General features: G+C 48.5%; 96 protein-coding genes and 1 tRNA gene (2 of these 97 running past the window's edge). 55 read left to right on the plus strand and 42 right to left on the minus strand.

What is annotated here, in order from left to right; translation table 11 throughout:
- A protein-coding gene (locus G441_RS0104705) for a DUF2306 domain-containing protein (protein ID WP_026375286.1) crosses the window boundary here: on the plus strand, positions 1-178 show its final stretch. The gene continues 665 nt to the left of window position 1, outside the view; only the last 178 of its 843 coding nucleotides appear in the window; its start codon lies beyond the left edge, outside the window; it ends in the stop codon at positions 176-178.
- A gap of 24 nt (positions 179-202) precedes the next feature.
- The gene (locus tag G441_RS0104710; protein WP_169726045.1) at positions 203-613 is read left to right on the plus strand and encodes a nuclear transport factor 2 family protein; all 411 of its coding nucleotides are present in this window, start codon (positions 203-205) and stop codon (positions 611-613) included.
- 26 nt (positions 614-639) lie between these two features.
- Here G441_RS0104710 and G441_RS0104715 read toward each other — a convergent pair whose 3' ends face one another.
- From G441_RS0104715 to G441_RS0104725, 3 genes are read right to left on the minus strand one after another with little or no spacing between them, the layout of a single operon-like run.
- Positions 640-1,263 carry a hypothetical protein gene (locus tag G441_RS0104715; RefSeq protein ID WP_026375288.1) on the minus strand — a complete coding sequence of 208 codons (624 nt, stop codon included), beginning with the start codon at positions 1,261-1,263 and terminating at the stop codon, positions 640-642.
- Between the two features lie 59 nt (positions 1,264-1,322).
- A complete protein-coding gene (locus G441_RS0104720) occupies positions 1,323-2,069 on the minus strand; it encodes a VIT1/CCC1 transporter family protein (RefSeq protein WP_026375289.1) in 747 nt (248 codons plus the stop codon).
- 4 nt (positions 2,070-2,073) lie between these two features.
- Positions 2,074-3,222 carry a serine hydrolase domain-containing protein gene (locus tag G441_RS0104725; protein ID WP_026375290.1) on the minus strand — a complete coding sequence of 383 codons (1,149 nt, stop codon included), beginning with the start codon at positions 3,220-3,222 and terminating at the stop codon, positions 2,074-2,076.
- A gap of 147 nt (positions 3,223-3,369) precedes the next feature.
- Between G441_RS0104725 and truA the strand changes: the two genes are divergently transcribed.
- The 6 genes from truA to purF all read left to right on the plus strand — a co-directional run bounded on the left by truA (position 3,370) and on the right by purF (position 9,306).
- Complete coding sequence (gene truA, locus G441_RS0104730; RefSeq protein ID WP_026375291.1) at positions 3,370-4,155, plus strand: tRNA pseudouridine(38-40) synthase TruA; 786 nt, start codon at positions 3,370-3,372, stop codon at positions 4,153-4,155.
- A gap of 135 nt (positions 4,156-4,290) precedes the next feature.
- Positions 4,291-5,136, plus strand: coding sequence for an acetyl-CoA carboxylase, carboxyltransferase subunit beta (accD, locus tag G441_RS0104735; RefSeq protein ID WP_026375292.1), 846 nt, complete (start codon positions 4,291-4,293; stop codon positions 5,134-5,136).
- On the plus strand, positions 5,137-6,402 hold the full coding sequence (gene folC / locus G441_RS0104740; RefSeq protein WP_026375293.1) for a bifunctional tetrahydrofolate synthase/dihydrofolate synthase: 1,266 nt from the start codon (positions 5,137-5,139) through the stop codon (positions 6,400-6,402).
- 25 nt (positions 6,403-6,427) lie between these two features.
- On the plus strand, positions 6,428-7,075 hold the full coding sequence (locus tag G441_RS0104745; protein ID WP_026375294.1) for an SPOR domain-containing protein: 648 nt from the start codon (positions 6,428-6,430) through the stop codon (positions 7,073-7,075).
- A gap of 209 nt (positions 7,076-7,284) precedes the next feature.
- Positions 7,285-7,776: a CvpA family protein gene (locus tag G441_RS0104755; protein WP_026375295.1), complete on the plus strand. Its 492-nt coding sequence runs from the start codon at positions 7,285-7,287 to the stop codon at positions 7,774-7,776.
- Between the two features lie 9 nt (positions 7,777-7,785).
- The gene (purF, locus tag G441_RS0104760) at positions 7,786-9,306 is read left to right on the plus strand and encodes an amidophosphoribosyltransferase (protein WP_026375296.1); all 1,521 of its coding nucleotides are present in this window, start codon (positions 7,786-7,788) and stop codon (positions 9,304-9,306) included.
- Positions 9,307-9,373: 67 nt separating this feature from the next.
- On the opposite strand, the gene G441_RS0104765 is transcribed toward purF, so the two are convergent.
- A complete protein-coding gene (locus G441_RS0104765; RefSeq protein WP_026375297.1) occupies positions 9,374-9,973 on the minus strand; it encodes a Yip1 family protein in 600 nt (199 codons plus the stop codon).
- Positions 9,974-10,257: 284 nt separating this feature from the next.
- Between G441_RS0104765 and G441_RS17890 the strand changes: the two genes are divergently transcribed.
- The gene (locus G441_RS17890) at positions 10,258-12,648 is read left to right on the plus strand and encodes a DUF305 domain-containing protein (protein ID WP_051275337.1); all 2,391 of its coding nucleotides are present in this window, start codon (positions 10,258-10,260) and stop codon (positions 12,646-12,648) included.
- A 62-nt stretch (positions 12,649-12,710) separates the two neighbouring features.
- Here the strand turns inward: G441_RS17890 and G441_RS19160 are convergent, their stop codons facing one another.
- Positions 12,711-14,237, minus strand: a complete 1,527-nt coding sequence (locus G441_RS19160) for a S41 family peptidase (protein ID WP_026375298.1) — start codon at positions 14,235-14,237, stop codon at positions 12,711-12,713.
- A 204-nt stretch (positions 14,238-14,441) separates the two neighbouring features.
- Here G441_RS19160 and G441_RS0104785 point away from each other — a divergent pair, with 204 nt between their 5' ends.
- Positions 14,442-15,341 (plus strand): GNAT family N-acetyltransferase, encoded by a 900-nt coding sequence (locus G441_RS0104785; RefSeq protein ID WP_026375299.1) that lies wholly within the window; start codon positions 14,442-14,444, stop codon positions 15,339-15,341.
- A gap of 77 nt (positions 15,342-15,418) precedes the next feature.
- Here the strand turns inward: G441_RS0104785 and G441_RS0104790 are convergent, their stop codons facing one another.
- Positions 15,419-16,546, minus strand: a complete 1,128-nt coding sequence (locus G441_RS0104790; RefSeq protein ID WP_026375300.1) for a helix-turn-helix transcriptional regulator — start codon at positions 16,544-16,546, stop codon at positions 15,419-15,421.
- Positions 16,547-16,761: 215 nt separating this feature from the next.
- Between G441_RS0104790 and G441_RS0104795 the strand changes: the two genes are divergently transcribed.
- The 9 genes from G441_RS0104795 (at position 16,762) to G441_RS0104835 (ending at position 28,630) form a co-directional block, all read left to right on the plus strand.
- Positions 16,762-17,445, plus strand: coding sequence for a DUF4386 family protein (locus tag G441_RS0104795; protein ID WP_051275339.1), 684 nt, complete (start codon positions 16,762-16,764; stop codon positions 17,443-17,445).
- Between the two features lie 128 nt (positions 17,446-17,573).
- On the plus strand, positions 17,574-18,464 hold the full coding sequence (locus G441_RS0104800) for a (Fe-S)-binding protein (RefSeq protein WP_156896277.1): 891 nt from the start codon (positions 17,574-17,576) through the stop codon (positions 18,462-18,464).
- A 49-nt stretch (positions 18,465-18,513) separates the two neighbouring features.
- The gene (locus tag G441_RS0104805; RefSeq protein ID WP_026375303.1) at positions 18,514-23,445 is read left to right on the plus strand and encodes a 2-oxoacid:acceptor oxidoreductase family protein; all 4,932 of its coding nucleotides are present in this window, start codon (positions 18,514-18,516) and stop codon (positions 23,443-23,445) included.
- A complete protein-coding gene (gene rsxC / locus G441_RS0104810) occupies positions 23,442-24,821 on the plus strand; it encodes an electron transport complex subunit RsxC (protein WP_026375304.1) in 1,380 nt (459 codons plus the stop codon). The genes G441_RS0104805 and rsxC overlap by 4 nt, the downstream gene beginning before the upstream one ends.
- On the plus strand, positions 24,818-25,864 hold the full coding sequence (locus tag G441_RS0104815; protein WP_026375305.1) for an RnfABCDGE type electron transport complex subunit D: 1,047 nt from the start codon (positions 24,818-24,820) through the stop codon (positions 25,862-25,864). The genes rsxC and G441_RS0104815 overlap by 4 nt, the downstream gene beginning before the upstream one ends.
- Positions 25,864-26,541: an RnfABCDGE type electron transport complex subunit G gene (locus G441_RS0104820; RefSeq protein ID WP_051275340.1), complete on the plus strand. Its 678-nt coding sequence runs from the start codon at positions 25,864-25,866 to the stop codon at positions 26,539-26,541. The genes G441_RS0104815 and G441_RS0104820 overlap by 1 nt, the downstream gene beginning before the upstream one ends.
- Positions 26,534-27,166, plus strand: a complete 633-nt coding sequence (gene rsxE / locus G441_RS0104825) for an electron transport complex subunit RsxE (RefSeq protein WP_026375307.1) — start codon at positions 26,534-26,536, stop codon at positions 27,164-27,166. The genes G441_RS0104820 and rsxE overlap by 8 nt, the downstream gene beginning before the upstream one ends.
- Entirely contained in the window at positions 27,163-27,741 is a 579-nt protein-coding gene (locus tag G441_RS0104830) for an electron transport complex protein RnfA (RefSeq protein ID WP_026375308.1), read from the plus strand. Before rsxE ends, G441_RS0104830 begins: the two co-directional genes overlap by 4 nt.
- Positions 27,742-27,760: 19 nt before the next feature.
- Positions 27,761-28,630, plus strand: a complete 870-nt coding sequence (locus G441_RS0104835) for a ferredoxin reductase domain-containing protein (protein WP_026375309.1) — start codon at positions 27,761-27,763, stop codon at positions 28,628-28,630.
- Between the two features lie 12 nt (positions 28,631-28,642).
- Here the strand turns inward: G441_RS0104835 and G441_RS0104840 are convergent, their stop codons facing one another.
- Complete coding sequence (locus G441_RS0104840; RefSeq protein ID WP_026375310.1) at positions 28,643-29,794, minus strand: patatin-like phospholipase family protein; 1,152 nt, start codon at positions 29,792-29,794, stop codon at positions 28,643-28,645.
- A gap of 164 nt (positions 29,795-29,958) precedes the next feature.
- A complete protein-coding gene (locus G441_RS19165; RefSeq protein WP_051275341.1) occupies positions 29,959-31,557 on the minus strand; it encodes a sensor domain-containing diguanylate cyclase in 1,599 nt (532 codons plus the stop codon).
- A 133-nt stretch (positions 31,558-31,690) separates the two neighbouring features.
- Between G441_RS19165 and G441_RS0104850 the strand changes: the two genes are divergently transcribed.
- Together G441_RS0104850 and miaE are read left to right on the plus strand one after the other, a co-directional pair.
- The gene (locus G441_RS0104850) at positions 31,691-32,113 is read left to right on the plus strand and encodes a hypothetical protein (RefSeq protein WP_026375311.1); all 423 of its coding nucleotides are present in this window, start codon (positions 31,691-31,693) and stop codon (positions 32,111-32,113) included.
- A gap of 61 nt (positions 32,114-32,174) precedes the next feature.
- On the plus strand, positions 32,175-32,972 hold the full coding sequence (miaE, locus tag G441_RS17905) for a tRNA isopentenyl-2-thiomethyl-A-37 hydroxylase MiaE (protein WP_051275342.1): 798 nt from the start codon (positions 32,175-32,177) through the stop codon (positions 32,970-32,972).
- Positions 32,973-32,978: 6 nt separating this feature from the next.
- Here the strand turns inward: miaE and G441_RS0104860 are convergent, their stop codons facing one another.
- The 4 genes from G441_RS0104860 to G441_RS0104875 are packed head-to-tail and all read right to left on the minus strand — an operon-like array spanning position 32,979 to position 36,141.
- Positions 32,979-33,965, minus strand: a complete 987-nt coding sequence (locus tag G441_RS0104860; protein ID WP_026375312.1) for a YncE family protein — start codon at positions 33,963-33,965, stop codon at positions 32,979-32,981.
- Positions 33,966-34,003: 38 nt separating this feature from the next.
- Positions 34,004-34,819, minus strand: coding sequence for a substrate-binding periplasmic protein (locus G441_RS0104865; protein ID WP_026375313.1), 816 nt, complete (start codon positions 34,817-34,819; stop codon positions 34,004-34,006).
- Between the two features lie 53 nt (positions 34,820-34,872).
- Positions 34,873-35,601, minus strand: a complete 729-nt coding sequence (gene lpxH / locus G441_RS0104870; protein ID WP_026375314.1) for a UDP-2,3-diacylglucosamine diphosphatase — start codon at positions 35,599-35,601, stop codon at positions 34,873-34,875.
- A gap of 45 nt (positions 35,602-35,646) precedes the next feature.
- Positions 35,647-36,141, minus strand: coding sequence for a peptidylprolyl isomerase (locus G441_RS0104875; protein WP_026375315.1), 495 nt, complete (start codon positions 36,139-36,141; stop codon positions 35,647-35,649).
- Positions 36,142-36,282: 141 nt separating this feature from the next.
- On the opposite strand from G441_RS0104875, the gene cysS reads away from it, so the two are divergent.
- The gene (cysS, locus tag G441_RS0104880; protein WP_026375316.1) at positions 36,283-37,665 is read left to right on the plus strand and encodes a cysteine--tRNA ligase; all 1,383 of its coding nucleotides are present in this window, start codon (positions 36,283-36,285) and stop codon (positions 37,663-37,665) included.
- Between the two features lie 21 nt (positions 37,666-37,686).
- Here cysS and G441_RS0104885 read toward each other — a convergent pair whose 3' ends face one another.
- The 4 genes from G441_RS0104885 to gloB form a co-directional block, all read right to left on the minus strand.
- Positions 37,687-38,145, minus strand: coding sequence for a methyltransferase family protein (locus G441_RS0104885; protein ID WP_034474459.1), 459 nt, complete (start codon positions 38,143-38,145; stop codon positions 37,687-37,689).
- The gene (locus G441_RS17910; protein ID WP_051275343.1) at positions 38,142-39,236 is read right to left on the minus strand and encodes a hypothetical protein; all 1,095 of its coding nucleotides are present in this window, start codon (positions 39,234-39,236) and stop codon (positions 38,142-38,144) included. Before G441_RS17910 ends, G441_RS0104885 begins: the two co-directional genes overlap by 4 nt.
- Before the next feature lie 5 nt (positions 39,237-39,241).
- Positions 39,242-40,885 (minus strand): lytic transglycosylase, encoded by a 1,644-nt coding sequence (locus G441_RS0104895; protein ID WP_420806144.1) that lies wholly within the window; start codon positions 40,883-40,885, stop codon positions 39,242-39,244.
- Between the two features lie 132 nt (positions 40,886-41,017).
- Positions 41,018-41,782, minus strand: a complete 765-nt coding sequence (gene gloB / locus G441_RS0104900; RefSeq protein WP_034474582.1) for a hydroxyacylglutathione hydrolase — start codon at positions 41,780-41,782, stop codon at positions 41,018-41,020.
- Between the two features lie 92 nt (positions 41,783-41,874).
- Between gloB and G441_RS0104905 the strand changes: the two genes are divergently transcribed.
- Positions 41,875-42,606 (plus strand): class I SAM-dependent methyltransferase, encoded by a 732-nt coding sequence (locus G441_RS0104905; protein ID WP_026375320.1) that lies wholly within the window; start codon positions 41,875-41,877, stop codon positions 42,604-42,606.
- Here the strand turns inward: G441_RS0104905 and metG are convergent, their stop codons facing one another.
- Positions 42,607-44,634 carry a methionine--tRNA ligase gene (metG, locus tag G441_RS0104910; protein WP_026375321.1) on the minus strand — a complete coding sequence of 676 codons (2,028 nt, stop codon included), beginning with the start codon at positions 44,632-44,634 and terminating at the stop codon, positions 42,607-42,609.
- A gap of 97 nt (positions 44,635-44,731) precedes the next feature.
- Between metG and apbC the strand changes: the two genes are divergently transcribed.
- The 4 genes from apbC (at position 44,732) to G441_RS0104930 (ending at position 47,755) form a co-directional block, all read left to right on the plus strand.
- Entirely contained in the window at positions 44,732-45,808 is a 1,077-nt protein-coding gene (apbC, locus tag G441_RS17915) for an iron-sulfur cluster carrier protein ApbC (protein ID WP_051275344.1), read from the plus strand.
- A gap of 62 nt (positions 45,809-45,870) precedes the next feature.
- Complete coding sequence (dcd, locus tag G441_RS0104920) at positions 45,871-46,461, plus strand: dCTP deaminase (RefSeq protein ID WP_026375322.1); 591 nt, start codon at positions 45,871-45,873, stop codon at positions 46,459-46,461.
- The gene (locus G441_RS0104925; RefSeq protein WP_205622157.1) at positions 46,397-47,572 is read left to right on the plus strand and encodes a DmpA family aminopeptidase; all 1,176 of its coding nucleotides are present in this window, start codon (positions 46,397-46,399) and stop codon (positions 47,570-47,572) included. Before dcd ends, G441_RS0104925 begins: the two co-directional genes overlap by 65 nt.
- Positions 47,573-47,678: 106 nt before the next feature.
- Positions 47,679-47,755: transfer RNA gene (locus G441_RS0104930), tRNA-Pro, on the plus strand.
- 118 nt (positions 47,756-47,873) lie between these two features.
- Here the strand turns inward: G441_RS0104930 and G441_RS0104935 are convergent.
- Complete coding sequence (locus G441_RS0104935) at positions 47,874-48,341, minus strand: hypothetical protein (protein WP_240485084.1); 468 nt, start codon at positions 48,339-48,341, stop codon at positions 47,874-47,876.
- 394 nt (positions 48,342-48,735) lie between these two features.
- On the opposite strand from G441_RS0104935, the gene G441_RS0104940 reads away from it, so the two are divergent.
- A complete protein-coding gene (locus G441_RS0104940) occupies positions 48,736-49,626 on the plus strand; it encodes a hypothetical protein (RefSeq protein ID WP_051275345.1) in 891 nt (296 codons plus the stop codon).
- 19 nt (positions 49,627-49,645) lie between these two features.
- Here G441_RS0104940 and G441_RS19650 read toward each other — a convergent pair whose 3' ends face one another.
- The 5 genes from G441_RS19650 to G441_RS20050 form a co-directional block, all read right to left on the minus strand.
- Positions 49,646-50,458, minus strand: a complete 813-nt coding sequence (locus tag G441_RS19650; RefSeq protein ID WP_156896278.1) for a hypothetical protein — start codon at positions 50,456-50,458, stop codon at positions 49,646-49,648.
- A gap of 490 nt (positions 50,459-50,948) precedes the next feature.
- Positions 50,949-51,851, minus strand: coding sequence for an ABC transporter ATP-binding protein (locus G441_RS17920; protein WP_051275346.1), 903 nt, complete (start codon positions 51,849-51,851; stop codon positions 50,949-50,951).
- Positions 51,848-52,186 (minus strand): hypothetical protein, encoded by a 339-nt coding sequence (locus G441_RS0104955; protein WP_026375327.1) that lies wholly within the window; start codon positions 52,184-52,186, stop codon positions 51,848-51,850. The genes G441_RS17920 and G441_RS0104955 overlap by 4 nt, the downstream gene beginning before the upstream one ends.
- Before the next feature lie 4 nt (positions 52,187-52,190).
- Positions 52,191-52,538, minus strand: a complete 348-nt coding sequence (locus G441_RS0104960) for a hypothetical protein (protein ID WP_026375328.1) — start codon at positions 52,536-52,538, stop codon at positions 52,191-52,193.
- 272 nt (positions 52,539-52,810) lie between these two features.
- Positions 52,811-53,089, minus strand: a complete 279-nt coding sequence (locus G441_RS20050; protein WP_026375329.1) for a protein NO VEIN domain-containing protein — start codon at positions 53,087-53,089, stop codon at positions 52,811-52,813.
- Positions 53,090-53,279: 190 nt separating this feature from the next.
- Between G441_RS20050 and G441_RS0104970 the strand changes: the two genes are divergently transcribed.
- Positions 53,280-53,960: a PEP-CTERM sorting domain-containing protein gene (locus tag G441_RS0104970; RefSeq protein WP_156896279.1), complete on the plus strand. Its 681-nt coding sequence runs from the start codon at positions 53,280-53,282 to the stop codon at positions 53,958-53,960.
- Positions 53,961-54,059: 99 nt separating this feature from the next.
- Here the strand turns inward: G441_RS0104970 and G441_RS0104975 are convergent, their stop codons facing one another.
- Positions 54,060-54,791 (minus strand): MauE/DoxX family redox-associated membrane protein, encoded by a 732-nt coding sequence (locus tag G441_RS0104975; protein ID WP_026375331.1) that lies wholly within the window; start codon positions 54,789-54,791, stop codon positions 54,060-54,062.
- 97 nt (positions 54,792-54,888) lie between these two features.
- Between G441_RS0104975 and G441_RS0104980 the strand changes: the two genes are divergently transcribed.
- The 4 genes from G441_RS0104980 (at position 54,889) to G441_RS0104995 (ending at position 57,456) form a co-directional block, all read left to right on the plus strand.
- Positions 54,889-55,266: a MerR family transcriptional regulator gene (locus G441_RS0104980; RefSeq protein ID WP_026375332.1), complete on the plus strand. Its 378-nt coding sequence runs from the start codon at positions 54,889-54,891 to the stop codon at positions 55,264-55,266.
- Between the two features lie 123 nt (positions 55,267-55,389).
- Positions 55,390-55,737, plus strand: coding sequence for a copper resistance CopC family protein (locus tag G441_RS0104985; protein ID WP_026375333.1), 348 nt, complete (start codon positions 55,390-55,392; stop codon positions 55,735-55,737).
- A 16-nt stretch (positions 55,738-55,753) separates the two neighbouring features.
- Positions 55,754-56,647: a copper resistance D family protein gene (locus G441_RS0104990; RefSeq protein ID WP_026375334.1), complete on the plus strand. Its 894-nt coding sequence runs from the start codon at positions 55,754-55,756 to the stop codon at positions 56,645-56,647.
- Positions 56,644-57,456 carry a DUF4198 domain-containing protein gene (locus tag G441_RS0104995; RefSeq protein WP_156896280.1) on the plus strand — a complete coding sequence of 271 codons (813 nt, stop codon included), beginning with the start codon at positions 56,644-56,646 and terminating at the stop codon, positions 57,454-57,456. The genes G441_RS0104990 and G441_RS0104995 overlap by 4 nt, the downstream gene beginning before the upstream one ends.
- Before the next feature lie 77 nt (positions 57,457-57,533).
- Here the strand turns inward: G441_RS0104995 and G441_RS0105000 are convergent, their stop codons facing one another.
- Together G441_RS0105000 and G441_RS0105005 are read right to left on the minus strand one after the other, a co-directional pair.
- On the minus strand, positions 57,534-60,098 hold the full coding sequence (locus G441_RS0105000; RefSeq protein WP_026375336.1) for a zinc-dependent metalloprotease: 2,565 nt from the start codon (positions 60,096-60,098) through the stop codon (positions 57,534-57,536).
- A gap of 148 nt (positions 60,099-60,246) precedes the next feature.
- Positions 60,247-61,623, minus strand: coding sequence for a hypothetical protein (locus G441_RS0105005; RefSeq protein WP_026375337.1), 1,377 nt, complete (start codon positions 61,621-61,623; stop codon positions 60,247-60,249).
- A gap of 154 nt (positions 61,624-61,777) precedes the next feature.
- Here G441_RS0105005 and G441_RS0105010 point away from each other — a divergent pair, with 154 nt between their 5' ends.
- From G441_RS0105010 to G441_RS19170, 3 genes are read left to right on the plus strand one after another with little or no spacing between them, the layout of a single operon-like run.
- Positions 61,778-62,188, plus strand: coding sequence for a hypothetical protein (locus G441_RS0105010; RefSeq protein WP_026375338.1), 411 nt, complete (start codon positions 61,778-61,780; stop codon positions 62,186-62,188).
- Positions 62,189-62,214: 26 nt separating this feature from the next.
- On the plus strand, positions 62,215-62,394 hold the full coding sequence (locus tag G441_RS0105015; protein WP_026375339.1) for a hypothetical protein: 180 nt from the start codon (positions 62,215-62,217) through the stop codon (positions 62,392-62,394).
- Positions 62,395-62,419: 25 nt separating this feature from the next.
- Positions 62,420-62,917: a hypothetical protein gene (locus G441_RS19170; protein WP_051275347.1), complete on the plus strand. Its 498-nt coding sequence runs from the start codon at positions 62,420-62,422 to the stop codon at positions 62,915-62,917.
- Between the two features lie 108 nt (positions 62,918-63,025).
- Here the strand turns inward: G441_RS19170 and G441_RS0105025 are convergent, their stop codons facing one another.
- Positions 63,026-63,493 (minus strand): helix-turn-helix domain-containing protein, encoded by a 468-nt coding sequence (locus G441_RS0105025; protein WP_034474469.1) that lies wholly within the window; start codon positions 63,491-63,493, stop codon positions 63,026-63,028.
- Positions 63,494-63,602: 109 nt separating this feature from the next.
- Positions 63,603-64,856 carry an aspartyl protease family protein gene (locus G441_RS0105030; protein ID WP_169726046.1) on the minus strand — a complete coding sequence of 418 codons (1,254 nt, stop codon included), beginning with the start codon at positions 64,854-64,856 and terminating at the stop codon, positions 63,603-63,605.
- A 129-nt stretch (positions 64,857-64,985) separates the two neighbouring features.
- On the opposite strand from G441_RS0105030, the gene G441_RS0105035 reads away from it, so the two are divergent.
- From G441_RS0105035 to G441_RS0105045, 3 genes are read left to right on the plus strand one after another with little or no spacing between them, the layout of a single operon-like run.
- Entirely contained in the window at positions 64,986-65,660 is a 675-nt protein-coding gene (locus tag G441_RS0105035) for a response regulator transcription factor (RefSeq protein WP_240485085.1), read from the plus strand.
- Positions 65,657-66,865: a histidine kinase gene (locus G441_RS0105040; RefSeq protein ID WP_026375343.1), complete on the plus strand. Its 1,209-nt coding sequence runs from the start codon at positions 65,657-65,659 to the stop codon at positions 66,863-66,865. The genes G441_RS0105035 and G441_RS0105040 overlap by 4 nt, the downstream gene beginning before the upstream one ends.
- A 50-nt stretch (positions 66,866-66,915) precedes the next feature.
- The gene (locus tag G441_RS0105045; RefSeq protein ID WP_026375344.1) at positions 66,916-67,995 is read left to right on the plus strand and encodes a type 1 glutamine amidotransferase domain-containing protein; all 1,080 of its coding nucleotides are present in this window, start codon (positions 66,916-66,918) and stop codon (positions 67,993-67,995) included.
- Between the two features lie 10 nt (positions 67,996-68,005).
- Here G441_RS0105045 and G441_RS0105050 read toward each other — a convergent pair whose 3' ends face one another.
- Entirely contained in the window at positions 68,006-70,258 is a 2,253-nt protein-coding gene (locus G441_RS0105050) for a TonB-dependent receptor plug domain-containing protein (protein ID WP_169726047.1), read from the minus strand.
- 181 nt (positions 70,259-70,439) lie between these two features.
- Positions 70,440-72,335, minus strand: a complete 1,896-nt coding sequence (locus G441_RS0105055; protein ID WP_026375346.1) for a YfiR/HmsC family protein — start codon at positions 72,333-72,335, stop codon at positions 70,440-70,442.
- 219 nt (positions 72,336-72,554) lie between these two features.
- Between G441_RS0105055 and G441_RS0105060 the strand changes: the two genes are divergently transcribed.
- From G441_RS0105060 to G441_RS0105070, 3 genes are all read left to right on the plus strand, one after another.
- On the plus strand, positions 72,555-74,546 hold the full coding sequence (locus G441_RS0105060) for a methyl-accepting chemotaxis protein (protein WP_026375347.1): 1,992 nt from the start codon (positions 72,555-72,557) through the stop codon (positions 74,544-74,546).
- A 97-nt stretch (positions 74,547-74,643) separates the two neighbouring features.
- On the plus strand, positions 74,644-75,069 hold the full coding sequence (locus tag G441_RS0105065; protein ID WP_156896283.1) for an STAS/SEC14 domain-containing protein: 426 nt from the start codon (positions 74,644-74,646) through the stop codon (positions 75,067-75,069).
- Positions 75,066-75,803: a substrate-binding periplasmic protein gene (locus G441_RS0105070; protein WP_026375349.1), complete on the plus strand. Its 738-nt coding sequence runs from the start codon at positions 75,066-75,068 to the stop codon at positions 75,801-75,803. The genes G441_RS0105065 and G441_RS0105070 overlap by 4 nt, the downstream gene beginning before the upstream one ends.
- 16 nt (positions 75,804-75,819) lie before the next feature.
- On the opposite strand, the gene G441_RS0105075 is transcribed toward G441_RS0105070, so the two are convergent.
- Positions 75,820-78,474 (minus strand): hybrid sensor histidine kinase/response regulator, encoded by a 2,655-nt coding sequence (locus tag G441_RS0105075; protein ID WP_156896284.1) that lies wholly within the window; start codon positions 78,472-78,474, stop codon positions 75,820-75,822.
- A 43-nt stretch (positions 78,475-78,517) separates the two neighbouring features.
- Entirely contained in the window at positions 78,518-79,777 is a 1,260-nt protein-coding gene (locus G441_RS0105080; RefSeq protein ID WP_420806145.1) for an ABC transporter substrate-binding protein, read from the minus strand.
- A gap of 88 nt (positions 79,778-79,865) precedes the next feature.
- On the opposite strand from G441_RS0105080, the gene G441_RS0105085 reads away from it, so the two are divergent.
- The 3 genes from G441_RS0105085 (at position 79,866) to G441_RS0105095 (ending at position 84,511) form a co-directional block, all read left to right on the plus strand.
- On the plus strand, positions 79,866-80,477 hold the full coding sequence (locus tag G441_RS0105085; protein WP_026375352.1) for a flavin reductase family protein: 612 nt from the start codon (positions 79,866-79,868) through the stop codon (positions 80,475-80,477).
- A 95-nt stretch (positions 80,478-80,572) separates the two neighbouring features.
- Positions 80,573-83,116, plus strand: coding sequence for a DUF1800 family protein (locus tag G441_RS19175; RefSeq protein ID WP_051275349.1), 2,544 nt, complete (start codon positions 80,573-80,575; stop codon positions 83,114-83,116).
- Positions 83,117-83,125: 9 nt separating this feature from the next.
- Complete coding sequence (locus tag G441_RS0105095; RefSeq protein ID WP_026375354.1) at positions 83,126-84,511, plus strand: DUF1501 domain-containing protein; 1,386 nt, start codon at positions 83,126-83,128, stop codon at positions 84,509-84,511.
- Between the two features lie 18 nt (positions 84,512-84,529).
- Here the strand turns inward: G441_RS0105095 and G441_RS0105100 are convergent, their stop codons facing one another.
- Together G441_RS0105100 and cspE are read right to left on the minus strand one after the other, a co-directional pair.
- Positions 84,530-86,707, minus strand: a complete 2,178-nt coding sequence (locus G441_RS0105100; RefSeq protein ID WP_026375355.1) for an acylase — start codon at positions 86,705-86,707, stop codon at positions 84,530-84,532.
- A gap of 162 nt (positions 86,708-86,869) precedes the next feature.
- Positions 86,870-87,076 carry a transcription antiterminator/RNA stability regulator CspE gene (gene cspE, locus G441_RS0105105; protein ID WP_026375356.1) on the minus strand — a complete coding sequence of 69 codons (207 nt, stop codon included), beginning with the start codon at positions 87,074-87,076 and terminating at the stop codon, positions 86,870-86,872.
- Between the two features lie 379 nt (positions 87,077-87,455).
- Here cspE and G441_RS0105110 point away from each other — a divergent pair, with 379 nt between their 5' ends.
- A complete protein-coding gene (locus G441_RS0105110; RefSeq protein WP_026375357.1) occupies positions 87,456-87,848 on the plus strand; it encodes a nuclear transport factor 2 family protein in 393 nt (130 codons plus the stop codon).
- A gap of 289 nt (positions 87,849-88,137) precedes the next feature.
- On the plus strand, positions 88,138-89,445 hold the full coding sequence (locus tag G441_RS17930) for a DEAD/DEAH box helicase (RefSeq protein ID WP_034474476.1): 1,308 nt from the start codon (positions 88,138-88,140) through the stop codon (positions 89,443-89,445).
- Positions 89,446-89,458: 13 nt separating this feature from the next.
- Here the strand turns inward: G441_RS17930 and G441_RS0105130 are convergent, their stop codons facing one another.
- A complete protein-coding gene (locus G441_RS0105130) occupies positions 89,459-90,202 on the minus strand; it encodes an SDR family NAD(P)-dependent oxidoreductase (RefSeq protein WP_034474479.1) in 744 nt (247 codons plus the stop codon).
- A gap of 176 nt (positions 90,203-90,378) precedes the next feature.
- On the opposite strand from G441_RS0105130, the gene G441_RS0105135 reads away from it, so the two are divergent.
- Positions 90,379-93,405: a ligand-binding sensor domain-containing protein gene (locus G441_RS0105135; protein WP_156896285.1), complete on the plus strand. Its 3,027-nt coding sequence runs from the start codon at positions 90,379-90,381 to the stop codon at positions 93,403-93,405.
- 113 nt (positions 93,406-93,518) lie between these two features.
- On the opposite strand, the gene G441_RS17935 is transcribed toward G441_RS0105135, so the two are convergent.
- From G441_RS17935 to G441_RS0105150, 3 genes are all read right to left on the minus strand, one after another.
- Positions 93,519-95,048, minus strand: a complete 1,530-nt coding sequence (locus G441_RS17935; protein ID WP_084407278.1) for a S10 family peptidase — start codon at positions 95,046-95,048, stop codon at positions 93,519-93,521.
- 29 nt (positions 95,049-95,077) lie between these two features.
- Positions 95,078-96,229, minus strand: a complete 1,152-nt coding sequence (locus tag G441_RS0105145) for a substrate-binding domain-containing protein (protein ID WP_156896286.1) — start codon at positions 96,227-96,229, stop codon at positions 95,078-95,080.
- Positions 96,230-96,300: 71 nt separating this feature from the next.
- Positions 96,301-96,996: a hypothetical protein gene (locus tag G441_RS0105150; protein WP_026375361.1), complete on the minus strand. Its 696-nt coding sequence runs from the start codon at positions 96,994-96,996 to the stop codon at positions 96,301-96,303.
- 150 nt (positions 96,997-97,146) lie between these two features.
- Between G441_RS0105150 and G441_RS0105155 the strand changes: the two genes are divergently transcribed.
- The 3 genes from G441_RS0105155 to G441_RS0105165 all read left to right on the plus strand — a co-directional run bounded on the left by G441_RS0105155 (position 97,147) and on the right by G441_RS0105165 (position 101,666).
- On the plus strand, positions 97,147-97,860 hold the full coding sequence (locus tag G441_RS0105155) for a lipoyl protein ligase domain-containing protein (RefSeq protein WP_026375362.1): 714 nt from the start codon (positions 97,147-97,149) through the stop codon (positions 97,858-97,860).
- Positions 97,861-97,911: 51 nt separating this feature from the next.
- Complete coding sequence (locus G441_RS0105160) at positions 97,912-99,654, plus strand: DUF885 domain-containing protein (protein ID WP_026375363.1); 1,743 nt, start codon at positions 97,912-97,914, stop codon at positions 99,652-99,654.
- A gap of 77 nt (positions 99,655-99,731) precedes the next feature.
- The gene (locus G441_RS0105165) at positions 99,732-101,666 is read left to right on the plus strand and encodes a hybrid sensor histidine kinase/response regulator (RefSeq protein ID WP_156896287.1); all 1,935 of its coding nucleotides are present in this window, start codon (positions 99,732-99,734) and stop codon (positions 101,664-101,666) included.
- Positions 101,667-101,687: 21 nt separating this feature from the next.
- On the opposite strand, the gene G441_RS0105170 is transcribed toward G441_RS0105165, so the two are convergent.
- Positions 101,688-102,158 (minus strand): hypothetical protein, encoded by a 471-nt coding sequence (locus tag G441_RS0105170; protein WP_156896288.1) that lies wholly within the window; start codon positions 102,156-102,158, stop codon positions 101,688-101,690.
- Between the two features lie 141 nt (positions 102,159-102,299).
- Between G441_RS0105170 and G441_RS0105175 the strand changes: the two genes are divergently transcribed.
- Positions 102,300-103,700, plus strand: coding sequence for a WS/DGAT/MGAT family O-acyltransferase (locus tag G441_RS0105175; RefSeq protein ID WP_026375366.1), 1,401 nt, complete (start codon positions 102,300-102,302; stop codon positions 103,698-103,700).
- 17 nt (positions 103,701-103,717) lie between these two features.
- On the opposite strand, the gene G441_RS17940 is transcribed toward G441_RS0105175, so the two are convergent.
- The gene (locus G441_RS17940) at positions 103,718-104,992 is read right to left on the minus strand and encodes a threonine synthase (protein ID WP_084407279.1); all 1,275 of its coding nucleotides are present in this window, start codon (positions 104,990-104,992) and stop codon (positions 103,718-103,720) included.
- Positions 104,993-105,063: 71 nt separating this feature from the next.
- Positions 105,064-106,011, minus strand: a complete 948-nt coding sequence (locus G441_RS19180; protein ID WP_051275351.1) for a hypothetical protein — start codon at positions 106,009-106,011, stop codon at positions 105,064-105,066.
- Between the two features lie 189 nt (positions 106,012-106,200).
- Between G441_RS19180 and G441_RS17955 the strand changes: the two genes are divergently transcribed.
- Positions 106,201-108,222 (plus strand): vanadium-dependent haloperoxidase, encoded by a 2,022-nt coding sequence (locus G441_RS17955; protein WP_240485086.1) that lies wholly within the window; start codon positions 106,201-106,203, stop codon positions 108,220-108,222.
- Positions 108,223-108,234: 12 nt separating this feature from the next.
- Here the strand turns inward: G441_RS17955 and G441_RS0105195 are convergent, their stop codons facing one another.
- A complete protein-coding gene (locus G441_RS0105195; protein WP_034474486.1) occupies positions 108,235-110,010 on the minus strand; it encodes a CRTAC1 family protein in 1,776 nt (591 codons plus the stop codon).
- A 273-nt stretch (positions 110,011-110,283) separates the two neighbouring features.
- On the opposite strand from G441_RS0105195, the gene G441_RS0105200 reads away from it, so the two are divergent.
- On the plus strand, positions 110,284-111,240 hold the full coding sequence (locus tag G441_RS0105200) for a DUF3466 family protein (RefSeq protein ID WP_026375368.1): 957 nt from the start codon (positions 110,284-110,286) through the stop codon (positions 111,238-111,240).
- Between the two features lie 247 nt (positions 111,241-111,487).
- Positions 111,488-115,343, plus strand: the 5' portion of a protein-coding gene (locus tag G441_RS0105210; RefSeq protein WP_034474488.1) for a beta strand repeat-containing protein. Its footprint extends 1,601 nt past the window's final position; only the first 3,856 of its 5,457 coding nucleotides appear in the window; its start codon is at positions 111,488-111,490; its stop codon lies off the right edge, out of view.

Below are 115,343 nucleotides of genomic sequence, written 5' to 3' on the forward strand. Positions count from 1 at the left end.
ATCTTATCTGTTGCCAATGGCTATAGCCGAGCTTGTATTCAGAGCCGAAAAGGCACGCTCATCGAAAATGATATTAGCTGCAGCAGTAGGAGTGACGTGTATGGCATTGCTGACCATGCTTGGAGTATTTGCTGCCAGTTCAATGATGTGGATACCCAGAATTAGTGCGGCGTTTTAATTGGAAACGATGAAGGCAAGTGGCATGACTGAACAAGACTGCATCAACATTGAAACTGAAATTTTGGCTGCGTTTGACAATCTTGTGCAGTCAGCAGTCTCGTTAAATGCTGCTAGCTATTTCTCGCATTTCGATAGAGGGAAATTTGTTGGGCTCAACAATGAAGGAAGCTCATGGAAGTCATTTGCTGAGCTCTCTAGGCAAATTTCTCAGGGGTTCTCTGCCATCAAGGAAGTGACGTCGCTTAATTTTACTTACGTCGATGTTTCCATCATTGATACATACACTGCAATCCTGGTAAATGAATATACACAGTCAGTTCGACTTTCATGTAATGCTGAGTTGTGTCAATCAGGCGGTGGAGTGCAGGTATGGTCGAAGCGAACAGGGAGTTGGAAGCTGGTGAGTGTCGCAGCGAGTAATAAGCCGCGATGACTTAATATCCGTGATGTTGGGCGATATTACTCTCGACACCCCAGCTCAATAAAGTCCGAGCGTTCAAATAACGCCACATACTTCCGCTCAAGAAAGTCAGTTTGTGTGACCCATTCATTGATAAGGCTGCTGAGAGACACATACCAGTCAAGCGGTGCTTCGCGATACTGCGTACCGCGATCAAATACGGCCTCGTTGATGCGATTGACAACGGACAGGTAGCTATCCTGCTGAAAATCAATCAGAGCGCCAATTTCTGTGGCCAGCTCAAAGTTCGCATGCAGCAAATATCCGGATTCTCCGGCCAGTGTCCACGCCGAGTAGCGCAAAGATTCCTGGATCAGCATACTTTCAAGGTCAGTTTTGGGTGGCCTGCCGTCAGGTTGTGCCTGCAGTAATGAAATAGTGCCTTTAACGGAAGCGAGCATGCCTTGCTGTCTGGGAATGTAGTCATTCTTGAGCAGGATCTGATTAAACGATAGCTCAGATTTGACATTGCATAGCGCAATCAGGGTGCGCTCTTCGATGTCGCGCTCTTCATCCCAGTCCTGCAGCGCAAACGCAAGCAATATACTGGCACCAATAAGCGCAGATTCAGCAAAAACGGCGCGCCATTTTAGAGGCTTGTCTCGTTGTTTATTTAGCAGCATGATGTCTCACAACCTAAACATGATGTCTAAAAACGAGTGATTACGCCTGGTCATTGTCACTACATCATCCAGTCAGATAACAGGCCTACGCAATATGCCAGAAGCGCAGCCGAGCCACCGGTGAATAGGGTTGTTAGACCGGTCAGCCAGCGGTTCTGCCGAAGCGTTTGTCCTTTCACAAAGCCAATTAAATAAAACATGATAGAAGCCAGAATAGCACTGATGGTGAATTGCTGTGATATTTGTAGGCTAAAAAAGAATGGGATCAGCGGGATCACGCCAACACAGACAAATGCGCCAAGCGTAGTGAGGGCTGCGGTGACTGGGGCGCCAGACTGATGGCTTAAGCCGTGCTCTTCAACCAGCATGGTATCCACCCACAGCGATGGATTTTGCGTGATGGTGTCTGTGATCTGTTCAAGCACGTCGCCTTCAAACCCTTTGCGTCGGAATATTTCTCTGATCTCTTCACGTTCGCCTTCAGGCACCAAGGCGATATGCTCGCGCTCCTGATCAATAACGCTTGCGACCGTATCGGCCTGGGTTTTCGCGGCTTCATAGTTACTGACCGCCATGCTGTAGCCGTCAGCAATCAGATTGGCCATGCCAAGCACCACCGCAACGGTGCTGGTGAAACCGGCGCCATACGCGCCTGCTACCAATGCGAACGTCGTCACACAGCCGTCAATGGCACCGAGCACCGCGTCACTCAAATATGATGGCTTTGGCGTTTTGGACAGCCTCTCACTGATGATATGCGGCTGATGCTGTTCGACAAGTCCTGCCAGATCGCGGTGCTTGGGCATAATGCTATTCCATTGCGTCTAGCACTAGACTGACAAACTTGCCGATTTCTCTGGGTTCAAGCCAACGTGTCACGATCACCAAATCGTTACTGCGGTCGATGACAATAAAGTTGCCGCCAAACCCGGCTGCATAAAATATGTCTTCATTGTCAACGTCCTGCCATTTACGCTGGCCCTGATTGAGCCACCACATATAGCCATAGCTGTCATGGGCGGGTGACGGCTGGATAGCCATATCCAGCCATTGTTTTGAAATCAGCTGTTGCTCCTGCCATTTTCCGTGATTGGCAATCAGTAAGCCGAAGCGCGCATGATCTTCGGTGGAGATAAAAATACCGCCGCCGGAGTGACCGCCGCCAGTGACTGACTGCATCATCTGTCCATCGACATTGACCCAGGCATCATCATATCCAAACCAGCGCCAGGTGCTCGACGCGCCAATAGGATCCATTAGCTTGTTTTTTAATACCTGGGGCAGCGGCGTACGCCACACGTGCAGCAGAGAATAGGCCAGCAGGTTAACCCGGACATCGTTATATTCCATCACTGTACCGGGCTCTCTCAATTCACGGTAACGCCAGTCATCCAGCCCGCCGGTGCTAGGTGGACGGTCTGCCCAGTCTTTAATACCAAACAATTGACCAGACCAGTCAGAGGATTGATTTAATAAGTGCTCCCAGCGCACCTTGCTGTTGTGCGCACCGTCAAACGTGCCGTCCCACACATACTCTGCAACCGGATCGTTAACGTCGCGGATCAATTTCGCATCCCACGCCAGCCCGGCCACCGTAGTGAGATAGCTCTTGGTCACACTGAAGGTCATATCAACCCGGCGGGTGTCGCCCCAGCTGGCAACTTGATAGCCGTTTTTCAGGATCATGCCGGCAGGTCCGCCGCGCTTTTTGGTCGGCCCTAACAGCTTGTGAAACGGTTCGGCCCGAAACCCTTTGAGAATGGCCACGCGCAGGTCTTTTTCACCAGAGTATTCATTGTTACCGGCAAACTCGACGGCTAGCTGTAACGCGGCAGGATTAAATCCAGCCTGCTCTGGGGATATCGTTTGCCATTCGGCCGGCGGGGGGAAGTAGGGCTCGTCATTAGCAAGTACGTTGTAGCTGACGAAGAAAAGTAGTGTGGTCAGAAGCACTTTCATAGCAGTGTCTTGTAAGTAAATGATTGCTCATCTCCATAGCCTAGCATGAGATAAACCGAGCAACATACTGACAAAGTGCACTAAATCACTGTAAACCGGTATCGTCGCTGAGTACAATAGCGGCTTTTTACGGAGCAGCAGGTCAGTATGCGAATTGCCTTGGGTGTAGAGTACGATGGAGCCGCGTTTTACGGATGGCAGCGCCAGCGTGAGGTCAGCAGCATCCAGCAACACATTGAAAGCGCTCTGAGTAAAGTGGCAAACACACCCATTGAGGTACAGTGTGCCGGGCGCACTGACGCAGGCGTGCATGCCACCTATCAGGTGGTGCATTTTGATTGTCCGGTTGAGCGTCCCGAACGCGCATGGACGCTGGGCATGAACGCGAATTTGCCCGACAGTATTGCGATTAAATGGGCCCGTCAGGTGGATGATGAGTTCCACGCCCGTTTTAGCGCTACGGCGCGACGCTACCGTTATCTGATTTACAATAACAAGATGCGCAGCGGCATACTTACCCGCGGTGTGACGCACGTGCATCGTCATCTGGATGCAGACAAAATGCATCGCGCCGCACAGTGCCTGCTTGGCGAGCAGGACTTTACTTCATTTCGCGCTGCGCTGTGCCAGTCTAAAACGCCGTTTCGTAATGTGATGGCGGTATCGGTGTTCAGGCAGGCGCAGTACGTCGTCATAGACATACAGGCAAACGCGTTTTTACACCACATGGTACGCAATATCACCGGGTCTCTGATTGAGATAGGTTGTGGTCATCGGCCTGAAAGCTGGCTGGCTGAGCTGTTAGCTAAAAAAGATCGCACGGCGGCTGCGGCAACGGCCAAACCGCATGGATTGTATCTGGTAGATGTCAGCTATCCCGATACATTTGGCGTGCCTGCGTCCACGCTGGGCCCGTTGTTCTTGAATCCGTAACACCTCAACAGACCAGTTTTGTTTTCGTGTGACGGGTGTTCTATGCTTTAATGTTGCGAAAAATTTTAATCAAAACAACAGACTCTATTTTCAGTTGCTACGGTCAACTTAGACGTCAACGACAGGAACGTTTTAATGAGTTGGATACAAAAGATACTGCCACGCACACAATCGGCGACCAAAAGTAATGTACCGGAGGGGATCTGGACAAAGTGCGGCTCGTGTCAGGCTGTACTGTATAAAACCGAGTTGGAGAAACTGCTCGAGGTGTGCCCCAAGTGCGATCACCACATGCGCATTACCGCACGTGCGCGCCTGAATCATTTCCTCGATCAGGGCGATAGAGAGGAAATCGGTGGCGAACTTGAGCCGCAGGATGTGCTGAAATTCAAGGATTCGAAGCGCTATAAAGACCGCATTGTGGCAGCGCAAAAAGCCACAAATGAGAAAGACGCACTGATTGTCATGCAGGGCAAGTTGAAAGGCATGCCGCTGGTGGCGGCCAGTTTTGAATTTAGCTTTCTTGGCGGTTCTATGGCGTCAGTTGTAGGCGCTCGCTTTGTCGAAGGCGTCAATATGTGTCTTGAAAAGAACATGCCGTTGGTGTGCTTTTCTGCCAGCGGCGGCGCACGTATGCAGGAAGCGCTGCTGTCCTTGATGCAAATGGCCAAGACCAGTGCGGCACTGGCAAAGATGAGCAAAAAGGGACTGCCTTTCATTTCAGTCCTCACCGACCCAACCATGGGCGGCGTATCGGCCAGTCTCGCCATGCTTGGTGATGTCAATATTGCCGAGCCGAAAGCCTTGATTGGTTTTGCTGGCCCCAGAGTCATTGAGCAGACTGTGCGAGAAACCCTGCCGGAAGGCTTTCAGCGCAGTGAGTTTTTGCTCGAAAAAGGCGCTATCGACATGATTGTCGACCGTCGTGACATGCGCGATAAAGTCCATTCAATTCTGTCTAAACTGCATCATCAACACTAAATGACCTCGAACATTTCTGGCCAGCGCAATGCAATGCGCGACTGGCCGCTTTGCCGTTGGCTTGCTCACCTTGAAGCACTTCATCCCGTAGGTATCGAAATGGGACTGGAACGGGTGACACGTGTGCTCAAGGCCTTGCAACTAGATTTATCTGATTCCAGAGTCATCACCGTCGCGGGTACCAATGGCAAGGGCACTACTTGTGCAGCCCTCGCTCAGGCAGCACGGTTTCTAGAACTGAACGTTGGCGTGTACAGCTCTCCCCATTTGATTGACTACAGGGAGCGGGTGACCATCAACAACGCCATGCTGTCAGAACAGGACCATTGCGAGGCGTTTTTATATGTAGAGCAGGCGCGTGGTGATATCAGTCTTACCTATTTTGAATTCAGCACGCTGGCAGCGCTTTATCTTTTTGCCAAGACTAAGCCTGACTGGATACTGCTTGAAGTGGGACTAGGGGGCAGACTGGATGCGGTAAACATTGTTGATCCTGAGCTGGCCATTATTACTACCATCGGTATAGACCATATCGACTGGCTGGGTGACAACCGCGAAGATATCGGCCGGGAGAAGGCCGGCATTATGCGCACCCATGTCGACACTGTACTGGGCGATGCCGAGGCGCCGCAAAGCGTGTTGGCCTATGCCGACGAGATAAAGTCTACCGTTTACCGACAGGGTATCGAGTTTGCCTTCAGGGTAGATGGGGACAGCTGGAGCTGGCGCCAGCAGGAGCTTGAACTAAGCGGTTTGCCGCTGCCGCTTATCCCGGTGCAAAACCTCTCGACTGCGCTGATGGCGCTCAAGCGGCTCGGTGTGGAGGTGAATAGTGAGATCGCCGTGAATATGTGCCAGCACACCAGTGTGCCTGGTCGCATGCAGAAAATCGCCTCGTCTCCTGACGTTATCTGTGATGTGGCTCATAATCCTCAGGCTAGTGCATTGCTGGCCAAACGGCTTGCCAATAGCTCGCCACGGCGTTATTTTTTTGTTGTTGGGATGCTTGCGGATAAGGACATACCTTCGACCCTTGCACCGCTTTTTGAATTCGATGCGTGCTGGTTGCCCGCATCACTGGATGTACCACGAGGGGCGGATTGTGCTACATTAGCGTCGCATCTGGTCGGACAACATGTGGAAGGCCAGTTCAGTAGCGTAACCGACGCATATCAGCGTGCTCGTGAACTTGCGTATCCTGACGAAGTCATTATTGTGTTTGGTTCTTTTTTCACGGTTGCTGCGCTTGTAGATTCTGTGAACTAACTAATTAATGGATTGAGGCACTCCGTTGGCAACGGCATTACAGAACAGACTTGTGGGGACCGTCATTCTGGTCGCTCTGGCAGTGATCTTTCTGCCGGATATTCTTGACGGCGAAAAACAGCAAAATCGCGAGCTCTTCGTTGATGTGCCGCCTCAGCCCGTCGTCAGGCCCGTTATTGCGCCAGAAGCTTTTCCTGCGGAAGAAGTCAAACAAGCCGCGTCACGCCCGGTAGAAGTGGTTGACGAACAGGCTGTTGATGATCCCGCGCCGAACAACGATGCCGATGAGCAGGCATCTGAAGAGTCCGCTTCACAGACCTCCGAAAATGACACGCAAGACGAGGAGCCCAGTGCGTTAGCAGTGCAAAGCGACACTTCCAGCCTGGCCGATCAGACAGTAGTGGAGCAGGACCCGGATATTCAGCTGGAAAACTCAGGCTGGGTTATCCAGCTTGGCAGTTTCCGTCACCAAAAGAATGTCAGAGACTTGCTGACTAAGCTTGAAAAGGCCGGTTACCGCGCCTTCAGCCGTCCGGTACAAACCAGCTCTGGTGTGTTGACCAAAGTGTTTGTCGGGCCAGACCTGCAGCGCGATAATCTCACCGCGGCGTTGCCGCATTTGAAGGAAGAAACCGGGCTGGTCGGTCGTATCACACCGTTTACCGTTGAGTAGTGTGGAGCTACGACACTTAACACGTAACAAACGGTAAAAGTGCAAGATTTTCAAAAAGCGTTTTGTTAGAATGCGCGCCATCCTGAATGAGCCGACATCGTGACCACGCTGTGCTGTCAATCCAGCCTGACGTGATGGCGAAAATTGGCAGCATGTCAATGTGTTAATCATCATTGTCATGTCAACTCAAAAGTGACTCCTACGGTGTTATGAACTGGATAGACTTTGCAATAATTGGGGTGATTGTCCTGTCGTCCCTGATCAGTCTGGTTCGTGGATTTGTCAAAGAAGCGGTGTCTCTGGCAATCTGGATTGGCGCATTTTTTGTCGCCAGTCAGTTTTACGCCGACCTTGCCGTGCATCTCACTAATTTTAATGACGAGCTTGTCCGTAATGGCGTGGCTATTACCATCCTGTTTGTTACCACGCTGATTCTGGGCGGTCTGCTCAACTATATTATCGGTCAACTGGTTCAATATACCGGTTTATCGGGCACTGACCGCGCACTCGGTGCGGTATTTGGTGCGCTTCGCGGCGTGCTGATTGTCAGTGCAATCTTGTTTTTTATGGACAGCTTCACACCATCCTCCAACAGCGAATGGTGGCAGGCGTCGATGTTGATCCCTGAGTTCTCAAAAATTATTGAATGGTTTTTTCAATACATGCAGCAGAACTCAAGCTTTCTACAACCCACAACATAGGTAAATCTCATGTGCGGTATTGTTGGTATTGTTGGTAAAAGTCCTGTTAATCAGTCGATCTATGACGCATTAACCGTGCTTCAGCACCGTGGACAGGACGCCGCAGGTATCATTACGATTGATGAAGGAATGTTCCACCTGCGTAAAGCCAATGGTTTGGTCAGGGATGTGTTCCACACCCGTCATATGAAAAGACTGACGGGCAACTTCGGGATTGGCCATGCCCGCTATCCCACGGCGGGAACCTCGAGCTCTGCCGAAGCGCAGCCGTTTTACGTGAATTCGCCCTTTGGTATTGCGTTCGCCCATAATGGCAACCTCACTAATGCCCATGAGTTACAAAAAGATGTGGTGAGAATTGCTCGCCGTCATATCAATACCACTTCAGACTCCGAACTGTTATTGAACATACTCGCCCATGAATTACAGGATGCCAAAGGCCTGACAATTACGCCGGAAGAAATCTTCGACGTGGTGACCAAAGTTCACCGTAAAATACGCGGTGCCTACGCCGTGGTCGCTGCCATCATCGGCAACGGCATGCTGGCATTCAGAGATCCTCACGGTATTCGACCTCTGGCGCTGGGTAAGCGAAGCACAGAATTTGGTGATGAGTATATGGTGGCGTCAGAGAGCGTGGCGCTGGATGCCGTCGGGTTTACTTTTATTCGTGACGTGGCGCCAGGAGAGGCGGTTTATGTTACAGAAGACGGCGAGCTGTTTACCAAACAGTGTGCAGAATCACCGAGCTGCAACCCATGTATTTTTGAATTTGTTTACTTTGCTCGCCCTGATAGCTTTATCGATGGGATTTCGGTCTATGCATCACGGGTCAATATGGGCCGTAAACTGGGTGAAAAGATCCGTCGCGAATGGGCCGATCTGGATATTGACGTTGTCATCCCTATCCCTGAAACCTCAATGGATGTGGCGCTGCAAATCGCCACCACGCTTGAGCTTCCCTATCGTCAAGGGTTTGTAAAAAACCGCTACATCGGTAGAACCTTTATCATGCCTGGTCAGAAGATGCGTAAAAAGTCAGTGCGTCGCAAGCTCAATGCGATTGGCTCTGAATTTAAAGGCAAAAACGTGCTGTTGGTCGATGATTCAATTGTACGCGGTACCACGTCTGGGCAAATCATTGAAATGGCCCGTGAGTCTGGCGCCAAGAAAGTGTATTTTGCCTCCGCTGCTCCGGAAATTCGCTTCCCTAACGTGTACGGCATTGATATGCCATCTGCCAATGAGCTTATCGCCTATGGTCGTGAGATCGAGCAGATTTCCGAACTGATCCAGGCGGATGGATTAATCTTCCAGGATATTAACGATCTGGTAGAAGCGGTACGCGAGGAAAACCCGGCGATAGAATGTTTTGAAACCTCAGTTTTCGACGGCAACTATATCACTGGAGACGTCGATCAGGCTTACCTTGAATTGATTGATATGGCGCGTAATGAAGGTGCTAAGCAGCTCAAGTTACAGACCGAATTAAGTAACCTGGAAATGTACAATATCGACCAAGAAGACTAAGCACGATAGTCGCGCATAAAAAAACGCCCGCTCGATATCAAGCGGGCGTTTTTGTTTGTATTTGAGTTTAGTGGGTGTAGACCGGACCCATGCCCATATTCCACAAAATCACCGAGCCTACCATCAGGATGACCAGCAATATCAGCGCGCAGGTCACAACTGAGCTTGAGTAAATGAATCCTTTTTCTTCCGGCATATGCATCAGAATTGGTACGCCTGAGTACAACAGGTAAATCGAGTATGAGACCCCAATAAGGCCAACCGTCATCAGTACCCATAATTCAGGATAAAGCGCTGCAAAGCCAACCATGAAAATAGGCGTTGCCGTGTAGGCCGCAAGCTCCAGAGATTGCGTGTACGTGGGGGTGGCGTCGAACGCTTTGGCCAGTTCGTGGATCATGATGGCCAACGCCACCACGCCTGCGATAAGCCCGAAGTACATACCAATGCTCATCGTCATTGCGCTGCTAGCCGTCAGTTTAATCAGGTCTCCGGCACCAATACTCCAGCCAATATGAGCTGCTGAGTAGTATCCACATACCGCAGGGATCAGCGCAATAATTGCGATATGGCTTAACGCATAAAAATAACTTTCGTGGCGGGTATCAATATTATGCCACTCTTCTCTAGGGTGGGTATAAATGCCCCAAAGGTGGTTCAGGATCATACAGGTACTTCCTCATGCTCTGCGTGGATGGCGAGTCGCCAAACTGTTTGCGCGTTACGTAATACGATTAAAATATCGCCTTACTTGTAATAAAGATGATAATTTTTAACAATTATTTCACACGAGTGTCTTGGAAATTGGCGATTTCGTCAACAGTTTTCTCGCAATCAAGCGTCTTTATTAGCGTGACGTTGCCTGACCTTCGTTTTTTGTGATCTGCATCATGTCGCAAGCGATATACATATTTTCAAAAACAATAATCATAATCTGGAGAGCAAAGCACCATGCCGTCTGTGCAAATTCACCACCTTTTTAAGCCCACAGCCCTGGCACTGTTAACTGGCCACATGTTAACTGCTACGGCGCAAGACGTACCTATTGTGCAGCCCGGCGCGCCCGGGCAGGAATCCCGGTCTATTAGTGCCGAGCAGGCAATTGAAATCAGTGATACCGGTTACACCCGTGATGATGTCAAATTCATGCAGAACATGATCCCTCACCACGGCCAGGCGGTGGAGATGGGTGAACTGGTTGCGCAGCGTACGAATAATCAGGCGCTGCTGGATATCGCTGGCCGTATCGAAAAGTCGCAGGCAGATGAAATTGCCTACATGCAAAGCTGGCTTGAAGAGCGTGGAGAAGCGACAGAAGTCCCTCACCATATGCATATGGACCATAGCATGATGGGCATGGCGACCAGCGAACAGATGGCTGAATTGGCAGCCGCAGAAGGAACCGAGTTTGATCGTCTGTTTCTGACTCTGATGATCCCGCACCACGAGGGTGCGGTGCGCATGGTCGAAGACCTGCTTGATCAGCCTGGCTCTGCCTACGACCCGGTGTTATATGACTTCGTTAATGACATCATTAACGACCAGAATGCCGAAATAACGCGCATGAAGGACCTGCTGGATGGCTTGTCAACCGACCCGAGAGTCGGTTTGGCTGCCGGACTGCATGATGCTGGCTCTGCTATCTCAAACTTACAACTGGTCGCCTCTTTACCCAAGCCTAAAGGTTTTTTCGACCCGAAGAATCCGGCGAATATTCCGCCCATCAAACCTGACGATGATGAACAGGAAGACGCCGGTAAGACGCGCGATGAGCAGGACGGTGATGCCAAAACCAATTGGAGTGAACGCAATCCGCTGCTGAGCTTCTGGAACACCGATATGGCGTTTTCAGAAGACATTTTGGTGGCTGGCAGCTACCACGGGTTTAACGTTTATAAGCTTTCTGAACAGGATGCGCCGCAACTGACCGCATCGGTGATTTGCCCGGGCGGGCAGGGTGATGTGTCTATTGTCGGCGATCTGTTGATCATGTCGGTTGAGCAAACACGGGGTCGCATCGATTGTGGTCTTGAAGGTATAAGTGAAGATATCAGCGATGAGCGATTCCGCGGCCTGCGCATCTTTGATATTTCCGATTTAACCCGCCCACGTCAGGTGGGGCTGGTGCAGACCTGCCGAGGTTCACACACGCACTCGGTGGTATCGGCTGACGATGAGAAAATTGTAGTGTACAACTCCGGCACATCCAGTGTGCGGGAAGAAGAAGAGTTGGCAGGCTGTATAGGCGAAGTGCCCGGGGATGAACGCACTGCGCTGTTCCGTATCGATGTGGTTGAGATCCCGGTTAACGACCCGTCCAAGGCACGCATCACCTCCAGTCCTGCGGTTTTTGCTGATGACGAAGGTAGGGTAGCTGGCTTATGGCTGGGTGGCGATCACGGTGACGATACGCAAACCACCAGCCGCACCGATGAATGTCACGATATTACGGTGTTCCCAACGGCCAACATTGCCGCGGGCGCCTGCTCTGGTAACGGTATCATTCTGGATATCTCGGATCCGTTGAATCCCAAACGTATCGATGATGTGACCGATGCAGGGTTTGCCTATTGGCACTCAGCAACATTCAATAACGACGGCACCAAAGTACTGTTTACCGACGAATGGGGTGGCGGTGTGCAGCCGCGCTGTCGCGCTTCCGACCCGATGGAGTGGGGGGCGAATGCGATTTATGAAATCGTAGATGGCAAACTCGAGTTCCAGAGCTATTACAAAATACCCGCGCCTCAGTCAGAGCAGGAAAACTGTGTGGCGCACAATGGCTCGATTGTACCTGTGCCGGGCCGGGACATCTTTGCCCAGGCTTGGTATCAGGGGGGACTGTCACTGATGGATTTCACCGACCCCGAGAACCCGGTTGAGATTGCCTACTTTGACCGCGGCCCCATACATGAGGAACGACGCGTCGTGGCGGGGTATTGGTCTACCTACTGGTACAACGGCAAAATTTACGGTACCGAGATCATTCGCGGTCTTGACGTACTGGAGCTGCTGCCGAGTGAATTCTTAACCGAGAACGAGATCGCTGCCGCTAAACTTGCCAATATGGGAGATGTATTTAATCCCCAGCAGCAATTCCCGGTTCGCTGGCCTGATGCGCCGGTTGTCGCGCTGGCCTATCTGGATCAGATGGAACGGAAAAGCAGCATTGAAGCATCGCTAGCATCAACGTTGAGACAGCTCATGGCGGACGCGCAACAATTAATTGATGCACAGAGCAAAAATTCTGCGACGGCTGAGCAAATTACTCGCATTGCACGCGGGCTTGAGGGCAATAGTGAACTGCGCTCAACACTCATGGGCATTGCTGAAGCGATTTAGTGCAAGCTCTGGACTGGCGGTGCAAGGGTAACCGCCAGTCTACAATTAACGTCAGCTAAAAATTACGTTCTTAATTTGTCCGTCTTGAAGTCCGACACTATCGCCCATCCTTCTTTCTTACGTTCTAAAACCATCTCGTGAATTGTTTTTCTGAGTATCAGAGTCACTGTGGCAATGTTGTCTGATACGCTAATGTCTTTGATGATTCGGTTATCATATATCTTGTTTGTGTTTACTCCTTCACCACTCAATGTCTTTGTCAGCAAGCTTTCTCGAGAGACTAAGTATTTTTTTCCTGAAACTGCATTCACATAAACTCCTTGGAAGTCATCTCCGATGATCTGGTCCATTGCTTCTTCGTTCGCGCTGTACCAAGCCTCTACATAAACTTGTATGAAGTTATAGATATCTAGCTCTTCATCATTAAATTTCGACTTTTTGCTGGACTCAGTCGTGTAGTTTTGTAGAGCATTATAAAGTGCATGATTTACCTCAACCGAAAAATCCGGATTGATTCCTTTGCCCTGCCAATCATCTCCATTAACCGGATTGAAGGTTCTTCCGACACTGATCGAGGCGCCAAATCCCCCGTTTAAGACAAAGAAGTCATTACTATAACCACCACCTCCCGTAACTCCACCAATGATGGTCGCTCTTTGTAAATTTTGCATGCTAAAAGCGAACGACTCTGCAGCAGAAAATGTCTGCCCAGAAACTAGAATTTTCAGAGGTTTTTCTGCAAAAATCTGACTAAGTTTATTGGGTATTGTCCAGCGATCTAACCTAATAAGTTCTTTCGTCACTCTGTCTCTCTGTTCGTTAACAGACAACAGTGTTGGTTCAGTGAAAAAGAAGCTACTTAAGAAAGTGACTGCTTCTGCGTCACCGCCCCCACATTCTCGCAGGTCGATAATGATTTGATCGCTTTCGCTGAATGTTGAAAAAGCCATATTGAGAAATCTTTTTACTCGTTTAGTCGATTCCAATCGACTAAACGAGATGTATCCGGTCTGATTAAGACCGTCTCTGCTTATCTCCCCAATATTTAATACTCCAATTTCAGCCAGACTATTTCCCTTTTTAATTGAGGGTGTAATCTTCTGCCCATGATGTGCAAGACCTGAGGAGGAGTCGTGTTCGGATAATGTTTCTTGATGATTGCTTGATGCCGGTTTTTCAGATGCCGGACTCTCACCGTCGTAAAATCTTTCAATAATATTGGAGAACTTTACAGGGGGAATTAATGCCAGATGTTTATCTTTGTGAATTAATTGAAGTTGATTGTTTAGGTATTCTGTAAACTTATTTTCTTCACGCGGAAGTTCTTCCAGCTTATTTCTCTCAATGTCTTTTGCCATATTTTTTAAAAATACAGCATATTTCTCTGCTTCTTTTGGCACGATGTAGTGTTCGACTATGGCATTTGCATACTCTTTTATTACTAATAACTGTTGCTCTTGAGATAAACCTGCTACTTGATTTGTATGATTAGCTGCCTGAACGTGAAGAGGTAACACATTGATTAATAACCCTGTAAATAGAAGACTCACAAGAAAAGATGGGCTGACAACAACGAGTTTTTGTGACATGGCTTATAACCGAACCGTTTAGTAGTAATACTGACGTTCAAAGTGCCGCTATGCGTTTTTTAAGTCAACATGACTTGCAACGCCAAATTGATACAAAATGTGAGTATAGGGAAAAGTGTCTACTGAACCGACAGTCTCGCTCAACATGAGTACTGGCGAAGTAAGTCCTTAGGTCTCACGTAAATCCGACAAATAGCAGAGTAAATGATGGAAGTAATTTCGCACAATGGTCATCAATATCACTTAGCGGTTGGCTTCAGAGATGATGAAACGCTTCGGAGCGCATTTAATTGTCTCACTAGAAGAGTCTATGGCTTCGATTTCGAGGACTGGTATCTGTTTGGTGGCTGGAGTGAGAAATATATCCCCTATGCGCTGCTGCAAGACAATGAAATGGTGTCCAATGTATCGGTCAGCATCATTGATTTTCTGGTGGATGGAGAGCAGCGCAGGTTCATTCAAATTGGCACGGTAATGACCACGCCTGAAAAAAGGCATCAAGGCCTGAACAAGCTGTTGCTTGAACGAGTCCTGCAAGACTGGCGTGGAAAGCACGACCTAATTTACCTGTTTGCCAATAACACTGTGCTTGATTTCTACCCGAAGTTTGGTTTTCAACGAATCGAACAATGGCAAAGCTCCAAACAGATTATAACTACAGATTCTGACTACAGAGTGACAAAGCTGGATATGTCACTGCATGAACATAAGCTACGTCTGCAAAACTGCATCAACCTCTCCCGTCCCATTGCACAGCTATCCATGCTTCAGAATTCGTCACTTGTGATGTTTTACTACACCGTTTTTATCGCTCAAAACGTATATCTTATTGATGAACTCAATGCGCTCGTCATAGCCGAATTTGAGGGTGAAATGATGTATTTACAGGATGTCTATTCACAGCATGATGTTGCGCTGGATGATGTGATAGCCGCGCTCGCAACAGATACAACGAACAGGGTGGTATTAGGGTTTACACCGCTTGATAACAGTGACTACGAAGTCGATATTACGATCCCTGATGATATCCTTTTTGTGTTGGATGATATTCATGGATTACTGACAGACAAAAAAGTCCTGTTCCCCGTCATGTCTCATGCTTAATCATTGTATTGATTCACGATAAAACAGTTCACAACGCTAACTATGGCTGTGGTCAAACACGCGCGAAAATGCGGGCATCAGCGCTTTGAAGATCTGTATTGACTGGGCGTTTGTTGCGTATAGTGTTTAAACGCTTTATAAAAAGATGAACGTGAATTAAAGCCCGTCAAATGTGCTATATCCAGCACGGAAGTGTTGCTGCTTACGAGCAAACGTTCGGCTTCTGTGATTCTAGCCCTATTAATAAAATCAAAAAAGGTGGTATTCAGGTGTTGCGTAAGCGTCTGCGAAACATATTGTGAAGGCTCGCCAATATGTTTCGCCAGCTTGAGCAAATTTACGTCGGGGCCTAGGTGGAGTTTTTCTCTGGATATGGCCTCTGACAGCTTTGCGGCGATACGCTGCATATCCTGGTCATTAAGCGCGGAACGCTCATAGGGTTTCTTGTCGGGCTTTGTCGCAGCTGTGTCTTTTTCTTTGAAAATATCTTCAAATCCAGGCCGTTGGCGCACGCCATTAATGGATATCGTCCAAATTATACTTGTCAGAAGTATCAAAACACCGGTGTCAGATAAATCGAAGGCTCGCAATTGATCGCCAACGGCTAATACAACCAGGCTATAAGCCCATGTCAGTACAATCAGTGCTGAAGTGATAACAATCCAGTGCAGCTTCTTTCCAAATTCATCTGCAAAGTGCAGTTTCAAACGTTTTCTGTATCGAATTGTCCGATAAATGATATTCAACATGTAACCAAGACTCAGTAGACACCAGCTTACGACGGATAGGAAAAATAAGACGGACAATACATTCAGAGATGGATTATTCGTCGCCTCTACCGCAAAGAACATTTGCTCAAATTCTTCCCTCGGCATAACAACCAAGGCCATGCTTAACAGCAGCGTGACTGGCAAGGGGATAAAGTGTTTCAGAAGTGCTCTATGCCAATGCCATGCTTTGCTTGCAATCGTGGCATCGTGATATAGCCAAAATACTGGGATGAACAGGAAAAACACCGTCGGGATAAAACTGACGTACAACTGAATCAACAAAGGGGTAAGCTCAAATAAAATGGTCCCTGCGGAGAAATAAAGTAAGCAAAGTAAAACCCCTATCAGAGGTCCTCTTGAGTGACTTTTGGGGATCAAGAACAGCGCAAAAGTCGCTATCGCTGTTGCGAACGAAGAAATAAATAAATCCAGCATCACTTAATAGACTGGTTGCCGATGCGCTGAGCATAGCACGAGTACTCTTGAAACTGTGTGCGCTACGTAACCAGGACAGATAAGCATCATTATCGATATGGATAAGCGACAATAGATTGTCCTGCCTATGTGGCGCGGACGATTTTACAACACGGTATTGCCTAGAATGCGGGCTTGTTGTCAGACATTTCACTAATAGCAGAGAGGAAAGAATCTTGTCTGAATGTAATATCAAGATAGATAACGACATCAAGTTCAGGCGTGCGGGTGCAGTTGCATTTTTTATGATGCCACTATGCTACGTGTGCATGTTTGTGGTCTTTGGTGCACTTCTGAGCATCCCGCAAACCGATGTCATTAATGACAAGATTGCGTACATCGCATCGAATCAGGACATGATAAGTGTTGCTTACCTGTCTGGGTATCTTGTGTTCGGTTGTTTATTATTAGTTGCAGTTCAAGCCACTCATAACATGTTATCCCATCGTCAATCTCACCTGCTCAACAGCGCAAGCATTTTTGGCTTGATATGGGTAGTGCTCATGATGTGTGCCGGTATGACCGCGCTTGTTGGCATGCAGACGATGAGTGATATGTATTCTGACGGCAAGGGATCCGCAGAAACCGTCTTTTATATCTACGCGACAGTCGTCAATGCATTAGGCGGCGGTATTGAATTTCTAGGAGGCATGTGGGTGCTTTTGGTAAGCATGGTTGCCCTTCGTCAGCAGCAATTTCCCAAGCCACTAGGTCTGTTTGGATGTTTGGTTGGTGTCCTGGGGATCCTCACGATATATCTTGCTATACCGGGCTTTAAAGATGCGTTTGGCCTGAGTCAAATGGTTTGGTTCATATGGTTTGGTGTGGCAATGCTATCTAAAAAGTCGCTGGCGTCTTAGAACGACGCTTAAGCGGCAAACCGCTTTACTGATTGATTTCCTCTCCCCGTTGACCTGGATCAAGCGCACTTTCTCAGCCTTGATGCAGGATAGCTCCCAAGATTGGCGAGATATGTGAAGGAGAGAGCTTGGTCATCAGCGCATTTACCGCGGTGAGCATTGTTGCCTTGCTAACACTGTTATTGGCCAGCCTGCTTGCCGTCGCCAGCATCAAACTGCGCGTAGACGAGGATCCGCGAGTTGCGCATGTCTATGAGTTATTGCCACATAACAACTGCGGTGCCTGCGGTTTCCCAAGTTGCCAAATGTTTGCAGAAGCGCTGGTGGCAGGCAAGACTGCGCCCGCCAACTGCACCGTCAGTAATGCATCTGACAAACAAGTTATCGTCGATTATTTGCATGTTGATGCGGGTCATCAAGTCAGGAAAGTGGCGAGGCTGGCGTGTGCCGGAGGCGATAACGTCGCAACCAGACAGGCGCATTATCAGGGTGAAAAAAGCTGCGCTGCTGCCACCCAGGTGGCCGGCGGCGGTAAAACCTGTACATGGGGCTGTCTGGGACTGGCTGATTGCGCCAACGCCTGTGATTTCAATGCTATCACCATGAATGAACATGGTCTGCCTGAGGTGAATGAAGCGCAATGTACAGCATGCGGAGACTGTGTGATTGCCTGTCCAAAAGATCTGTTTTCTTTGCAACCTGTGACGCAGCACTTGTGGGTCAGGTGCAAAAACCTTGAACAGGGTGATGAAGTACTACAGCACTGTCAGGTGGCCTGTACGGCCTGCGGACGCTGTGCGATGGATGCCCCTGACAATCTCATTAGCATGCAAAATAATCTGCCACACATTCGCTACCCGGCATCTATGTCATCCCAGCAGCCAGACAGCACGCGCCGCGCCATTGAGCGCTGTCCGACCGGCGCTATTGTGTGGTTTAGCGATACCGGCACCGCACAGCATGGTGCGGCTGCCAGACAGATTATCAGACATTCAGCGCTGAATTCGGAGCCTTCATGAAGCCACATCAAACTATTCCACACGCCAGCATGACATGGAGAAAAGCAGGATGAGCGCAGAACACGGTAATTTTCCCTATCCAGGTAAGCGTGCAGCAATGGATGGCAACAGTGCTGTGATCATGTGTGAAAGAGAGAGCAGTGACGCGGCAGGCGCCTATCCGATTACGCCCTCCACGCAAATGGGTGAACTGTGGGCTAAGAATGCCGCTCAGGGACATCTTAATATGTCCGGCAGACCGTTGATTTTTATTGAACCAGAAGGCGAGCATGCCGCCGCAGCCGTCACTGCCGGATTAGCCATGACGGGGCTGCGCTCAGCGAATTTCTCTTCCGGTCAGGGTATCGCCTACATGCACGAATCCTTGTATGCCGCAGTAGGTAAACGGCTCACCTATGTACTTAACATCGGCGCCCGAGCGATGACCAAGGCGACGCTGAATGTGCATGCCGGGCATGATGATTATCACTGCGTTGACGATACCGGCTTTTTCCAGCTATTCGCAGCCAATGCCCAGCAGGCTGCGGACTTGAACATTATTGCCCATCGCATCGCGGAGATGTCACTGACACCCGGCATTGTGGCGCAGGATGGCTTTTTGACCACCCATCTTATTGAGTCTCTGCTCTTACCCGAACCTGAATTGATCGCAGAGTTTTTGGGCCGCCCGGATGACATCATTGATACACCAACCGCCGCACAGCGGATGATATTCGGTGACAAAAGACGACGTATCCCGCTGCTTTGGGATGTAGATAATCCTGTGATGTCCGGGGTGGTACAAAACCAGGACGCCTACATGCAGAGTGTGGCCGCTCAGCGTCCCTACTTCTTTGCACATGTGAAATCCATTGCCGATGAGGCGATGGATCAGTTTTACCGTCTCACCGGACGGCAGTACGCGCGGATTGCGGGCTATAGGATGGACGATGCAGAGTATGTGATCCTCGGTCAGGGGAGTGTTATCCCCAGTGCACAACGCGTGGTTAACTATTTGCGCGAGACCCGCGGGATCAAAGTGGGTGTGGTAAATATGCTGATGTTCCGGCCTTTTCCTGCAGATCTGCTGACACACATGTTAAAAGGTAAAAAGGCAGTCACCGTAATGGAGCGGCTGGACCAGCCATTGGCAGTTGAGCTGCCCTTGCTCAGAGAGATACGCAGTGCCGCCGGTCAGGCTCTAGAGAACGGTCGTCATCCTAAACATCTTCCCTACCCGGATCTGGCCAGCTACTCAAGCCTGTCTGATTTACCCGAATTTTTCTCGGTGTCATTTGGTCTTGGCAGTCGCGATCTGCAACCAGAGGGCATTATTGCTGCGGTAGAAAATATGCTGCCTGACGGTGCGCACAGGAAACATGCCTATGTGTCGATTGATTTTTTGCACGACCAACCTCGTACGCCAAAACAGGAGATCTTTCAGCAGGAACTCGTCGACAGCTATCCCAATGTGGGAGAGCTGGCGCTAAAAGGCAGCGAGAATCCGAACCTGATGCCGGATGGTAGCATCACGGTGCGTTTTCACTCCATAGGCGGGTGGGGAGCCATTACTACGGGTAAAAACCTGGCCATGACGCTGTTTGAATTACTCGGCTATCACATCAAGGCCAACCCTAAGTATGGCTCTGAGAAAAAAGGCCAGCCAACGACCTATTTTCTATCCGCTGCGCCAGAGCCAATAAGAATCAACTGTGAATACTATTTTGTCGATGTGGTGCTGTCTCCTGATCCGAATGTGTTGCAGCATACCAACGCGCTGGCAGGGTTGAAGTCTGGCGGCATTTTCGTGATCCAGAGCGAGCTGGGTAAGCCGGATAAAGTCTGGCAATCCATTCCGGAGCACTATCAGCAGTACATCGTTGATAACGACATCAGAGTCTTCTTTATTGATGCGTTTAAAATTGCGCGTGAAGAGGCAACTGACTCTGATCTGCAACTGCGGATGCAGGGCAATGCTTTCCAGGGGGCATTCTTTGCTGCATCGTCAGTCATGCGTGATGCGGGGCTGGATGAGCATAGGTTACTGGATGCCATCCGCCGTCAGCTTCAGCACAAGTTTGGTGAGAAAGGTGCGCGTATTGTTGAGGAGAATATTCGCGTCGTGCAGCGTGGCTTTGATGAGATCTGCGAAATCACCCGTAAAGATGTAGGTGTGCAGACCGTTGAGATACAACCAGTTAAAGCCGCCAGTGCTCAGCCAATCATGCTGAAGCGTTTGCCACAAAGTCATGCAGCGGCGACAGATATTCACCGATTCTGGGAACAAACCGGCAGCTTTTATGCAAAAGGGCAGGGCAGCGACAACCTCGCCGATCCCTTTATGAGCTTAGGTACCATACCAGCTTCTTCTGCCACATTCCGTGATATGACCGGCATTCGCTTTGAACACCCTGAGTGGATAGCCGAGAACTGCACCGCCTGTGGTAAGTGCTATACAGTGTGCCCTGATACTGCTATTCCCGGGCTGGTCAACGATGTGTCGCAGGTATTAGACACGCTGGTGGCGAGGATTAAAAAGCAAGGGACGGATGTGCAGTATTTACCTCGCGCGGTACGCCAGTTGGAGCCTATTCTGCACTCGTTGTTTGATGAGGCGGGCGAGTCTGCTCGCGTGGCTCCGCTTGTCAGCGAAGGGATCAAGCAAACCATTGCCAATTACCGGGACAGCAACGGCAACCCATTGAATGAAGACGACAATGCCAGGCTTGAAACAGAAATGGCGGCGCTGAAGTCCGAGCTTAATGGCTTTAAATTTGCCATTACGACGCCGTTTTACCGTTTACCAGAAAAACAGCAAAAAGGCAGTGGTGGATTATTTAGCGTCACTGTGAATCCCTATACATGCAAAGGCTGCAAAGAATGTGTGCAAGTCTGTGAGGATGATGCCTTGCGCACGGTCAGGCAGACCCCGCAAAGCATTAGTGAGCTTAAAACTAACTGGGACCTGTGGCTCGATCTGCCCAGTACACCAGCAAAATACCAGCGCATTGATGATTTGCAGCAAGGCGTAGGCGCGCTGACGCAACTGCTGTTAGACAAGCAGGCATACTCGAGCACGACCAGTGGCGATGGCGCGTGTCTCGGCTGCTCTGAGAAAACCGCCATTCATTTATTCACAGCCACGGTAGAAGCGCTGATGCGCCCACGCGTCAGCAAGCATCTTGCCTATCTGGATGATTTGATTGGCAGATTGAAGCAGCACATCCGAGACAGGCTCATGCAAAGTGTTGATCTGGATGACACCGATGCCATCGACCGGGTCTTACACGCCCCCCATCAGCATGATCTCTCACTGGCAGAGCTGGCGCAGGGCGTGTCACGAGGAAGTAATGCAGAACCCATTGACCCTGACTGGCTTGAGCGAGTCAATCACCTGCTCGCCAAACTCAAGCATTTACGCTGGTGTTATACCGATGCTGATAGCGCAAGGGGGCGTTCTGCGATGGGGATGGTCAATGCCACGGGCTGTAGCTCAGTGTGGGGCAGTACCTTCCCGTTCAATCCCTATCCTTTTCCGTGGGCCAATCATTTATTCCAGGACGCCACGTCCATGGCGATGGGCGTATTCGAAGGCCATATGGTTAAGATGGCTGACGGATTTAAAGCCATTCGTAGCGCAGAGCTGGAAATCAAAGGGGCTTATCGGCGCGCTGAACATGATGATTATTTTGCACGGTTTAACTGGCGAGACTTTACCGATGAGGAGTTTTTACTCTGTCCACCGGTCGTCGCCGTCGGCGGTGACGGTGCCATGTATGACATTGGCTTTCAAAACCTGTCCAGAGCCATGATGTCGGGCAAACCCCTTAAGATCATCGTGCTGGATACCCAAGTCTATTCCAATACCGGCGGTCAGGCCTGTACCTCGGGCTTTATGGGGCAGGTGTCGGATATGGCCGAGTTTGGTCAGGCCATCAAAGGCAAGCAGGAAGCACGCAAGGAGATGGGCCTGATTGCCATGGCACACCGCACGACCTATGTACTGCAGAGTACCATTGCGCACGCCAATCATATGCTGGAAGGCTTCATTGAAGGTCTGCAGAGTCGCCGCGCAGCACTATTTAATATCTACACCGCCTGTCAGCCTGAGCATGGCATCGGCGATGATATGGGACACCATCAGGCGAAACTGGCGGTTGAGTCCCGCGCTTATCCGATTTTTAAATACAACCCGGATCGTGGTCACAATCCGGCTGACTGCTTCGAAATGGATGGCAACCCGGCCATGGATGAGGTGTGGCCCACCTATGCGCTTCACTATGTGGATGACGGCCTGGATAAATCAATGTCACTGCCAATGACATTTGCCGATTTTGCGATGACAGAAAATCGCTTCCGTAAGCACTTTAGAACGGCACCGGTGGATACCTGGCATGACAATATGATGTTGCTGGCAGACTATATCGAGCTGCCAAAAGATGAACGAGAGGGACGTTATCCGTTTATCTGGATGCTGGATAAGCAGCAACAACTCGGCAGGTTATTGGTGGACGACACAATGGTGGCATCCTGTGAAGAGCGTCGTGACTTCTGGTTAATGCTCAATGCCATAGCCGGTACCACAAAACAGGATTCACCAGCGTTGTCCTCTGAACAGCAAATTCGCCAGCAGGTCGTGGCACAAATTGCCAGCGGCCTGATGAAACTGGCGGCGCAAAGCGAACCGGTAGATACCTCCTCGTTGGACATCTCCGAAAAAGTTGATGCGCCAGCTCCTCAACCCGCGTCAACTAGTATGGCACCGTGGATTGACAGTGACAGCTGCACTGCCTGTGATGAATGTATCAAACTAAACGCGAAAATCTTCGCGTATAACGACGACAAGCAGGCGTATATAAAAGATCCGCAAGGCGGGCCGTACCGGGATCTGGTCAAAGCAGCCGAAAAATGCACTGCACAGGTGATCCATCCTGGCCTGCCGATAGATGCATCAGAGAAAGACATTGATAAATGGGTAGCGCGCGGGGAGAAGTATAATTGAGCCTGCTCGATATGCTTTTTCAACGTCACCCTACGTTTGACGGCGGTGTGCATCCACCGCAATCAAAGGCGTTGACTGCGGATTTGCCGATCCGTCAGTTCCCTTTTGCGCCGGTACTGAATATTCCACTGAATCAGCACATTGGACAGCCAGCCATACCGGTTGTCAGAGAAGGACAGGAGGTGGAGCGCGGCGCGCTGCTTGCGAAACCAGACGGTTACATGTCTGTGGCACTCCACGCACCGGCCAGCGGTGTGGTAAGGCGTATTGGTTTAATGCCCTCGATAACAGGAAAAATGGTGCCGGGCATTTATTTGCAGCCGTTTCCCGGCGCCACGCAGGAAGTTCAGTCTGGTCAGCCCTGTAACATAGAAACCGCCTCTGCTGAGGATATTATTCAGGCTATTCAGATGGCCGGCATTGTCGGTCTAGGCGGCGCTGCGTTTCCAACCCATGCCAAGCTGAAAGCGCCTGCAGGGAAACACATCGACACATTGATCATCAACGGTGCAGAGTGTGAGCCTTTTCTGACCAATGACTACCGGGTCATGCTGGAGCAGCCTGATGAGATTCTGACAGGCATTCATTATTTACTTAACGCTACAGGCTGCCGACGCGCCGTGATTGGCATTGAAGACAACAAGGCTGCGGCGGCACAGGCGCTACAAACCTGTCTAAGCGGAAAGCACACGTCGCTAACAGGAAAGATTGAAGTAGTCGTGGTGCTGACGAAATATCCACAGGGCGCTGAGAAAATGCTGATTGAAGCCCTTATCGGCAGACAGGTACCCAGGGGAGGGTTACCCCATGATGTTGGTGTGGTGGTAGTAAATGTCACCTCTGCTGCCGAAATTGGACGCTTATTACCTCGCGGGTTGGGTATTCAGGAACGGGTTATCACCATCAGTGGTCCGGCAGTGAATAAGCCTGGCAATTACCGCATTCCTATTGGCACACCGCTGCGCTTTGCACTCGATTATGTGGGCGTGAGCGACTCAATCACCGAGGTCTATCTGGGCGGACCGATGATGGGACAGGCGTTGCCTAATCTGGATATTTCCATCACTAAGGGGACATCGGGTTTTACCGCATTTACTGACAGCCAAACTACATCGCCGCATCATGTTTTCCCTTGTATTCACTGCGCATACTGCGTTGATGCCTGTCCAATGCACCTCAATCCATCTCAACTCGGTTTACTGGCAAAGCATGGAGAGGTAAGCAAAATGGCAGAGGATTTTCACCTTTTTGATTGCTTCGAGTGTGGCTCCTGCGCGTTTGTGTGTCCTTCACATATCCCACTGGTACAACAGTTTCGGGCGGCTAAAGCCGAAGTCAGAAAAATGGCCGCAGTGCATACCGGGGCCGATGCATGAGTGCACTGAATAAAACCCTGCAGATCAGAACTTCTCCTCACCTGACGGCGGGTTACAGCGTCGATCATATAATGCGTCATGTGGCATGGGCACTATTACCCACCTGTGGATTTGCGGTATTTATATTTGGTCTGGCCGCGTTAATTACGCTAATTGTCGCCAGTCTGACCTGTGTGCTGACCGAGCACGTTTTATGTAAACAAAGCGGCAAGATCAGCAGCGTCAACGATTACTCTGCGCTGGTGACCGGGCTGCTTTATGGTCTTACCTTGCCGCCCGGCCTGCCAGTTTGGATGGTGATGGTCGGTGCAATCATCGCCATCGCGCTGGGCAAGTTTATGTTTGGAGGCCTGGGCTGCAATATTTTTAATCCAGCACTAGTCGGTCGGGCGTTTTTGCAGGCGGCCTTTCCTTCGGCCATGACCAGTTGGGGACCGGCGATGGCCAGCGAGCGTTTTTCCAGCGTGCCGTCCAGTCTGCTGGCATGGCCATTTCAGGCGCCGGATTACAGCAGTTGGGCAGATGGTGTGAGTAGTGCAACGCCATTAGCACTGATGAAATTTGAACAGCAGCTTACCCAGCATGCTGATTTGCTCAGCGGTATGACCACTGGCTCCTATGGCGAAACCTGTGGGGTATTGATACTGGCAGGTGGTACTTATCTGGCAATCAGAAAAATGCTCAACTGGCGTATTCCCCTGGCTATTTTTGTCAGTGCCGGCACGCTGAGTGCAATATGCCATTATGTCAGCCCTGAGCTTTATCCGGGGGCGATATTCACCTTGTTCTCAGGCGGATTAATGCTTGGTGCCGTGTTCATGGCGACCGATATGGTGGCCTCGCCGATGACCTCAAAAGGCGTCATTGTTTACGGCGTATTGATTGGTGTGCTCATCGTCATTATCCGAAACTGGGGCGGACTGCCAGAGGGCGTGATGTATGCGATTTTGCTCGCCAACGCAGCATCACCTCATATTGACGCACTGACCCAACCTAAGGTGTTCGGCTCTCAATCTAAAGCCTCATCGGAAGGGCCCGAATAATGGCCGCGATGACATCATCGTTAACGGCGTTGTGGCCAATGTATCGAAGTCTGGTCGGACTCGGCGTGATATGTACCGTATGTATCGTTGCTGTGGTGATGGTGACGACTCCGGCTATCAAGCAAAACCAACAGGATGCCATGCACCGCGCCATTTTTGCGGTATTACCGGGTACCACAACCATAGGGGCGTTTACGTATGATAGTGGCGCTGATGCCTTTTCCACCGTGGTGCAGGGTGGGGCTGGCAGCACACTCTATGTGGGCTATGATCCACAAGGGCAATTAGTGGGTGTCGCGATTGCTGCTGAGGGGCAAGGCTACCAGGATAAAATTAAAATCATTTACGGCTATTCACCTGATAAGCAGACAGTTATCGGCATGCGGGTGATTGAAAGCCGGGAAACCCCAGGGCTGGGCGATAGAATAGAAACGGACTCCGCATTTCAGGCAAACTTTATCGCGTTGGATGTGCGTCTCAATGCACAGGGCAACGACCTCGTGCATCCGGTAGAGCTTGTAAAATCAGGTCAAAAAACGAAGGCTTGGCAGATTGACGGGATAACAGGGGCAACCATCTCCAGTCAGGCTATCACTGACATGATTGCGCACAGCGTGTCGACGTGGTTGCCTCGCGTGCGTGATCACATTGCGCAGCTGGAGCAGCCCCATGGATAATCAGCAAGCAACAAGTGCAGATACCTTTATCAAAGGGCTATGGCGTGATAATCCGGTGTTTGTGCAGGTGTTGGGTATGTGCCCGGTTCTGGCGGTGACCAATTCAGCAGTGAATGCACTGACCATGGGACTGGCAACGCTGTTTGTGCTGTTGATGTCCAATATCATGGTGTCGTTGCTGCGCAACTGGATCCCCAAAGAAGTCAGGATCGCGAGCTTTATTCTCATCATCGCCACCTTTGTGACGTTAGTCGACTATGTCATACAGGCAATCAGTCTCGATCTGCATAAAAACCTGGGGGCGTTTATCTCGTTGATTGTGGTCAATTGTCTGATCCTCGGACGGGCTGAAGCGTTTGCCTCAAAACATCCACCTCTCTCCTCTGTGCTTGATGCACTGGGCATGGGTACAGGTTTTACCTTTGCACTTTTGTGCATGGGCAGCATTCGAGAATTGCTGGGTAACGGCAGCGTGTTTGGCTGGGCATTGTTTGCTGATAGCTATCAACCCTGGGTAGTGATGATATTGCCAAGCGGTGGCTTTTTTACACTGGGTGTCCTGATGTTAGTGATCAACCGCATCAACAAGCGTGTGGCACTCAGTAACGCAAGGAGTGAAGCATGAACAGCGAGTCGGTGGCCACCATTTTCATTAATGCGGCGCTGGTGAATAACTTCGTGCTGGCGTACTTTCTCGGCATCTGCCCGTTCCTTGGGGTGTCTGCCAAATTAGCCACAGCCACGCGTATGGGCGCGGCAGTATGTTTTGTCATGCTGGTCAGCTCATTAAGTGCCTATGGCATCAATATGCTGCTTGAGGCGACCGGCGCGACCTTCCTGAGATTAATTTGCTTTATCGTGGTGATTGCCTCGATGGTGCAGTTAGTAGAAATGTTTGTGCGCAAAAGCAGCCCAACGTTATTCAAGGCATTAGGCATATTTTTACCCCTGATCACCACTAACTGCGCGATCCTCGGGCTTGCGCTTTTTCAGACCAATAAAGGATACGACATGATCCAAAGCGTATTTTACGCCTTGGGTGCTGGTGTCGGTTTTACCCTGGCATTGGTTCTGATGGCTGGAATAAGAGAGAAGCTTGCGCTGGCGACTTTGCCTGACAGCGTGGATGGCACAGCGATAAGCCTGATGATAGCAGGGATCCTGTCTCTGGCATTTATGGGCTTTGCCGGCTTAGGTTGATCATACGTAGGAGAACAGTATGAAACTGCAAGACTATGATATAGGAGAGCGCTATCAGGCGACCGTGATAAACAACCATGCGATCACGCCTGCAAACGCTGCCGACGAACTGCGTGAGCTGACACTTGAGGTAGATAAACGGGGCTTCACTATCGATATCGGTCAGAGTATTGGCGTGATTGTGCCGGGTGTCCCTGAGATCGGCCACGACCATCATTTCAGACTATACTCCATCGCCAGTCAACCGGTGTGTAATGACAGTGGTAACACGGTGGTGACGATTTGCGTCAAGCGTTGCAGCTATATCGATGAGTACAGTGGCGAGAGTTATAAAGGAATTGCTTCACATTATTTGTGTGATAGAGAGACAGGTGATCAGTTACAGATAAATGGTCCTTTTGGCACACCATTTCCCGTTCCACAAGATAAGCAGGCAGATTTATTACTGGTCGGCATGGGTACCGGCATTGCGCCATTCAGGGCATTTGTTCAGCATATTTATCGGGATGTCCGCGACTGGCAGGGGCGGGTACGGCTCTTCTATGGTGCCCATACAGGGTTGGAACTGGCCTACATGAACGATCACCAGAATGATTTCGCCCAGTATTATGACGAACAGACATTTGAGGCAATTCAGGCGTTAAGCGATCGCGGCTACTGGTCTGAGCGAGGTGCGGTGCATAGCATCCAGACCGCCATTCAGGACAGAGCTGAGGAAATACTCGACATGTTGTCCCAACCTCACGCTTACATTTACGTAGCCGGATTAAAGCAAATCGAGGAAGGGCTCAATCAGGCGTTTTCTGATGTGCTTGGCTCTGAACAACAATGGCAAAAACGTAAGGAGGAGCTTGAGATAACGCAGCGTTGGATAGAACTCTTGTATTAATTTAACATTAGATTAATTCGCTTCTTGGGCAAAGAAGCGTTCTATGTCGTCTTTTTTATTAAGTGCATCAGTGTAGCCTAAATCAATTAACTCATCGCAGAATGCATGGGTGAATAGCAAATAACTTGCTGCTGCCACGCCACCACCTTTGACCGAGGCACCACTGCAACCGAGAAAAAACTTCAAACTTTTTGGCAGGCTTTGAATACGACGACTTGCGATGGCATCAATTCGCGTACTTGGTGAAATAATGAGACTGTCGATTTTGCGTAGGTTGTCAGTTTCTCGCATTTTCTTGCCTGGTATCAAATTAACTAAATTATTGATGCGCTCCAATCGCTCTATGTCGCCCTCAATGGAGTCAATGAAAGCGCTATTGAACACTTGCCCCAAAATTTGCGCAACAGAGGGTTTATGCTCCACAGAAACACATTTTCCAGCCTGTCCCCAAGGACCCGCAGCTAAATTTTCTGACACGCCGATAATAAGTAAACGCTCTGCTCCAGTATGCAGTGCGCAGCTAATTGGTGCTGTCTGGCGCATTGCGCCATCACCAAAATATTCTTTACTAACATGAACCGAGGGGAAGATAAGAGGAATCGCCGAGGAGGCCATTATGTGGTCAACCGTAATTGGCATTGGCGCGCCTACACGACGGTATCTGCGCCAACCTCTCAGTGATGGATGCCCCTGAAAAAAGCTCACTGATTCTCCTGAATGATAGCCAAGTGCTGTCACGCACAGCGCGTGCAGTTGTCCTTCATCAATTCGCTGTTGGATGTTTTCAAAGTCTACTATTGATAACAGCAAATTGCGCAGCGGACTGTTATCAAGTAGAGCCAGAGGCACATTATCATGATACCCATCAGTGAAAAGGGAGCTGACGACTCGCAAGGTTCCTTTAAAGAGATCTAGCCATCCAGTATTGATAACATGTTCAAACTCAATTTGCTTCCATACGTGGGCTAGCTCGTGAGCTGCACGATGGAAAGTACCCAAGTGCGCTGCAAGCGCCACTGCGTTTATCGCACCAGCAGATGTGCCTGATATTATTTGAAAGGGGTTTTTTAGGTGGGGTAATAGTTCAGAAACAGCTAGCAGAACGCCAACTTGATAGGCTGCCCTGGCGCCACCGCCGGATAAAATCAGCGCATTTTTTGCCATAAAGACCTCGAGCAGATGCGTATTTCCGAGTCATGAATTACATCATCTTTGCCAGAAAAGCATACCTGCCAAGGCTTCTTCCTTATATTCCCAATATAGTTCAGTAAGTTAGTTTTACAACTTCGGTTGCATCGAGGGGAGACAGGAAAATTCAGCAAGTCTGATTACGCTGCAGTTAAACGATTCCGCCCCTCATGCTTTGATTGATACAACGCATTGTCCGCTCTGGCCAGCATACTCGTTGAGGTGTCACCGCTTTTATACATTGCAAGGCCGCCACTGAAGGTTACGCTGATTTGCTGCTGTGTGTCGGCATCGGTGATGCTTTGAGTAGCAATTTCTTGCAGAAATCTCTCACAAATCGCGTAGCCTTCATCAATGCCGGTATTAATCATTAAAATCGCGAATTCCTCGCCACCATAGCGACTCACGATGTCCTGCTCGCGACAGCACTGACGACAAGTTCTGGCAAATTGCTGCAACACGAGATCGCCAGTCAGGTGCCCGAAAGTATCATTAACTTTTTTGAATTCATCGATATCGGCCAGCAACAAGCACAAATCCTGGCCATACCGTTCTGCCCGACTAAGCTCTTCCTCGAGCCTTTCCACAAACGCCCTACGGTTATATAGCCCCGTCAGAGAGTCATGACGAGAGAGTTGCGCATAATGTTGCTCAGACGTTTTGACCAATGATAGGACTTTTTCCAGGTCGATTTTCGCCTGCAGAATTTGAATGTTTTTCTGATAAGCCCACCATGCAGATACGCTGATAAACAGCCAAAACAGCATAATTAGTATCGGATAGAGCCGGCTATCCGAGAGTACTTGCTGACCTAAAAATACGTCTGTTGCATTTAGGGTGACCGTCCATTCCCGTCCAAATAAGGTAATACGTCCGGCCACGGTGTTCTCAGCATGGTCGTGCGGGTCTTGTAAGTTTCGTGTGGCCGAAAAAACCGCAGCAGGTTGGTTATCGTCGGTAATAAAAACATTGATACCCTGACGATGCAGCTGTTCAAGTTCTTCAAGTAATGCATTTTCGATGCCGTATACGCCGGCAATATAGCCCATAATTTGCTGCTGTCTGGCCTGTAGCGTATCTGGAACCATTCCAGACTCATAGACAGGCACCGTAATTGCAAAACCAGGTGGTGGGTTTTGTACATTGGCAGACAGGACAACGTTAAACAGTGGACTTATTTGTGCTTTACCCGTGTCGCGGGCCTGCCATTTTGATTGCATACGTTGCTCGGACCACGCTAAATCCAGTCCGATAGTGTTGGCCGCTTCCGTATTGGCCAGCATAAACAAGACCGGCACATGCTCATCTCTTGACGCTGCCGGGTTAGGATTGCCGCTGCTATCGGTTTCCCACAAATCAAAATCGGCAAAAAAACGCTGTCTGATGTCATTTACAAAAGCGTCCCGCTGCTCGCCCAATATGATGGGTTGCCATTCTATAATCAGCCAGCCGTCGCCTTGCAGAGACACCTCCTGACTGTAGGCAGTAAATGTCTGTGGCGATAGATCATCTGTTAGCGCAACAAACGATGATATAGACCTAAGCTTTTCAACCTGGCTCTGCAGGCGTTCAGACATGACCAATAAAAAACTGTTGAGTTGATGATTGAGGGTACTGTTGGCGCGTAGGGTTTCTTCGCTCTTCAGCGTTAGGTGAGTAAAAAACGCCAGTGCAGAAAAAATAACAAGGGCGATTACGTTAAACGCAATGTACCGGCGGTTATAGCGAAGTTGGGTCATCGCAGGTCCTTGTTAATCCACTTAACGATGATATTTTATCTGCGCAACAGACGCAATTTTATACAAAGCGATTTGTCAGCAGATGTAAAAGTGACTAAATTATAAGAATGAAGACTTTATACGTGCAGAAGTAATGGCGTTTCATAGTCACGGCGAACTAAATATCTGGGTAGACCATAACATTGTTTATATGGAACTGTCCGGCAACTGGAATTTAGAGAAAGCCAAAGATTTTATTCACGAACTCAATTACACCATTACACCGCAGGTCTCCCCGCCATTTGTCGCGGTGGCAATGCTTGATAACGACTGGATGCCAACTGCCGACGCGATCCCCTATCTATTTGAAGCCACAAATCGAGCGATCAACATGGGGCTGGTGCGAGAAGCATACGTATCCAGTTCACCTATCTCATCCAGAGTCACTAAACGCTTTGTGGTGCCAGAGGACAGCGAGCGGTATCAAAGCCGTGAATTTGTTGACTTAGATGACGCCGTGCAGTGGTTGAAAGAAGGCCTTTCGGGGAGCGCTGCTGTAAAACAAAAATGCGATTGAGTTCTTAATCATCTGTTGTATCCTTTGCAGCCACCTTAAACCCGTATAGAGATCTGAGTTTTTGCAACAACTGTTAGCCCCTATTCATCAATTTTTGCAGTTCAAAACACCTGAACAGTGGATCGCGTTTGCCAAACAGCCCGACAATCTGTCAGTTCTGCTTATTGATCACTGTAATTGCGAGCTCAAAGCCGCGCAAACAGCTATGCTACTGATCAGAAAATATGCGGTGGATAAAGACAACGCGGATGAACTGCTGGCGTGGCTGAAACCCTATGAGGATTTTGTCTATCGCGGCATCGGCGAGGGACAATTCAACGGCCAGCACAACGGTTTGAAACGAGTTATCAAGGCTAATGGCGAACACCCGATTGGCGATGATTTGGTGAATAAAATGGTGTTGTTGATTAAAGAGGAACTGCATCACTTTCAGCAGGTTCTGGAAATCATGCAGGCCCGAGATATCGATTATCAGAATCTCACGGCCAGCCGCTATGCGCGTGGGCTGATGAAACATGTAAAAACCCACGAACCGCAAACCTTAATCGACAAATTAATTTGTGGCGCGTACATCGAAGCACGAAGCTGTGAACGTTTCGCAGCATTAGCGCCCCATCTGGATGAAGAATTGCAGCGTTTCTATATCTCGTTGCTTCGTAGTGAAGCCCGTCATTATCAGGACTATCTGACACTGGCGGAAAAGCTGGCAGGTAAAGACATCAGTGACAGGGTGAGGTACTTTGGACAAGTGGAAGCAGAGCTTGTTTCAACTGTGGACAATGAGTTCAGATTTCACAGTGGCGTGCCGCAGGGTGTTGCCCGACAAAGCGAAGTCGCGCAGGATAGGTCCTGCGCATAACGTCTATCAATTTGCAGGCACGTATCCTATGCCATCAGGACCGTCACCAGTGGGCAGTCTGAACAACTCCTCACCACTTGAAACGTCGATAACTGCAACCTGATCGACATTGTAGAGCGATAAAAACAGGACCTCTCCTGCTGGGTGAAAAGTTAGCCCTTTGGGCGTCACGTCTTCCGGCAGCTGCACGCGGCGAGTTCTTGTCAATGTGCCCGCGTTGTAAAAGTCCAGCGTGTTCTGACGAAGATCCGGCACAAGAACGGTTTTTTCATCCGGTGAATAGAGGATGCGATAAGGCCAGGTGTAGTCTTTCCAGCGCGCTTTCAGGGTGTCTCTTTTCGTATCAAACACGCTAAGCCAGCCGTCTTTGTTGCTGCCAACCCACAGCGTGCTGTTGTCTGCTTTTACGGTGATGGCTTCAGGTGTCTCAGGCATGTCTATGTGACGCAGGAGTTTTCCTTGTTCGACGCTTAACACTGACACGTTATCGGCAGTCATGTTGGGCGTATAAATGACCTTTCCAGATGCGGGTAACGCAACCATATGTGAGCCACCTGCTTCGGTGGCGATGACCTGGGTGATGACACCGCTTTCAACATTGACGATGACGGCATTGTCCGAGCCCTCTGACGATACGGCGACATGCTTTTGGTCGGGCATAAATAGTACCCCGTGAGGGCGAGGATAGTCTGCCAGAGAAATGGTACGCTCGAGTTTGCGCTCGGCAATATTAAACACCGACAGGCTGTTACCGCCTACATAGTCAGTGACCACCGCCCAGCGCAAGTTAGTATCAATGGCCAGTTCGTGTGGACCCTTGCCCGTGGGCAGGGTGGCAATGACAGTCCTGGACTGAATATCAATAACACTGACGTCATCGCCAAGTTTATTGACGACCCAAAGTTGGCCATTCAGCGTTGCGGCATTCGGTTGGGCGAATGACGCTGAGAGGAACAGCAGCACGCTGCTAAGTAGAGGCAAAACGAATCGCATAGTACACACCTTTTCAAAACGACTTTCACTATACGCGGTTATTGCACCTCACGTTCACATTCATCGTCGTCGCACGTCGGTTTTTTATTTTTCTTATCAGGCTGCTCCACGATAACGGTATCTTTTGTCTCTAATGAATAATGCTGCTCGCGGATCAGCGCGAATATCTGCTGATCTACCAGACGCGCAATCAGCGCTTCTAACTCCAGCCGCCGTTGATAAAAAGGCGAATGCTTGCTGACGGCAAAGTAGTAACGTGTATGGTCGGCTCGCTCAACATCGGTCAAAACGATTTTATCCTGCAAATCTCTTTCCTTTAGCGCCGGCAGGGTACTGTGAATAAAGTGATGAAAAAGCTCAGTGCGCCCCATCAAGACTAAATTGATTTTTTGTTCCAGCGTGCTGACTGGGACTAATTTCATGTCCTGTTGCACGGAGAAGCTGTTCTGTAAATCAGACTTTTTGGCGATGGTTGTGGCCAGTGTGACGCCTTTCAGATTGTCATTATGATACTTATGCTGATTTTCTTTTAACGCGAAAAAACCGGTCTTTATGGTTTCATAGCTGGGCTCAAGAAATACAAAGTCATCGCCGGCTTCAATGCCTTCCCGTAGACCCACCATAATATCAATATCGCCATCACGCAGGGATTTCAGCCTGCGTGCAAAGGGCATAGGCAGCACATCCAGTTCAACATCCAGCTGTTCGGCAATCTGAGTCAGGAACTGATAATGCAAGCCTTTAGGAAATTCGGGAGAAACAGAGGAATGCAACACCTCTTTGGCAAAAGCATACGAGCTGCATAGGCAGAACAGACAAAGTGCAGGCAGCGTGTTTCTAACAATCCGATTCATAATGCCTTCTCAATGCCAGTGATATTCAACATTAAAAGGTCAACATCGTAAAATCAATGGGGAAGCGGACGATTAATCAGTTCGGTGCGCTGTGGCGTGACCTTCAGCATGCTGCCTTGATCGTACCAGTCACCTAAGACAATACGCTTTGCTGGCTGGCCGCCAACGTTAAGGTCATGGATTGCTGGCCGATGGGTGTGGCCATGGATCATGTTGGTGACGCCGTGCCTCTGCATCACATTGACCACTTCTTGCGGCGTCACATCCATGATGTCCATCTGCATGGTCTTTTTGCGCACATCGCTGTTGCGGCGGGCGCGGGCGACCATTTTACGGCGCAGCTCCAGGGGGATCATCATCACCAGTCTGGGCCACCACCAGCCCCGGGCTTTCTTACGAAATTTCATGTACTCGATATCCCGGGTACACATTTCGTCGCCATGTAAAATGACGGTGGGGGTGCCATACAGGTCGATCACATACTGCTCGGGGAGTAGCGTCATGCCGCAGCGTTTAGCGTATCTTTCGCCAAGTGCAAAGTCGCGATTGCCGTGGATAAAATAAATCGGCGTATGCTGGCTAACAGCCTTTAAGGCGTCAGCCACTTGCGTGGTAAACGGGTTGATGTCGGCGTCGCCAATCCAGTATTCAAACAAGTCGCCGAGGATGTACAAGGCATCAGCTTCGGTTACATCACTTTGCAAAAAAGTCAGCAGGCAGTCGGTGATATCCGGCCGGTCTTCGCTCAGGTGTAAATCGGAAATGAAATAGGTAAATGACATGGGAATGGCAGGCAGCGATAACGCATCACTGCCTGCGGTCGTCCATTACTCGCTGATTTCAGCCTTTTCGATAACGACATCTTCCACAGGCACGTCCTGGTGAAAGCCTGCGTTGGCGGTTTTGACAGCTTTGATTTTTTCGACCACGTCCATACCGGCAGTCACCTCACCGAATACACAGTAGCCCCAACCATCCATGCTTTCAGAGCGGAAGTTCAAAAAGTCATTGTTATTAACGTTGATGAAAAACTGCGCGGTTGCCGAATGCGGATCGTTGGTGCGCGCCATAGCGATGGTACCGGCCTTGTTGGCAACGCCATTGTTGGCTTCGTTTTCAATTGGATCGTTAGTGCTCTTTTGCGTCATGCCCGGCTCAAAGCCACCGCCCTGGATCATGAAACCATCAATCACGCGATGGAAAATGGTATTGTCGTAAAAGCCTTCTTTTACATAATTCAGGAAGTTTTCAACGGTTTTAGGCGCCTTGTCAGCGAATAGTGTCAGGCTGATTGGGCCAAAGTTAGTGTGCAAAGTAACCACAACTTATCCTCATAAATGGAGTACTGAAAGGCGCGCAGTGTAGCGTAAAAACGGTTTTTGGTCAGCATGCTTTGCGGTTTTTAGCTGCAGTGCTAGAATCTGCGGCCTTCCACGCTAATTAACTAAAGAGAAATTGCTTCAATGCTACAGATATACAATACCCTTAGCCGCAAGAAAGAGCCGTTCAAGCCTTTAACGCCAGGTAAAGTGGGTATGTATGTGTGTGGTATCACCGTGTACGACGTGTGCCATATGGGCCACGCCCGCACCTATCTGAGTTTTGATGTGATGGTGCGCTATCTGCGCCATCGCGGATTCGACGTGAATTACGTACGTAACATCACAGATGTAGACGATAAAATCATAGCGCGCGCCAATGAGAATAACGAAACCACCGATGCGTTGACGGCCCGCACTATTGCCATGATGCATGAAGATTTTGCCGCAATTAATCTGCTGGAGCCGGACGTCGAGCCGCGGGTCACCACGCACATGGATGAAATCATTGATGTTATTCAGCGTCTGGTGGACCAAAAACATGCCTATGTAGCGGACAACGGTGACGTATTATTCGATGTCTCTACCTTCGACCAGTACGGTAAGTTAAGTCGCCAGGACCTCGATCAATTACAGGCCGGTGCGCGGGTAGAAGTGGCCGCGGGCAAAGACGACCCGCTGGACTTTGTACTGTGGAAAAGTGCCAAGCCCGGAGAGCCAAGCTGGTCTTCGCCATGGGGGGACGGTCGTCCTGGCTGGCATATCGAATGTTCGGCGATGAACAGCAAACACTTAGGGACTCACTTCGACATTCACGGTGGCGGCTCCGACCTTATCTTCCCACATCATGAAAATGAGGTGGCGCAGTCGTGCTGTGCGTTTGATACCCCCTACGTGAATTACTGGATCCACACCGGCATGGTGCAGGTCAATGAAGAGAAAATGTCTAAATCGCTAGGCAATTTTTTCACCCTGCGTGACGTGCTCAAGGAATATGACGCGGAGACGGTTCGCTATTTTCTGCAAAGCGCTCACTATCGTAGTCAGCTGAGCTACTCAGAAGATAACATCAATCAGGCCAAGGCTGCGCTGGAGCGACTGTATACTGCGCTGCGTGGGCTGACACCTGACGATGTGACGGCAGACACCGCTGATTCTGAATATGTAAAACGCTTCAATAAGGCGATGGACGATGACTTCAACGTGCCAGAAGCCATGGCCGTACTGTTTGATTTGGCCCGTGATATCAATAAGATGAAATCAGATATTCAGCAGGCCAACGCTCTGGCGGGGCAGCTTGTCTATCTTGGCGGCGTGTTGGGGATCTTGCAGGAAGACCCGGAAGCTTATTTGCAGGGCGGCGGCGCTGATGATGAGGTTGCTGAAATCGAAGCGCTTATTGCCAAACGTAATCAGGCTCGCGCAGACAAAGACTGGGCGGCCGCAGACGAAGCGCGCGACGCGCTTACGGCGATGAGGATTGTGCTGGAAGACGGCCCTCAGGGTACGACTTGGCGTCGCGGATAATCTCGTTACCTGTAGATTCTTTCAGAGCCAGCGCCGTACGCGCTGGCAATACTGAATAAAGCTTACGCCAAATATATCCGTAATAGCACGTTCCTCAGGAATGATCTGAAAGCGTGTAATGTACGCGATAAAGAGGGGTGCTAGCAGCAACGATGGCCAGGCGCCCCAGCCAAGTTGAATTCCCAGCAGACACAGCGTCATACCAACATACATTGGATTGCGAGTAAACCGAAAAGGACCACTGGTCACCAGTTTGGATACTTTTCCCACCTTGGTTGGGTCGACAGTAGTACTGGCGCGTCTGAACTCGACGACACCCCATACTGCAATAGCAAAGCCTGCGCTGATCAGCACCCAAGTGGCTAACATCATATTTAGAGGCGTCATTGTGGGTAGAAACGCTGTCATGACGCTGGCGACGGCAAAAATGGCAAGCAGCAGCAGGGGGTAGACTTTAAGTTCGAGTGCGCTTAGGTTCACTGCTCTGTGTTCTCTGCAGTTTCTGCCATGCGTGACCTCACCAATTCCTGCTGAATATCAGGATCGAGTTCAGGCGGCGGGCCAAATTGGTTATCTTTTTCTTCCAGGCGCTGTTTCCATTTCTGCTGGCCGACATGCTTCTTAAGCAGTTCAATGCATTCGTTCACCACCAACAGCGCTTCCTGATCGAGATTATGATCGTCAGAACTAAAGTCAGTAATACCTTGCGCAACGAACTCTTCGACTTTCTCAGGTGTGATATCGCGCAGCAGATTTATCACGGAGTGAGTGACAATATCGGTAACCGCGGTTTCAAGCTGCCGGCCAATGGTGCTGCCCAGGACAGGTACCAATCCCAACGTCGATACCTGTGCATTTTCTCTTACTGCTTTGCCAACGGCCTGTTTAACGTGACTGCGCACCACCTCGCCCTGCATGTCATCGGCAATGGTATTACCGATATGGGTGAGCATGGATGACGCCCACTTCGACAAGATAGGTTTACGTGTGGCGATAACCTGCTCACTGATTTCGTCAATCAGCGGCGAGCCATCGGCAATTTCTTTTTGTGCATCGCTGAGGACTTTAATGACAATTCGGTCGCTCAACTCTTCAACCAGGGCATCGTAATAGAACGCCAGAAAGCGGAACAGAGCGGTATCGTTCAGATTAATAATTTCATATTTGTGCAGGCGATAGAGAATAGAAAAAATCCGTAAAAATCGGAATATCCGCGTTGAACCTAGCGGTATACAACCAAGTAAGTCATACCATCTGGCGAAGGGGTAAAAGTACCAGCGCATATACTCACGACGATGAATCGCCACGCCCCACCGAACAATAAACTCGGTTAGGAAGATGCCCACAAAGCTCAGGTCAATCAGTAAAAAGTTGTCATGCACCGGCGCGTAAGCCGCGACCGAGCCAGGCAACAGCCACTCAAGCCCTGACTGGAATACCGCTGTGCCGTACAGACTGTCGAATATCAACCACAACAGATTGATAAACAGGATCCCCAGCATCACCAGATCCAGCACCAGCCAAGGTGTTTCGTGGCTGTCTTTAAGGTTCTGGCGATTAATCTTCAGCATGGTGATCAGGTCCGAGTGACATCAACGAAGACTTTGAGTTTCTGTCCCGGTTGCAGATATTTACTGCGATCGAGTTGATTCCACTTGGTTAAATCGGCAATTTTTACGTTAAATCTGTCAGCAATACGGGCCAGAGAATCGCCGCGTCTGACCGTATAGGTGAGGGTGCGCATCACGGCATCGTCGCGCTGTTCCTCGGTCACCTGATTAACCCATACAACCAGCTCCCGTCCGGGCATCAATGGATCGGTAGGGGCCATACCGTTCCATTTGGCAAGGCTGCGAATGTTGACCTTATATTCACGGCTGATATCCCACAGCGTATCGCCACGTCTGACCTTATGGGTAAGCTGATGGGCACCGCGAGGTGTCGACTGGGTATCGGCCAGACGCTGGTCGACGGTCAGGCTGTATTCATCCAGTGATTTCAACGCTACTGGCACCATAATATGGTCGCCGGCGCGGATCATATTACCGTTGATGTCGTTAATGCTGCGGATCACGTCAACCGAGGTATGGTATTGCTTGGCGAGTTTAAGCAGGCTATCACCGCGTTTAATTTCGTGTCTGACCCAGTTTAGGCGGTCCCGTTCGTCCAAATCTGCCAGCGCCAGTTCGAAGGTCTCGGCGAGGTCAGCAGGCAGCACTAATTGATGGGGACCATCAGGATCGGTTGCCCAGCGATTAAAGCCGGGGTTCAACGCATGCAGGGCATCAATATCCAGTCCAGCAAGTTCAGCAGCAAATGCCAAATCGATCTGTGAGCCCGTGTCTACGACCTTAATGACCGGTCGGTTGTCGATGCTTGGCCAGTCAAATTCATATTGTTCGTGATTGCGCAGGATATCGCTCAGCGCCAGTAATTTGGGCACATAAGCGCGGGTTTCCCGCGGCAGATCCAGTGACCAGAAGTCGGTTGGCTTGTTGCGACGGGCATTATTGCGTATTGCTCTTCTGACTCTGCCCTCACCACTGTTGTAAGCGGCTAGCGCATGCAGCCAGTCACCGTCAAAATATTCAACCAGATATTCAAGGTAGTTCAGTGCGCCTTCAGTTGATGCAATCACGTCGCGGCGACCGTCATACCACCAGTTTTGCTTCATGCCGAAGCGTTTTGCGGTGCCCGGGATGAACTGCCACATGCCAGCGGCGCGGCCATGGGAATACGCAAAGGGATCAAACGCGCTTTCTACGATAGGTAATAGCGCCAGCTCAATGGGCATATCACGCTGTTCGATACGCTCGACAATGTGATAAAGGAAGGGCGCCGCACGTTTGTTGACGCGCTGCATATAATCGGGGTGTTTCAGATACCAGTCTCGCTGCACGTCTACCCGGCGATCGTCTGGCACGTGCAGACTTAGCTGCTGTCTGACCCGTTCCCACACATCAATAATAGGTGAAGGCTCCTGTTCGGCCTGTGTTTCTTCGACTCGCTCTGGCTCTGCTTCGGGCAGTGCGATGTCAACCGCATCAACAGGGTGGCTGACAGGGTAGGTGCCTTGCTGTGCCTCGTCACAGTCTTGCTGCTCCTGTTGCAGCTCATGTTCACAGCTCATCTGTGCTATTGGCTGTGACGTCTGCTCTGCATTGGCTGCTGTCTCATCTGTTGTGTCAAACAGGCTGGTTGACTGACAGGCTGACAACATCAAAACCGCCGCGCCTACTCCTAAAATCTTATAAAACCGCACACACTGCTCCTTTACTTCAATACCCGCATTTTACGGCCTTTTCTCTGTGATAGCCAAATACAGACAATAGGAAGTGCAAAACTATCCCGCTCAGAAATTATCTTTCCAGCCACGTAGTGCGGCAAATACCTGTTCCCCGGCGATGTCTGACTGGCCACTGTGCGTTGCTGCCGACGCAATTACATCCGGCTGGCCTGTGCGCACAAAAGGATTGATATCACGTTCGTTGGCAATATTGGAGGGAAGTGTGGGTTTGCCGTGTTGACGCTGCTGCTCGGCCCAGCGTTGATACTTTTCGAGAGCCGCATTTTGGGGATCTACGGCACGGGCGAATTTGAGGTTGGCCAACGTGTATTCGTGGGTACAGAACACTGGCATGTCTCCGGGCAGGGACATCAGCTTGTTTAAGGATTGATGCATCTGAGCGGGCGTTCCTTCAAACAGACGGCCACAGCCACCGGAGAACAAGGTGTCGCCACAAAATAGGCCGATATCACTGACATAAGCGATATGATCCAGCGTATGTCCTGGCACAGCCAGCACTGACAAGGTCAACTGAAGCTCATCCAGGCTGACACTATCGCCTTCAGCCAGGCGATGAGAAATCGTGGCTATATCATTGTGCGGGCCATATACGGGAATGCCGGGAAACGCGACCAGTAAATCGGCAATGCCGTCGGTATGATCCCAGTGATGATGGGTAATCAAAATGGCCGTCAGCGACAGGTTGTTATCTTTGCAGTAGGCCAGAACCGGAGCGGCATCGCCGGGGTCGACGACCACAGCATGGTTATCTCGCTGAATGCACCAGATGTAATTATCGTTAAACGCAGGGATAGGATGAATTGATAGCATGGCGATTGACTTTGTATTGTTTCGAACCTGGATTGACGTAATATAAAAACTCACGTCATGTACTGCAAACCGCATCTGCGCTTGGGAGTCGAATGAAAGCGGCCTTATTGGCAGAAAAGCCCCGCTATCCAACCAACTGGAATGAACTGCCGTTGGGTGAAGACATACAGAGATTACAGGCTGAGGTCATCGCCGGGCACAGCAGAATGTTCTTTGGCTACCACATGGTCAGACTTGGGGCGCTATCTTCACAGTTAACCATGACACAGTGCCCGATTAAACACGTGGTGAATCATACAGAAACGCTGTGTGAATTTACTCAGGTCAGAGGTAAGTCTCGTGAATTGCCGTTCGCTGAAAACAGTGTGGATGCCTTTGTTCTGGCCCATGAATTAGATTTTGCGCGTGACCCTCACCAGATATTACGAGAGGTGGATCGCACCATTGTACCCAATGGACATGTGGTAATTTGCGGGTTCAATCCGTTGAGCATTGCAGGCCTGACCCGTTTGTTGCCAGTAAAGCGTGGCAATATTTTACATGAGGCGCGCTTTTTCACCTGCGGACGTATCAAAGACTGGCTTCATCTGCTGGGATTTGAAGTATTAAACGTAGAGCACGTGCTGTTTTCGAGTTTATTAATGGACCGGCGCTTTAGGCCCGACAGTCGCTGGCAAAAATGGTGCAGCCGTTTTGTGCCATTGACCTCAGCGGTGTATATCATTATCGCCAAGAAGTGTGAGATCCCGCTGTCGGTAGTCAAACCGACAGCGAAACTCAAACCGCGTTTTGCGCCAGTGAGCGCCAGTATGCGGCAGTCCTGATTATTTGACCTTCATGCCGGGCTGAGCACCCTCGTGCGGCTCCAGGATCCACAGGTCCTGCCCCCCCGGTCCAGCCGCCAGCACCATCCCTTCAGACAGTCCAAAACGCATTTTGCGCGGTGCCAGGTTGGCTACCATAACGGTAAGCTTGCCCTGCAGCTGTTCTGGTGAGTAGGCAGATTTGATCCCGGCGAAGACCTGACGGGTTTCACCGCCCAAATCCAGTTCAAGGCGCAGCAGCTTGTCGGCCCCCTCAACATGTTCGGCTTTTGCGATTTTGGCGATGCGCAGATCAACTTTGGCAAAGTCGGCAAACTCAATGGTCTCGGCGATGGGATCTTTGGCCAATGGGCTATTGGGGTCAATTTTCGGGGTGGCTTCAAGACTTTCTTTGGAATCTTCGATCATAGCGTTTACCTTATCCATGTCGACGCGCTGCATCATGGCTTTGAATTTATTGATATCGTGGTCTCTCAGTACCGTCTGGGCGCTGTCCCAGGTCAAGGTATCGTTGAGGAAACCTTCTGCCTGTTCGGCCAGCTTCGGCAGTACGGGCTTGAGATACACCATCAGAATGCGGAACAGGTTAATGCCCAGTGAACACACATCGTGGGTGAGCTGCTGTTTGCTCTCATCTTTCACCGTTACCCACGGAGCCTGCGCATCAATAAACTGATTAGCACGGTCGGCAAGGGCCATGATCTCGCGGATGGCTTTGTGATACTGACGCGACTCAAAGTGCGACGCGATAGAATCGGCAGCGTTATGGAACGCGCTGAGTAATTCCTGATCCAGGATGTTGGATGACAATTTGCCGTCAAACCGTTTGCCGATGAACCCGGCGCAGCGACTGGCAATATTGACCACTTTACCCACCAGGTCGGCGTTCACTTTTTGGCTGAAATCTTCGAAATTCAGGTCGATATCCGTGACGTTGTCACTCAACTTTGAGGCAAAGTAATAACGCAGATATTCAGGGTTGAGGTGCTCAAGATAAGTGCGGGCCTTAATAAAGGTGCCGCGGGATTTTGACATCTTGGCGCCATTCACCGTAACAAACCCGTGCACATTTACGCCAGTAGGCTTGCGGAAGCCAGCGCCTTCCAGCATGGCTGGCCAGAATAGACAGTGGAAGTAGGTAATGTCTTTACCAATAAAGTGATAAAGCTCAGCGTCTGAGTCGGCATTCCAGAAGCTGTCAAAATCAATATTGTTGGCGGCGCAGTAGTTCAGGAAGCTGGCCATGTAGCCAACAGGTGCATCGACCCATACGTAAAAGAACTTATTTGGCGCACCTGGAATTTCAAAGCCGAAGTAGGGCGCATCTCGGCTAATATCCCACTGCTGCAGACCCTGCTCAAACCATTCTTCCAATTTATTGGCCATTTCCTGTTGAATCGCGCCGCTGCGCAACCAGGCTTTCAACATGTCTTCAAATTGAGGCAGGTCAAAAAAGTAGTGCTCAGAATCTTTGAGAATAGGCGTCGCACCAGACACCACTGAGCGAGGATCTTTCATTTCGGTAGGGCTGTAGGTGGCGCTGCACACATCACAGCTATCGCCATTCTGATCTTCCGCGCCGCAGTTAGGGCAGGTGCCTTTGACGAAACGATCTGGCAGGAACATGTTCTTTTCCGGATCGTATAGCTGACTAATTGTGCGTTTAGTGATGTAGCCGGCGTCATCCAGACGCTGATACACGCGCTCACACAGCTCACGGTTCTCGTCAGAATGGGTGACGTAGTAATTGTCATATTCGACGAAGAAGTCGAGCAGGTCCTGGTGGTGCTCAGCGCGGGTTTGCTCTACCATTTGCTCAGGCGTAATGCCAAGCTCCTGGGCTTTGAGCATCACCGGTGTGCCGTGCGCGTCGTCAGCACAGACGCTAAAACACTGATGGCCGCGCATTCGCTGAAAACGTGTCCAGATATCGGTCTGAATATGTTCAAGCAGGTGGCCCAGATGGATTGACCCATTTGCATAGGGCAGGGCACTGGTAACAAGAATTTTACGCGGGGTTGTTGCCATTGGTGTTATTTAGCTTCGTCAGTTAAAAAATGGCTGCAAATGGTAGCGGAAATGCCCGTGTATTGCATTACGAAAATGACCCGAATAAAGGCGAACAATGATTTTTAGTCGATCCCCTGATAACAACGAAATTCCCGCGCTCGCTGATAGCGCACTGGCTGACTATTACTCGGTGCCAGAGACACAGACAAAAGGATGGAGTGCGTATGGCAAAGATGGGCTAACTGTGACCTTGCCTTTTGCAGTCGTCAGTACCCACAAAAAATTAGAGAGATGGTTAATTCAGGCACTTGCCGCCAAGCAGTTGGAATTGGATGAAGTGAGTTTTATCACGTCGGTGAAGCCTTCGAAAACGCAGCACAAACGGGTTCGCAATATTAAAAACATTATCGCGGTGGCGTCAGGCAAGGGCGGCGTCGGCAAATCTACCACCAGTGTGAACTTGGCGTTTGCACTGATGCAGGAAGGCGCCAGAGTTGGCATTCTGGATGCCGATATTTACGGGCCTTCTGTGCCGATTATGTTGGGTAACCCGACCGCGCATCCACAGAGCGAAGACAACCGGCACATGATCCCGCTGGAATCCCACGGCGTCGTGGCCAATTCTATCGGCTATCTGGTGCCTGCTGAAAACGCCACTATCTGGCGCGGGCCTATGGTATCCAGGGCGCTGCAGCAGCTGGTCAATGAAACCTTGTGGCCTGAGCTCGATTATTTGATTGTGGATATGCCGCCGGGCACCGGTGATATTCAGCTGACGCTGGCGCAGCAGGTTCCTGTTACAGCAGCAGTGGTGGTGACTACGCCTCAAGACTTGGCGTTGGCCGATGCCATAAAGGGCATTGCCATGTTTGAGAAAGTGGATATTCCAGTGCTGGGCCTGATTGAGAACATGAGCTATTACCAGTGTAAGAAGTGCGGTCACCGTGAGGAAATTTTCGCCTCAGAAGGTGGGGCAAAGCTGGCCAAGCAGTATAATGTGGCCTTGTTAGGGCAATTGCCGCTGGATATTGATATCCGCACCCATGCCGATGGCGGCGAGCCTATTTTACTGGCAGATCCAAAAAGCCCTATCAGTGATGCATACCGCTACGCCGCACGACGCCTGTCTCGTTCACTGGCACTGACACTGCCAATAGACAACGACACCATAGAGTTTGTGGAAAAGCATTGAACATGCAGGATCACGGACTCATAATTGCAAAAAACCTTTTATTACATATCGAGATACGCTGAATGCGCCTTTGTGACAGAGATATCTACCAGCATCTTCAAGATGGCATTATTAAAATTGATCCACAGCCTGACTATTCACAGATCAGCGGCGTGACTGTGGATATCCGCCTTGGGAATAAATTCAGAGTATTTGAAGATCACGCAGCGCCGTATATCGACCTGAGCGGCACTAAGGCCACGGTGCAGGCGGCGCTTGATGATGTGATGAGTGATGAGATTGAACTGCCCGAGGGCAAAGCGTTCTTTTTGCATCCCGGCGAGCTTGCATTGGCGATTACCCATGAGTCAGTGACCTTGCCGCCTAATATCGTCGGCTGGCTGGATGGTCGTTCCTCACTGGCAAGACTAGGTCTGATGGTGCACGTCACCGCACACCGTATCGATCCGGGCTGGTCAGGTAATATTGTGCTGGAGTTCTTCAACAGCGGCAAACTGCCGCTGGCGCTCAAACCTATGATGAAAATAGGTGCGCTGAGTTTTGAAGTGTTATCCAACCCCGCTGAGAAACCTTATAACGCCAGAGCAGATGCCAAGTACAAAGGCCAGGCAGGTGCTGACGCCAGCCGCATCAGTGCCGATGATAAGGAGTAGTCAGTTTGCGCTGCTCATTCTCTGCCTGACTACATTCAATGTTCAGGCAGAGCAACAGCGCGCAAGGGATCTCGGTATTGCGCCGGGTATTTTTCAGCCCGGTACTCATAACGCCATCACAGACGTTAAAGGCGTCAAAGTAGGGCACGTCACCCTGCATCAGGGTAAATCCATTCATACCGGGGTGACCGTTGTGATCCCCGCCGAGGGTAACCTGCGCAAGCGTAAGGTCCCCGCTGCCATTTACATCGCCAACGGCTATGGAAAACTGGCTGGCATCAGTCAGCTACAAGAGCTGGGTGAGATTGAAACGCCGATTGCGCTGACCAACACGCTGAATGTGGCTGAGGGGATTGCCGGCATTGTGGAGTGGACACTCGCGCAGCCAGGCAATGAAGACGTGTATTCGGTGAATGCCGTGGTGGGTGAAACCAACGACGGTCGCCTCAATGATATTCGTAAACGAGCTGTCACTATTGAGCATGTCAAAGCGGCCATTAGTTCGGCAAGCAGTGGTCCTGTACCTGAAGGAAACGTTGGCGCCGGCGCCGGTACCGTCGCGTTTATGTGGAAAGGCGGCATTGGTACATCGTCACGACAGCTGCCAGAAGCGTTAGGTGGTTGGACACTAGGTGTGCTGGTGCAGTCCAACTATGGTGGCATACTTACCATTGACGGCGTGCAGGTCGGCAAAGCACTCAACCAATATTATCTGCAAGATACCGTAGAGCGGCAAAAAGCCGATGGCAGCATCATGATTGTGGTGGCGACCGATGCGCCGCTATCGTCACGCAATCTGGAAAGGCTGGCAAAACGTGCGATTGTCGGACTAGCTCGAACCGGCGCAGTGGTGAGCAACGGCTCGGGTGATTATGTGATTGCGTTTAGTAATCATCCCGACTTACGAAGAGACGATAGCACCGACACACTCAGCACATCTGTACTGCATAACAGTGATATGTCACCGCTGTTTCAGGCCGTCGCCGAAGCCACGGAAGAGGCCATTTACAATGCGTTATTTATGGCAGAAGACCTGGATGGACATCGCATGAATGTGAAGGCATTGCCACTGAATAAAGTGCGTAAGCTGGTGGCTGAGACAAAACAATAGCGTGCATTAACGTAGGATCGCACAACAATTCACCATACAGCACCCACACCACGCTTAAGGCGTTGCAAAGTACCCGAAAATAAGTACACTTAGCGCCTCTTTCGGTCGGTGTGTAGCGCAGCCTGGTAGCGCACTGTCATGGGGTGTCAGGGGTCGGAGGTTCAAATCCTCTCACACCGACCAATTTCTTCTTTTCCCCAAATTTTCAAACGACAATAACTGGTAGCATTAGCGGAGACATTGGCGAACAGAGACAGCGTCATCACAGTCCAGAATCGCTGGTTTATCGTTTTTGTCAGTGCTACCAAAGCTCTTTAATCAAAGATAATTTGCCATCCTTAAAACCGAACAATGCAAGATACTTGTCTGTGGGTTGCCATGCACCATGACGGTTAATAATCCCGTGTGAATACTCAACTGCCAGATGATTTTTACCAGATATTGAGTTCAAAACTCTTATTTGGTTTGTAGCAGTTTTTGTGTATCGACCTGAATCAAGATTACGTTTAAATGCCTCTCGCCATTCATCTCTAGAAAAATCTGCCTGATACTCAACATGCACATATCTCACCTCGGCATGAGTCAGTGCGAGAAGATCATCAATATCCTTGAGTGAAGAACCGCGCTTTGAAACCTTATCAAGGGCTGCAAAATACTGTTCCACTAACCCAAGCTTGCAATTTTCATCACAGCTTTTTGCGCCCGCTGAACTGCAAAATACGATGAGAAAAATGCTTACTACTACTTTAATTTTAACTATTCCTTCCATGCACTACCTCAAAAGATTGTTTACTTGTTCCACAAGCATGTACCAGTTGATTTGTCTTCTATTCATCTTCCTCGATATTACCAACGCTATTTAGTTTGCAAGGTAACAAACCGTAACAATGGATTTCGATGGATTGTTTATCACCGCTTACTGCGTCAGCATTGTCATTCCGCTTCCCGAATTAGTCTATTCAAGGTAACCGTGTGAAATGAGAGCCGTTCCATTTTTGAAGATAGTCTTTTGCTGTCTGCTATCTTATCCAGTTTTTGGTGAATTGGACTTTTTGCGCAGTCAGCCCCACTCAACAAAGTACGTTTGTCCTCCTTGTTATCATGTCGATGACGTGTTTGAAACCGCAATATATAGACAGCCCGGGCAGTGCAAGGTATGTGGGATGACCTTAATTGAGAATCCTAAAGAAAAAATCATAAATGATGTCTCCATACACCAGGGAAGCGGCAACCTTCTCATAGATGTTGGGAATGAGCAGGACAATCGATCCGTGCGTGTTTTTTATTACGCTCCTAGCGCCCTCAATGATGAATCAAACGTCTTGATTGTTTTACCAGGAGCAGGGCGAGACGCTTGGGGGTACCGTGATGCATGGAAAACGGCGGCTGAAAAACATAGCGTCTTGATATTGTCACTTTATTACGATGAAAGCACTTATCCAGAATTTTGGAATTACAACCTTGCCAGAATGATTGCAAACGTTGAGGTCGACGAAAAAAAGTCTCAGATTAAAGACTTTACGTTAACTGTAGATCCTGAACGGTGGCTATTCGGAGACTTCGACCGTGTGTTTAAATTTGTCGTAAATGCTTTAAATATGAACACAGTTTCCTATGACTTATTCGGGCACTCCGCGGGCGGTCAGATTTTGCAAAGATACGCTTTGTTTCACACTACAAATAAAGCAAATAAAATAATCTCCGCGAATTCTGGCTGGTACACAGTACCTAGCTTTGAAAATGTCTTTCCATATGGTTTGTACAATTCGCCACTTGAGGATATCGATTTAGAATCCGCGTTTAGACAAAACTTAGTGTTACTTGTAGGTGAAAAGGATGATGCTAACGAAACCAGGGGGCATCTTGTGCGGAATGACAAAGTCGACCTACAAGGAACGCACAGGCTGGAGCGTGCTAACTATTTTTATAAAACAGCAAAACGCGAAGCAAAGCAGCAAAAGCTAGATTTTCATTGGCAGCTTAGGATTATTGAGAATACCGGCCATGACCATGCGAAAATGACAAAGGCAGCTGAACAATATCTGTATCACTGAGTTTCGCAAGCACAATGTTTTACCTTAGTAATCTTTCAAGGTGAGATTGTTTATACATGTACACCTGGCAGCCTGAGATAACGGTGAAAGCAAGACAAACAATTGCTCCTAGCAATGCTGCATTATTATCTGACGATTGGGTAAGCGAGATAAGATGATGAGCAGATAAAAGCGAAGACAGATACGCAATTACACCCGCCACCAATGCCAGGTTGACTCTATCCCATCTACACAGTAATAAAGCAGGTGCCCATAAGAGCGCAGTAAGCTGAACCGCGAAAATAAAGAACAGCATCGTTACGTCGAATAAGTAACCGCACAATATAATGGTACTAATCATGATGGCACTGAGTAGACAGGTATCCTTTAACATTAACTTGTAATAACCGAAAAGAATGTTGACCTGTAACGACTTAAACATTCCATCAGCACCATAGTGATGGGCGAGCCCCCTCAGTTGAGGCGTATTTTTCCTGACATCCAATAACATCGCTAATGGGCTGATTGCGAGGAATATATACATCACAGTCTCATGTGATATGTCCGCAGAAAATGGCAGCAAAGCCAATAAAACGGTGAACGCGGCACCATGAGCAAGTGTTAACACACCCATGCGGTTCAAAGGACTTGTTATTGCCCAGGAGATATCTTTTTTACTCGAACCAATCTTAGTTATTACCCATCTTCCGACGAGCGCTTTCAGCTTAAGGTGCATGTCTTCCCATATGACGTCAGAGTTAGCGGATGTGTCGGACTCCTCAAAGGTGTTGATGTTTGCATAGTGGGAATGAGCGAACAGGCGAACAGCGAGCACTGCAGCAATTATTATCAAAACCGACGCCAAGTATCTCTCGTTTATATCAAAGGTTGATAAAACGTAAAGTATTGCTGGACAAGATGGCCACAACAGTCTTTCTGCATAATGTTGCGCAAAGTTAAAGTATAAGCAGCATATACCTACGCAGACGGGTAAAAAAAAGACATAATCTACGAGCGTAATGTTGTAAAGCAGTGGCCACGTAAAGCTGATATTCAACAGCAACAATATCGACAACGTAGCAGCACCCAGATGACGGCGATAGGATACGTTAACTCGCCAAAGAAAGTGACTTCTAAATACACGTAATGCAGAGCCCAAACTCAATGCAGTGAAACAGCAGACCAGAGTCGTCATCATAAATAACTGAGACTTGATTTGTTGGTCTAAAACGCCACTTGAGTGAGACTGAATTAACAGGACCTGAAAAGCGACCATTAATAAGCCAATCAATACGGTGGTGAGCTGAGAATAACCGAGCAGGTGGCGACATGCATGTAACCAGTTATGCATAGGATTGTTCGCTCTGCGTGATAGCTAAATACCAGTCTTCTAGCGACATTGGATGAATATCAACCTCTACTCCTAATTGTTTCCATCGCTCAAAAACGCTCCTGTCCAGAGGGCGCAGTACCTTGCCATAGATTGTTTTTCCTTCCATGATTGGGGTGGTTATTCCGCTGATACTGATTGCTTCTGTACCGTGAGCTGCGTTTTTCAGTGATAACTTGATATTTCCAATCCCGTTTTTGAGTGACGTCATTGAGTGTTCAAACCTAATTTTTCCATTTTGCAGTAAGGCTACGCGACTCGACATTCGCTCAAGATCTGAAACGATGTGACTGGAAAATATGATGGTCGATTTATAGTTAGCGCAATGCGTCGATAATTCGGATAGGACGGCATGTCGTATATTTGGATCTAAATGCGCTACAGGTTCATCAAAGAGCATCAATTCCGGTCGGGTGGAAATCGCCTGAATTATTCGTAAAACCTGACGCTGTCCTCCAGACAGGGAGCTAATGGTCTGCTTGAGGGATAGATCCCAACGGGAGCAGAGTGCTAAGGCATAGGCTTGATCCCATCCGGAGTAGAAGCCTCCCAGATAACCAAGGTATGTTTTCACAGACATCCAGTCAAAACCTCTGGTGTCCTGGGCTACAAAAGTGATTTTTTGGCGCTTTTCTGCAGGTAACTTTTCCCATGGTTGATTGAAGATTGTAATGTCGCCGCTATTAACGTTATTAAGCTGTAATATTGACTCTAGTAGCGTAGTTTTCCCGGCACCATTACGCCCCAGCAGGGCAACTATTTCCCCCTGGTTCACACACCAGTCTAACTGGTTGAGTACAAGTTTACCGCCGTATTTTTTGGTAAGTGATCTCACTTCTAATATGGAATTTTTCATCGTTTGCACCCTCTAACGAAGCAAAGGGCAGAGATGGCCAAACCAAAACCCGGGATCGCATGCATCAACATACCCGGATGACTGAGTATGTTTTGCATTGTGGGGCGATAGTAATAAATGCTCAGCTGGCTTAGTTTTTCATCAGCACGCCGCGCCGAGTCTTGGATAAGTTGTCGAGCGACGGAGGTCACAACAGTAAATTGCACACTGAGCAGTAGAAAAAATAGTTCAATACCTATTGCGTCAATGAATATCCCCAATATAAAGGTATCTGGGCGCATTATTAAAAGGGTAAAAGCAATGATGCCTACAGTTTTGATCGCGAGCTTTTTCATATTTCTACACCGTCAAAAAGCGACGTGAATATTTCACTTTAATTATCCAGAATACCATTATCGCGAGCACGAGGAATACTGGGATAGCTAAAAACTCGATTCTTCTGATAGCTTCTGGCAATAGCTTTGCCTGTCCTAAAAAGAATGCCGCCGTAGCCATGAATAGAGGAAAAAACATTCGCCACAGGTGACGGAACAATCGCTTACTTCCTTCTGCTCCGTTACGTTTTATATGTAAGAGGTCACTTGCTGCACAGAACAGGGCAATCCCCCCAAAAGCAACAAACGCTTGCCATCCGAAGCCACCTATTTCTCCCTCAGGCGAACGTGAAGCTACAACGGTATAAGCCACATAACCAATGCATAGTTACCGGGCTTGTTCGGTATCGTTAAGCAGTCCAGCGTAGTTGTTCAGGAAGGAGTTGATTGGAAACTAGTCGACCTTTTTCGTTGAGCAACCAGGCCAGACATAGGACGATATATCTCATTTAACGAGCGGCTCGTAATATACCTCTCCGAGGCCACAGACAGAAATCTTTTCTGTAAAGTAGGTGAAAACTAAAGAGGTGTTTTCAGATACGGTGAAGAGCTGAACAATCAGCTCCTGCAACAGTGACCCACCAACTAGAGCATAATTTGGTAAGAAGCTATGTTAATTTCAATTACTCCTTTAAGTTGAAGTCCATAGGGGTCTTGGACAATTTCAATGTGCCTAGCACCTTTCTCATTCACCCCAGCAACCAGATAAATGAAATAGTAGGAGATATGCTTTTTCGCCGCCTCCCATTCGTTTCTAGTCATAATTAGCTGGTTGATTGACTTGCCGACGCTTGATTTAACCTCAATGTCCACTGGTTTGCCGTGTTCGTCAAATGAAGATATGTCCCAGCATGGCCGCATCATGTTTAAATTCCGGACTGAATGACCGTCTTTGTCTTCTCATTGAACAACTCGTTATTAAGTGAAATGCTACCACTTAAAACGGTGTTCGGGTTTAGTCTGCCGCTACATTTCACTGTCAGCTTATTTTACACTTTTCGTTTTCTGAAATTTATTTAATCTGTATATCTCTGTTATTTAAAGGTAAATAAGAGTGGCATTATTATTGCAATATCACGGTATCTTATTAATTAAGACATTAACACTGACTCAACAGGTTATATATACAATCAAAGGAAATAGTATGAAGCTTAAAATGATAAAAGCGGCTTTTCTCGGCTTGGCATTAGCGATTGGTGGTTCTGCTAATGCAGCGCTGGTTCTCATGGTGGACTTGTCGGTTGAGAATCAGATTACCATTAGTGCGACGGATGGCGCATCAAGCTCAACTTATTCAGGTAATGATGGTTTTACCGGCTTTTCTTTGATGGACTTATTTGCCACGCCTATTAGTTTCGCTGACCTCGGTATTAGCTTTATCTCGGGAAATATTACCAGCGCCAACCAAGTCAGTAACGATAATCCAAATTATTATTGGCTTTCTAGTGCTACTTTTTTCAATATTTGGAATTTTTCCCCTGACCTTGGTATGACTTTTGATGAAGGCTCTTTAGCTTTCACTGGGTCTGTAACTTGGGCGGTTTCAGCTGCGGGCTATTCAAATTTGCTTGCCGGTCCTTTAGGAGGTGATGTTCTGGCCCCTTATGATGGCATCAGTACTCAATCGGCGCTTTTAATAGGAACGTGGGAGAGAGTTGAAGTCCCAGAACCATCAACACTAGCCATCCTAGCGTTAGGAATGATCGGTTTAGGAGCACGTCGCTTCAAAAAGTAAGATCAAACTTCATCTTATGCATTAGGGAACTGCGGTTCCCTTTTTTTGTGCCTGCAATCAATCAGCTTCACGATAGTGTAATTGTAAACATCCCCTAATTCAGGTGAAAAGCATCCAACTTGCCGCACCAAACATGACTGCATTTTCTAAAAATGACACGAATCCTAGAGGTACATTTGAGTCACCGCCAACACAGGCACATTTCAATTCCCGTTTATCTATATAGACAGTCTTGATAACAGATATCCCGCCTATGCCCCCGATAAAAAGCATGATCGGAATGGAAACAACAGCCAAGGTGCCGCTTAACATTAAAAACCCGCCCAGCAATTCGGCATAAGGATAGATGAATGCATAGGAGACATAGCGTCTCGCTAATAAGTCATATCCCAGAAAGCTATTCACAAATCCTTTTATGTTTTGCAGTTTAAGTAAGCCAAGCAAGACCATCGAAAACCCGATGAAACTCATTGCTATAGATTGAATACCTATTTGAGCGGGTGCCGGGAGTGTGGTTGCGCTGGTAAGCAGTACCGCTACTATGAATACCGCAATGACAGGAAAATAACTTGTCTTGTTCTCAGTATTCTTTTTATTTCCGAAGAACAGTTGTAAGTCTTCAAAGCCTCCTATGCGTTTGCCATCGATAATCACCTGAGGTGTCGTTTTCACATCAAGTTTGAGCTTGAGTGAATCAACCTCACTGCGACTTTTGAGGACGTTATCTTTTACCTTATATCCCTGACGACGGAGTAGGTCTTTCGCACGAAGACCATAAGGACATGTGTGTGTGCCTGTTTCCATTCGATATAACGTAGCTATCTTTGCCATAAAAATGGTCCTGTTTGCTTAGAGAAGCATGATGTTAAACTGCGTACCTGAGTACGCTGTCAATAGTAGCACCTGCAAAAGTATCCCAGAGGTAAAAATGAAGGTAAGTGAATTCGCCAGAAGAGCTGGCGTTAATGTAGAGACGGTGCGTTTTTATCATCGAGAGGGATTGTTACCCATACCTAAATCAGAAGGGGCCTACAGGCACTACACATCCGCCCATGTAGAGAAAATGGCGTTTATAAAACAAGCTAAATTAGCGGGTTTTACACTCGAAGATATTAAGCAGCTTGGCAAACTAGACTCGTTACGAGATAAAAACCAGATCCGCAACATGTCTGAGCTGAAGATGCGAAATTTAGAGAACAAAATCGCTGAATTACAATCCGCAAAATTGTTTTTATCGGAACTGGTTCGGGAATGCAAAGCAAGTAAAGATGCCCCGTGTCCGATTCTTGAGACCCTGCAAGACTGACTGAGGGCGTTTTTTCTCACGTTAAAAATCGAGCTGCGTATATTTCAGGATGAAAAGTACTTCACATTGCGTATCATTGCATGACATACATGACAGCCACACCCAATCAAGCAAAAGGAATCTATGAAAAATTTAACTACTTACTTGTTAGCTATTGCATTCGTCTTTTCAAGTACGGCATTTGCTCATGTACAGCTGAAAGAAAGTAAACCTACTGACAATGCAATGTTAAGTAGCTCCCCACAATCATTATCTTTAACGTTCAGCAGCGATGTGAGACTAGTAAAGGTAATGCTGGCAGGCCCACAAGGGAAGAAAGTCGACTTTGGATTTAAACCTGTTAACGCTGCGAGCGACAGCTTTTCCTGGGATTTACCTCAGCTGTCTGCAGGCAACTATAAAGTAGATATGATTTTCTTCGGTCAGGACGGTCACAAAATGACCGAAACTCTGAACTTTATGGTTCACTAATTCTGGCTGTAAGAATATGGAAACGGCTATTTGGAATAGTGCGATAGTCATATCAAAACTATTCTTTTATTTTGGCTTTGTGTTAGCGGCTGGATATGCATTTTTCGCGTTCAGCAAGCCTTGGGCGAATCAGTCTGCCGTCAAACCTGACATCCCCAAACTGACAATAACACTCGTTGCCATAGCTTTGCTTGCCAACGCTGTGTGGTTTTTTGCCACCACCGGGCTGATGGCAGAGGCTGGCCTACAAGGCGCATTCGACTCGTTTATCGTGAACATGATGTGGAGCGCCGCGATAGGAGATATCGCGCTGTTTCGTGCAGTTGGGCTGACTATGGTACTTCTGGCTGTGATGCTCGCTTCAGTAGTGACGTTATCCAGGCTTCTGCGTGGTGGCATTCAACTAATACTGGTCGTAGCCGCACTGTTTCTGGCTTATTCGTTTATCCAGCTTGGACATGTCTCAGAGCTTGGCTTCACAAATCAATTACTGCTTCTGTTCCACGTTCTGGTGATGGCATGGTGGTTTGGTAGCCTTTATCCATTAAAGCGTGCGTGTGACGCATTAGAGGATGAGCAACTTATCCTGATGATGGAGTCTTTCGGCAAGCAGGCCAGTGTGATGGTTGTTTTATCAGTAGTGGCTGGTGTTCTTCTTGCGATTGAACTCATAGGGAGTGTAAATGCTCTTTTCACTACCAGCTATGGCCTGACGCTGTTAGTTAAACTTGGTCTGGTTGTAAGCATTTTGGGAATCGCTGCAAGAAATAAGTTGAGGCTTGTTCCTGCAATACAAAGTGGCGAAGGACGAGCATTACTATCTCAATCCATTGCCAATGAAATGATAGTTGCGGTGCTAATTTTGTCGGTCACTGCCGCATTAACAACGGTAGTTGGGCCTGAATTTTGAACAAGAGAACAATAATTATGAAAACGAGAAAGAAACATTATGCGATAGCTTATTGGATGTGTGTTTTTTGTAGCCTGATAGCACTTAAGGCGTTGGCTCATGACACTTTTTTATTGCCTGTCCAAAAGATATACCCAGTCAACGATGATGCAGAGATACGCATGTCGAGTGGGCTAAGTTTCCCAGAGCAAACCTGGGGAGTGGATGAAAACCGCATTGATTTGGCCATCTTTACATTAAACGCACAGGCAATAGATTCTCCATTCTATGCCAAAAATAAAGAGTATTTATCAATAAACTTAAACGGGTCAGAGAGCGGTGTCATCACTGCGGCAATCAGTACCAAAGTTCGCGCAGGTGCAATAGATAACGACAATGTCGACGAGTATTTAGATGAAATTGGCGCAACATCAGACGTAAAGCAGGCATTTCATGCACTGCCGGGAAATCCGTCCTTGCAAAGAAGTTACGTCAAACATACCAAGACGTTTGCGTGCGTCACGTCCTGTGATGATAAAAGGAACTTTATGTCTACGCCCGTCGGGCAAAAATTAGAATTTATTGCAGTGTCTGATTCAAATAGTCGTTTTCGGCTTCTTTTTGAAGGAAAAGCTATGTCGAACCATAAAGTGAAAGTGAAAAATACGTCAAAAGAAACGCTGACGCTTATGACAGATGAAAACGGCAACGTTGATTTAAATGGCAAGATGTCGGGGTCAGTAATGCTTGCAGCCGTTGCACTGACTTTACCTGACAAGCCAGATGGGCTGTATCATAGCGATCAAGCGACGTTGGTCTTGTCACTTTGACGAATGCTTTGAACTTTTCGAATAGACACAGAAAAGCCCCGCAACAGCGGGGCTTTTCACAGTGATCCTAGTGCCGCTTATGAACGACTGGCTTCAAAGGCCCGGTCGATCAGATCTCTGACGTAAAACCGGTGGATCTTGGTGGCCTGATCGCCACGGTTTGAACTTACCAGCTCTTTAATTCTGTTTAGCTCATAGGTCGCCATGGCTTTTGCTATGTTGTCGTGCTTGCTGGCTTTTTCAAGACCACTGGCAGCAATCAGACGTTCAACGTATTCCACCTGCAGATTTCTACGGAAGCTGTTCACATCGCCTTTGCGGTCAGCTTCAAAGATAGCGTTGGTCAAATCTGTCATCATCGCTTCAAGGCTGTACTCGTTTCCATAGAGCGAGGTGTCCGTCATGCGCGTCAGCACATTCGGATGCAGGAAGTGATCAAGTGCACGTTTTTGCGCAGTCAGCAACATCTCATGCAGTTTAGGATCTTCATTATCGCCAAAGCCTGAGAAGCCGCGACGCTGACGTTGCAGATAGGCGAACAGGTATTCCATATCCGCAATCGCATCCGGCGCGAAGATGTAATCAGAAAGCACGCTCATTGCGCGTTTTTGAGTATCCAACGGAACAGGCGTAAACGGCTGCGTGTAGCCGGGCTGGCCAACTACTGCGCGCTCGACATAAACGCCACCCACGTAGCGAGAAATGACCCCTGATTGCCTGTTCATTTCATTCATCAGAACGTTTGCACCGACAAGCAGGTCGTTATGGCTACGTCCATCACTCAACAGCTTGTCTTTGAGTGTGGCTGCCATCGATTTAATTAGCTCCAGTCGGTCTTTGGCGTACTCAATCGCATCACTGGACATATCCCATGTGTTGACTCGGGGGTCAATGTGGCGGCCAGCCTGGCGCATATCATCGGCATCGTTGGCAAACGCCAGCTCAGGCTCCATTGAGCGAGACAGGATTTGTTCCAGACGTGCCTCTTCAGCTTCTGGGTCATCCAGCGCTTGTGAGTAACCATACAGGATGGCCCAGTCGTCATACGGGCCGGGTTTCTCAGAGTAAAAGTCACCCTGTTCGACGCCAGGAGGGGCGTAATTGATCGCCGGATAATCCATCACAGAGCCAGCTAGCACGCCCTGTGTTTTAGCCATATCATGCGCATCATCTGGCGAATGCATTTGTGTCGCGCGCATGTTGTGGTTCAGACCCAGCGTATGTCCCACTTCATGTAAAATAAGGTAATACATGGCCTGACGCATCATGCGGTCTTGCTCAATATCGCCCATACCGTTGGCCAGCGCTGCGGTTTGGCCGAATGCCATATTCATACTTAAACCATGGCCCAGCGAACAATACAGTTGGTCTTCGCCTTCCAGCTCAAACTCTGGCTCACTGGCGTCAACACCGTCTGTGAACATTCTTGAGGCGATCCAGCGGCCCTTCATGAAGTTGTATTCGAGCATGATATCAGCGGCAATGATCTCGCCAGTAAGAGGGTTCGCAATGCTCGGACCGTAGCCACCGAAGGGCGGCCGAGGTGAGGATGTCCAGCGCAGCACATTGTAACGCACATCTTCTGCTGACCAGTCCGCATCGTCTGGCTGCACTTTGACTTCAATGGCATTGCTGATACCGGCTTTTTCAAATGAACTGTTCCACGCCAGTGTGGCATCGCGAATAGTGTCGCGCCATTCAACCGGGGTAGTGTTCTCAATCCACCAGACGATCGGTTCAACTGGATCAGAGACCTCTGCATCCGGGTCTTTCTTGACCAGATTCCAGCGATTAATCACATCACGGTAATTGGCCGTTTGATCTGATGTCATATCATCGAAATATTGCGTGAAATAACCGATGCGGGAATCATCACGGCGCGGTTTGAAGTCATTTTCAGGTAATGCAACAAACGCATGCTGCAAGGTCAGCGTGGTATAGCGCGGGTCCGTGATTTCAGCACCACCGCGGACTTTAGGTGTGTCATTTTCATACACGTAGTCGACGGTGATGTGCGTGTTTTCTGGGAAATTGTTGATGTTCAGAATGCGCGACTTGTCTTTACTGAACTTACCGGGCTTAAAGCGCGCTTTCTCGCGATTGGTATCAGAGCTCGGCATCGGCTCCACCCGATGAAGCTGTTCGTTTTTAAACACCTCATCAAGTTTTATCAGCATAGTATTGTCGTCTTCGAATTCAATCTTGGTTGAGACCAATACCGCTTCACTGATATTCGCGTCTGCCGCTTTGCTTAATGCACTGTCAGGGTCGAAATAAAACCGCGGTGTTTTGGACACAATATCCAAACGGTCAAAATGACGTCTGAATTCAATCAATCGATATTGTCTGAATGCGCCACGAAAGTGACCCGCGTCCACAACGCCATTTTGGGTAGACGCAAAGTACAGAATAGGCTTGTCGAGCTGGGCTTTATCTACCGCCACATATCCTTCACCTGTTTTAGGATCGCGATAAACATTGAACAGTCCTTCGTAGCTCGTTTTTCCTTCGATGGTATCAGCGAGGGTTTTTTCCTCTTTCTCTTCGCCATCTTTTTCTTCATGGTTATCAGCATAGGCTGACGTAAATGTCAGTGAGGTGGCGATCAGCAATGCACGCCATCCGAGAGTAGGGTATTTCATCATTTACTATCCGAAGTGGTAGGGGAGAGTCACCGTGCGACTCAATTTAAAAACCGTAACGTTATACTTCTTTGCAGAGTCAAAAGATTAACAAAAATGTTACAGGCTATGTCCGTATAGCCTGAGCAGCAAAATAGAATTGGTCGGATTAATGGTGTCCGCGTTTGGGTAAAAATACCGATGGGCCGCACAGTGCCGCAATAGTGAATAAGCCTATTAACAAGCCTGCCCAGGGTTCAAACAAACTAAACGCCATTGCCGTGATCACCATGGCACCACGTTCGGTTGCATCTGTTACCAACGACAGTGCCAGTGTCGCGCAGGCAAAAGCAGTAAGTATCAATGTTACTGCTAGTGCAACGGGCAACAGCGGCTCGAGTAACGTCACCAATGGCAGCAGGATGAATAAGATAGGTAAGCCTAAAATGTAAAAGCTGCCAATACTGTCGAACAGGGAATGATTGGTTTCTTTTGCTTGAGTCCAACGTTTCAACAATACCACCTGAATACCGGTCCACAGCGCGCCTTGTGTGCTGAAAAATGGCGCTGAAATACCCATCATAATGTTCCTGATACCTGTAGCCAGATGTGCGCGGCTGGTGTTGACATCAAGCTTCTCGTCTTTTCTCTCCTCTTGTGCCTGATGGATCATTTCATTACCGGTTACCACGTCACCAAAAAAGAGTATGTAGGTAATCAATGCCAGTGGAAACGAGGAGATAAACACTTCAAGTGGCGGCCAGCCTATTGCGAAGGGGGACGCTTTTGCCCACAGCCCTGCAGTGGCGCCTGCGATATCCAGAATTTCCCAGCGGATATTAAATTCGAGCTCTGTAGTGAAATACCCCACTGTACCGGCAATGATAAAGCCCGGCAGTAATCCAAGACTTAAGATCGTTGCGATAAGCTTATTACGCTGTGCAATGTGTTGCAGGGGTTTCGAAAACGCCGCAAGCAGACATACAACCACGCCCAGCGTGCCCGCAATGGGAGCCGATTGAAACACATTCGCCGCATCTCCGTCTTTTGTTACACGTAAAAAGGCGGCTATCGCGGCGCCAAGGATGATCCCGCCTTTAAGCACATTGGGGACGGACTGTATAAGCTTTGCGCCCCAACCGGTTAGCCCCAATACAATCAATATCATCGCGAAATTAAGAGAGAGTGCGGTCATGGCTTGAAATTGAGCGACATGGTCACCTAGGTAGGCGGGCGCAGTTATAAACGCGACAACAAAGGGTATCGCAGGGGTAAGCCAGCCCGGCGCATAAGGGTCGCCAAACAGCATCCATGAAAACGCGATGAGGGTACTATGGATGAGGGCCATAACCACCGCTTCTTCAAATGATAAGCCCAGCAACATGGTGAAATACGGCACCAACGCCAGACCTGTCGCACCAGACACGGCGAAGCCTTGCAGCAAATCTGAAAGAGATAACCGAAGGTGAATAAATGGGATACGTGCGGTAAAGGGGCCCCACTTGAAACCGGGTTGGACTTGTCCATGCTTTCTTAATTTTATCATTGTTATAAAAATGTAAATTGCAGTAATAACTTTTACTTAATAACAACAGAAAAAGTGCATAATCTCGAGACATTATCTGCGTATAGTAAACTTCAGCAATTGATGTACAAATGTGTCAGAGGGACGTTGAAACGCCATATTTCATCGACCAAAAATGCATCAAAATGTAACAGCTGTTGTTGGTCGCTTTTTCAAGTTCAACAAACGAGTAACGCGCAACGAAATGCGCTTTCAGCCCTACTATACAAGTGCGATATCAAAAAATTTACCAAGCGAGGGCGTTACCATGAGATTTGCAAAACCACTTTTCGCAGCAGCACTGTTCACTATTACAAGTTCACAAGCACTGGCTGATAATATAGACACTACAGCAGTCAATGACTCCGTCTTTGCGTCATTAGCACTCGAAGTCGAGATCATAAAGCAATCATTGACCCAGGACGCGCATGCCGATGTTATGTTCACTGTGAGTACGTTTCATCATCAAATGAGCTATAAATCTGGCACAGAACGAGCGATGCTGGCGCGAATGCAAGATGACGTTTTACACAGTGCGGCGGAGTGAGTATGAGATATAAGCTGACGATATAGATGTTGGAGATAGTCGGTCTGCTGTTCATCGGCATCAATACTGTCAGTGCAACATCCCTGACGCCACCTGGGATGGGCCCTTATCCGGTGGCGTCTGAATTTGTGGGCTTAAGCTCTGATGAGATTGAGCATTATTTGGTAGGACGACCATCGTCAGAGCTCTCACAACATCGAACTTGAAGTGGTGTGTACGCTACCAGCAAGGATGTATCGTCTGGTCGAACATGCAGACGTTGATTTTACGGTAAACGTCAAAGATACCAGAGCCCTTGCTCCCCAAGTTGAATTTATAGAGCCCCCACTAAAACAGCTGGTCATCAATCTTTATCGTGCTGGCGGTAAAGATAGCTTCACATCCATTGCCGCAATTCGTAATTTTGATTACAACGGAAGTCGTCAGGAGCTGGTAGGAGAACACTATAAATTTATTGATTTGCCGACAGCGGAATCAGCGCTGCAATTTTTCCTCAAGGGGCGTAGTGATGCGCTCATTTCTTATCAGTCTAATGTGAAGCATTTGCAAAAATATAACGCCCTGATGTTTGCTGACAACGTGACCATCACACCCATTCGCAGGGTTAACGCTTACTTTGGGATTGCCAAAGGCTCTGAACATTTTGAGTTGTTAAAGCAGGTGTTTACTGACTATGCCGAGCAAAATGATTTGAAGTATTTTGTGCAAGTTATGGCAGAAGCGGAATAACTGTCAGCGATTATTTTGAAGGTTCAGTCGGTCAATATTTTGACGATGAAGTTATAAAAAAGGACTCAGAAATATCTGAGTCCTTTACACGTTTAATCGTCTCTTTTGTTAGTCAGTGGAGTGCTCATACCAAATGCCGTATTTATCACCCTGCCACTTCAGGAAGTGGAAAAAATACGCCGAGCCAAGCAAGATAAGCCCGCCAGCGAGTGCTGGCTCACTCACAAACCCTGCACAACAAAATAAGAATCCGAATGCATGGGCAATGACTTCAATTCGTGTTGCAGAATCTCGGGTTGGCCTTAACTGCAAAAAATTAAACATAAACCAAATTTTTAAAAATAACGGCAGTGCACGCCAGTTTTCTGAGTTTTTATCGATCATAGCCTTCTCCTGAATTAACTCATCAATTTCTACATCCAAGGCTGCAGCAATACACTTCATCGATTCTGCACTGGCATTGTGCCCGCTCTCGATTCTCTGAATCGTTCTTACGTTTAGGCCAGACATTTGTGCAAGTTGTTCTTGCGACAAAAGACGACTAATTCGTAGAGGTTTCAAAGTAAATGTCTGCATAAGCAACCTTGGGTCAGGAGTGTTAATGAATTCTAGCAATGTCGGTTACGAAATCACCCCGACATTTGCCCGACAGTGCCTAAAAACTGTGTATTGAAGGATTTTACGTTTAGAAATCTGAATACCCAATAATAGGTTCGGCACCTATTTCAAAACAACGCGCTGCTCTTTCTATACATATATGCTGTGTGCCCGGGACTGAAGCAATATCGTTATATTTAGCAAGCGTCATTTTCTGCGAAGATATTCCATTAATCGACGTCACCAGATCACCAACGTGAATATCGAGTTCGCTGGCAGGTAAGTCTGGGGAAACATAGCGGACAACAAACTCTCCACTTCGAACTTTTCTAAGCTCCAGACCTGAGAGATTGTAGTCCGTCTTAAAAGGGGCCTGGGGAACAAGGTAAAAAGCATCACTCTTATAGTCGATGATAGTTTTAAACTGATTCATCAAGGCATTGCCAATCACCCACCAGTCATCTTCATCATCACCAGGGATCAGATTGACCTTAACATTGTTGAGGTGAATATCGCCCAGCGCAAGCGATGGTAATGTGACTCTCTCATGCTCTACCATGCCACTCAATCCAAAGTCCGCCGCCCGTACTCGTGCTGAAGCAATGTCCAACTCGTTGTTGTCGACATAGGCAGTACTTAATTTCACATAGTGACGACTACCAGTATCGATAAGGAATTCACCCTCTATACTGTGTGATGGATTAAATGCGAGTGAGCCCTTCACTGAAATCTTGCTGAGAAACGTATCAAATTCAAGGTACTGCGCATTGGGAACGGGTTGATAAGGCTCAGTTGAGATAACGATGTCATTTACATTGGCATCAAATTCCCATGAAAAGTGGCGCATCAAATCATGGCCGATAACGCCATCAAAAATCGCTTCATCATCGCGCAAAAAGTATTGGCTCTGGGAGACGGGGATCAGGGCCGCACCCAGATCTTCAAAGTAGATATCACCGAGTTCAAGTTTGTTGACCGTTGTCTGATATGCTGCACTTTTGTCTTCTTCGCCCCAGCCCTTCAGCGCCAGATCAAATCCCCGCTCAAGCTTCAGGCGTCGAACCTTGGGGGTGTCCATCAGGATCAAAAAACTGGCGCCGCTATCAACCAGAAACAGGAGTTCCTGGCCATCTACTGTCGCATAGACGTAAGGCTTTTCACCTTCATAGACCGATTTCAGTTTGACACGGCTCTCACCGCCAACTATTGGTGTGACATCAGCGTTGATACGTGTCATTCGCAGCGAATTGACTGTGCTACAGCCAGAAAGGAGTATGCTAAGAGCCAGGATGCTGGCCCAGGTAAGCATCAAGCGGAAGTTTTTGTTGTATGTAATTTGCATCGTTATCAGTACCATTGGGATCGGACGTGCAAGAATAGAAAAACCAGGTGAAAAACAGGTGAAATTCACCCGGATTTCACTTTGTTTCTTGTAAGGTGAACAGAATGACTGCAGGCCAGGATAGATAGATTGAAGATTCTGCTGATAGAAGATAACCCTACAATTGCGCAGCAAATTGTCGAATTCCTTTCAGGCCATAACTGGCATGTCGACTACGCTCACAATGGACAGCTGGGTATTCAATTGGCAGTCAGCGATATTTTTGATGTTGTGCTACTGGATCTGAATCTGCCAGATATGGATGGTTTGCAGGTGTGTGAGGCGATAAAGCAAAACGCAAAGGTTACACCGCCAGTGCTAATGGTGACGGCACGGGATCGGTTCGAAGATAAATCGGCGGGTTTTCATCAAGGTGCTGATGATTACCTTACTAAGCCCTTTGACTTGCGTGAACTGGCGCTGCGCTGCCAAGCATTGGCTCGCAGAGACAACCTGCATCAGCATAAAAAGATTGAAGTGGGTGAGTTGAGCATTGATTTAACCGCCAGGTCTGCTAGTCGAGCAGGTGAGACGCTTGCATTGACTCATGTTGGGTTTGAACTGCTGGTCATATTGGCGCAACATTTTCCACAGCCTGTGTCTCGCTCCCTGATTCTTCATAAATTATGGGCAGACGCACCACCAGACAGTGATGCGCTCAAATCGCACATTTATTCGCTGAGGCAGGAATTGGATAAGTCTTTTGCCTACCCAATGCTCAAGACCGTGATGAATCTTGGCTACCAACTGGTCGTGGATAAATGAAGTTGATCTCCAGTATTAAACATCAAACGCTGCTCATGTTTGTTGGACTGAGTCTTGCGCTTACGGCGTTATTTCTGACACTTGCCGGCATTGCTGCTTTTATCGTAGAGGACAAAATCATTTTTCGTCTGCTTGAGATGGAAGCCAGTCACCTCGAACGCAGCTACGCCCAGTCTGGTCAACTGGATGAATCCCGGCTCGACTTCGTCGACGTATTTGAAAGCAAAGATGCACTGCCGACATTTATTATTCACGCGATTGAAAAAGGAACAGATGATAATGAAGTGTTTACAGCCACAGACGAACATTACCATTTCCGCGAGCTAGACCTTGGCGAAGATAAAAAAGGGTATTTAGTTGCCGAGGTCTCGCCGCTATTGACGGTCACAACCACTCCCCAGTTTTACGGCTTTTTTTTAATAGGGGTGGTGCTGGCCTTAGTCATCGGTGTGTCATTAGCGATAAAATTCGCCTCCCAGACGGTGCAGCCCGTGCTTGAGATCACTGCAGCGTTGAAGAACAAGGATCCATTACCTAAATTACGATACGAGCTTGGTTACCTAGCTGACACCATGCAGCAGGCCATTGATGGGCTATCGCGCAGTTTGCAACGGGAGAAGGACTTTTCAACGGATGTAAATCATGAATTGCGAACGCCTCTGACCATTCTGAATAATATTGTCACGCTTGCTGAAAATCGCGGTTTGACTGCAGAGGACCTTGGCCAGCTTCGCCAAGTGAGCAGGCAAATGCAGCATACGATTGACGTATTGTTCGCGTTGGCAAGAGCTGAATCGTTGGATAAGCAGCCTTGTCTTTTAAAATCTCACGTCGAGCAAAACATTATGCAGTGCATGGCAGCGAAGAGAATGTCATTGGATGTCGAACTTGTCATCGACGACAGCATGATGGTCACTTGTAATCCTGTTTTACTCGATCTGCTTTTAACCAACCTGATCAATAACGCCATTACTCACGGCGCCAATGAGGTGCTACGTATACAGGCAAGCGAAAAAGGCATAGCGTTCCACAATCGTAGTACTGCTTCACTTTCGGGCGATGTGACACAGCGTGGAATAAAAGGTAAAGACAGCGAAGGCATTGGCCAGGGCTTGTATCTGGTTACCCGAATCGCAGAGCTATTGGGCTGGCAATACCGGATTGAAAACGCTGACGCGCAATTTTCTGTTTATATTTCACTCTGATTTCACTTCACCTCATTTACCCTGTATTTGAACTAAATGAGGTGGGTTACATGATAAAGAAACTGATTATTTCCCTGGTAGTCATTGCGGCGCTGTTTGTCTCGATGTTTTATGGGGCGCGAGCTTGGCTTAAGAGTGCGCTACCTGAGCGAGCATATATTGAGGCGTTGAAACAAACTACGCCTTCAGACCTTTCCTATATCAACGAAAACGTACCCGCTTCTCGAGGCAGGATCCTGACTGTGCTGACCAATGTTAACAGCATGGGAGAGGGCGAAAAAATAGGGTATGAGCACACAGAGTTGGCGCGAGCGTACTGGGTATTTACCGCGAATGGATTTGATGTTGACTTCGCCAGCCCGCAGGGCGGAAAACCGCCCGTCGTCATCGATGGAGATGATATGGGAGCATTTGACTATGCGTTCCTTAACGCCACTGATATTCAGGACAGAATTGATGAGTCTATACCCGTGTCCAAGATTAACCCCCTCGATTATGCAGCGGTTTACTTTGTCGGAGGAAAGGGCGCCATGTTTGACTTCCCCGATAACCCAGACATCCAGCGTATCATCAAAGCACTTTATCAACATGATCGCGTTATCAGCGCGGTCTGTCATGGCCCGGCTGCATTGGTAAACGTCACACTGGATGACGGCACGATGCTGCTAGCTGATAAGGCAGTGACAGGCTTTACCAATGAAGAAGAGCTATTTTTGATCCCTGATGCAATAACGATATTTCCATTCTTGCTGGAAGATAAGTTGATACAGCAGGGAGCGCTGTTTGACAAAGGGGACCGCTATCTGGAGCAGGTCACTCAGCATGGCAAGGTCATTACCGGACAGAACCCCTGGTCAGTATGGAAAATGGCAGAGATGGTGGTAGCTGAATTAGGCTATACGCCAAAGCAGAGAACTCGCACGCCTGAAGAGCTGGCGATTGATTTGTTGATGACATACGAGCGAGGTGGATATAACGAAGCGTACTCGGCTATGATAGCTCAGCCTCAGGCCTATCAGCGCATTACAATATTGATGCACGGTATCGTGTCATTTATGGAGTTTGATATTGGCAAAGGCATTGATTTGCTGAGACTCACTCACCACCTCAAGGAACTGGCTGGAGAGTGAGAGGCCATACTCAGAAAGCATAGCTGAGTGCCATCCACCAATGTCGTGACTCGATAGAAGGTGTGCCGTCTGCACCTAGAAGGTCTCCTGTGCCATTGATCGGATAGAGGGCATCTTCTTGCCAGATATTTTTGAGCACTGCACTGATTTCCAGGTTATCGAGCGATGGAAGCCGCAAGCTGATGCCTAGGTTGGCTATATGACCGCCATCTATCGTGTTACCGGTAGGGGCGTAGTATTGCCAAAAATACACATGTTCATATTTAAGTGAGAGTTGTCCGACGTCTAATTGTTTAGCGTAATCGACATGCAGACGTGAAATATTTTCCGGATAAGCCGCGACTTTATTGCCAGGTAACACATATCCACCGATAACACCGTCATCAGCGTTGACTACACTGACATGTGAATGACTTGCAGAGACTAAAAGGTTGTCATACTGGTATCGTATATCCAACTCAATACCATGCTGGGTAAGCTTGCCCGTCTGATTTTGATAATACCAGTTACCGCCCCAGGTACCGATGTCATCAGTACCAATCTTGTCACCGAACTGCAGACCGATCCAACCATTTGCTTCTGCAGCCAGGATATCCTCAAAAGTGTTATAAAAAATGATGCTGTTAATTTGCAGGCTTTCTTGTGAATACTGGTAAGAAAGCTCAATGCTTTCAATCGTTTCAGGCTCGACAGGGGTTAACTGTTTAATGTTGTTCCCGGCAATGCCGTCAAAGTCGAAGTCACCATTTGATTCAGCCCATTCGTTGGCAACAGCAAAATTAGTTTGTGCAAGCAATCCGTCCTGTACAAACCCCCCAGCAAACTGAACGCCCACTGCACCTCTGAAACCAGTTTGCCATGTAAATCTGAAAAGGTGACGGTTATTTATGTCGTACAAGGCGCCAATACGGGGGCTGAATTGTTCTCCCCAGTTAGGATGATCATCAAAACGTACCGCCGCAAAAAAATCGAGCGTGTCGCTGAACTGGTAAATATCTTCCAAAAATACGCTGCGGATTGAGATGCTAGCGGGCTTTACCCATGTATTTGATTGGTTAAGTGCGTTACTGCGGATGAAACCACCCGCACCGTCACTGGAAAAGCCCAACAGCTGGATTTCTTCATTTAAAATGTAGTTACGGCCGTCCGCATCGGTTCGACCGAAATTGTAGTTCACGTACTCTGCGCCGAGTGCGACGCGGTGATTGGGCAGCGGTTCGTCCCAATTTAACAGGAATGTGACACCCCTGCGTATTTCGCCTGTCCCACCCATTTTTAATCCGGGCGTGACCATATCATCAGCAGTCGCACTTGCAGCCGCACTGCCATCTTCAACAAACGGAGCAAATTGACTACCGAACGCTTCAAAGTTAAATCGCTCAATGGTGCGAACATTGTTCCCGTGTGAGAACAGCTGATAATCATCCTGAGTATAATTAGCACTGACTTTCACGCGAAGTGTATCGCTTAGAGGTTGCTGGTAGTGAGCTGAAATGCCTGTGATGGTTTGTTTGACCACTTCTCTGTCGCGATAAAAATTATATAAATCACGCTGGTGTTCAAAATGATACAGATCAATATCAAGACGCTGATGAGACAGATTAGCAAACAGGCTTTGATGTTCATTTCGCTTGAGATGATGGTTTCGTTGATAAACGCTGAGTCCTTGATCAATACGGGTCTGTGCCCACCCACGGTTGGACATCGTCTGGCCGTCATAATCCCCTTTTGAGAGAAACAGATAGGCTTTGGTGTCATCATGAAAATACGCCATATCCGTACTGATTTTGCGATAACCATGTTGACCAAACTTGAGTGTTGCCGTTGCGCCAGGCTTATCAGGCTGTCGCGTAACAATATTGATTACGCCCAGTAACGCGCCCTGACCCAGTGTTACGGAACCTGGCCCTCGTATCACTTCAATACGTTCAATCATCTCCATGTTGATGCCGTTGAGTAGTACATCCGGCGCCCCCCAGAACCACTCTGTGTTGAGGCTTTCACCATTAAGTAACAACATCGTTTTGGAGTTGTTATCTGGTACGACACCTCTGAATCCGGCAATGGTGTCATCTTGATCTTCAACCAGAAAATAGCCTGGTACATATATGGTGAGCAGTTCGTTGAGCGTTCTTGCGCCAGAAAGGCGTATGGTGTCAGCAGTAATTGTGGTAATTGAGGTAGGTTGTTTTCGAAGTTCAGTGACTACATTTGAGGCGACGGAGATTTCAACATTAAGTAATTCTTCGAGAGATAAGGACAAAAGTGAATCAATACTACTCTCAGCACTTGTATTGGCTGCAAACATCGCGCAGCACGCTAAAACTAATCGATGATTGATAACGCTCATCACTGTCACATCTGTACACTACGATGTAAGTAAAGCGCGCGACGTTGAGAAAGTCAAAGTACTTCGGTAGGAACCCTTAGCTGAAGCCGCAACGTTAACTTGAGACGGGTAGAGTCAGCGTAAAGCAAACACCATTGGCATCATCCTCGAGATGCAGGTGCCCGCCCAGATGGTTATGCACAATGTTGTAGCAAATATGCAAACCTAGCCCCACCAATCCCTTGTGTCGCTTTGTGGTGTAAAAGGGCTCAAATAACTGACGTTTTTCGTCTTCAGTCAATGGTTGTCCATCATTCTGAAAACGCATCGTCAGATTCGTTCCCTGTTGCTTACACGCTATGTTTAAGGGTGTTTTTCCGTCACTTGAGCTATCGCCATGAAGCGCCGCATTACACATCAGTTGTGTCACCACATTAACAAGCGCTGTTACATTACAATGGATGTGTAGGTCACTGTGGCAATCTATGTCCAATTTCAGGCGTTCTCTATCGTCACCATTGAGGTGAAAATGGTATGCATCATCGAGCAGTTGCCTGACAACCACCTGTTGCGAGTCCTTTGCTAATTCATCGGCAGAGAGCTCTTTGAATCTAGAGATTAAATTAGCCGCGCGTTGCTGATTGTTTGAGATAAGCTGCACTGCTTCCCGACTATTTTCTATCAACTTTTCAAGCATACTACGGGACAGTGTTTGAGACGTTAAGCGCGTGCTGACTTCATTTAGTTCATGTTCAAGGCTACTGGAAGCAGTGATAATGTTGCCCAGTGGTGTGTTCATTTCATGTGCGACACCGGCAACCAAAAAGCCCAGTGATGCCATCTTTTCAGATTCAACCAACTGGTCTTTGGTTTCCAGTAATGCCTGATGGGTTAACCTCAATTTCTTACTGCGACGCAGGAACGCGATAAATACAAAAGTGATCAGTAACATCAGTGTTACAATGATGATGATGACCAGATTCTGTGTACTGATCAGTTCATCACTTTTTTGAATCTGTTCGGTCTGTTCTGCAATTATGATTTCTCGCTCCGACAGCCTGGCGGATGTTTCACGTATGGTTTCTTCTTGACTACCTATTTTGCGTTGTTGTTCTGCGATTAATCCTTCATTGCGTTGAATTTGTTTGAGTTGGTTTTCCAGTGCCAACTCTCTCTCTTGAATGGTCTTGTTGTTTGCCGCGAGCGTGCTTTTAGCTGTCCTGACATCGTCATTTAAGCTCATCACCTGCACTTCGAGTTTTTTGACTTCTTCGCCTTCAGACATTAATTGCTGCCTGATCGCTTCAAGACTCTTTTCTGCCTTGGCGATATCATTTATCTGCTGTTCGATGGTTTGTTGTTGTGAATCGATGATGGCAGTTACGTCTGCAAGCTGTTGCTCTTTCACTGCTACTTCACGCTGCAGCTCTTTGAGTAACTCAGCGATGTCGACCTCTCGTCCACCGAGTACGAGCACGTCAATGTCGATGGGGAGGTTGTTATAAGCAAGCGTGTAACGATTAAGCTCAAATGTCATGCGTGTACCGCTGGTGAGCAAATTAATGTGTGTCAGCTTGCTGTCTATCGCGTTAATCGTGATAACGAGGATAGGGCGCCGGTCAATCAGTGAAAAAAGTTGCTCCAGACCCTCTTGTTTATTCTCGTCTACGATGATCACATTGGCATCGACAACCGCCGTTTGAATCGTCTCGCTACGTGCTACCACAAGCGATAAGTCCTCAATGCTGCGGGACCCAATCAGTGAAAGTGCTGAAAACAGCTCAGTATCTTCACCAAGATAATTGAATTTAAGCGTTTGTTGAGAGGTTACCTCTCGCCACTGGATAGATTCTGATAGCTGATATACGTAGGCGGCAATCAGCGATTCTTTAGTAGCTGTTTGCGCTTCTGCAGTGGTACTTGCAGCTAACCAAATAAGCAGTGCGGACATCACCACAGAGATTATTTTAGAGGCAGTATAGCGGTTTGTTTTCGGAGTGATTTTCCACATGCGCAAGATTGGTTCTTCGTGTTATGCATCATATAAATTCAAGCTATATCGCTAATATAGCGCAGTACTTGTGTCAGTGTACGTTTTATCGAAAAAAGCGTTGTTTCACGGTGATACGTCTGTCTTTCCTTCCAACTATGTTTAACTGCAAGCATAGAAGAAAAGCGCAATTCCATGTAAGTTATGGGTATCAAGTCCCGCTAAGAGGAATGCTGTGTTATGTGGTATCAAAAATCCGTTGGTCGTCGATTACTCGTTATGGTGTTGTCAAGCATGGCAGCACTTTTCCTGCTTTATGGTATCTGGCAAGTTAGTCAGGTACGAGAAGCGACCGAACAGCGCGTGCAAAGTGATGTGGCAAACCTTGTAAAGCTCAGAGCAACAGAAATTCAGGGGTTTTTGCATGCGAAAGGACAATTGATCCACAGTATTTTCTCTAATCCACAGGTGCTGGACTGGTTTGAAAGCTACGATGACCGTGGCGGCGATATTGCCGACATTGAGCAGTATCAAGCCGTGACGGAGTACTTCCGCTTCTTCTCAGACAACGACAACGCCATTAAAAGTATCTTTTTTGGTTCGGCCAATACCTTTGAATACTTTGACCTGAATGGCCGCTATGACAGTGACAGCTACTACACGAACAAGCGTCCGTGGTGGCAGGAAGCCATCAACGCCGATGGGTTATATGTGACCGAGCCTGCGGTCGACCTGAACGACGGCTCAATTTCAACCACTGTCAAAACCGTCGTTGAACGAAATGGCCGCTTTTTGGGGATTGGCGGTATGGATATTCTGATCACCACGGTGGGTGAAATGCTAAGCCAGATTAAATACGAGAATGTCGGACAGGCTTTTCTGGTAACCGATAAAGGCGTATTGGTTTACTTTCCCGGCTTTAATGAATCTTTCCCTCCCGGCTCCCTGTTAACTGCCGTAGACACGCAGTTTGCAGACAGTGAAGGTTTTTCTTCCGCACAATCCTACATGGCGTCTGCAAACAGCGGCAAAACCGACGTGCAGTGGAAGGGCGAGCATTATCGTCTGATATTTGACCAGGTGGCTGATGATTACCCATCGGTAAATTGGAAACTGGGCTTTATGGTACCCGATTCTGTGGTAGATGAGCCGGTTAATACGGCAGCGTTCTTTACCGCGCTTAACTTGCTGATTGTGTTAGCAATACTCGCGGCGGTGATCATGTTTGTGATAAAGCCGGTGTTGAAACCGTTAACGTCGATGTTGTTAACCATGCGCGATATATCCAGAGGTGAGGGTGACCTCACGCGCCGCATTGATGTTGATCGTGAAGACGAAATTGGACAACTTGCCAAAGAATTCAACGTGTTTGTTGAGAAGGTGCACGGTCTGGTCAAACAAACCAAAGCGATTACCGCTGAGGTGAGCAGAACTACGCGCAGCGTGATGGACTTGACGCAACATTCATCGGAATTATCAGAGCAGGAAAAGCAGCAGATAGACTCTGTAGCGCTGGCCAGTCAGCGTTTGGCTGATACCAGCCGACGGGTAGCTGACAATACTGCTGATGTCACCGCGCTGGCAGATACTGCTAAGTCCGATATGAATAGTGGCAACAATGCGCTGAGCTCTACCGCACAAGAGATTCAGGCACTGTCTGGAAACATCAATGCCGCGTCATCTATCGTCAGTCAGCTCGAGCAGGAATCTGACCGCATAGGCGAAGTGCTGGACGTGATCAGCCAGATCGCCGACCAGACGAATTTACTGGCGCTTAACGCGGCAATCGAAGCGGCCAGAGCCGGTGAGCAGGGAAGAGGGTTTGCCGTCGTCGCTGATGAAGTTCGCACACTGGCGAGTCGCACCCAGGAATCTACCCAGCATATCCAGGAAATCATTACGCGGTTGCAAGATACCTCTCACGAGGCCAACTCAACAATGAAGACCAGTAATGAACAGGCTGATAAAGGTGCGACGCAGGTCAGTGAACTGACCGAAACACTGGATTCGGTTGCTAACAGCATGAATAACATTGGTCAGCGCATGCAGGGCATTCGCGAGGAAAATACCACGCAGGCGGATTTAACCAATGAAGTTGCGCAAAGCATTGAGAAAGTGAAGCAGTTTGCAGAGCGCACCGCCGACGACCGTGTAGCCGTTTCTGCCTCTATTCAGCAGCTCAGTGCGCTATCAAAAGATCTTGAGCAGGTGATCGATAAGCTGAAAGTGTAGATAGGTCGAGTGTTTGCGGAAGATTCTTACTGACAATTAGGAAAGTCATCTTTTCCTGCTGCCTGATTTAGCATAGGTGAGGAGCTAGTTGCTAGACTTGACCGTAAAGTGTCCTCATAAATACACCGCAGTGAAATTCAGTACACATGGTAGCTTTGATGTTACCACCGAAAACAATATGTTAATTGCCAAGTCCTTCGGCTCTTTCAATCTGGAAGGGGCCATCGACTATTGCAATGCGATTAAACGTGCCGTGGAGCATATCAATCACAGCGCTTTTGGTGTGCTGATTGACCTCACCGAATTTGAGGGCTGTACGCCCGATGGCTGGCAGGAAGTGAATAAGCTCACTGATTTTCTGCTCACGACCAATATGAAATCCAAGGCCATTGTTGCAAGCTCAGCGTTTACTGTCGCAGCGGCCAGTAGCGTTTATCAGAAAGGGTTACAAATCAATACCCGCGCGTTCGAAGATTTGAACGAGGCTACTGATTGGTTGAACAAGGAACTTGGCAACCAATGAGTGCATTGACGCGTTGCCTAGTCGCTTTGCTCGCCATGCAGTGCCTGAGCGCAGCGGCAACAGAAATGACGCTGTGCGCAGACCAGCTTGGTATGGCGCCATACTATGAACTCAAGGACAATAAAGTAGTTGGACAATTAGTTGACAGGGCCCAGGCTGCGGCCGCTGAGCTTGGCATTTCGCTTAGCATTGAAGCAGCGCCGTTTAAACGCTGTTTGCTGAAAACCATTGAAGGCGAATACGACGGCATACTTGCTGCGGTATATCTGCCTGAGCGGGCAAAACAGCTGGCATTTCCATCGGCTGCGGGCACCGGCTCTCTGGCAGGTGCGACCAACTTTGCTGAAGTATCGATGTTTGTGCACAAAGACAGCAATATTTCGTGGGACGGTGAGCAATTCCATAATCTATCAGGTGCTGTGTCTACACCGCCTGGCTGGTGGACCAACGATTTTTTTGAAAAGCGTGAGTTGCGCTTGCCGTCGGGAGTGTCGCCAACTAAAGGTATAGAGCTTGTCGCCCTAAACCGGTTGTCTGGCTATGTAATCTACAGTTTTTACGGATGGAATGAGGCGCAACAACTCGGCGTTGAGAAGGACTTGCGTGCGATACCTATCCCAGAGCTTAGCCACCCCTGGTACATTCCATTTCACAAAGCTTTCTATCAAGCAAATAAGCCCTCAATTGAAGCATTCTGGCAGCGCTGTGCAAAAACAGAAGAACCTACGTTGTAAAGCCAAGCTTTATCATTTAATTGGGTAAAAGTGTTTGTAATACGTCGTAAAGCTCTCGCTTATCTATTGGCTTAATGAGATAGGCATTCATACCGGCTTCTATGCCTTCTTCTCGGTCCTCTTGCATAGCATTTGCCGAGAGGCCGCAAATGGGAAGGTCTGCGTAACCAGCATCTCTTATCTGCTTGGTTGCAGTCAGTCCATCCATGTTTGGCATCTGAATATCCATTATTATCAAATTAAAACGGTCTGGTGAGTCATTAATCATGGATACCGCTTGTTGACCATCTTCAGCAACTTCAACTGTTAGTCCCACATCGACCAATAAACTAACGGCGACTTCTTGATTTATTACATTATCTTCTGCGAGCAACACAGTACCGGTAAATTTGGGAAGTCGATCGGAATCAATGTCACTGTTAATCGTCGTTGTTTTTGAAAACGTTTTACATGCTTCATGCAGTTTTTTTAATGAAAATGGTCGGACAAGGATCTTGGTATCAAACTCTTTCTCAGAAAAATGAAGCTGAGAAAAATAACGGTGTTCAGTTATGACGACAATGTTACGTGTAATACCTCGAAGCGTCAGCAAGTAGTTTTGAAAAGCTGGCTTCGTTATTAAGGCACCAGCGTTAACCATCACCAGAGTACTTGCAGGGTCAGGCAATTCGGGGATATGTAATTTCTCGCCGGAATGTTTGCAGTTAAGGCGCATTGCCTCGCAATATTTTAACACTTGATTTGGTGGCGGTTCGCCGATGACGACCAAATTTGATATCGGCAGGTTATCATCGATAAATCGCTTAGCATCATCAGCAATTTTTAGACACAGATATACCTCCACTGTCGTTCCTTTATTTTGCTGTGATGAGAGTTCTACATGGCCGCCCATTAATTCTGAGAGTTGCTTGACTATTGCAAGGCCAAGACCTGTACCACCATATTTTCTGTTTGAGTTTCCATCTGCTTGCGAAAAACTACTGAAGATCGTTTTTTGAGCGGCCTCAGAGATACCAATGCCAGTATCCGAAACAGTAAAATTCAGGTGTAGTTCATTCCCATTCTGCCTCTCTATGAGCACCCGAATGCCAATACCTCCTGTCTCGGTAAATTTTATGGCGTTATTGATAATGTTAAACAGTATCTGGCTGATTCTGATGCTGTCGCCCAGTAATTTATCTGGTATGGCAGGGTCGATAAAAAGTCGCATGTAGAGGTCTTTTTTATCTGCTTGAGATGCGACCGATTCCACTATGTTTTCGAGAATAGTGTTTATCGAAAATGGATGGATTTCGAGGTCCATTTTCCCGGCTTCAATTTTTGAGAAGTCCAGAATGTCGTTAATGACTGACATCAGGATTTTGCCTGAATATTCGATTTTATCGACGTAGTCCCGTTGCTTGTCGCTCAACTTTTGTCGTTTCAATATCTGTACAAGGCCGATGATGCCATTCATCGGCGTGCGGATCTCATGGCTCATATTCGCAAGGAACAGGCTTTTAGCATTGGTGGCGTCGATAGCTTTGCGCTTTTCTTCATCTAACTGGTCATTTAGCGCTTGCTGTTCTAGGACAAGATTTTGTGAATCTTCTAGCAGACGTTCAGTGAGTTCATTTTTCTGCATGAAAATATCTGCAGCTGTGGCGAGCTGTCCTATTTCGTCACTCCTTTCTCGATAGGGGATGGCGGTAACCGTTCTTCCCTGTGCTAAGTCATCAAATATACTCGTGATGGTTTGAACCGGTCTTATTGCCCTTCTTGTAATGAAAAACACGGCCGCGAATGCTGTGACGAGTATCATGGTAGTGAAAATAAACAGGCGAGTTTCGGTATTCCTCTCTACAACACTAACCTGACGGACGATACTTTCGAGATTAAGACTCTGCGTGTCTTTCAATCGTTTGGCGAGATACAGGATCTCGTTGGCAGAGCCGGTCATCACCACATTTGATAAAAATGAAAATCCTCTTGTAACCCGATTAAGCTGCTCAAAATTATCCTGAAGTTCGCGCAATTCAGCATTGATTGTTAGCGTGTCTGTTTGCTCTGAAACAAGTGCGAGGGCAGCGTCAATGTTGGCTTTAAAGTTGTTTCTATTAGTCGCTGCAGGTTGTCGTAAATAACTCATTGCATCCGAACGTGCACTCGCTATGTGCATTAATAAAGATTGCTGCAGAGTATCTGGCAGACTTGAAAGTTCGGTCGACTGCGCAACATCGTCAAACTTGCCCAACAACGCGTCATTAAGCAGGCTTCCCTGTTGCCTTTTCCCCTCTAATACACTCTGTAAATTAACGCGGTAGTCATTCAGATGGCCCTGCATTCTTGTTATATAATCTTCAACTTCTCTCGTAGAAGATTCTTGCGATAATCTCGACAAAAAAAGCAGCTTTTCATCTATGGATGTGAGCAATTGGTTGATGCGTTCACTTACACTTGCACTAAGCGTTTCTTTTACTATCAGAACGTTACGCTGCATATCGATAACGTCACGTTCCAATTCCGTGGCAATCACAACCGCTTCATTGGCATTTTCAACTTGATTGAGTGTGTCCTCATAAATCTCCTGACTGGAGACCAGTAGATAGATTTGAGCGAGCAAAAGTACGGAGAGTGCAATGACAACAAGCGCTAGTTGCCTGCCTAGGGAACGCGAGACCGGATTAACCACTTATGTACATCCTTAATGTTAACAGCTCGGATTTGGTCATTAATTAGCTGATAAACTCATACCATTTTTGCAGGCTGTAATCATAATTTGGCATAACAGTATTCCACACTGCAACGTTGCTGAATCGCTCAACATAGCTGCCACCGGTACGCGTCTCTCCCTTTCCGACCGATATATTGCCGTCAGTCCCGCGCAGCTCAGACTTGGCCGGTTTTCCTTCATACCAGTAATCCCATTCATATTGGGAGAGTAGGGGTTTGGAGCGTTGCGGGTTTGAAATGTAATAACCCTGTCGAGCAATAAATGCGCCTGGCCAGCCTGACAGCCACCAATTCATATAATCATAGGCCATATCTTTGCTTCTTCCCTGCGTTTGTGAAGACAGGCACATTACGCCATGCCAGCCCCGGTAGCCTTCCTTTGGGGCTGCATAAACGACTGGAATGCCATTTCCTTTAAGGGCAGAAATACCGGGTGAAAACATACTTTGGATGGTGGTTCGTCCACTTTTCATAAAGTCGACTGACTCGGGAACGGATGTCCAATAACCACTGAAGTGACCTGCTCTTTTGTACTCGCCTATAATATCAAACAGTGCGTTCAGTTCATCTATGGATAAATTGCTAATATCATTAAATGTCATCAATCCCTTGGCCTGTACAGCCAAAATAAGATCGAAAATGCCAATAGTAGGGGCATTGACAATGCCCACTTTTCCTCGGTTACTCTCATCGAGCAGCCAACCCCAACTTTCTGTTTTGTAAGGAACGCCTTTTGGAATAACCCGAGTGTCATAACCGAATGAGTCAACATTGTGTACATAAGGCAAAAAACTTATCTTGTCTGTCGGCTCACTCCCCAGTGAGTCATCAGGCTGAATGTTTAAAATTCTATTTGGAGCGTCTCCGGCGCCAATTTTTGCATCAGGTCTCAGTTGTCCTGTTTTGGTTAGAGAGTTAATCTCATTCCAATAGGTAAGTCTCGCTTTTTCAATGGGTTGTATCGCGCCAGCTTGCCATAGGACATTAATGCTGTCTGACCATTGTTCATAAAGATCGAATGACTCTGGAAACATCGAGGCCTTTTGCAATACAGCGGCGCTGCCTCTTGGTTCAAATTGGATAGAGAAACCTAAATCTCTCTCGGCTTGTTCTCTAAGCTCATCTTGCAATGTGACATGGGTGCCTAAGACTCTTAGTACCGTTGACTGACGAGCGAAAACATAAGGCGCTTTAGCTGCTGCAACGCCAGCTAAGCTTAACTTTGATATCGTTTTTAATGCTTTTCGACGTGAACGATTTATGTCATGCAATTTGTTCATGGACTGAACTTATCAATGTATCCAGGGATATAACCAGTGTAGACAAACATTTAATGATAAAGACAAATTTATGCATACCTATCGACCCTCTGAAGGTCACGGACTGAAACATAATCCTTTCGCGTCTATTATCGCGCCTAGGCCGATTGGCTGGATCTCAAGTAAAGATGCCTTAGGGAACGTCAACCTGGCTCCTTACAGCTTTTTCAATGCGTTTAACTACACACCGCCTATCATTGGCTTTAGCAGTGTGGGGTATAAAGACACGGTCAGTAACATCAGCGAGACCGGTGAGTTTTGCTGGAATTTTGTCAGTCAGTCGCTGGCCATCAAAATGAACCAGACCAGTAAAGCTGTGGCGTCTGAGTGTGATGAATTCGAGCTTGCCGGACTGACCAAGAAACCGTCCAGCGAAATCTCTGTTCCCCATGTGCAGGAAAGCCCGGTGGTCATGGAGTGCAAAAAGTCTCAGATCGTGCAGCTTAGCTCGGCTGCAGGCGAGACCGTCGAGTCTTATATGGTGTTGGGAGAAGTGGTATGTGTTCATATCCACCAAGACATGATTAAGGATGGTGTCTTTGATCTGCTTAAGGCTGATCCTGTGCTCCGCGCAGGCGGTCAGGGTGATTATTTCACACTTTCTGCCCAGCATATGTTTGAGATGATAAGACCGCAGAGCTGATCGATCAGACTGCCATCCTTTTAATCGCTAATTCATCTATGGTAGCCTGAGAACTGGTCCGGTTTTGACCAATGTTAGCGATAGAAAGAGACCTTATGCACAGATTACTCGCGGCCAGTTTACTGACACTTTTGGCTGCATGCGGTGGTGGAGGTGGCGGCGAAACCGCTCCGCCTCAGCCGCCAACGCCGCCTGATAGCGGCGATAGGACAGCACCACCGCCTCCCACCTTTACTGTTGGTGAAAATCAGGGCGGTACCCTCACTATTACCGGTTCTGCTGAAGCGGGCAGCCGTGTTGATTTGACCTACCCGGATGGTCAACAGCAGACTATTACCGCTTCCCAGACTGGCGACTTCGGGCCTTCAACCAGCGAGCTCCCACAACCCAACGGTGACATTGTGATCACGGCGACAGATGAGGCAGGCAACCGCTCCGACGCCGCAATCAGTACCTATACCGATGCTATGCCGCCCGGTTCTGCGACTTATACGATTGACGTAAACAGCAACGGTACACTGTCCGTTGAGGGAACGGCTGAAGCACTGAGTTCAGTCAGTGTAACCTTCCCCGATAGTGCTACCGTAAGTACCACGGCGAACACGGATGGCCAGTATGGTCCCGTCACCAGCGCCGTGCCACAGACCTCAGGCACGCTAACGCTTAACGTCGAAGATTTGAATGGTAACGCGGCGTCTGCACAGAGTGAGGTCTATAACGATATTACTGCACCGCTGACGCCGACCCTGAATGTAATAGTTAATGAAGACAATACCGTCAGCGTTGATGGTATTGCTGAGGGACTCAGTCTGGTACAGGTGGTATTTCAGGATGGCACAACGGGCTCTACCCAGGCCCAGGCCAATGGACTTTTCAGAGCGGTAACCAGCAGTTCGCCGCAGGCCAGCGGTAGAGTCATCGCCAGCGCGACTGATGCGGCAGGGAATGTTTCAGAGCAAGCCAGTGCCACTTATGAGGTAGAACCTGAAAATGATCTGTGGGAGCTTGCTGACGATGAACAGGCGCAGGATATTGTGCGCTTTCTTACCCAGTCTACCTTTGGACCGACAGAACACAGTATTCATTATCTGATGGCGACTGACGCCGACTATGCTAGCTGGATAGATGGGCAGATAAACACCGAACAAACCATATTGATTGATAAGTTTGAGAAACGTCTGCGAGAAGCCGGACTTCCCATCACCAGCCGCGCAAATCTTGATCATGCCTATCACAAACAGCTAATTGCTAACGATATGCTGATGGACACCTTCGCCTATGGTGAAGATCAGCTGCGTCAGCGCGTTGCTTTTGCGCTAAGTCAGATATTTGTGGTGTCCGAGACATCCGATACGCTGTTTAACAATGCCAAAGGTGTGGTGGCGTATCATGACTTGCTGGCCCGCCACGCGCTGGGGAATTATCGCGACCTGCTCGAAGCGGTCACGCTGAATCCCATTATGGGTGAATACCTGAGCATGATCCGCAATGAGAAAGCAAACAGTGAAGAAAATATCCGCCCGGATGAAAACTATGCCCGGGAAATGATGCAGTTGTTCAGTATTGGCTTGGTCATGCTGGATCAGGATGGCACTGTGCAGTTGGATGAACAGGGGCAACCTGTTCCTACCTACGATCAGGAGATTATCAAAGCCTTTGCCCGCGTGCTTACCGGCTGGACCTACAATAATGCGGGATACTGGGACTATGATGGCTGGCTGTTTGGAGACATGCAAAGCCCGATGATCCCATTTGAGGCATACCATGATAGCGATGAAAAGACACTGTTAAATGGTGAAGTATTGCCGGCAGGTCAAAGCGCCTATGAGAACCTGACGGGGGCGTTAGATAATGTGTTCAATCATCCCAATGTGCCGCCTTTTATCAGCAAACAGTTGATCCAGCGTCTGGTCACCAGTAATCCCAGCCCGGAGTATGTTGCTCGCATCAGCGCGGTATTCCGTGACAATGGCGATGGCGTGCGAGGCGATTTAGGCGCAGTGGTAAAAGCGATTCTGCTGGATGAAGAAGCGCGTTCGGGGCATCTGGACGCGCCAACGACGTTTGGCAAACTCAAAGAGCCGATGCTTAAATTTACTGCGCTTATTCGGGCATTTGACGTAACCGCCATGCACCCGGTCAATGATAGCGGTGCGCTGAGGCCGACCCTACGCTGGTTCTGGCCTGGCATTGCCTCAGGTCAGCGGCCTTACGGCTCTCCGTCGGTATTTAATTTCTACCGGCCCGATCACAGCCCGGCTGGTCCGATCCGCGATGCGGGTCTGGTGGCACCAGAGATGCAAATCCTGAATGAAAGTTACATCACTGCGGCCACTAACTTTGGCTCAGCGACTATTTTCAACTCGTATGACTTTATCCTCAGCGATTGTGAGGACCGGCGACAATATCTGGATGGCTTTGGCTGCCCGTATCCGGATTTTAGCGATGAAATAGCGCTGGCTGGAAACGTTGAGCGACTGCTGGACAGACTAAATTTACTGATGATGGCAGGGCAAATGTCAGACGTGACACGAGACGCCTTAACCACGCTTGCGTCACAGCAGTCCCAGGGCCGTTACGTGGTGGCTGAAGTGGTGCATCTGCTGTACCACTCGCCGGGATTCGCAGTACAAAAATAGCGAGGGATTATGATGAAAAAAACAAAGTACACCTTATCCCGCCGCGATTTTCTTAAACGCTCAGCGCTCGCAACGCTTGGCTCATCGAGTCTGTTTTCGCTGACCAGCCAATTTAGTATGGCGCAGGCGCAAACGGGAAATTTCTCTGACTATAAGGCCCTGGTCTGTGTGTTCCTTTACGGCGGCAATGATGCCTTCAGTATGCTGATGCCGTATTCGCAGAGTGAATACAACAGCTATGCCAATACTCGTCGTAATCTGGCTATTTCGCGCAGCCAGATCATCCCGCTTGAACCGAATAACAGTCAGCCCGCTGATTACGGACTGCACCCTGAGCTAAGCGATATCGCCAGTCTGTTTGCTGACAACAAACTATCGTTTATCAATAACGTCGGCACCTTGATTGAACCGACCACCCAGACCGACTACGTCAATAAACGGGTTGCGCTGCCGCCACAGCTCTTCTCTCACAATGACCAACAAAACTTTGTAATGAGTTTGCAGGCCAGCAAGCCACAGCAGGGCTGGGCGAGCCGTATGGCAGAAATGATGATGGACATTAATGAGAATAACGAGTTGTCGATGAATATTTCTCTGTCTGGCGCCAACACGTTACAGATGGGCGGGGCAATATCACCCTACACATTGTCAGCCGGTGGGGTGAGCGAGTATTGGAGTATTCGCCCGCGCAGTGACGAGATTTGGGACGTAAACCGCGTGGCGGCGTATCGCAAGATCCTTGATCAGAGTCATTCCCATCTGTTTTCGCAAGCGTTCGCAGATACACAAAATCGCTCGCTGCTGCTGGGTGACCAGGTGTCTTCAGCGTTGGCCAATGTGTCACCGCTGGCTACAGAATTTACCGAGGGGAGCCGACTGGCTGCCAGTCTCCGGATGGTGGCGAATCTCATCGCTGCACGTTCCAGCCTCGGCATGAGTCGCCAGATCTTTTTTGTCGGCATTGGTGACTATGATACCCATGGTGATCAGGCGAATCGTTATCCTGCGCTGATGCGTGAACTCAACCATGCTTTTAAATCGTTCTATGATGCGACAGTCGAGCTGGGCGTGTCAGATAAAGTGACGACCTTTACCGCCAGTGATTTTGGCCGCACGTTGACCAGCAATGGCGATGGGACCGATCACGGTTGGGGCAGCCATCAGATGGTGATGGGCGATGCTGTTGATGGTGGTAAGTTCTTTGGCACCATGCCAGAGTTGGTGATTGGCAGCAATGATGATATCGGCGAGGGGCGGATCATTCCTACCACCTCGGTCGATCAGTATGCGGCTAGCCTGGCGCAGTGGTACGGGTTAACGTCATCACAGTTGTCTGACGTATTCCCGTATCTGGCAAACTTTAACGACCAAAGCCTGCCGCTGTTTATCGGGTAATAACAAACATATGCGCGGTTATTCGCCGGGGTGGTATTTTCGCACCGCGCGTTTTTCTACGTCCTCTCGGTAGTAGGCGGCATCCTTAAACTGCATATCAGCGTAGCGCTGTGCCTGGTCGTAAAAGTGTGGTGAGGCGGGGTCGCCGCTCTGTCCGCCTGCAAGCATGGTTTTGGCTTTGACCTTATCGCCAAATTCCACCACTGCGACAAAACTGTTACCCCGGTAACCATAGAGTTTTTTGGTGCCTGTCATTTGCCTTGAGCCGAATGCGGCCAATGCGCCCCATCGGCCAGAAGCCATGCCAATCGCCAGACTGGGTTCATTATCGTCAAAGCGCCCGTTAATTTCGCCATCTAGGCGCTGCAGACGGTTTACCTCGCCCCACGGCTTGTTCCAGCTGCCGTAATCACTTTCTAACTTAGCTAACGTGGCAGCGAACATATCCAGGCGCTCTTTTTCGGGCGTGCCGCTGCCATAGTAATTAATACGTTGCATATAGCTCATGTCATTTGGACGGGGACCATGCTCGGCGTAATGTATGCCATAGAAGTGTGCCAGCGTCATCGCTACTGAATTCGCCGACGAACGCCTATCCCAACTGCGCAATTCCTCTATAGCCGCTGCCAGTTCGCTATAGTCATCTTTATTGGCGTCAAATGCGGTAACCAGACCCGGTATTAATTGCTCAAAGCCGGGCAAATAGGGATCGTGAGCCAGCGTGATAAGTGAATCCAGGGTGAGATTGTCTATATCAGAAAGCACGCGTACTGCATTTATGCCCCGGAAGTTTTCCTGATCTGGGGCCATATAGGTCGGGTAGTCCTGCGGGTTAGGGCTAAACTCAGCGGCAGACGTGAAGGGGGTTGAATTGGCATTCTGGATCCAGCCATTTTCAGGATTGATCACGGTGATGATTTCATCAACAGTATGTTTATCCTGCCAGTCGGTCGCCGGATTGCTGCCATCGACAGGTTTAGCATAGTCAAATTGCGGGTCCCGTTTAGGGACAAAGTTGCCATGGAAATAGGCGATGTTGCCATCCGCATCTGCATATACGGTGTTGTTTGACGAGTTGGTGCGGATATCCATCATCTCTCGGAATTCAGCCAGGTTATGGGTTTTGGTGCGAATGTAGGACTGCTGCAATGCATTAACCGGATCCCAGTTGATGCGCGTGACAGTCCACTTTCCATCTACCTGATGCGTAATAGGGCCCTGATGAGTGTGGTACATGGTAAAGGTGCGTTCACGCATGCCGTCTGCAGTTATATATTTCAGTGTGACTTCTGATTGCTTAAGCTCAAGGGCTTCATCGCCGTAGTTGTAGTAGAGCTTCCCATTACGTTCAAATACATCGTGGGTAAACTCATCAATAAAATCGACATAGGTCGAGGTATGCATCCAGCCGTTATGTTCATTGAATCCCTGATAGACGAAATACTGTCCCCAGGTAACCGCTCCGTAGGCATTCAGTCCTTCTTCACTGACTACGTGCACCTCGCCACGAAAGTAGAAGGACGTATGCGGATTGATCAGTAACATCGCGTTGCCAGATTCAGTTAGTTCACCGGCAATGGCAAAGCCATTCGAACCGCTTGGTTCTTGCCCGTCGTCCGCAACGGTGCGTGGCGCATCCTGACGCTGACCATAAAAAGCCTTAATGCCAGCAACGGGAATCTGTTCAATATCGCCCCCTATCGAGCCTTCAAAAAAGAAATAAGGCATCCAGGGTTCGAAACGGGTTAACAATTTTGGTTTGACTTGCGGATTCATGGCCAGATAGTAATTCAGACCATCTGCCCAGGCGTCGTTCAACGTCTTCAGCCATTTTGGCGAGCGTTCGTAGTGTGCTTTAGCCTCATCTATGTTCATGTACAATCTTGCCCGCAAGTCACTGAATAGCGCCTGTTCACCCTCGACTTCGGCCAGGCGACCGATGGCCCAGTAGTAGTTGCGTTCAATGCGTTTAAAGTCATCTTCAGCCTGAGCGTAGAGCAAACCAAATACAGCATCGGCATCGGTTTTGGCATAGATATGAGGTACGCCGAAGTCATCTCTTATAATTTCTACTTGCTCAGCGCGCGCTTGCAGGCGGTCGAGTTCTGTATAAGTTGAGGATGAGGGGACTTTAGAGCAAGCGCTCATGATAACCAGACTGATAACCAACAGTCCGTGACGAACCGGCATGTGCATAGTGATTTCACTTTAGCCGAAAAAGGGTAGAAAGAATCTAGCAGGTGGAAGAGGCAGGGTCAAAACCGTGTAATTGGTTGAAGCAAATGTTTACTGCGGCGAATTTAATGCAAAAAAATACCCGCCATCTGGCGGGTATGCGAAACTTTTTATCAGTGGGCTTTAAACGGTAACGTTTGCTGCCTGAGGGCCTTTCTGTCCCTGCTCGATTGTAAAGTTTACCTGCTGTCCCTCGACAAGCGTTTTGTATCCTTCACTTTGGATAGCACGGAAGTGTACAAATACATCTTTTCCGCCCGCTGTAGGTGTGATGAAACCAAAACCTTTATCTTCGTTAAACCACTTGACTGTGCCTGTTACATTAGACATTGCATTTTCCTTTAGAAAAAAATTAAATGGCACATAGTGCCGATGTTGCCTTGTTGGAATTACTTACTTGGAATGGCTAATGGGTGGAAACGTCGGTGTGGATTGCGAAGCAATTCTCAGAGGTTAACTCGCACGAGCAAAGATCGAAATAAATAGAACTGTACAAAAGCGCAAAGAGCATAACAGCTTAGCAGGTCATAAGCGACGTTTATTTTTATTTTCACGATCCCCTTGCAGTATTTAAAATTTTTTTTGCACTTTTACCCGAAAGCTAAGTTCTTTGTTCTGAGTAACTCTACTTCACTTTACTTTGCACTAATGACTGTGACCGACTAGTGTGAGTAATAATATTAGACTCTGTAAATCTAGGGCGGTGCTGATGCCAAATCTGGAAATCATTAAAAATCTTTATGCCTCTTTTGCCGCAGGCGACGTCGAGGGTGTGCTTGCCGCCATGCGCGACGATATCGTATGGAACGAAGCAGAGAACTTCCCATATGCAGACAGCAACCCTTACGTCGGGCCTCAGGCTGTGTTGGAGGGAGTATTTGCACGTTGTATCGGCGAATGGGACGGGTTTGCTGCGAATATGACCACATTTTTTGACGCCGGCGATCACATCATTGCGACAGGACGCTATGCTGGCCAGCACAAGATCTCAGGTAAAAGTATGCAACCTCAGGCAGTACACATCTGGACGTTGAAGGACGGTGAAATCACCCACTTTCAGCAACACATCGATACCCTTGCGGTCGATCAGGCAATCAGTTAAGCCGATATTATGCTGATACCACTGTTGTTGATAACGCTATTTAGCGTTCTTTTTTGTGTCTGGATGGCAAAGCGCAGGCACGCCAGCGTGTCGTACTGGCTGGCGTTGAGTCTTATATTAGGGCCGCTGGCCATCCCCTTTGTGTTTTTTGCCAAACCGATTCAATCATCAGAGGATCTGTAAGGTTCGCATCATTCGGATAATTGCTGTATGCTCGCCAGCCGCATGAGAAAGTAAGTCTTATCTTCAGCATTTTGCGGTCCCTTTTTCATTTTAGACACCATAACGAATGACATTTGAATCCCTTGGATTAATATCCCCGCTGTTAACAGCATTAAGTAAAACTGGCTATTCTGAGCCATCTCCCATCCAGCAAAAAGCCATACCACCGATACTTGACGGTAGCGACGTTATGGCTGCTGCACAAACGGGGACCGGTAAAACCGCGGCGTTTACGCTGCCGCTGTTACAACGCTTACACGACAGTGGGCAGTCTGCGAGGAGTAATCACACCCGCGCGCTTGTGCTCACTCCAACACGAGAGCTTGCTGCGCAAGTGGCGGAAAACGTTAAAAATTATGGCAGGGATCTTAAGCTTCGATACAACCTGGTATACGGCGGCGTTAAAATCAATCCCCAAATGATGCAGCTAAGACGTGGCACTGATGTACTGATTGCCACGCCTGGAAGGCTGTTGGATCTTTACCAGCAGAATGCGATTAAGTTCAACCAGTTGGAAGTGCTGGTACTGGATGAAGCGGACAGAATGCTGGACATGGGGTTTATTCACGATATCAAGAAAATCATGGCGCTGTTACCTAAAAAGCGTCAGACCCTGATGTTTTCAGCAACATTTTCTGATGATATTCGGCAATTGGCCAGAAGCCTGGTGGACAACCCCGTTGAGGTGTCAGTCACGCCTCCAAACACGACGGTTGAGCGTATCGACCAGCGCGTGCACCCAGTGGATAAAAGCCAGAAGACCAAATTACTGGTGCACCTTCTCAAGCAACATAACTGGTTTCAGGTACTAGTGTTTTGTCGCACCAAACATGGAGCTAACCGTCTTACCACTAACCTAAACAAAAAGGGCATTAGCGCTGCGGCCATTCATGGCAATAAGAGCCAGAACGTTAGAACCCGGGCATTAACTGATTTTAAAGCAGGTGATCTGCAGGTGCTGGTGGCAACAGATATAGCGGCGCGGGGAATCGATATTGCTGATTTACCCTATGTCATCAATTTTGATTTGCCCCATGTCGCTGAGGACTATGTGCATCGCATCGGCAGAACGGGCAGAGCTGGTAAATCAGGACTGGCATTGTCACTGGTCAGTGCCGATGAGGCCAAACAACTGGCCAGTATCGAAAGCCTGATCAAGCTGTCAATTACGCGAGATATCATTACCGGCTTCGAACCGCTGCAAAATCTGCCAGTGTTAAAGCACAAGTCCAAACCAAAGCGACCTAAAAAGAACAAGCCAAAAACGCCAGTCTCTGAGAGCACTAGGGCAGAGGCGAAGCCTGCGGCTAAACCTCGTCGTCGCAGGCGCAATGTTGCCAATGCGAGCAAGCGTAACGCAGCAGATAAGGCATAAGGCTTAACTGGCGCTACTGTGCAGTATAACCGCCGTCTACGGCATGCAGGCTGCCGGTGATAAATTGTGCATCATCGCTTAACAGAAAGCTGGTTAGCGCAGCCACGTCTTCGGGTTGACCTATTCTGCCGAGCGGCTGCTCTGCCGCTTCCTGTTGCAACACAGATACCTTATCTTCGCCGCTTTTATTAACGTACTTATCAATCGCATGATGGAAAAGCGGTGTTTCAATCGTGCCGGGGCAGACCGCATTCACGCGAATGTTGTATGAGGCATAATCCAGCGCGGTCGTTTTAGCTATCGATGCCAGCGCCGCCTTGCTCATGCCGTAGGCAAAGGAATGACGTTTGCCCACGAAGGACTGGTCTGAACCCATCAGCACAATCGCGCCAGACTGCTGCCTTTTCATTGCGGGTAAGACGGCTTTGATTGCCGCGTATGCACCTTTTACATTGACTGCAAAAATGTGCTCCAGCGATTCCTCGCTAGTCTCTTCAATGGTGGCAGACAGATGAAGACCAGCATTGCATACTAGCCGGTCGATGCGACCCGTGTTTGACAAGATCTGTTCTATCGCCTGATTAACATCCTGAACATGACTAACATCGCATTTAAGCCACTGGGCATTAGCAACAGGATGGCTGAAATCAGCAACATCCAGATTATAAACGCGAGCACCAGCGCGCGACTGCTGCTCAGCGATGGCCAGACCTATTCCCATGCTAGCGCCGGTGACGATAGTGATAGCCGGTGACATGCTTATCCTCTTTGTGAATGTACCAACCACATCATAACATCAGAAGATGGAGCCTGTGCGGCATGCAATTCACCAGTACCTTATATTTTTTCACCACATTGGATGAAAATCAGCTAAAGTCTGTAGACGGGTGAAATAGGCGTTCGGGTGTAGCGCTGGCGTGTGAGTGTCGCAGTTTGAACATTAAGAGCATGGTCTATTGGCAAAATTTTGTGCTGGCGTTATGCGTTGCCGGTGCCACTCTATCGCTCCCGTCATTTGCTGAGTCAACATCTTATCAGCTCGAAACCTTTCCCAGAATTCCCACTTATTTTCGACATATATCCGTGCAGGACGGCCTGTCGCAGGTCACCGTGGCAGATATTCTGCAGGATAAAAAAGGCTTTATGTGGTTTGCCACCCAAAACGGTGTCAATCGTTATGACGGTTATGAATTTATTCAGTACAAACGCGATAAAGCGCTGGATGGTAGCGGCCCAATTGGCGAATTTGCCTATAAGCTTGCTCTGGATGAGCAGACGTCGGATATCTGGATTGCCACATCAGGCGGCTTGAGCCGTTACCTCTACGCATCGGATAGCTTTAAACATTACGCCTTGATGGGGACAGACGGCGAACAGCGCTCTATCGTGCCTACTATCATTGTCGACAGGAATGGCCAATTATGGGCGGGAACCCGGCAGGGTTTGTTTTCTTATCAACCACAGTCCGACAGTTTCCAGTCTGTTGAATTATCAGTATCGCCAGCGACCTGGATTGTAGATGTCGAAGTGGATAGCAGTGGTGAACTGCTGGTAGCCACTACAGAAGGGCTGTTTGCGATTAATCAGCAAAGCGGCGAAGTTAGCAGCGCGCTACAGGGTGAACATGTTACCGATATTGAGCTTTTACAAAATGGCGATTTGTGGATAGCGACGGTCAGCTCTGGTGTGCTGGCGAAAACTGACGGACAACAACTTGCTGAGGGATTACGTTCCATACTAGGGATCGCATCTGAGATTGTCGATGGCGGTGTGAATTCAGTAAAACAACTTAGCAATGGCGACATTTGGGTAAGCGCGAATACCGGTCTCAGTATTGTGAAAGTGAATGGCACGCTGGTGTCCGTCGATATGGTCAAAAATCAAATGGCGGATAACCTTCTCAGCGCTGCACACATGACGCGCACGTTTGAGAGTCGCTCTGGCCTGGTATGGCAAGGCACCTGGACCAGCGGCTTTTCGGTATTCGACCCGGATAGCCAGCAGATCAATTCATTAAACGCCCGTCCGAATACCTGGGTGCGTGGGCTTGAAGCGGATGCAGATGAGAATGTCTGGTTTGGCACGCCCGCTGGTATATGGAAGCGCAACGAGCAACGCAAAGTTGAAGGCCCGTGGCTGATGCCGACGCGCGAAGATGATGATTCATCTGTCACCCAAAGCTATATCCGCAGTATGTCCTATGATGCTGACAAGAAAATGATGTGGGTGGGAACGACCAATGGTTTGTATACGCTGGATCCAGCCGACACCACTCTGCAAAAAGCCGACATTTTGCAGCAAGACAATATTTTCTTTGTCACCTTAGATCCCTACGGTTTTTTATGGATTGGCACCTTTAATACCGGACTATACCAAATTGACCGCAACTCGCTGCAAATCAAACAGCACTGGAATGTCTCGACCATCACCCATGTGTATGCGGACGATGAGGATATGGTATTGGCCGGCAGCATTAAAGGTCTATTGTTTATTGACAAACAATCCGGCAAAGCGATGAATCTAAGTGACGATTCTCGCCCACCTGAACAGCGCAGCCCAAGGGTTGTGACCTGGATTTCCAAGTCAAAAAGTGGTGACTTTCTGATTGGTGCTCAAGGTTCGGGTGTGTCGCGCATGAACGTGTTGCGCGATAACATTACGTTCTTCCCTATACAACCGGGCTCGCATTTATCGACACTATCGGTGGGGGGAGTCAAAGAGGACTCTAAGGGTAACCTGTGGGTCAGCACCACAGAGGGGATTGCAAAAATTGAGCAAGGCTCCGAACATATTACCTACTTTAATAAAAAGAACGGCGCCTATTCCGAAGGCTATTACATCAACCACAGTTTACAGTTGAGCAGCGGCGAGATCGTATTTGCTGGTCCTAAAGGGATGTCGACGTTTTTCCCGGATGACATTCATTTCTCGACATGGAAGCCGGAGGTCGTGCTAACCAAGCTTTTAGTGCTAAACAAACCTGTCACACCTTCGGTCGAGCAAAGTGCCACTGCCATATTGAGCAAACCTATTCACATCGCTGACGCTATTGAACTGGGTCCAGAGGATAATATCTTCAGCGTTAAGTTCAGCGCGTTAGATTTTTCCGCACCGGATAATAACCAATACGCATTTATGCTAACGGGCTTTGATAAAGACTGGAATACTGCGCTGGCTAAATACCGCGTCGCCACCTACACCAATCTAGATCCCGGCACTTATACACTGCAGGTGAAGGGGACGAACAAGGATCAGGTGTGGAGTGATAATATTGCCAGTCTGAAAGTCGTTGTCGTGCCCCCCTGGTATTGGAATAACTGGTCCAAGATACTGTGGCTAGTGTTAGCGTTAACGCTTATCACCCTGCTATATCGCTGGCGGGTATGGGCATTGAAAGAACGGTCCGAAAAACTCAGTCGGCTGGTTGAAAAGCGCACTCGAGATTTGGAAGAGAGTAATCTTAAATTGCGCAAGCTCTCCTCAACGGACGAGCTAACTGGATTACGAAACAGACGTGACTTCAGAGCTCATGCGGATAATGAATTGGATCGCTACCGTCGCACCGGTACACCGTTCTCGATATTAATGATCGATCTTGATGATTTTAAGGTGATTAACGATGAAAACGGACACGCCTTCGGCGACCGTGCCCTCGTTGCAGCAGCCAATCTGATGTCCGAAAAAACCCGTAAGCATGACCTTCTGGCCCGCTGGGGGGGAGAAGAGTTTATTATGCTGGCGGTCAACACCACGCTGAGCGAAGCCACTCATACCGCTGAGAAGATTCGCAGTGCGATAGAAAAGAAACTCAGTGAAGTTGAGGGGCAGGAATTAAATATGACGGTCACAATTGGTGTGAGTGAAATTCAGCCAGACCAAACGCTGGATGACTGTATAAATCGCGCTGACAAGCTGTTGTATGAGGGTAAACGTAACGGCCGTAACCAGGTGATTAGCTAAAGTCTGGATTCCGGCCGTGACGGCCGGAATGACAAAGTGTAACGGCCGGAATGACAAAGGTGAGTCATGCCCTCATACCTTTTCGTCGTGCCCTCGAAGGAGGGCACCCCATATCAGCGTGCTAGCTGCGCCTTAATAAACGCTCTGGTGTCTTTTAGCAGCGCCACTCTCGAAGGCTCATTCACGTACATCATGTGTCCGCCGTGATAGTACAGATAGTCAATTCTGTCTGCGCTGATGCCGTGGCGATTTAGGGTATATTCAGCATCAAAAAAGGGTGTCACTAAATCATAATATCCGGATGCCACCATCACTCGTAGTGAAGGGTTACTACGCAATACATCCGCTAAATCGTGTGCGGTATTGACGTATGCCGGCTCCCAACCCTGGCCGTCCGGTACCGGACGCCAGCGCCAGTTGTCGGACAGCTCCGGATCGGCTGGATTAAGATATTTTCGGTTCCAGTTGATGTTCAGGTCGTGCTGCATGTAATGCATCAGCGCTGACTTATAGGCGGGAGAAATAGAAGAGGACGCATCTTCACCGGGTCCTGCCGCAACATCATCGCGTTCATCTTTGATGTAGCGACTGTCCAGCCTGCCCACGGCAATGCCTTTATCTCTCAACAGCTGTTTAGCGAAACGATAGCCATTGATACGCAGGTTTACGTTATTAATATAGTCTTCGCTCAATCCGGTAAATGTCTTCAGACCCGCCACGATTCGCTGACGCTCCTGTTCGCTTATCCGGTTTCCTTTGAACAGTGCTGGAAGAAGGTCGTTTGTAGCGAACTGCCTGCTTTGCTCGATAAAGGCTTCAAAATCTCCGGAAGTATCCACTTTGCCGTGATACCAGGCGGTCGCCGCCATGGTCGGAATATAGGTAACGTAGGAAATGATGTTGTCATCCACATAAGGCGTTGAGCCCTGATAGTCGAGTGCCTGGGAGACGAATATAATGCCATTCACGTTGATCACGTGATTGTTGAGCAGAACATTGGCAACGGCCGCAGCACGCGTGGTGCCGAAGCTTTCGCCAAGTAAAAACAGTGGTGAGTTCCAACGTTTGTTGTCGGTCAGCCATTGCGCGATAAATGCAGCGATGGAACGCGCGTCTTCAGTCAGCCCCCAAAACTCGGTTTTCTTTGTTTCACCCAGGGCGCGAGAAAATCCGGTGCCTACTGGGTCGACGAAAACCATATCTGTAACATCCAGTATGGTTTCAGGTGCATCTTTCGTTTGGTAGGGCGCCGCGCCAGGATGATCGGCATCACTTGGAACCACAATCCGCTTGGGTCCATAGCCACCCATGTGTAGCCAGGTTGATGATGAACCCGGGCCGCCATTCCAGATGAACGTGACGGGCCTGTTGTTTTTGTCATCGACCAGATAATCGAACGAAAAAATGGAGGCGGTGGGTTGTCCTTCGCCATCTGTAATATAGGTTTCACCCGCCGACACCCGATAGCTTAATCGGTCGCCGTTAAACGAGCCTTTATGAGATGATTCAAAGCGCTGTGCTGGCGCTATATCCGCAGTCTTGTCAGCTGTGTTTTGGCTCTGCTCAGCAGTAACCGGCGCACTCGTAAAGCAGACAAGCGCCAGTAGCGCTGTGTGAGCGAGAAAATGGCGCGGTATTAACATAATAAAATTCCCTTGTGATCAAAAAGTAATCAACGTGCTGATGTAATGTGTTTCTGCAATGAAAAGTCGTAGTTTTCATGGTTTCCTGAGAGGCATTTCGAAAACGCTGAAAAATCTATACTACGCCAGTTTTCATTTATTATCAGACGCTCAATTTGCGAGACGTTTTCAGAGTCCAGTTTCTTGAGTTCAGAAAACAGTACCGAATCGGTGTCATGGATAAAATTGGCACCACGTAAATAATCATAGGCCATGATCAAGGCCCAGCCAGCTTCCATGAAGTGACCGCCAAAACTCACCGTCAGGTGCTGTTGTTTTATTAGCTCAATATTGCTCTTCGACCAGTCAAAACTGCCCACTACGATGGATGAATTTTGCTGCCGCAACACGTCGATAGCGCCTTGTGCTATATCAGGCCCGGCCGTCCACAGCATATCAATATCCGGTATCCGCTGGAGCAATACGTTTGCGGCTCTTTCGCTACTCTGTCTGGTCCAGTCTGTATACACAGGCGGTATGACTTCCAGACCCAGTTCACCAGCCTTTGCCTGGGCACCTTTTACGCGGTGACTGTTAACCGTAGAACGAGTGGGACCGGCCAGAATTGCCATGGTTTTGCCTGATGTGCGCTGTGCAATGGCATCGACCAGTTGGCCACCGGCAAGTTGCTCGTCAGGAGAAATATGTTCAATCCATCTGGGAAACATGGTTCTGGGTAAACCTGTAAGTTTCAGGACATTTTCATCCAGACTGGTATTAAAGGTCAGAAAAGGAACACTGTATTTGTGCAGCAGACTAATCTGCGAAAATTCTCCACCACCATACAAAATACTTATTACGGCATCAGGAAGTTCTCGGTCCGGGATATCCATGGTCTGCTTGATCAGTTCCTCAAAACCAAGTCGATTATCGCTATATTCCTCAATCACTACCATTCGTGCATTAACGCGTAAATCATCGGCAACCGCTTCTGCAAACTGCCTGCTCGAGCGCCAGAACAGGTTATGGCTGTCACCGGGTAAAAAAAACCAGACATTCAGGGGCTCAGGCGTATCAACACATTGCTGCTCGGCATGAAGCGACGAGGTAACAGTCAACAGCGCTAGGAAAAACAACGAAGTGAGGGCGTGCAGCATAGCTGCCAATACTCTGTTAAACCCGGAAGATAAACTTACTTTCAAGAAAACGCCTGTACTACTGCGTGCACATTAAAACGAGTATAACAGTCAATTATTAATGCGTCTTGAGATTACTATTCGACTAAAGCGGCGCCCAGATTACGTCGTAACTGCCTGATTTCTTCAAGCGTACGCTTCATTTGAATGCGACGTTGCGATGTTTCATTCCAGGCAAAAGCTAGCATATTTTTAAAGATTGGTTGAGTAATGATTTCCGGCCGCACAAGCTCGTCGTTAATCATATCGGCATGCCTGACCCACATGGGAATAAACTCATCATCAAGCCCCTGCATGTAGTTCTTTTGCAGAGTATCAATTAATCGATATTGGCCATTTATTTTTAGCAACTGACGTTTGATGTCGTCGTCTCTGAGCAGTTTAAAATCACCGCTTTCGCGCATGGATAAAAATGTGAAATCCTGAGGCGTGAAGAAAAAATAGGCATTCACCGTACTGGCTGCCTCAACGGCCCAGCGCTGTGCTTCCTTATCGCTGGCTTTGATGGGATTAGTCTGAAAATAACCGATGGCTTGCTCGAGCTTGTTCGCTTTGTTTTCCAACTGCGGGATCAGACTATTCAACTGTCTTTCATCTGTCGCAAGATCTTCACTAAGCTGCGCCAGATAACTTTTTTGTTTACCATCGTTTTCCCAATCCTGCACCGTGTTTTCCATCCATAATGCCAGATAGATGCCGACGACCAGCAGGGCCAGGTCTTTCCATAACTGAGCAAAACTGGATGCCCATCTTACATGTCTAGGGGTAATCATAGGTGCACATCCTAAAAGGGTTAAAGACATAGAATAGTCATAAGTCGCGCAAAAACCCGCGCAAGTTTAAACAGTGGTAATTCAATCTCTGAAGAATCAGAATGCTTCCAACACTGACGCAATTGCAGGATCAGAGGGTGCCGAAATAGAATGGAGCATAAAGAAGAAGTCGTTCATATACATGGTTGTGGAAGTGCGTTGGACGAGAACGCCGCACTCTCTGAGATGTTACAGGATGGCAACAATCAACTTCGACATCTTATATGGCATTATCAAGGCAACCATGTTGTGTTAGGGCGCAGTCAAAAGCCAACGGACGCAATGCAATTGCGGGCGCAGCAATATGATGTTGGAGTCTGTCAGCGTTTATCGGGTGGTGGCGCCGTTTTGGCATCAGAAGGGTTGGTGAGCGTCAGCACCGTCATCCCTACCGCACATCCCATGGCACACAATGATCTGATTGCCTGTTTTCAATTGTTTGGTGCTATTTGGCAGGCGGCGTTATCAGACCTTGGCGTGCCGACTCGTGTCTGTGACAAGGTTGATAAAGGGCCTGAAAAGCACCAATGGCAATGTTTTGCTGGTGCCTCCCACGGTGAGCTATTTGATACCCAAAACAGAAAGCTGGTGGGTCTGGCGCAGGTTAGGAAGCGTCATGCTATTGCAGTGATGATGGGCGTATATGTGCAGCCAGTGGATTGGCTTTCATTGCACCAGATTTATTTGGGTTACACTGAAAAGCAAGATGTTGAGTGGATAAAGAACCGCACGAGTCATCTTACAGCTTACGCTAGCGTGCAAGATCTGACGGGCTTGATGCAGCGTGTCGATGAATATCTTATTAAACATCGTATGCACATTTAACTTCCCGCCGTTCTTGGTTAGTCTATGAAAAACGCTACAGACGACGCCATTATGAAATCTTTCATTTTATTCTGTTTTTTGTTGTTAGCCTCAGGGCAGATATTCGCGGCCGAGGCCAGCGAAAAGTTAACCAAGCTATTGGATGAGATCTGGCAATATGAACTGTCCATCAGTCCACGTTTTGCCACATCGATGGGCGTGCACGATTATGACGACCAGCTTGCCGACATTTCGCCACAGGCACTGGCGCGTCAGGCAGAGGTTTTTTCGACATTTATGCAGCGCTTGAACGCACTTGACGTAGAGGCGCTGACGCGGGATGAGCAAATTACCTTGTTGATGCAAAAGTACCGGGTGCAAAACGACATCGACAGCTACCGCTTTAACGCCCACTATGTACCGCTCACGTCAGAGTACGGGTTTCATGGCTCGTTGGGTGGACTGGCCAATTCTACACGCTTTAAAACAGCCGAAGACTACCAGAATTACTTGGCCAGACTGTCTCTCTTCCCCAGACAGTTTTCTCAGCATATTGCCTACATGAAAAAAGGCATGGAAGTCGGCATGGTGCAACCTGCCGTGGTGTTACAAGGTTTTGAAGACGGTATTAAGTCGTATTTCGCTGAACCTGTTGAACAAAGTCGCTTCTATAAGCCCTTTACCGAAGGCGCTATTCTTGAATTTGAGGATGACGTCAGAGAAAAGCTTCAGGCAAAAGCGTTTAAGGTTATTCAGGACGACGTATACCCATCCTATCAGTCGTTCTATACGTTTTTTACCGAGCAGTATCAGCCCAACGCCAAGCAGGACATTTCCGCCCTGACGTGGCCGGATGGCGAAGCCTACTATCAAAATCGGGTCGAATATTACACCACCACCTCAATGAGCTTCGACGATATCCATGAGCTTGGTCTTCAAGAAGTCGCTCGGATCCGTGCGCAGATGCAGCAAATTGTCGATGAGTTGGAATTTGAGGGGGATATCAACGACTTTATCGAGTTTTTACGCACCGACCCACAGTTTTATGCCAAAACGGCTGACGAGCTGCTGATGTTCGCCTCGTATGTTTCAAAGCAAATGGACGCACAGTTACCCAAACTGTTTTACAAACTGCCGCGCACGCCTTACGGCGTGGCACCGGTACCAGATAGCATTGCGCCTAAATACACGACTGGCCGTTATGTGTCTCCTCGTCGTGATGACCAGCCCGGTTACTACTGGGTAAACACCTATGCACTGGACAAGCGTCCACTTTACGCCATCCCCGCATTGACCCTGCACGAGGCCGTTCCGGGCCATCATTTGCAGATTTCACTGTCTCGCGAATTGGACGACCTGCCAGAGGTGAGGCGTTATACCTATATCTCAGCCTTTGGTGAGGGGTGGGGACTCTACTCAGAATACCTGGGCAAAGAAGTCGGTATATATAAAACGCCTTATGAGGAATTTGGTCGGTTAAGTTATGAAATGTGGCGCGCCGCCCGACTGGTCGTCGATACCGGTATGCATACCAAAGGCTGGTCCCGTGACAAGGCAATGAAGTTTATGCTTGAGAATACCGCCTTATCCGAGCTGAATGTGAACACTGAAATTGACCGCTATATTTCATGGCCTGCTCAGGCCCTGTCATACAAAATTGGTGAGCTTGAAATCAAAGCCCTGCGTAAGGAAGCGGAAGCAGCACTCGGCGATAAATTCGACCTGCGTGCGTTTCATGACGCGCTGCTTGCCTATGGTTCGGTGCCGTTATCCGTCCTAAGAGAAAACATCGGCTTATTTATTTCAGATCAATGAAACTTATAAGAGCATAAACTATCATTTAGGGGCGTAACTTACTGCACGAGCCTTTTGTGAAGGAAATAATCAGTTCGTTGACTAAGAGCAGTTCTGACCATTCTCATATTGGACTGGCTATTGCTAATGCCTCATCGGTTCTATTGTGGGTCGCAGACGCTACTAAACAGTGCGTTTTCTTCAATCAGGCATGGCTGCAATATCGTGGCCGAACGCTGGAGCAAGAGTTTGGCTACGGTTGGGCTGAGGGCGTTCATGAAGACGATTATCAACGTTGCCTAGACATATACGTTACTGCGTTTGATGCAAGACAGCCATTTTCAATGGACTACCGACTGTTACGTAAAGACGGTTCATACGGTTGGATCCAAGATGATGGATGTCCATTTTATGACGAAAACGGTGAATTCAAAGGCTATATCGGCTCGTGTTTTGACATTACCGAGAGTAGGCGCCTGCTTGAAGCGCTTGAACAGAAGAGCCAACAGCTTGAAGAAGCCAATCTGCGTTATCAAGAATCGGTAAAAGCCGCAAATATTGGTTTTTGGGATTGGGACCTGGTCAGTAATCAAGTGAGATTTTCCAGAGAATATAAACGCCAAATTGGTTATAACGACGATGAACTAGCTGATGCGTTTGAATCCTGGGAAAGCAGAGTCCATCCAGATGACCTTCCTGAAACCCTCAAACTTATCGAAAAAAGTATCGCTGAATGCACTAAAAAGCACGAAAGTGAATTTCGATTTCGGCATAAAGATGGCCATTATCTGTGGATATTTTGTCATGCTTCGGTGTTGCAGGATGAGGATGGCAAGCCTGTCAAAATGATAGGCTCGCATATCGATATTTCTGACCGGAAAAGATTGGAAACTGAACTTATACAGTCTCAGAAATTGGAAGCACTCGGACTATTAGCGGGTGGCGTCGCCCACGACTTCAACAATCAGTTGGCTAGTGTGATGGGCTTTGCAGACTTGATTTTGGACAGTGAGCAACTCGAGCAAGCTAAAAAATACGCGGAAAAAATCACGAATACAGCTGAACATGCACAACATCTGACTAAACAACTATTAAGTTTTGCCAGGAAGCAGGATATTACCTTCATACCCATAGATATTCATGATGAGATTAATGCTGCAATTGACCTGCTTAAGCACTCCGTCGATAAGCGGATCAAAATATACACTGACTTTTCCGCACCCAAGTCTGTTGTGCTTGCAGATAAATATCTGTTGCAGAATGCTCTGTTAAATCTGGGGTTAAATGCGAGTGATGCGATTCTGGAGTCAGGCGATATTGAAATATCGACCAATTCAATAGATATAACTGATTCAAGCCAACATGTTATTGCGGGAACTCTGACGCCTGGTAGGTATATCTCAGTTAAAATGAGAGATTCCGGTATTGGAATGTCAACGGAAGATATTGAAAAGGCTATTGAGCCTTTTTATACAACAAAGCCGCTTGGTAGAGGAACCGGCCTAGGGCTTAGCTCCGTGTATGGGTCAATACAAAGTTTTGGTGGCATGATCACCATAGAAAGCGAGCCAAACGTGGGTACCACTATTGAACTGATATTACCGTTGAGCGATAAAGAAATCCGAGTTGAACAGTCTATTGAGGACACAAAGGCTGCGCATAAAGAGCGTTCAATGACTATCTTGGTAGTTGACGATGAACCCACTATCCGCGAAGTCTGTGCTGACTTTCTAGTCGCTCTCGAGCACAAACCACTTCTCGCGTCTGACGGAAAGGAAGCGATTGAGATTTACACAAAACGATGGTCTGAAATTGACCTTGTGTTATTAGATATGATGATGCCCGAGATGAATGGACGTGAAACATTGAAGGCGCTCAAAGTGATCAATCCGGATGTTAAGGTCATAATGTGTACGGGCTTTATGTCAGAAGATACAGTGGCAGGAATTAAAAAAGAGGGGGCGCTTGATGTACTTGGGAAGCCTTTCAGACTCAAAGAGCTCGCAGAAAGTATTCAAAGATATAAGTTATAAGCAGGTTAATCCTAATCAATTCTATAAAATCTCTGACGTTTCATACCTTGCCGCCTTGCGGGCTAACTCATAGACGAAATATGTCACGCCAATAAGCATAGCGAGTTGTATTACATCATAACGTTGCAGATAATCTGTTGGCCAAATAAATGCACTGACCACATTCATGGCTTGCTCGATAAAGAAGCGAATGATTGTGCGAATGCCAAGACTATCAATAAAACTTATCAAACCTGGCCAGTTAGCAATAAAGTCTCTTACCTGGGCTAACTCAATAAAAAACAGCTGAATTAACGCGATAATTCCGTAATACCCACCACCAAATCGTAGCCAGTTATCCAGCAGCGAATGTCCGGTTTTAAATTTCTGCTTATTTTTTTTGGCTTGTTTTTTCAGCTGCTTGGCATTGATGGTGTGGCTTGCATCACCCAGGCCGCGGCGGAATGCGACAATGTGTAAACCATAGCCTATCGCAAAGACGATAATGCTCATGTAAAACATTTCCCAGATAAGGCTCAGCATCCCGCTCTCCTATTCAACATTGCATGACGCAACAAACATTGCGACCATGGGATACGTTATGAGTATCGGTATAACACTGAGTCTGCGTCAAGTAGAGAGGCGAGGAAGCGTATGGCCACCAAGTTAAATGCATTAGATTTGGCATTTTTGTCATTGGAAAAGCAAACCACGCCGGTGAATGTTGCCAGTCTGGTCGTGCTGGAAGTGCCTGACGGCTACACAGGTAACTATTGTCGGGATTTACTGGATAAACTGGAAAGGCAGCCCGCAGGGCCACCGTTTAACCTAAAACTCAGTTCAGACTCTGTGGCGTCATTACCCAGTTGGGTTGAAGACGAGAATTTTGACATTCATTACCACGTCCGTCATTCAGCACTGCCTAAGCCGGGGCGCATGAAGGATTTGCTGGAACTGGTGTCTCGCTTGCACAGTCGTTTACTTGATAAGGGCAGACCGCTGTGGGAGTTCCATCTGATTGAAGGATTGGAAAACAATCAGATAGCGATTTATATGAAAATGCACCACGCGTCGATTGACGGCATGGGTGGCGTAGAGCTGATGGAAAATTGCCTCAGTTTATCTGCTGATGATGAGGTCGTGGCGCCCTGGACAGGTAAACGCGAGCGTAACAAGCTTCCTGCTGTGCAGTCACCGTCACTTAAAGATAGCGCCGGTAAGCTGGTAAAACAGGTGAGTAAAAGCAGTCAACTGGTTCAGGACCTGTCAAAGATGTTTGTTGAACAGGGACTGAAAGCCGTTGGATTTAAAAATGCCAGTGCGCCCGCGCCGTTTACAGCCCCCAAATCGCTGTTTAATGTACCTATCACGGGCGCCAGACGATTTGCCATTAATACGCTATCGCTCGCAGAGGTCAAGGAAGTGGGTAAACAGGCTGGGGCGACGGTGAATGATATGGTATTGGCGGCATGCTCAGGTGCACTGCGCCGTTACATGATGGAAAAGCAGAATATTCCCAAAAAATCGTTAATTGCTACGGTACCTGTATCAGTGAGGCAACTTAATCGGGCAGGTAACCAGATTACCTATGTGATGGCAAATCTGGCGACAGATGAAGGCGATGCATTGAAGCGGTTAGCAAAAATAGGTGAATCGACGCAAAGCGCCAAACAGGAAGTGCAGGAAGTGTCGATAGAAGCTGCGACCAGTTTTGCGGTTGTGGCGCAGGGGCTTGTGGCCGCCGCTAACCAGTTAAATATCACCAGCATGATGCCGCCCTCGGCCAACGTGACCATTTCAAATGTGCCTGGGCCCCGCCAGCCGCTTTACTTTGGTGGTGCCAAAATGCTGGCCACCTATCCACTTTCTGTACTGATTGACGGTCAGTCGCTAAATATTACCGTGGTCAGCTATTGCGATACCATCGGCTTTGGATTCCTGGCATGCCGGGATACCATCCCAGATGTGGATAAACTGGCCGGTTACGTCGGCGATGCGTTTGAAGATATCAAAAACCGACTGGCGCTCAATGAACTGTTGGGCAAGCCATTGTAATCTTTGCTGTTGCCGCACTATTCAGTGCGGTGTGGCGAGCGACGAGGCATAAAAATATCATGCAGGTTTTGCAGGTATTTCTCCGCACTGCCGGTGTTAAAACACGCGATGCAATCCTGCTCTGTGACCAGCTTCCGCTTTTTGGCTTCGGTAAGCGCACCTATACAGGCAGCGCCTTCCGGGCTTATCCACATCTGATATTGAGCAAAGATTGCCTGACTGATGTCATGCATGTCCTGCTCGCTAACCGCTAATGCTGCACCATTGCTGTCCCGCAGTATGCGCAGCACCGCTTTATGACCGACGCCACCGGGCACGTTAATGCCAGTCGCAATGGTATCGCCGCCGTTGGTCGCAACGGTGTCATCCAACTGGTTATCCATGGCGTGCACGATAGGCGTGTTGTTCTCGCTCTGCACGGCGATGATGCGCGGACGTCTTGAATCAATAACACCCAGTGATTCGAGCTCATCAAAGGCTTTCCACATCCCTAAAATACCTGTACCACCGCCGGTTGGATAAAATATGACATCTGGCAGTGACCAGTCATGCTTAATGCCGGGCCACGGTTCGGCCAGCTCCAGCCCCATGGTTTTCTTGCCCTCAATACGCCAGCCTGGCTCCTGAAACGTTGCGCAGTTGAAAAAGCCCTGTGGCACAAAGTGTTGCTTCATAAATTCGCCAGCCTCGCGGATCGTACCTTTAACCAGATCAAGGCTGATATTCTGATCTTTCAATGCTGCTACAGCGACGCTGCCCATTATGTTTTGCGGCGTATCATCGGGCATCACCACGGCGACCTGGTAGTCAAGCGACTGTCCATAATGTGCCAGGGAGTCGCCCGCATTACCCTGTGTCGGCACCGTCAATTTGGTGAGACCATAATGCTTGGCCATTGTGGCAACCATAGACATGCCTCTGTCTTTGAAACTGCCGGTGGGGTTAGCCCCGTAGCCTTCATAAGGCTGACCCTCGTCTTTCACAAAAACCTGCAAATTAAGTGACCGACACAGTGCAAAGTCACGAATGTCGACGATGGGCGTATGCCCTTCGCCGAGACTGACGACCTTGTCTTGCTGATGTTGTTTATTAAAGGGCATCAGAGGCCCGAATCGCCACATGCTTTTTTCTTGTGGCGAGTACCACTGCATGTCTGGAAAGTCAGCCTTTATCTTTGCCATGTCCAGTATCATCTGAACCGGACGATGGTCACGTGGACACAGGTTCATTGGAGTCTCAACCGGGTAGGTTGTCGCACATTCGGTGCATTGATAATGCTTTACGTAGCGCATGCCGTCTTATTCACACTAACCATTTATGTCAATGTTAGCGCGATACGGTCGGCGGTGCGCAAAAGATCGATTCAGACCGCAAAGTCAACCTGATGCACGGCGCCAAGCGAATTGTCATCGCTCAGATATACACTGGTCTGTCGCAGCTGGGCAACGGTTTGCCCCACGTTGTCTGTAAAAGTGAACGGGGTAGCGCTGGAAAATAAAGAAATGCCTTTAATGCCAGCCTCTTGCAATGAGCGTTGCTGGTTACGGCCATCCCATAATGATAGTGATGCGAAGCGTTCGTCTGTCTCATCAATCCAGCCACTATCATCACTATCCAATTGACGCAGTTCGGCAAAGCCATCTCCAGATTTTGCACCAAACAGCTCCATTCCGTTGTCTATCTCGCCATTTCCATTTTGGTCGTAGGCCAGATACCAGATGTCTTTTGCCAATGTGGGAATGGCTTCTGTCTGACCGTCTCCATCGAGGTCGAAGTCATGAGAACTATTGCCAATCAGATTTGTCTTGTTACCCAAATTAAACAACAGAGGATCCTGAAGCTCACGAATACTCATCGTCACTTCTCTTTCGATATCCAGCTGCCGTGAAAACTGCACCGACATCGACAACGTCTGCTCGTGCTTCAAGTCCTCATCAATCATGCTCAACGTTGTCGCATAGTGAAGCTGTTCCGTCTCCTGCAGGCGTTCTCTGACTCTGATTTGTGCAGACGGACCACGGCTGGCATTTTGCTCTGTTTCAGCGGATGAGGATGCTTGTTTGACTTCAATATACTCAACCAGATTTTTCAGCGCCGTGGCAAAGTCGTCGCTGGATAGACTTTCGATAAGAAATTTTTTGGCCTGCTGCTCCGCTGTCAGGCGGTTCTCAACGAGTTCATCGGTTAGTGATGGCGCGTCAGAAGAAGATGGTGGCGAAGCGCGATCCGACATGGTTAAGCTCGCTTCACGATGTTCCTGACGCATATAGGTGTGCTCAACAGCACTCACTTGTGTACTGGTGTTTATCATAACAATACCCCTCAACAAGGCTATCTGCTGAAAATATGAACAACTTTAATTTTTATAATCGCTAAGCGGGGTGATGGGTGAGATGAACAGGAGTTAACCATGACTCTGCCGAGATCATTTCAGAGTAGACTACTGTTTACATGGTATTAACACTACCCAGATTCCTGGGTGATAGTCAGACTTGCTGTAATGATTAAAAAAACGTACCCCTTGTCCTGTCTTTGCGCGGCTCTAGTGATGTCATTGAGTGGCTGTGGTGGCGGTGGCAGTGAAACCCAACCTACGCCAACACCTACGCCATCACCGGCACCTGCACCGTCGCCTACGCCAGCGCCCACGCCGACACCAACACCCGTGACGCCTGAGCGAGTAGGACATTCTGTGGCGAGAATGTGGAATGAAGCTGTGCTTTACGGAGTACGCAATGACTTTGCCCGACCAACCGTGCATGCGCGGAACCTGTTTCATATTTCTGCCGCTATGTATGACGCCTGGTCTGTATTTAATGACGAGGCAACAGGATTCTTATATGGCAACGAGGTTGCCGGGTTTTCCTGTCCTGCAACAGAATTTGATATTCCCGTTGATGTGCTGCCTGAGCAAGAGCGTGCGATAAGCTATGCTGCTTATCGCATCATAAAGCACCGTTTCCGCTACTCACCGGGCGTCGGGTTCATTTACGCGCATGTTGATGAGTTAATGGAAGAACTGGGTTTTGACCCGGATATTGAGCAAACTGAACACGCCGATGGTAATGCAGCGGCCTTGGGCAATGCGATTGCCGATTGCTACATTGAGTTTGGTTTGCAAGACGGTGCCAACGAGCAGGGCTTTTATGAAAATCAGTATTATCAGCCGGTGAATCCGCCGTTAGTGCTGGATTCAGAGATCCCCGGTAACCCTGATATCGTCGACTTGAATCGCTGGCAACCGCTTGTGATAGAAGGCTTTATCGATCAGGCGGGGAATCGCACTGAAGATGCGCCCGAGTTCTTGAGCCCCGAATGGGGCCAGGTTGTGCCGTTTTCCTTATCAGCGAACGACAAAACGATTTTTCAGAGAGACGGTTTCGATTATCAGGTCTACCATGATCCTGGTCAGCCACCCTTAATCGGCACCGATACTTCTGCAGCGTACCAGTGGGGTTTTTCTCTGGTCGCCATCTGGTCAGCCCATCTTACTGATGAAGATAATGTGATGTGGGATGTGTCACCGAATCGGTTAGGTAACATCTCTCAATTTCCAAGCACGTTTGAAGAATTTCAGTCCTTTTATCAGCAGTTAGAGGGGGGAGATGCCAGCATAGGCTATGCTGAGAATCCGATAACAGGCGAGCCTTACGAACCGCAAATGGTGCCAAGAGGAGATTACGTGCGCGTGCTGGCGGAATTCTGGGCAGATGGCCCGGACTCTGAAACGCCACCGGGCCACTGGTTTACCATTTTAAATACGGTCAGCGATCATCCACAGCTTGAGAAGCGCTGGGCCGGGCAGGGTGAACAGTTAGGGAATCTCGAGTGGGATGTAAAAACCTACTTCGCATTAGGTGGCACCATGCACGATTCTGCCATCGCAGCATGGGGCATAAAGGGCCGGTATGATTATCTGCGTCCGGTGTCTGCTATTCGAGCAATGGCAGAGCGAGGACAAAGCAGTGACCCTGCGGCCGCCTCTTATCATCCTGATGGACTGCCTCTGGTGCCTGGATATATTGAACTGGTCACTGCAAACGAACCTCTGGCAGGTACCAATGCTGAACACGTTGGCAAGATTAAGCTGTATGCCTGGCAGGGGCCGGATTATATCAACAACCCTGTGGTTGATAAGGGCGGCGTGGACTGGATCCTGGCAGAAAACTGGTGGCCATATCAGCGTCCTACCTTTGTTACGCCCCCCTTTGCTGGTTACGTATCAGGACATTCAACCTTCTCACGCGCCGCGGCTGAGCTTTTGACCGAGATGACGGGCTCAGCGTTTTTCCCTGGCGGTATGAGTGGCTTTAGCGTAGAGGCAAATGATTTTCTGGTGTTCGAGCGTGGTCCCAGTGTGTCATTTTCACTGCAATGGGCAACGTATCGGGACGCTGCCGACCAATCAGGCTTGTCGCGAATTTGGGGCGGTATTCATCCCCCGGCAGATGATATACCGGGGCGTCGTATTGGCGAGGTAATTGGTAAAGAAGCGTTCGACTATCTGTCGAATTACTTCTGATAGCCTGACTCGTCAGTCGTTATTCAGCGGGTGGTCGATTACGATAAAGTGGTCGGCCGCGATATCTGTTATCACAGTGTCCTCAACACCTGTTTCTGGCCATTGTACGCGTATCTCATCAATCTGCGTGTGTCGCGCCAAGCCGAAGTGCGCCTCAACCGGGTTTTGCGACACATATAATCCGCCCAGCTGCATCTCGTGAGTCAATGTCAGCTCTCCTGCCTTAAGGGTGATGCGAGCGCCGACCCCCTGCGGGTTATCTCGTGTGCCGGTCAGACGAATGTTGGCAAAATGATTTCCCTCGGCCGCACTGTCGTTTCGATAAAGAGTGGGTGATTTGCCGCTGTTGGCAATCAAAAGGTCAATATCACCATCGCGGTCATAGTCATAGCACACTAAGCCTCTTCCCATGTCGGTATGGGTGATCCCTAACTGTTGGGTTCGCTCAGTGAAGGTACCGTCACCGTTATTCATGTATAGCTTTGCCGGTGTCGACATAAAATGGTCAAAGTTGCCGCTCTGGGTTTGTTCTTCAGTCCAGCCGTTATAGCCATTGACGACGAAAAGATCGGCAAAACCATCGTTGTTGACGTCAGCAAAACAGCTTCCCCATGCCCAGTATCCCTGCCGTACGCCGGCATAGTCAGTCATATTGAGAAAGTTTCCGTTACCGTCATTCTGATATAGACGATTGCCATCAAACAGACCGATGGTTAAAAATTCTTCACGGGTATCACCGATGGCAGACACAAACCAGTCAATGTCACCGTCGTTATCATAGTCTGCTGTTGCGGCGCCCATGCCGGCACGATCGCTGACAACCACAGGGATGGTGTCGTCAATAAACTGCATGCTGCCATTATTTACCAGATACTGGCTGGTTCCCCAGTCGGCAGCAATGAGCAAATCCGGCAGACGATCTTCGTTAATGTCAGCAAAGATGGGCGTAAAAGAAAACTCATCACCGGTGGAACCTGCAGGTAGTTTGTCAAAAGGCTCAAGTTCAACCACTTCACTGACGTCCTCATACTGGCCAGGACCGGTACGTTGCCAGAGAAACTCGCGACTGTGCTGTTCATTTTCAGGGTGCCAATGGGTGAAGAATAGATCCAGGTCACCGTCTGCATCGATATCGCCCGCTGCCATCGAATAGGTATCTTTGCTCATTTCTATGTCGACAAGGTGGGAAATATCGTCAAAGCGTTGCTCACCCTGATTAGCAAAAAACTGAATATAGGGCTCTGCTTCGAGCATGGTGACCAGGTCCTGGTCGCCATCACGGTCAATATCGATAAAACCGGCCGAATGATTGGTGGCGAGCACACGAATGCCTGATGCCTGCGTCGCATCGTCAAACGCGAATGAGGTATTTAGGGTAAACAGCTTGCCGTTTTCATTGCGGCCATGGGTCACGTAGATATCCAGATCGCCGTCGTTATCAATATCGTTTACTGCGATGCCCCCGCCAACCCGCGCAGGAATGCTGTCACTGGCATCTGTGGCAACATCATAACATAGGCCTGCAGATGCTGTTACATCCACAAATACGCTGCTCTGTGCGGACGTATTGTCACCGCAGCCCCCGCGACCCAATTCATTCGAGTTGGATACCGCAGTCAGGGTGTAGCCACTCGGTGGCGGAGGTGGAGTAGGCGTTGGAGCCGGAGCCGGTGCAGGCGATGGTGTAGGGACCGGAGTGGGTGAGGCGTCACCGCCACCACCACATCCCAGTAGCGCAAATACAACAGCGGTCGAAATCGAAGAGCGAAGAAATGTTACCCGAGCCATACGTACTGGAACCTCTGAGAGTACAAAGCTTACATGTGTCTGAATTGTTAATAATGTAAACCGGCTTGAGTGTGAAACCGACCAAATTGAGGCTAAGCGGGTGTTTTGCGTGTTAAGACGGTCAGTGGAAATTCTGTCAGTTTGTGAAAAGTGGACTATCTTTGGTGAGTGATACGTTCAGTAGCATCGGTGTAGTGGTTGTTCAAGGAAAGCCGAATGCAGGATTGAAAGGCGCATTTTTTCCAGCCATCCGGCTGATTTAAGGAGATAACAATGAACAACTTTTCTAAAAGCGTACTTTTTTCCGCGGTAGCTACCGCATTTTCAGCAAATAATGCACTAGCCGACAGTCATTATAGCTTTGAACTTGTAACTTATCCCGGAGCTGAAAACACCAGTATTTTTGGTCTCAACGACCGCGGTTTTGCGGTCGGCCCCAGTGATGGTGGTAACTTCTCGTATTCCCTTAAATCAGGAGGAATATCGGACCTGGAAATAGGTGACCTCGAAGATGCAGCTGTTTTAGCCACCTCAGACTCAGGCCACTATGCTGGCGTATGGGATGATGCGGAAAATGAATGGCGCCTTTCATTTTATATGGATAAAAAAGGCAAGGTTACGACATTCGAACACCCTGATGCGTTGGATGTGACTAACGCAAGAGCGATGAACAACAATGGTCTTATTACAGGTTACTTTTCGGTAGAGAAATCTACTCCGTTTGCTTATGTCGCTGCGGATGGATTTATCTACGATGTGAAAAAAGGCACGTTTGAGACCATCGTACCTAGCATGTTTACCATTGCACAAGGCATAAACAACGATGGTATTGTTGTCGGCAGCGCACGATTTTGGCCAGAGGAAGACCCATGTATTGACGCGTTTCCGCAATACACAATGATGGGCTGGGTTAGAAATAAAGGTGGAGACGTAACCTATTTCACTATCAACGGCATGCCCACGCGTGCAAGAGGCATATCTGATTCTGATACGGTTGTTGGATTCGCCTTCGACCCTTCTGATAATACCAATAAAGGCTTTGTCATTGATATTCCGGAAGGTCAGTGCGTAACAGTAGAGGTGGACAGCGCAGATATGATGGCTGCCCCTGATGCGTTGGCGACGTACCCTCAGGCAATAAAAAACTCTGGAGAAATTGTTGGCTCAGCGGTTGTAATTGACGGGCAGGGTGAACTGGCTCAAGTAGGGTTTGTGGCAAGAAAGCAATAATCTCGTTCCATGCTGGCTGATTCATGGGTCAGTCAGCACTGTCAGGCTTTTTTACAGATTTATTACAGTGCACGCTTAATAGTGCGAATGATCAGATGTAACGCGCTGATATTAATAAAATTTATTTTTAGGGTACGCTCTATGCATATTTTTCCACAGCGTACCTTTTTCAACTACGCGATATAAAAAACACTCATCATATTTTGGCTGTTCCTGTTGTTTTTCGTTGTGTTCAGGAGTGAAAGTGATGAAACAACAGGGAACAACGATGTCAGTTTGTCACTTTATTCCTCGCGCTTTGCGAGCTGCTCCTATTACGTTATTTTCACGCTATGCAGTAATTTTTTCTCTCGGATGGTCACTGGCTTTTTACGGCCAGGCGGCAACCATCAGCCAAAGCGTTACCTTTGAAACCTTAGGTCAAAGTATGTGGGGCACCGGCGGCTCTACTCAGATCCAGGATGATTTGTTTATTGGCGTTGAATGGGATTCGGGCAATAAGAAATTGTTTGAAGTGGGGGATGCAACCTACGGTGGCAACGGTCTGCGCGTCGACGGCCGCACAGACGGCCGGATCGGCCTGGAAACGGGATGGTATATCGATAGCGGTACGGTAAATACACAGTTACCTTTCCAATTCTCACTTGACCTACCTGACGCTGATGAACTTGTTACCAACCGCGTAGTTTCCATGGGGGTGACTGATGCAAGAATTCAAAGCGGCGCGTTCCTCGAAACCATTGCCCCGACTATACAGGCCTACGCCAATCTGATTGTTGAAGCGGAAGCGTCGCTCAAAGCGACAGGCTGTTACGATGTCTGGCTGGATGCTGACTGCGGTAACACCGGCTGGAAGAAACTGATTGATATTGATGCAGATATCGAGCTCTTATCCGTTAATCGGGACCCGGTAACGGGTAATCCCGATGGCCAGATCCGCGTACTTGACGGATTTAAAGACTTGTTTGCGGTAGGCTCTACTGCGGCTGACGTGGTGAATGTTGAAGAAGTAGATGACCCTGACAATCCGGGAGAAAAAAAGAAGAAGAAAGTTTCCCTCGATTTAAAACCGAAGGTAGAAATTGGCTCCACGCCAATGGTGGAGGTGGATGTCAGGATCCCGACTATTCGGGAAGAAGAGACATTAGGCAGTGCTCGTTCAGTGATGACCAATGGCGTGGAAAACATTGGCAGCAGCGTTTTGGGTACCAGCGGCTCGGATGAGTTTCTTGAAATCGGCATCGATATGGACCAGATGTTCACCACACTGGCAGGACTGCCACCGCTTGGTGTGACTGCCGGACTCGATTTTGGCATTGGTAGTGTCAGCGCGACTGCTGACCTTCTTGATGTCACCTTGTCACCAGCACTTGAGCTGACCCAGGAATTTGACCTTAACATTACTGATATGCGGGTCAGCTATGCCTTTGACCGCGCGGTTGAAGCGGGTCTGAAAGGTCAAAGCCGCTCGAATCGAAATAGCCTGAACAATCTCGCATTGGGACAACAGATAGATCTTAAATGGACCGGACCGGACATTGGTATTACGCCCACCTACGACATCGATTTGAGTCTGACCAATAAAACTGGCATCACCATCAACAGTTCGCTTTCCATCGATCTTCTCAGTGGCAGCGTGTCCGGAGATGTTGCGGGGATTGATCTGGGGACGAAATCGTTTGGGCCTTTGGTGAACCTGCCATTTAATGGTCCCAGCTTTGATTTACCGCCGCTATTTAATGACAGTTTTGCGCTGGGTGGTTTGAGCAACGAAACAGGCACAAAACTGTTACTGACCACGGCTCAAGCGTCATGGCGAGAAGGACGGGACGGTAACTGGAATACCAATACCAACTGGAAAAACAACGCAACGCCCATCGGCAATGATGTGGTCATTCGCGGATTAAGTTCAAACCGCTCTACAGTCACTATCGACAGTGAAGTGAGCAGTGGCAATCTAAGTCTGTTTGGCAATAGTCGGCTGAATATCAATAGCCTTAATGGGATCCTTAATGTGGGAGGTAGCAAGCTCCACAATGAATCCAACATCGTGCTCACTGACGGACGTATCGTGTTTACCAAAGACACCACCTTATCTGGTGATGGCAAGATTTATCTGCGCGATTACAGCGGTCGTCTGACATCACAAGGCTCGCGAAAAACGCTGGATGTCATCGGTCAGGACATCATCGCTGACAGCGGCGGCGGCCGAATCAATAGAATTAATGTCAATCTGCGTGGAGACAGTACTCTTAAGGTAACGAGCGGCACCTTAAGATTACACGACACTGTCATTACAGGATATGACAGTAATAAACGCAGTATAACTGGCTCTGCGGGCACCACTATCGACCTAATGAATACGGATATTCGCAACGTTGATTTCGCAGGTAACGTTAAAATCAGCGATTCGTTCAAAACGCGATGTAACTCATATTTTGCAGGTTTTTGCACCAGTGAGACAGATCACAATGTGAATTACTGGCGTACAGGCGGTGACCGGCTCGCCAGAAACGATGGCACCATTACACTGAACAATACAGGCAACATGGACGAAAAACGTCTGTACCTGGGTGGTCCTAGTGGTGGCACCCTCACTTTCGAAAACAATGGCACGATTAACGTAGTCGGACGCAGTGGTGAAGAGGCTTTGCTGGGCACAATCACCGGCAGCGGCGCCAACTTCTTATTATCTGGCACGGGCTCGCTCAATCTGGCTGGCGATGATGCAGAGTTTTCCAGCTACCAGGGAAGAGATTCACTGACCAACGGCGCACAGCATACGATTAGGGGCTGGGGGAGCGTAGAGGACTTTACCAAAGTAACAAATTACGGTGCGATTGTGGCTAGCTCGACGGGAGAGTCTCTGGCGTTCTTTGACACCGATATCGTCAATCATGGCGTATTAAAGGCTGACAGAGGTATTCTAGACCTAGACGGTGGTTTCTTTTCAACCGTCAACGTGACCAACAAGGGACGTGTTGAAGCTGTCTCTGGCGGTACGGTGAGAATGTATAAGGTGTCAAACATGACGTCGGCAAACGGTACCGTAACCTTAACTGACGGTGAGTGGGTAGCCAGCAGCGGTACCATCGCTTTCGCACAGAACTATCAAAGCCGATTTGATAATCGCGCAGATATTACGCTGAACGGTAGTGGCAGAATTACCGTAGACGGCGTCAGTCTTGAGAACTTTGGCAGATTCACAAATACCGGAGCGGGCACGTTCACGCTTGGACAGGGTGCTACTTTCCACTCGGATGATGTAGATAACTACGGTTTGATAGCCATGCGTGGAGGCTCAATGGAGGGCTTGTACAACTACGCTGGTGGACTGGTTGAAGGTTTCGGTACGATTGGCGGCATTTGCACTAATACGATTATTTTCTGTACCCAAGATAAACTTTACAACCGAGGTACGATAAGAGCTTCTGGTGGAGAACTGGTTTTGAAGGGACTGACAGCAACAGACAGTTCATTCATTAACACAGGTCGCGTGGAAGTGATGGGTGGTGCGACCTTGCGTTATGAAGAGCTTGGGATTGGTGATTTCTTTGGTAGCGGCTCGGTATTCAAGAGCAATGGCGGTACCTGGGCAGCCTATGGTGAAACGCAAGCCGCAAACATCATTTTGGATACCTCCAGCTTTCTCAGTCTGTTTGGCAGTGGAGGTGTCGAAAGTCTGCAAAACGTGAATTTGGTCTTGAGCGGGCAATTCGCTAACTTCTACACCGACCCTCTATCGGGTGGCAATGTCAATCTTAAAACCTCATTGACCACCATTGGCAGCAGTGCATCACTTAGCCTTGAAAATGGTCAGGTGTTTGTTGCCGCAAACAACGTTGACAACAATGGGTTGCTGAATCTGGCCAAAGGCACCTATCAATCTACCAATCTGCGTAACGATGGCACCATTGCCGGACACGGTACCTTAAACGTTGCTGCGCTTGATAATAATGGTGCATTGAACGTGTCTGGCGGCATTATGACCTTGAACAGTACTGTCGCTAACACCGGCGGTAGCATCAATGTGGGCGGTCAATATGGCGATGTATTGCGCGGCACCTATACGATTAACAATGGTGAGGTGAGCGTTGGAAAAG

This window comes from Aestuariibacter salexigens DSM 15300 (assembly GCF_000429145.1).
GTDB lineage: Bacteria > Pseudomonadota > Gammaproteobacteria > Enterobacterales > Alteromonadaceae > Aestuariibacter > Aestuariibacter salexigens.

Excerpts from the sequence above, each read along its gene's own strand:
- G441_RS0104710 (WP_169726045.1), top strand. The coding sequence starts at position 203 with ATGACTGAACAAGACTGCATCAACATTGAAACTGAAATTTTGGCTGCG.
- G441_RS0104715 (WP_026375288.1), bottom strand. The coding sequence starts at position 1,263 with ATGCTGCTAAATAAACAACGAGACAAGCCTCTAAAATGGCGCGCCGTT.
- G441_RS0104720 (WP_026375289.1), bottom strand. The coding sequence starts at position 2,069 with ATGCCCAAGCACCGCGATCTGGCAGGACTTGTCGAACAGCATCAGCCG.
- G441_RS0104725 (WP_026375290.1), bottom strand. The coding sequence starts at position 3,222 with ATGAAAGTGCTTCTGACCACACTACTTTTCTTCGTCAGCTACAACGTA.
- truA (WP_026375291.1), top strand. The coding sequence starts at position 3,370 with ATGCGAATTGCCTTGGGTGTAGAGTACGATGGAGCCGCGTTTTACGGA.
- accD (WP_026375292.1), top strand. The coding sequence starts at position 4,291 with ATGAGTTGGATACAAAAGATACTGCCACGCACACAATCGGCGACCAAA.
- folC (WP_026375293.1), top strand. The coding sequence starts at position 5,137 with ATGACCTCGAACATTTCTGGCCAGCGCAATGCAATGCGCGACTGGCCG.
- G441_RS0104755 (WP_026375295.1), top strand. The coding sequence starts at position 7,285 with ATGAACTGGATAGACTTTGCAATAATTGGGGTGATTGTCCTGTCGTCC.
- purF (WP_026375296.1), top strand. The coding sequence starts at position 7,786 with ATGTGCGGTATTGTTGGTATTGTTGGTAAAAGTCCTGTTAATCAGTCG.
- G441_RS0104765 (WP_026375297.1), bottom strand. The coding sequence starts at position 9,973 with ATGATCCTGAACCACCTTTGGGGCATTTATACCCACCCTAGAGAAGAG.
- G441_RS17890 (WP_051275337.1), top strand. The coding sequence starts at position 10,258 with ATGCCGTCTGTGCAAATTCACCACCTTTTTAAGCCCACAGCCCTGGCA.
- G441_RS19160 (WP_026375298.1), bottom strand. The coding sequence starts at position 14,237 with ATGTCACAAAAACTCGTTGTTGTCAGCCCATCTTTTCTTGTGAGTCTT.
- G441_RS0104785 (WP_026375299.1), top strand. The coding sequence starts at position 14,442 with ATGATGGAAGTAATTTCGCACAATGGTCATCAATATCACTTAGCGGTT.
- G441_RS0104790 (WP_026375300.1), bottom strand. The coding sequence starts at position 16,546 with ATGCTGGATTTATTTATTTCTTCGTTCGCAACAGCGATAGCGACTTTT.
- G441_RS0104805 (WP_026375303.1), top strand. The coding sequence starts at position 18,514 with ATGAGCGCAGAACACGGTAATTTTCCCTATCCAGGTAAGCGTGCAGCA.
- G441_RS0104815 (WP_026375305.1), top strand. The coding sequence starts at position 24,818 with ATGAGTGCACTGAATAAAACCCTGCAGATCAGAACTTCTCCTCACCTG.
- G441_RS0104820 (WP_051275340.1), top strand. The coding sequence starts at position 25,864 with ATGGCCGCGATGACATCATCGTTAACGGCGTTGTGGCCAATGTATCGA.
- rsxE (WP_026375307.1), top strand. The coding sequence starts at position 26,534 with ATGGATAATCAGCAAGCAACAAGTGCAGATACCTTTATCAAAGGGCTA.
- G441_RS0104830 (WP_026375308.1), top strand. The coding sequence starts at position 27,163 with ATGAACAGCGAGTCGGTGGCCACCATTTTCATTAATGCGGCGCTGGTG.
- G441_RS0104835 (WP_026375309.1), top strand. The coding sequence starts at position 27,761 with ATGAAACTGCAAGACTATGATATAGGAGAGCGCTATCAGGCGACCGTG.
- G441_RS0104840 (WP_026375310.1), bottom strand. The coding sequence starts at position 29,794 with ATGGCAAAAAATGCGCTGATTTTATCCGGCGGTGGCGCCAGGGCAGCC.
- G441_RS19165 (WP_051275341.1), bottom strand. The coding sequence starts at position 31,557 with ATGACCCAACTTCGCTATAACCGCCGGTACATTGCGTTTAACGTAATC.
- G441_RS0104850 (WP_026375311.1), top strand. The coding sequence starts at position 31,691 with ATGGCGTTTCATAGTCACGGCGAACTAAATATCTGGGTAGACCATAAC.
- G441_RS0104860 (WP_026375312.1), bottom strand. The coding sequence starts at position 33,965 with ATGCGATTCGTTTTGCCTCTACTTAGCAGCGTGCTGCTGTTCCTCTCA.
- G441_RS0104865 (WP_026375313.1), bottom strand. The coding sequence starts at position 34,819 with ATGAATCGGATTGTTAGAAACACGCTGCCTGCACTTTGTCTGTTCTGC.
- lpxH (WP_026375314.1), bottom strand. The coding sequence starts at position 35,601 with ATGTCATTTACCTATTTCATTTCCGATTTACACCTGAGCGAAGACCGG.
- cysS (WP_026375316.1), top strand. The coding sequence starts at position 36,283 with ATGCTACAGATATACAATACCCTTAGCCGCAAGAAAGAGCCGTTCAAG.
- G441_RS17910 (WP_051275343.1), bottom strand. The coding sequence starts at position 39,236 with ATGCTGAAGATTAATCGCCAGAACCTTAAAGACAGCCACGAAACACCT.
- G441_RS0104895 (WP_420806144.1), bottom strand. The coding sequence starts at position 40,885 with ATGTTGTCAGCCTGTCAGTCAACCAGCCTGTTTGACACAACAGATGAG.
- gloB (WP_034474582.1), bottom strand. The coding sequence starts at position 41,782 with ATGCTATCAATTCATCCTATCCCTGCGTTTAACGATAATTACATCTGG.
- G441_RS0104905 (WP_026375320.1), top strand. The coding sequence starts at position 41,875 with ATGAAAGCGGCCTTATTGGCAGAAAAGCCCCGCTATCCAACCAACTGG.
- metG (WP_026375321.1), bottom strand. The coding sequence starts at position 44,634 with ATGGCAACAACCCCGCGTAAAATTCTTGTTACCAGTGCCCTGCCCTAT.
- apbC (WP_051275344.1), top strand. The coding sequence starts at position 44,732 with ATGATTTTTAGTCGATCCCCTGATAACAACGAAATTCCCGCGCTCGCT.
- dcd (WP_026375322.1), top strand. The coding sequence starts at position 45,871 with ATGCGCCTTTGTGACAGAGATATCTACCAGCATCTTCAAGATGGCATT.
- G441_RS0104925 (WP_205622157.1), top strand. The coding sequence starts at position 46,397 with ATGCCAAGTACAAAGGCCAGGCAGGTGCTGACGCCAGCCGCATCAGTG.
- G441_RS0104935 (WP_240485084.1), bottom strand. The coding sequence starts at position 48,341 with ATGGAAGGAATAGTTAAAATTAAAGTAGTAGTAAGCATTTTTCTCATC.
- G441_RS0104940 (WP_051275345.1), top strand. The coding sequence starts at position 48,736 with ATGACCTTAATTGAGAATCCTAAAGAAAAAATCATAAATGATGTCTCC.
- G441_RS17920 (WP_051275346.1), bottom strand. The coding sequence starts at position 51,851 with ATGAAAAATTCCATATTAGAAGTGAGATCACTTACCAAAAAATACGGC.
- G441_RS0104955 (WP_026375327.1), bottom strand. The coding sequence starts at position 52,186 with ATGAAAAAGCTCGCGATCAAAACTGTAGGCATCATTGCTTTTACCCTT.
- G441_RS20050 (WP_026375329.1), bottom strand. The coding sequence starts at position 53,089 with ATGATGCGGCCATGCTGGGACATATCTTCATTTGACGAACACGGCAAA.
- G441_RS0104975 (WP_026375331.1), bottom strand. The coding sequence starts at position 54,791 with ATGGCAAAGATAGCTACGTTATATCGAATGGAAACAGGCACACACACA.
- G441_RS0104980 (WP_026375332.1), top strand. The coding sequence starts at position 54,889 with ATGAAGGTAAGTGAATTCGCCAGAAGAGCTGGCGTTAATGTAGAGACG.
- G441_RS0104985 (WP_026375333.1), top strand. The coding sequence starts at position 55,390 with ATGAAAAATTTAACTACTTACTTGTTAGCTATTGCATTCGTCTTTTCA.
- G441_RS0104990 (WP_026375334.1), top strand. The coding sequence starts at position 55,754 with ATGGAAACGGCTATTTGGAATAGTGCGATAGTCATATCAAAACTATTC.
- G441_RS0105000 (WP_026375336.1), bottom strand. The coding sequence starts at position 60,098 with ATGAAATACCCTACTCTCGGATGGCGTGCATTGCTGATCGCCACCTCA.
- G441_RS0105005 (WP_026375337.1), bottom strand. The coding sequence starts at position 61,623 with ATGATAAAATTAAGAAAGCATGGACAAGTCCAACCCGGTTTCAAGTGG.
- G441_RS0105010 (WP_026375338.1), top strand. The coding sequence starts at position 61,778 with ATGCATCAAAATGTAACAGCTGTTGTTGGTCGCTTTTTCAAGTTCAAC.
- G441_RS0105015 (WP_026375339.1), top strand. The coding sequence starts at position 62,215 with ATGTTGGAGATAGTCGGTCTGCTGTTCATCGGCATCAATACTGTCAGT.
- G441_RS19170 (WP_051275347.1), top strand. The coding sequence starts at position 62,420 with ATGTATCGTCTGGTCGAACATGCAGACGTTGATTTTACGGTAAACGTC.
- G441_RS0105025 (WP_034474469.1), bottom strand. The coding sequence starts at position 63,493 with ATGCAGACATTTACTTTGAAACCTCTACGAATTAGTCGTCTTTTGTCG.
- G441_RS0105030 (WP_169726046.1), bottom strand. The coding sequence starts at position 64,856 with ATGCAAATTACATACAACAAAAACTTCCGCTTGATGCTTACCTGGGCC.
- G441_RS0105040 (WP_026375343.1), top strand. The coding sequence starts at position 65,657 with ATGAAGTTGATCTCCAGTATTAAACATCAAACGCTGCTCATGTTTGTT.
- G441_RS0105045 (WP_026375344.1), top strand. The coding sequence starts at position 66,916 with ATGATAAAGAAACTGATTATTTCCCTGGTAGTCATTGCGGCGCTGTTT.
- G441_RS0105055 (WP_026375346.1), bottom strand. The coding sequence starts at position 72,335 with ATGTGGAAAATCACTCCGAAAACAAACCGCTATACTGCCTCTAAAATA.
- G441_RS0105060 (WP_026375347.1), top strand. The coding sequence starts at position 72,555 with ATGTGGTATCAAAAATCCGTTGGTCGTCGATTACTCGTTATGGTGTTG.
- G441_RS0105070 (WP_026375349.1), top strand. The coding sequence starts at position 75,066 with ATGAGTGCATTGACGCGTTGCCTAGTCGCTTTGCTCGCCATGCAGTGC.
- G441_RS0105085 (WP_026375352.1), top strand. The coding sequence starts at position 79,866 with ATGCATACCTATCGACCCTCTGAAGGTCACGGACTGAAACATAATCCT.
- G441_RS19175 (WP_051275349.1), top strand. The coding sequence starts at position 80,573 with ATGCACAGATTACTCGCGGCCAGTTTACTGACACTTTTGGCTGCATGC.
- G441_RS0105095 (WP_026375354.1), top strand. The coding sequence starts at position 83,126 with ATGATGAAAAAAACAAAGTACACCTTATCCCGCCGCGATTTTCTTAAA.
- G441_RS0105100 (WP_026375355.1), bottom strand. The coding sequence starts at position 86,707 with ATGCACATGCCGGTTCGTCACGGACTGTTGGTTATCAGTCTGGTTATC.
- cspE (WP_026375356.1), bottom strand. The coding sequence starts at position 87,076 with ATGTCTAATGTAACAGGCACAGTCAAGTGGTTTAACGAAGATAAAGGT.
- G441_RS0105110 (WP_026375357.1), top strand. The coding sequence starts at position 87,456 with ATGCCAAATCTGGAAATCATTAAAAATCTTTATGCCTCTTTTGCCGCA.
- G441_RS17930 (WP_034474476.1), top strand. The coding sequence starts at position 88,138 with ATGACATTTGAATCCCTTGGATTAATATCCCCGCTGTTAACAGCATTA.
- G441_RS0105130 (WP_034474479.1), bottom strand. The coding sequence starts at position 90,202 with ATGTCACCGGCTATCACTATCGTCACCGGCGCTAGCATGGGAATAGGT.
- G441_RS17935 (WP_084407278.1), bottom strand. The coding sequence starts at position 95,048 with ATGTTAATACCGCGCCATTTTCTCGCTCACACAGCGCTACTGGCGCTT.
- G441_RS0105150 (WP_026375361.1), bottom strand. The coding sequence starts at position 96,996 with ATGATTACCCCTAGACATGTAAGATGGGCATCCAGTTTTGCTCAGTTA.
- G441_RS0105155 (WP_026375362.1), top strand. The coding sequence starts at position 97,147 with ATGGAGCATAAAGAAGAAGTCGTTCATATACATGGTTGTGGAAGTGCG.
- G441_RS0105160 (WP_026375363.1), top strand. The coding sequence starts at position 97,912 with ATGAAATCTTTCATTTTATTCTGTTTTTTGTTGTTAGCCTCAGGGCAG.
- G441_RS0105170 (WP_156896288.1), bottom strand. The coding sequence starts at position 102,158 with ATGAGCATTATCGTCTTTGCGATAGGCTATGGTTTACACATTGTCGCA.
- G441_RS0105175 (WP_026375366.1), top strand. The coding sequence starts at position 102,300 with ATGGCCACCAAGTTAAATGCATTAGATTTGGCATTTTTGTCATTGGAA.
- G441_RS17940 (WP_084407279.1), bottom strand. The coding sequence starts at position 104,992 with ATGCGCTACGTAAAGCATTATCAATGCACCGAATGTGCGACAACCTAC.
- G441_RS19180 (WP_051275351.1), bottom strand. The coding sequence starts at position 106,011 with ATGATAAACACCAGTACACAAGTGAGTGCTGTTGAGCACACCTATATG.
- G441_RS17955 (WP_240485086.1), top strand. The coding sequence starts at position 106,201 with ATGATTAAAAAAACGTACCCCTTGTCCTGTCTTTGCGCGGCTCTAGTG.
- G441_RS0105195 (WP_034474486.1), bottom strand. The coding sequence starts at position 110,010 with ATGGCTCGGGTAACATTTCTTCGCTCTTCGATTTCGACCGCTGTTGTA.
- G441_RS0105200 (WP_026375368.1), top strand. The coding sequence starts at position 110,284 with ATGAACAACTTTTCTAAAAGCGTACTTTTTTCCGCGGTAGCTACCGCA.